The sequence below is a fragment of the Streptomyces sp. NPDC032721 genome (genome assembly GCF_055579625.1).
This window is the reverse complement of sequence record NZ_JBVIMX010000007.1, coordinates 193,153-289,365: the sequence shown is the minus strand read 5'-3', so window position 1 is coordinate 289,365 and position 96,213 is coordinate 193,153. Positions and strand designations below refer to the sequence as shown.

Annotated in this window: 84 protein-coding genes and 1 tRNA gene (1 of these 85 only partly in view); 46 read left to right on the top strand and 39 right to left on the bottom strand. The window is 71.1% G+C overall.

Translation table 11 applies throughout. The annotated features are described in order from the left end of the window. Positions 1 to 31: 31 nt before the first annotated feature. The gene (locus ACZ5PB_RS17315; RefSeq protein WP_468691951.1) at positions 32 to 958 is read right to left on the bottom strand and encodes a cyclase family protein; all 927 of its coding nucleotides are present in this window, start codon (positions 956 to 958) and stop codon (positions 32 to 34) included. Positions 959 to 1,044: 86 nt separating this feature from the next. On the opposite strand from ACZ5PB_RS17315, the gene ACZ5PB_RS17310 reads away from it, so the two are divergent. Genes ACZ5PB_RS17310 through ACZ5PB_RS17300 form a run of 3 tightly spaced genes read left to right on the top strand, consistent with a single transcriptional unit; the run spans position 1,045 to position 4,512 of the window. Next, positions 1,045 to 1,965: an SDR family oxidoreductase gene (locus ACZ5PB_RS17310; protein ID WP_468691948.1), complete on the top strand. Its 921-nt coding sequence runs from the start codon at positions 1,045 to 1,047 to the stop codon at positions 1,963 to 1,965. Positions 1,966 to 2,017: 52 nt separating this feature from the next. After that, complete coding sequence (locus ACZ5PB_RS17305) at positions 2,018 to 3,466, top strand: acyl-CoA dehydrogenase family protein (RefSeq protein WP_468691946.1); 1,449 nt, start codon at positions 2,018 to 2,020, stop codon at positions 3,464 to 3,466. Further along, positions 3,463 to 4,512, top strand: a complete 1,050-nt coding sequence (locus ACZ5PB_RS17300; protein ID WP_468691944.1) for a Zn-dependent alcohol dehydrogenase — start codon at positions 3,463 to 3,465, stop codon at positions 4,510 to 4,512. The genes ACZ5PB_RS17305 and ACZ5PB_RS17300 overlap by 4 nt, the downstream gene beginning before the upstream one ends. 137 nt (positions 4,513 to 4,649) lie before the next feature. Here ACZ5PB_RS17300 and ACZ5PB_RS17295 read toward each other — a convergent pair whose 3' ends face one another. After that, positions 4,650 to 5,711 carry a GlxA family transcriptional regulator gene (locus ACZ5PB_RS17295; RefSeq protein ID WP_468691942.1) on the bottom strand — a complete coding sequence of 354 codons (1,062 nt, stop codon included), beginning with the start codon at positions 5,709 to 5,711 and terminating at the stop codon, positions 4,650 to 4,652. A 71-nt stretch (positions 5,712 to 5,782) separates the two neighbouring features. On the opposite strand from ACZ5PB_RS17295, the gene ACZ5PB_RS17290 reads away from it, so the two are divergent. Together ACZ5PB_RS17290 and ACZ5PB_RS17285 are read left to right on the top strand one after the other, a co-directional pair. Further along, entirely contained in the window at positions 5,783 to 7,183 is a 1,401-nt protein-coding gene (locus ACZ5PB_RS17290; RefSeq protein WP_468691939.1) for an MFS transporter, read from the top strand. A gap of 53 nt (positions 7,184 to 7,236) precedes the next feature. Continuing rightward, entirely contained in the window at positions 7,237 to 7,938 is a 702-nt protein-coding gene (locus tag ACZ5PB_RS17285; protein WP_468691936.1) for a hypothetical protein, read from the top strand. A gap of 217 nt (positions 7,939 to 8,155) precedes the next feature. Here the strand turns inward: ACZ5PB_RS17285 and ACZ5PB_RS17280 are convergent, their stop codons facing one another. From ACZ5PB_RS17280 to ACZ5PB_RS17260, 5 genes are all read right to left on the bottom strand, one after another. Then, entirely contained in the window at positions 8,156 to 8,803 is a 648-nt protein-coding gene (locus ACZ5PB_RS17280) for a flavin reductase family protein (RefSeq protein WP_468692120.1), read from the bottom strand. Between the two features lie 124 nt (positions 8,804 to 8,927). After that, complete coding sequence (locus tag ACZ5PB_RS17275; protein WP_468692118.1) at positions 8,928 to 9,725, bottom strand: enoyl-CoA hydratase/isomerase family protein; 798 nt, start codon at positions 9,723 to 9,725, stop codon at positions 8,928 to 8,930. A 175-nt stretch (positions 9,726 to 9,900) separates the two neighbouring features. Further along, a complete protein-coding gene (locus ACZ5PB_RS17270; protein ID WP_468691935.1) occupies positions 9,901 to 12,144 on the bottom strand; it encodes an acetate--CoA ligase family protein in 2,244 nt (747 codons plus the stop codon). Positions 12,145 to 12,306: 162 nt separating this feature from the next. Continuing rightward, on the bottom strand, positions 12,307 to 12,957 hold the full coding sequence (locus ACZ5PB_RS17265) for a hypothetical protein (protein ID WP_468691934.1): 651 nt from the start codon (positions 12,955 to 12,957) through the stop codon (positions 12,307 to 12,309). A gap of 133 nt (positions 12,958 to 13,090) precedes the next feature. Continuing rightward, positions 13,091 to 14,296 (bottom strand): flavin-containing monooxygenase, encoded by a 1,206-nt coding sequence (locus ACZ5PB_RS17260; RefSeq protein ID WP_468691933.1) that lies wholly within the window; start codon positions 14,294 to 14,296, stop codon positions 13,091 to 13,093. Between the two features lie 202 nt (positions 14,297 to 14,498). Between ACZ5PB_RS17260 and ACZ5PB_RS17255 the strand changes: the two genes are divergently transcribed. Further along, positions 14,499 to 14,948 (top strand): DoxX family membrane protein, encoded by a 450-nt coding sequence (locus ACZ5PB_RS17255; protein WP_468691931.1) that lies wholly within the window; start codon positions 14,499 to 14,501, stop codon positions 14,946 to 14,948. An 11-nt stretch (positions 14,949 to 14,959) separates the two neighbouring features. Next, entirely contained in the window at positions 14,960 to 15,403 is a 444-nt protein-coding gene (locus ACZ5PB_RS17250; protein WP_468691930.1) for a Zn-ribbon domain-containing OB-fold protein, read from the top strand. Positions 15,404 to 15,474: 71 nt separating this feature from the next. On the opposite strand, the gene ACZ5PB_RS17245 is transcribed toward ACZ5PB_RS17250, so the two are convergent. From ACZ5PB_RS17245 to ACZ5PB_RS17235, 3 genes are all read right to left on the bottom strand, one after another. Next, a complete protein-coding gene (locus ACZ5PB_RS17245) occupies positions 15,475 to 16,179 on the bottom strand; it encodes a pyridoxine/pyridoxamine 5'-phosphate oxidase (RefSeq protein WP_468691928.1) in 705 nt (234 codons plus the stop codon). Positions 16,180 to 16,239: 60 nt separating this feature from the next. Beyond that, the gene (locus ACZ5PB_RS17240; RefSeq protein ID WP_468691925.1) at positions 16,240 to 17,511 is read right to left on the bottom strand and encodes an FAD-dependent monooxygenase; all 1,272 of its coding nucleotides are present in this window, start codon (positions 17,509 to 17,511) and stop codon (positions 16,240 to 16,242) included. A gap of 187 nt (positions 17,512 to 17,698) precedes the next feature. Further along, positions 17,699 to 18,883, bottom strand: a complete 1,185-nt coding sequence (locus ACZ5PB_RS17235; protein WP_468691923.1) for a thiolase C-terminal domain-containing protein — start codon at positions 18,881 to 18,883, stop codon at positions 17,699 to 17,701. A 120-nt stretch (positions 18,884 to 19,003) separates the two neighbouring features. On the opposite strand from ACZ5PB_RS17235, the gene ACZ5PB_RS17230 reads away from it, so the two are divergent. Both ACZ5PB_RS17230 and ACZ5PB_RS17225 read left to right on the top strand, forming a co-directional pair. Next, positions 19,004 to 20,203, top strand: a complete 1,200-nt coding sequence (locus ACZ5PB_RS17230; protein ID WP_468691922.1) for an acyl-CoA dehydrogenase family protein — start codon at positions 19,004 to 19,006, stop codon at positions 20,201 to 20,203. Further along, positions 20,203 to 20,694, top strand: coding sequence for a nitroreductase family deazaflavin-dependent oxidoreductase (locus tag ACZ5PB_RS17225; RefSeq protein ID WP_468691920.1), 492 nt, complete (start codon positions 20,203 to 20,205; stop codon positions 20,692 to 20,694). Before ACZ5PB_RS17230 ends, ACZ5PB_RS17225 begins: the two co-directional genes overlap by 1 nt. Positions 20,695 to 20,834: 140 nt before the next feature. Here ACZ5PB_RS17225 and ACZ5PB_RS17220 read toward each other — a convergent pair whose 3' ends face one another. Continuing rightward, positions 20,835 to 21,482, bottom strand: a complete 648-nt coding sequence (locus ACZ5PB_RS17220) for a TetR family transcriptional regulator (RefSeq protein WP_468691919.1) — start codon at positions 21,480 to 21,482, stop codon at positions 20,835 to 20,837. A 264-nt stretch (positions 21,483 to 21,746) separates the two neighbouring features. Between ACZ5PB_RS17220 and ACZ5PB_RS17215 the strand changes: the two genes are divergently transcribed. Then, positions 21,747 to 22,568, top strand: coding sequence for a VOC family protein (locus ACZ5PB_RS17215; RefSeq protein ID WP_468691917.1), 822 nt, complete (start codon positions 21,747 to 21,749; stop codon positions 22,566 to 22,568). 111 nt (positions 22,569 to 22,679) lie between these two features. After that, on the top strand, positions 22,680 to 25,163 hold the full coding sequence (gene afsK, locus ACZ5PB_RS17210) for a protein serine/threonine kinase AfsK (protein WP_468691915.1): 2,484 nt from the start codon (positions 22,680 to 22,682) through the stop codon (positions 25,161 to 25,163). A gap of 223 nt (positions 25,164 to 25,386) precedes the next feature. On the opposite strand, the gene ACZ5PB_RS17205 is transcribed toward afsK, so the two are convergent. Next, a complete protein-coding gene (locus ACZ5PB_RS17205; protein WP_468691913.1) occupies positions 25,387 to 26,049 on the bottom strand; it encodes a hypothetical protein in 663 nt (220 codons plus the stop codon). A gap of 162 nt (positions 26,050 to 26,211) precedes the next feature. On the opposite strand from ACZ5PB_RS17205, the gene ACZ5PB_RS17200 reads away from it, so the two are divergent. Beyond that, positions 26,212 to 26,796 carry a hypothetical protein gene (locus tag ACZ5PB_RS17200; RefSeq protein WP_468691911.1) on the top strand — a complete coding sequence of 195 codons (585 nt, stop codon included), beginning with the start codon at positions 26,212 to 26,214 and terminating at the stop codon, positions 26,794 to 26,796. Between the two features lie 100 nt (positions 26,797 to 26,896). On the opposite strand, the gene ACZ5PB_RS17195 is transcribed toward ACZ5PB_RS17200, so the two are convergent. From ACZ5PB_RS17195 to ACZ5PB_RS17175, 5 genes are all read right to left on the bottom strand, one after another. Continuing rightward, a complete protein-coding gene (locus tag ACZ5PB_RS17195; RefSeq protein ID WP_468691909.1) occupies positions 26,897 to 27,256 on the bottom strand; it encodes a GntR family transcriptional regulator in 360 nt (119 codons plus the stop codon). Positions 27,257 to 27,258: 2 nt separating this feature from the next. Beyond that, positions 27,259 to 28,251 carry a DUF1648 domain-containing protein gene (locus ACZ5PB_RS17190; RefSeq protein ID WP_468691907.1) on the bottom strand — a complete coding sequence of 331 codons (993 nt, stop codon included), beginning with the start codon at positions 28,249 to 28,251 and terminating at the stop codon, positions 27,259 to 27,261. A gap of 94 nt (positions 28,252 to 28,345) precedes the next feature. Beyond that, on the bottom strand, positions 28,346 to 29,155 hold the full coding sequence (locus ACZ5PB_RS17185) for an enoyl-CoA hydratase/isomerase family protein (RefSeq protein ID WP_468692116.1): 810 nt from the start codon (positions 29,153 to 29,155) through the stop codon (positions 28,346 to 28,348). An 8-nt stretch (positions 29,156 to 29,163) separates the two neighbouring features. Further along, complete coding sequence (locus tag ACZ5PB_RS17180) at positions 29,164 to 29,622, bottom strand: Zn-ribbon domain-containing OB-fold protein (RefSeq protein WP_468691906.1); 459 nt, start codon at positions 29,620 to 29,622, stop codon at positions 29,164 to 29,166. A 6-nt stretch (positions 29,623 to 29,628) separates the two neighbouring features. Continuing rightward, positions 29,629 to 30,777 (bottom strand): lipid-transfer protein, encoded by a 1,149-nt coding sequence (locus ACZ5PB_RS17175; protein WP_468691904.1) that lies wholly within the window; start codon positions 30,775 to 30,777, stop codon positions 29,629 to 29,631. A gap of 121 nt (positions 30,778 to 30,898) precedes the next feature. Between ACZ5PB_RS17175 and ACZ5PB_RS17170 the strand changes: the two genes are divergently transcribed. Further along, the gene (locus ACZ5PB_RS17170; protein WP_468691903.1) at positions 30,899 to 32,569 is read left to right on the top strand and encodes a FadD3 family acyl-CoA ligase; all 1,671 of its coding nucleotides are present in this window, start codon (positions 30,899 to 30,901) and stop codon (positions 32,567 to 32,569) included. A 13-nt stretch (positions 32,570 to 32,582) separates the two neighbouring features. Here ACZ5PB_RS17170 and ACZ5PB_RS17165 read toward each other — a convergent pair whose 3' ends face one another. From ACZ5PB_RS17165 to afsR, 3 genes are all read right to left on the bottom strand, one after another. Beyond that, complete coding sequence (locus ACZ5PB_RS17165) at positions 32,583 to 32,954, bottom strand: DUF6247 family protein (protein ID WP_468691901.1); 372 nt, start codon at positions 32,952 to 32,954, stop codon at positions 32,583 to 32,585. 210 nt (positions 32,955 to 33,164) lie between these two features. Next, entirely contained in the window at positions 33,165 to 33,311 is a 147-nt protein-coding gene (locus ACZ5PB_RS17160) for a hypothetical protein (RefSeq protein ID WP_468691899.1), read from the bottom strand. 136 nt (positions 33,312 to 33,447) lie between these two features. Then, positions 33,448 to 36,408 (bottom strand): SARP-family global regulator AfsR, encoded by a 2,961-nt coding sequence (gene afsR / locus ACZ5PB_RS17155; protein ID WP_468692114.1) that lies wholly within the window; start codon positions 36,406 to 36,408, stop codon positions 33,448 to 33,450. 372 nt (positions 36,409 to 36,780) lie between these two features. Between afsR and ACZ5PB_RS17150 the strand changes: the two genes are divergently transcribed. Continuing rightward, positions 36,781 to 38,007, top strand: a complete 1,227-nt coding sequence (locus tag ACZ5PB_RS17150; RefSeq protein WP_468691897.1) for an amidohydrolase family protein — start codon at positions 36,781 to 36,783, stop codon at positions 38,005 to 38,007. 58 nt (positions 38,008 to 38,065) lie between these two features. On the opposite strand, the gene ACZ5PB_RS17145 is transcribed toward ACZ5PB_RS17150, so the two are convergent. Continuing rightward, entirely contained in the window at positions 38,066 to 38,329 is a 264-nt protein-coding gene (locus ACZ5PB_RS17145; protein ID WP_468691896.1) for a Txe/YoeB family addiction module toxin, read from the bottom strand. Further along, positions 38,326 to 38,592: a type II toxin-antitoxin system Phd/YefM family antitoxin gene (locus tag ACZ5PB_RS17140; protein WP_468691894.1), complete on the bottom strand. Its 267-nt coding sequence runs from the start codon at positions 38,590 to 38,592 to the stop codon at positions 38,326 to 38,328. The genes ACZ5PB_RS17145 and ACZ5PB_RS17140 overlap by 4 nt, the downstream gene beginning before the upstream one ends. A gap of 334 nt (positions 38,593 to 38,926) precedes the next feature. On the opposite strand from ACZ5PB_RS17140, the gene ACZ5PB_RS17135 reads away from it, so the two are divergent. The 6 genes from ACZ5PB_RS17135 to ACZ5PB_RS17110 all read left to right on the top strand — a co-directional run bounded on the left by ACZ5PB_RS17135 (position 38,927) and on the right by ACZ5PB_RS17110 (position 42,073). After that, positions 38,927 to 39,472 (top strand): GNAT family N-acetyltransferase, encoded by a 546-nt coding sequence (locus ACZ5PB_RS17135; protein WP_468691893.1) that lies wholly within the window; start codon positions 38,927 to 38,929, stop codon positions 39,470 to 39,472. Further along, complete coding sequence (locus ACZ5PB_RS17130) at positions 39,465 to 39,962, top strand: NUDIX hydrolase (protein ID WP_468691891.1); 498 nt, start codon at positions 39,465 to 39,467, stop codon at positions 39,960 to 39,962. The genes ACZ5PB_RS17135 and ACZ5PB_RS17130 overlap by 8 nt, the downstream gene beginning before the upstream one ends. Before the next feature lie 170 nt (positions 39,963 to 40,132). Next, the gene (locus tag ACZ5PB_RS17125; protein ID WP_468691889.1) at positions 40,133 to 40,759 is read left to right on the top strand and encodes an RNA polymerase sigma factor; all 627 of its coding nucleotides are present in this window, start codon (positions 40,133 to 40,135) and stop codon (positions 40,757 to 40,759) included. A gap of 149 nt (positions 40,760 to 40,908) precedes the next feature. Beyond that, positions 40,909 to 41,430, top strand: coding sequence for a hypothetical protein (locus ACZ5PB_RS17120; protein WP_468691888.1), 522 nt, complete (start codon positions 40,909 to 40,911; stop codon positions 41,428 to 41,430). A 74-nt stretch (positions 41,431 to 41,504) separates the two neighbouring features. Continuing rightward, positions 41,505 to 41,774: an SMI1/KNR4 family protein gene (locus ACZ5PB_RS17115; protein ID WP_468691886.1), complete on the top strand. Its 270-nt coding sequence runs from the start codon at positions 41,505 to 41,507 to the stop codon at positions 41,772 to 41,774. Continuing rightward, positions 41,771 to 42,073 carry a hypothetical protein gene (locus ACZ5PB_RS17110; RefSeq protein ID WP_468691884.1) on the top strand — a complete coding sequence of 101 codons (303 nt, stop codon included), beginning with the start codon at positions 41,771 to 41,773 and terminating at the stop codon, positions 42,071 to 42,073. The genes ACZ5PB_RS17115 and ACZ5PB_RS17110 overlap by 4 nt, the downstream gene beginning before the upstream one ends. Positions 42,074 to 42,204: 131 nt before the next feature. Here ACZ5PB_RS17110 and ACZ5PB_RS17105 read toward each other — a convergent pair whose 3' ends face one another. Further along, entirely contained in the window at positions 42,205 to 43,113 is a 909-nt protein-coding gene (locus ACZ5PB_RS17105) for an NAD(P)-dependent oxidoreductase (RefSeq protein ID WP_468691882.1), read from the bottom strand. A gap of 230 nt (positions 43,114 to 43,343) precedes the next feature. Between ACZ5PB_RS17105 and ACZ5PB_RS17100 the strand changes: the two genes are divergently transcribed. The 8 genes from ACZ5PB_RS17100 to ACZ5PB_RS17065 all read left to right on the top strand — a co-directional run bounded on the left by ACZ5PB_RS17100 (position 43,344) and on the right by ACZ5PB_RS17065 (position 55,180). Continuing rightward, complete coding sequence (locus ACZ5PB_RS17100; RefSeq protein ID WP_468691881.1) at positions 43,344 to 43,679, top strand: YkvA family protein; 336 nt, start codon at positions 43,344 to 43,346, stop codon at positions 43,677 to 43,679. Positions 43,680 to 43,787: 108 nt separating this feature from the next. Continuing rightward, complete coding sequence (locus tag ACZ5PB_RS17095; RefSeq protein WP_468691880.1) at positions 43,788 to 44,735, top strand: TIGR03619 family F420-dependent LLM class oxidoreductase; 948 nt, start codon at positions 43,788 to 43,790, stop codon at positions 44,733 to 44,735. 67 nt (positions 44,736 to 44,802) lie between these two features. Beyond that, positions 44,803 to 45,600 (top strand): SDR family NAD(P)-dependent oxidoreductase, encoded by a 798-nt coding sequence (locus ACZ5PB_RS17090; RefSeq protein ID WP_468691879.1) that lies wholly within the window; start codon positions 44,803 to 44,805, stop codon positions 45,598 to 45,600. Positions 45,601 to 45,721: 121 nt separating this feature from the next. Next, positions 45,722 to 46,846: an LLM class flavin-dependent oxidoreductase gene (locus tag ACZ5PB_RS17085; protein ID WP_468691877.1), complete on the top strand. Its 1,125-nt coding sequence runs from the start codon at positions 45,722 to 45,724 to the stop codon at positions 46,844 to 46,846. 687 nt (positions 46,847 to 47,533) lie between these two features. Further along, positions 47,534 to 49,282: an N-acyl-D-amino-acid deacylase family protein gene (locus ACZ5PB_RS17080; protein ID WP_468691875.1), complete on the top strand. Its 1,749-nt coding sequence runs from the start codon at positions 47,534 to 47,536 to the stop codon at positions 49,280 to 49,282. Further along, complete coding sequence (locus ACZ5PB_RS17075; RefSeq protein ID WP_468691873.1) at positions 49,279 to 50,745, top strand: aldehyde dehydrogenase family protein; 1,467 nt, start codon at positions 49,279 to 49,281, stop codon at positions 50,743 to 50,745. The genes ACZ5PB_RS17080 and ACZ5PB_RS17075 overlap by 4 nt, the downstream gene beginning before the upstream one ends. Before the next feature lie 234 nt (positions 50,746 to 50,979). After that, positions 50,980 to 52,575, top strand: a complete 1,596-nt coding sequence (locus ACZ5PB_RS17070; RefSeq protein WP_468691871.1) for an APC family permease — start codon at positions 50,980 to 50,982, stop codon at positions 52,573 to 52,575. Between the two features lie 550 nt (positions 52,576 to 53,125). After that, positions 53,126 to 55,180 carry a galactose-binding domain-containing protein gene (locus ACZ5PB_RS17065; protein WP_468691869.1) on the top strand — a complete coding sequence of 685 codons (2,055 nt, stop codon included), beginning with the start codon at positions 53,126 to 53,128 and terminating at the stop codon, positions 55,178 to 55,180. A 25-nt stretch (positions 55,181 to 55,205) separates the two neighbouring features. Here ACZ5PB_RS17065 and ACZ5PB_RS17060 read toward each other — a convergent pair whose 3' ends face one another. Genes ACZ5PB_RS17060 through ACZ5PB_RS17050 form a run of 3 tightly spaced genes read right to left on the bottom strand, consistent with a single transcriptional unit; the run spans position 55,206 to position 57,767 of the window. Beyond that, positions 55,206 to 55,799 (bottom strand): TetR/AcrR family transcriptional regulator, encoded by a 594-nt coding sequence (locus tag ACZ5PB_RS17060; RefSeq protein ID WP_468691867.1) that lies wholly within the window; start codon positions 55,797 to 55,799, stop codon positions 55,206 to 55,208. Between the two features lie 58 nt (positions 55,800 to 55,857). After that, entirely contained in the window at positions 55,858 to 57,393 is a 1,536-nt protein-coding gene (locus ACZ5PB_RS17055; protein ID WP_468691865.1) for a CehA/McbA family metallohydrolase, read from the bottom strand. 20 nt (positions 57,394 to 57,413) lie between these two features. Then, entirely contained in the window at positions 57,414 to 57,767 is a 354-nt protein-coding gene (locus ACZ5PB_RS17050; RefSeq protein ID WP_468691864.1) for a hypothetical protein, read from the bottom strand. Between the two features lie 114 nt (positions 57,768 to 57,881). Between ACZ5PB_RS17050 and ACZ5PB_RS17045 the strand changes: the two genes are divergently transcribed. Further along, the gene (locus ACZ5PB_RS17045; protein ID WP_468691862.1) at positions 57,882 to 58,709 is read left to right on the top strand and encodes an LLM class F420-dependent oxidoreductase; all 828 of its coding nucleotides are present in this window, start codon (positions 57,882 to 57,884) and stop codon (positions 58,707 to 58,709) included. A 14-nt stretch (positions 58,710 to 58,723) separates the two neighbouring features. Here ACZ5PB_RS17045 and ACZ5PB_RS17040 read toward each other — a convergent pair whose 3' ends face one another. Then, on the bottom strand, positions 58,724 to 59,164 hold the full coding sequence (locus ACZ5PB_RS17040) for an SSI family serine proteinase inhibitor (RefSeq protein ID WP_468691860.1): 441 nt from the start codon (positions 59,162 to 59,164) through the stop codon (positions 58,724 to 58,726). 97 nt (positions 59,165 to 59,261) lie between these two features. Between ACZ5PB_RS17040 and ACZ5PB_RS17035 the strand changes: the two genes are divergently transcribed. The 4 genes from ACZ5PB_RS17035 (at position 59,262) to ACZ5PB_RS17020 (ending at position 65,406) form a co-directional block, all read left to right on the top strand. Continuing rightward, positions 59,262 to 61,886, top strand: coding sequence for a bifunctional FO biosynthesis protein CofGH (locus ACZ5PB_RS17035; protein ID WP_468691858.1), 2,625 nt, complete (start codon positions 59,262 to 59,264; stop codon positions 61,884 to 61,886). A gap of 218 nt (positions 61,887 to 62,104) precedes the next feature. Next, positions 62,105 to 62,620 carry a hypothetical protein gene (locus tag ACZ5PB_RS17030; RefSeq protein WP_468691857.1) on the top strand — a complete coding sequence of 172 codons (516 nt, stop codon included), beginning with the start codon at positions 62,105 to 62,107 and terminating at the stop codon, positions 62,618 to 62,620. A gap of 90 nt (positions 62,621 to 62,710) precedes the next feature. Beyond that, positions 62,711 to 64,168, top strand: coding sequence for a flotillin family protein (locus ACZ5PB_RS17025; protein WP_468691855.1), 1,458 nt, complete (start codon positions 62,711 to 62,713; stop codon positions 64,166 to 64,168). Positions 64,169 to 64,260: 92 nt separating this feature from the next. Further along, complete coding sequence (locus ACZ5PB_RS17020) at positions 64,261 to 65,406, top strand: ADP-ribosylglycohydrolase family protein (protein ID WP_468691854.1); 1,146 nt, start codon at positions 64,261 to 64,263, stop codon at positions 65,404 to 65,406. 28 nt (positions 65,407 to 65,434) lie between these two features. On the opposite strand, the gene ACZ5PB_RS17015 is transcribed toward ACZ5PB_RS17020, so the two are convergent. Then, positions 65,435 to 66,217, bottom strand: a complete 783-nt coding sequence (locus ACZ5PB_RS17015) for an SDR family oxidoreductase (protein WP_468691852.1) — start codon at positions 66,215 to 66,217, stop codon at positions 65,435 to 65,437. An 86-nt stretch (positions 66,218 to 66,303) separates the two neighbouring features. On the opposite strand from ACZ5PB_RS17015, the gene ACZ5PB_RS17010 reads away from it, so the two are divergent. Continuing rightward, complete coding sequence (locus ACZ5PB_RS17010) at positions 66,304 to 67,143, top strand: hypothetical protein (protein WP_468691849.1); 840 nt, start codon at positions 66,304 to 66,306, stop codon at positions 67,141 to 67,143. Between the two features lie 101 nt (positions 67,144 to 67,244). On the opposite strand, the gene ACZ5PB_RS17005 is transcribed toward ACZ5PB_RS17010, so the two are convergent. The 3 genes from ACZ5PB_RS17005 to ACZ5PB_RS16995 form a co-directional block, all read right to left on the bottom strand. Then, positions 67,245 to 67,451 (bottom strand): DUF397 domain-containing protein, encoded by a 207-nt coding sequence (locus tag ACZ5PB_RS17005; protein ID WP_468691847.1) that lies wholly within the window; start codon positions 67,449 to 67,451, stop codon positions 67,245 to 67,247. A 272-nt stretch (positions 67,452 to 67,723) separates the two neighbouring features. After that, a complete protein-coding gene (locus tag ACZ5PB_RS17000; protein WP_468691845.1) occupies positions 67,724 to 68,599 on the bottom strand; it encodes a helix-turn-helix domain-containing protein in 876 nt (291 codons plus the stop codon). Positions 68,600 to 68,912: 313 nt separating this feature from the next. Next, complete coding sequence (locus ACZ5PB_RS16995) at positions 68,913 to 69,683, bottom strand: GOLPH3/VPS74 family protein (RefSeq protein WP_468691844.1); 771 nt, start codon at positions 69,681 to 69,683, stop codon at positions 68,913 to 68,915. 201 nt (positions 69,684 to 69,884) lie between these two features. Between ACZ5PB_RS16995 and ACZ5PB_RS16990 the strand changes: the two genes are divergently transcribed. From ACZ5PB_RS16990 to ACZ5PB_RS16980, 3 genes are all read left to right on the top strand, one after another. Next, positions 69,885 to 73,025, top strand: a complete 3,141-nt coding sequence (locus ACZ5PB_RS16990; protein ID WP_468691842.1) for a D-alanyl-D-alanine carboxypeptidase family protein — start codon at positions 69,885 to 69,887, stop codon at positions 73,023 to 73,025. A gap of 409 nt (positions 73,026 to 73,434) precedes the next feature. Then, positions 73,435 to 73,638: a cold-shock protein gene (locus tag ACZ5PB_RS16985; protein ID WP_189825182.1), complete on the top strand. Its 204-nt coding sequence runs from the start codon at positions 73,435 to 73,437 to the stop codon at positions 73,636 to 73,638. 277 nt (positions 73,639 to 73,915) lie between these two features. Beyond that, positions 73,916 to 75,502, top strand: a complete 1,587-nt coding sequence (locus ACZ5PB_RS16980) for a DEAD/DEAH box helicase (RefSeq protein WP_468691841.1) — start codon at positions 73,916 to 73,918, stop codon at positions 75,500 to 75,502. 143 nt (positions 75,503 to 75,645) lie between these two features. Here ACZ5PB_RS16980 and ACZ5PB_RS16975 read toward each other — a convergent pair. Together ACZ5PB_RS16975 and ACZ5PB_RS16970 are read right to left on the bottom strand one after the other, a co-directional pair. Beyond that, positions 75,646 to 75,718 (bottom strand) — tRNA-Arg (locus ACZ5PB_RS16975). 122 nt (positions 75,719 to 75,840) lie between these two features. Continuing rightward, positions 75,841 to 77,208 (bottom strand): M6 family metalloprotease domain-containing protein, encoded by a 1,368-nt coding sequence (locus ACZ5PB_RS16970; protein ID WP_468691840.1) that lies wholly within the window; start codon positions 77,206 to 77,208, stop codon positions 75,841 to 75,843. A 281-nt stretch (positions 77,209 to 77,489) separates the two neighbouring features. Between ACZ5PB_RS16970 and ACZ5PB_RS16965 the strand changes: the two genes are divergently transcribed. After that, a complete protein-coding gene (locus tag ACZ5PB_RS16965; protein ID WP_468691838.1) occupies positions 77,490 to 78,134 on the top strand; it encodes a TetR/AcrR family transcriptional regulator in 645 nt (214 codons plus the stop codon). A gap of 147 nt (positions 78,135 to 78,281) precedes the next feature. Continuing rightward, the gene (locus ACZ5PB_RS16960; protein ID WP_468691837.1) at positions 78,282 to 79,889 is read left to right on the top strand and encodes an MFS transporter; all 1,608 of its coding nucleotides are present in this window, start codon (positions 78,282 to 78,284) and stop codon (positions 79,887 to 79,889) included. Between the two features lie 122 nt (positions 79,890 to 80,011). Here ACZ5PB_RS16960 and ACZ5PB_RS16955 read toward each other — a convergent pair whose 3' ends face one another. Further along, a complete protein-coding gene (locus tag ACZ5PB_RS16955; protein WP_468691836.1) occupies positions 80,012 to 80,557 on the bottom strand; it encodes a MarR family winged helix-turn-helix transcriptional regulator in 546 nt (181 codons plus the stop codon). 44 nt (positions 80,558 to 80,601) lie between these two features. Between ACZ5PB_RS16955 and ACZ5PB_RS16950 the strand changes: the two genes are divergently transcribed. Continuing rightward, positions 80,602 to 81,384 (top strand): dioxygenase family protein, encoded by a 783-nt coding sequence (locus tag ACZ5PB_RS16950; RefSeq protein WP_468691834.1) that lies wholly within the window; start codon positions 80,602 to 80,604, stop codon positions 81,382 to 81,384. 37 nt (positions 81,385 to 81,421) lie between these two features. Here the strand turns inward: ACZ5PB_RS16950 and ACZ5PB_RS16945 are convergent, their stop codons facing one another. Next, a complete protein-coding gene (locus ACZ5PB_RS16945; protein ID WP_468691831.1) occupies positions 81,422 to 82,438 on the bottom strand; it encodes a questin oxidase family protein in 1,017 nt (338 codons plus the stop codon). A 782-nt stretch (positions 82,439 to 83,220) separates the two neighbouring features. On the opposite strand from ACZ5PB_RS16945, the gene ACZ5PB_RS16940 reads away from it, so the two are divergent. Further along, the gene (locus ACZ5PB_RS16940) at positions 83,221 to 84,243 is read left to right on the top strand and encodes a sigma-70 family RNA polymerase sigma factor (protein WP_468691829.1); all 1,023 of its coding nucleotides are present in this window, start codon (positions 83,221 to 83,223) and stop codon (positions 84,241 to 84,243) included. Between the two features lie 183 nt (positions 84,244 to 84,426). Here ACZ5PB_RS16940 and ACZ5PB_RS16935 read toward each other — a convergent pair whose 3' ends face one another. Further along, positions 84,427 to 85,401, bottom strand: a complete 975-nt coding sequence (locus ACZ5PB_RS16935) for a helix-turn-helix transcriptional regulator (RefSeq protein ID WP_468691827.1) — start codon at positions 85,399 to 85,401, stop codon at positions 84,427 to 84,429. A 63-nt stretch (positions 85,402 to 85,464) separates the two neighbouring features. Here ACZ5PB_RS16935 and ACZ5PB_RS16930 point away from each other — a divergent pair, with 63 nt between their 5' ends. The 4 genes from ACZ5PB_RS16930 (at position 85,465) to ACZ5PB_RS16915 (ending at position 91,324) form a co-directional block, all read left to right on the top strand. Continuing rightward, positions 85,465 to 87,063 carry an MFS transporter gene (locus ACZ5PB_RS16930; protein WP_468691825.1) on the top strand — a complete coding sequence of 533 codons (1,599 nt, stop codon included), beginning with the start codon at positions 85,465 to 85,467 and terminating at the stop codon, positions 87,061 to 87,063. 251 nt (positions 87,064 to 87,314) lie between these two features. Then, the gene (locus ACZ5PB_RS16925) at positions 87,315 to 88,076 is read left to right on the top strand and encodes a DeoR/GlpR family DNA-binding transcription regulator (protein ID WP_468691823.1); all 762 of its coding nucleotides are present in this window, start codon (positions 87,315 to 87,317) and stop codon (positions 88,074 to 88,076) included. A 70-nt stretch (positions 88,077 to 88,146) separates the two neighbouring features. Beyond that, on the top strand, positions 88,147 to 89,094 hold the full coding sequence (gene pfkB / locus ACZ5PB_RS16920; RefSeq protein WP_468692113.1) for a 1-phosphofructokinase: 948 nt from the start codon (positions 88,147 to 88,149) through the stop codon (positions 89,092 to 89,094). A gap of 145 nt (positions 89,095 to 89,239) precedes the next feature. Then, on the top strand, positions 89,240 to 91,324 hold the full coding sequence (locus tag ACZ5PB_RS16915) for a PTS fructose transporter subunit IIABC (RefSeq protein WP_468691822.1): 2,085 nt from the start codon (positions 89,240 to 89,242) through the stop codon (positions 91,322 to 91,324). Positions 91,325 to 91,497: 173 nt separating this feature from the next. Here ACZ5PB_RS16915 and ACZ5PB_RS16910 read toward each other — a convergent pair whose 3' ends face one another. From ACZ5PB_RS16910 to ACZ5PB_RS16900, 3 genes are all read right to left on the bottom strand, one after another. After that, the gene (locus ACZ5PB_RS16910; RefSeq protein ID WP_468691820.1) at positions 91,498 to 92,265 is read right to left on the bottom strand and encodes a DUF6227 family protein; all 768 of its coding nucleotides are present in this window, start codon (positions 92,263 to 92,265) and stop codon (positions 91,498 to 91,500) included. Positions 92,266 to 92,429: 164 nt separating this feature from the next. Further along, entirely contained in the window at positions 92,430 to 93,575 is a 1,146-nt protein-coding gene (locus ACZ5PB_RS16905) for a P1 family peptidase (protein ID WP_468691818.1), read from the bottom strand. Between the two features lie 13 nt (positions 93,576 to 93,588). Further along, a complete protein-coding gene (locus ACZ5PB_RS16900; protein ID WP_468691816.1) occupies positions 93,589 to 94,791 on the bottom strand; it encodes a low temperature requirement protein A in 1,203 nt (400 codons plus the stop codon). Positions 94,792 to 95,118: 327 nt separating this feature from the next. Between ACZ5PB_RS16900 and pflB the strand changes: the two genes are divergently transcribed. Further along, positions 95,119 to 96,213 carry the start of a formate C-acetyltransferase gene (gene pflB / locus ACZ5PB_RS16895; RefSeq protein ID WP_468691815.1) on the top strand. The gene runs 1,182 nt beyond the window's last position, so 1,095 of the gene's 2,277 nt are visible here — the first part of the coding sequence; the start codon lies at positions 95,119 to 95,121; its stop codon lies off the right edge, out of view.

Sequence of the window (96,213 nt, the reverse complement as noted above, 5' to 3'; positions counted from 1 at the left end):
CGCACGGGGCTCACTCGCGCGGCGGGCCGGGTCAGAGGATCGCGACCGGTGCGACCGGTGTCCCCGTTCCGCCGACGAACGGCTCCGGCATCGCCGAGAGCAGGAACCCGTACCGCTTCTCCTCCGCACAGGCTTCCGACAGCTCTTCCAGGTTCCAGTTCTGGCCCTGCAGCATCCCCATCTCGACCAGGTCGAGCGCGTGCACCGGCAGCCACAGGTTCTCGATCTCCGGGGGGAAGATCTCGAAGGTCAGGGTGTCGTTCGCGACCGCCGCCACGTCCCGCGCGTGGAACCATTCCGGCGTACGCACCGAGAGCCCCGGCGACGGGTACCCGTACCCGTTCCTGTCCCCGCCCAGGTAGACCTGTATCTGCCCGGTCCGTACGAGCACGATGTCGCCGGCGCGCACCGTCAGCCCCGCCAGCTCCTCGGCGGCCTCCAGGTCCTCGGGCGTGACGGCGTGGTCCCCGGCCAGCCGCTCCACCCCGCGCGCGCGGGCCACGTCCAGCAGTACGCCCCGGGACACCACGTGCCGGGCCTTCTCGATCCCGCTGAAGGCGGCCCCGGTGTGCGGGGTGATGCTCGTCGCGGGGCGGCCGTTGTAGATCTTTCCTGAGTGCGAGACATGGGTCAGGGCGTCCCAGTGGGTGCCGGCCTGGAGGCCCATGGTCACGGCGTCGTCGCTGGTGGCCACGGTTCCGGGGCCGAACAGCTCCTGGTTGATCTGCACCATCGAGTGCAGCGGATTGACCCGTCCCGGGATCATCCCGGTCTGTACGCCGTCCTGCTGGAGCGACAGCGCGAGCGGTATCCGGCGCCCGCCGCGGACGGTCTGCGCGGCGGCCCGCACCACCTCGTCCGTAATGAGGTTCAGCGTGCCGATCTCGTCCTCGGCCCCCCAGCGGCCCCAGTTGTTCACGCGTTTGGCGATGTCGTGGAACTCGGCGGGCAGTGACATTTGCGGAGCCTCCTGGGTCTTGTGCCGGAGCATCGGGATGGCTCTAAAATCTAACGGTCCGTCAGAAACCTTGGGAAGGCGTGGTGATGGGGAACTTCTTGACCGGCAAGGTCATAGCGGTGACCGGAGCGGGACGCGGGATCGGGCGGGCGGTCGCGCTGGCGTGTGCCGCGCAGGGCGCACGGGTCGTCGTCAACGACTACGGGGTCTCCATGGAGGGCTCCGAGCCCACCAGCGAGGTCGCGGCGGCCGTCGTCAAGGAGATCGAGGCGGCCGGCGGCACGGCGGTCGCGGTCGCCGACGACATCTCGACGATGGCGGGCGGCCAGCGGGTCGTCGACACCGCGCTGGCCGAGTACGGAAGCATCGACGGCGTCGTCTGCGTGGCCGGCATCCTGCGCGAGCGGATGCTCTTCAACATGTCCGAGGAGGAGTGGGACCCGGTCATCGCCACCCACCTCAAGGGCACCTTCACCCTCTTCAAGGCCGCCTCGGCGGTCATGCGCCGCCAGGGCTCCGGCACCCTCGTCGGCTTCACCAGCGGCAACCACCAGGGCAGCGTCGCCCAGGCCAACTACAGCGCGGCCAAGGGCGGCATCATCTCGCTGGTCCGCAGCGCGGCGCTCGGCCTGCACAAGTACGGGGTGACGGCCAACGCGGTGGCCCCGGTCGCGCGGACGCGGATGTCCGCGAACGTACCCATGGAGCTGAAGGAGATCGGCGAGCCGGAGGACGTGGCGGCACTGGTCGTCTACCTGCTCTCCGAGCGGGCGCGGGCCGAGAACATCACCGGGCAGGTGTACACGGTGGCCGGGCCGAAGATCGCCGTATGGGCACAGCCCAGGGAACTGCGGGCGGCGTACGCCGAGTCGGGTTCGTGGACGCCGGAGTCCCTCGCGGACTTCCTGCCGGGCACGGTCGGCACGGACCCGATGCCGATGCTGGCGCAGCTGGAGGCGATGCGGGAGGCGGCGAGCAAGGGGGAGCGGCCGAACGCGGCGGGGTAGGCCCGGCACTTCACCGGTGTGAGGCGGCGGCCATCAACTTGTGGGAGTGGTAGTGGACTTCGCGTTCGGAGAGGCGGACTCGGCCTTCCGCGCCGAGGCGCGCGAGTGGCTCGACGCACGGCTGGTGCCCTTCGCCGAAGCCCTGGGTGCGGGAGGCCCCGGGCGTGAGCACGAGGCGATGGAGGCGCGGCGGAAGTGGGAGCGGGAGCTGGGCGGGAGCGGCTGGATCGGGCTCGGCTGGGACTCGCCCGCGTACGCCCGCCGCCGGGCGACGCTCACCGAGCAGGTGGTCTGGGCCGAGGAGTACGCACGCTCCCGGGCGCCCGCCCGGCTCGGCCACATCGGCGAAAACCTCCTCGCGCCGACACTGCTCGCGTACGGGAGCGAGGCCCAGCAGGACCGTTTCCTCCCCGGTGTCGCGCGCGGTGAGGAGCTGTGGTGCCAGGGGTACAGCGAGCCCGGCGCGGGCTCCGACCTGGCGGCGGTGCGGACCAGCGCGGTGCGGGACGGCGCCGGCTACCGGGTGACCGGCCAGAAGGTATGGACCTCGCTCGCCCACGACGCCGACTGGTGCTTCGTCCTCGCCCGTACGGAAGCGGGATCGGCGCGGCAGCGCGGGCTGTCCTTCCTCCTCGTACCCATGCGGCAGGAGGGGGTGGAGGTGCGGCCGATCCGGCAGATGTCGGGCACGGCGGAGTTCAACGAGGTCTTCTTCGACGGGGCGCGGGCCGATGAGGTGGTCGGCGGCGAGGGCAACGGCTGGGCGGTCGCCACCAGTCTGCTCGGGTTGGAACGGGGGGTGTCCACCCTTGCCCAACAGATCGGCTTCGAGGCCGAGTTGGGGGAGGTGCTCGCGGTGGGGACCGACGATCCGGTGCTGCGGGCCGAGCTCGTACGGCAGTGGAGCGAGCTGCGCGTGATGCGGTGGAACGCGCTGAGGACGCTGGGGGCTTCGGGGGTGGGTGGCGTGGGTGGCGCGGGTGGCGCGGGTGGCGCGGGTGGGTCGGGCCGCGCGGGCGGACGGGGTGGCCCGGGCGGTCAGGGTGACTCGGGGGACTTGGTTGCGTCGAGTGTCGCGAAGCTGCTGTGGGGGCGGTGGCACCAGCGGCTGGGGGAGCTGGCGATACGGGTGAGGGGGGCGGGGGCGACGGTGGCGGCGGAGACGGTGGCGGGCGAAGTTGGTGGGGCAGGAGCGTCTGCGCTCGGAGCGTCCGCGTCCGGAGCGTCCGCGTCCGGACCGTCTGCGCTCGGGCCGTCTGCGTCCGGGCTGTCCGCGTCCGGGCCGTCTGCGCTCGGGCTGTCCGCGTCCGGGCCGTCTGCGCCCGGACCGTCCGCGCCCGGATCGGACGCGGCCTGGGAGTCGTACCGGCTGGACCGTACGCAACAGCTGTTCCTCTTCGCGCGGGCCGACACCATCTATGGCGGCTCGGACGAGATTCAGCGCAACATCATCGCCGAGCGCGTGCTCGGCCTGCCGAAAGAAGCGAGGGGATCGCGATGAGGGGTGTTGTCTTCGACGGCAAGCAGGTCGAGGTGGTCGACGACCTGGAGATACGGGACCCGGGACCCGGTGAGGTGCTGGTCGGTATCGGGGCGGCGGGGCTCTGCCACAGCGATCTGTCGGTGACCGACGGGACCATCCCCTTCCCCGTGCCGGTCGTGCTCGGGCACGAGGGTGCGGGTGTGGTGGAGGCGGTCGGTGCGGGTGTGACGCACGTGGAGCCCGGTGACCACGTGGCACTGTCCACGCTCGCGGGCTGCGGTGCGTGCGCGGAGTGCGACCGGGGGCGGCCGACGATGTGCCGCAAGGCCATCGGGATGCCGGGTCAGCCGTTCTCGCGGGGCGGCGATCCGCTCTACCAGTTCGCCTCCAACTCGGCCTTCGCGGAACGTACGTTGGTGAAGGCCGTCCAGGCGGTGAAGATCCCCTCCGACATTCCGCTCACCTCCGCCGCGCTCATCGGCTGCGGCGTCCTCACGGGCGTCGGCGCGGTGCTCAACCGGGCCAGGGTGGGGCTCGGGGACACCGTGGTCGTCATCGGGACGGGCGGCATCGGCCTCAACGTCATCCAGGGCGCGCGGATCGCGGGCGCCTCGGTGATCGTGGCGGTCGACACCAACCTGGCGAAGGAGGAGACGGCCCGTCGCTTCGGGGCGACGCACTTCCTCGGATCGGTGGACGACGTACGGGACGTCCTGCCGACCGGGGCCGATCACGTCTTCGAGTGCGTGGGCAGGACCGCCCTGATCCGCAAGGCGGTCGAGCTTTTGGACAGGCACGGGCAGGCGATCCTGCTGGGCATGACGGCGCCGACGGACGAGGCGACCTTCCTGCCGGCGGCGATGTTCCTGGACAAGTCGATCCTGGGCTGCCGGTACGGATCGTCCCGCCCGCAGCGCGACGTACCGCTGTACGCGGAGCTGTACCGGCAGGGGCGGCTGCTGCTGGACGAGCTGGTGACGGAGACGTACCCGATCGAGGACTTCGCGAAGGCGGCGCAGGACGCGGAGCAGGGGAGGGTGGCTCGGGGGGTGCTGGTCTTCTGAGACCCGCAGCGGCATCGGGACCCGCCGAAGGAGGGGGTGCCCCGGCCGGGCGGTCCTGGGGTCGGCCCATGAGCCATCACGCCCTCGCCGGTCGGCCCGTACTCGTGCCGGCCGGAGTTGGATTCTGGCGGGGGCGGTCAGGTGCTGTGGGGGCGGTGGCCGTCGCGGTCTCCGGCGAGGCTGGTGCGGAAGGTGCGGCGGTAGACCGTGGGCGGGACACCGAGTGCGGCCTGTAGGTGCTGGCGCATGGACTGGGCCGTACCGAAGCCGGATTCGTGGGCCACCTGGTCGATGGAGAGGTCGCTGGATTCGAGGAGGTGGCGGGCGCGTTCGACGCGCTGCTGGGTCAGCCACTGGCCGGGGCTGATGCCGACCTCCTCGCGGAAGCGGCGGGTGAAGGTGCGTACCGACATCGACTCCTGCTCGGCCATGTCGCGGAGCTGGATCGCCTCGTGGAGATGGCCGAGGGCCCAGGCGCGGGCTGCGGTGGTGGTCGCCAACTGCGGCTCGGGGACGGGGCGTTGGATGTACTGCGACTGACCGCCGTCCCGGTGCGGCGGTACGACGCTGCGCCGTGCCACGTCGTTGGCGATCGCGGCCCCGTGGTCCCGGCGGACCATGTGCACGCAGAGGTCGATGCCCGCGGCGACGCCTGCCGAGGTGAGCACGTCACCGTCATCGACGTACAGCACCTCGGGGTCGACGCGGACGGAAGGGAACAGGCGCTGGAAGCGGTTGGCCCAGTGCCAGTGTGTGGTGGCGGGGCGGCCGTCGAGGTATCCGGCCGCCGCGAGGACGAACCCGCCGGTGCAGATGGAGGCCAGCCGGGTGCCGGGGCGGACGTGGCGGAAGACCTCCGCGATCTCGGGCGGGAGCAAGCCGTCCTCGTAGAGCGTCGAGGGCTCGTACGCGGCCGGGATGAGGAGCGTGTCGGTGGTGGCCAGGATCTCGGGGCCGTGCTCGACGTAGAGGGAGAAGTCGGCCTGGGTGGGGATGAGCCGGCCGGGCGCGGTGCCGAAGGTGGTGACCTCGTAGAGGCGGGTGCCGTCGGCGGCGAAGGCGCGGCCGAAGATGCGGTGGGGGATGCCGAGTTCGAAGGGGATGACCTCGGGGAGGGCGAGGACGGCTATGCGGTGGGGGCGGCGGTGGTCCGGGTGGCTGAGCTCGGGACGGGCGCGTTCTGGGCTGTCGGAGGCCATGGCCCGATCGTAGCGAATGCTGTCCTTCGGGCCACTCGTTCGGGATGATCAGGGCCCGGATGCTGGTGGACGTGACGCAGACAAGCCCTCCTCAGCCGCCCGTGCAGGACGAAGTGCCCGTGCCCGCCGTGCCTGCCGTGCCCGCCGTGCCGCCCACGGACGCGGTCCCCGTGGCCGATGTTGCCCCCGTGGCCCGTGCGGCCACGCCCGCCAAGTCCCCCCGCTCCTCCCGTCGCCCGCGCATCCACCGGGCGTGGTACGTCGCCGTGGTCGCCTTCGTGACGATCATCGGCGCCGCCGCCTTCGCGTCGCTGCCCGGCCTGCTGATCGAACCGCTGCACAAGGAGTTCGGCTGGTCGCGCGGCACGATCGGCTTCGCGGTGTCGGTGAACCTCGCGCTGTACGGGCTGACCGCTCCCTTCGCCGCCGCGCTGATGGACCGCTTCGGCATCCGGAAGGTGGTCGCGGTCGCGCTGACGGTGATAGCCGTCGGGTCCGCGCTGACCGTCGTCATGACCGAGGCCTGGCAACTGGTCCTGTTCTGGGGCGTGTTGGTCGGCCTCGGCAGTGGCTCGATGGCGCTCGCCTTCGCCGCCACGGTCACCAACCGGTGGTTCGTGGCCCGCCGGGGCCTGGTCACCGGCATCCTGACCGCCGCCGGTGCCTCCGGACAACTGGTCTTCCTGCCCGTCCTCTCCTGGCTGGTCGAGCACAAGGGCTGGGAGCCCGCCGCGATCACCGTCGCCCTCACCTCGCTGGCCGTCGTCCCCTTCGTATGGCTGCTGCTGCGCGACCACCCGGCCGACGTGGGACAGGCTCCCTACGGTGCGGAGGAGTTCGTTCCGAAGCCCGCGCCGATCCCGGGCGCGGCACGGCGCGCGGTCAAGGTCCTCTTCTCCGCCGCCCGCACCGGCCCCTTCTGGCTCCTCGCCGGTACCTTCGCCATCTGCGGTGCGTCCACGAACGGGCTGGTCAAGACCCACTTCATCCCCGCCTCGCACGATCACGGCATGCCGGTCACCGCGGCGGCCGGACTGCTCGCGGTCATCGGCGTCTTCGACGTCATCGGCACGATCGCGTCGGGCTGGCTCACCGACCGCTTCGAGGCCCGCCGCCTGCTCGCCGTGTACTACGCGCTGCGTGGCATCTCGCTTCTCTTCCTGCCCATGCTCCTGGCGCCCACCGTGCATCCCCCGATGATCTTCTTCATCGTCTTCTACGGCCTGGACTGGGTGGCCACCGTCCCGCCGACCATCGCCCTGTGCCGCGAGTACTTCGGCGAGGACAGCGCCATCGTGTTCGGCTGGGTCCTCGCCTCGCACCAGGTGGGCGCGGGAGCCGTCGCCTTCCTCGGCGGCGTGGCCCGGGACGAGTTCGGCTCGTACGACGTGGTCTGGATCGCCTCCGGGGCACTGTGCGCGGCGGCGGCCCTGATGGCACTGATCATCCGCAAGGTGCCGAAGGTGAAGTGACGGAGACCCTGACAGGATGGTCCCTTGACCAGCAAAAACAGGGGGAAACCAGAATGAACACATCCAAACTGCGGGCCGCAGCCGTATGGGCCGTCGTCCTGTGCGGTACGACCCTGACGGCCTGCGGCACGGAGAAGGCGGGCGGCACGGGGAGCGTGGCCGCCGGCCAGGAGAAGGGCATCGTCTGCCCGGACGGCAGCACCCCGGACACGGAGACGGGCGGCGCCCCTGGCGAGGATCTGACCTCCGACGACATCGGCGGCACGGGCGAGGACCTGACCTCGGACGACGTGGGCGGCGCCGGGGAGGACCTGACCTCGGACGACATCGGCGGCACCGGCGAGGACCTCACCTCCGACCCCGCCGCCTCCGGGGACGGCCTTCCCGAAGGGCCGAGCGAGTGCTGGGGACCGGACGCGGGCCGGGACCGGTCGGGCCCGCCCCGGATCGACGGCGTACCAACTGTCGGCGCCCACCGCTGGTACGGCATGAAGGGCGAGTTCACCGACTACCTGAAGGCAACGCCCTCCACGACGGACGACGCTCTCCTGGAAGGCATCCGCATGGTCAAGATCCGCCTCCCCGAGACCACCAAGGTCATGGAGGCCCGCATCGCCTCAAGCTGCGGCCCCGAACGGGAAACCTGCGTCGCCCAGGCCAAGGCCTTCGCGGACTGGCGCCGAGCCAAATACGGCGACCACGGCCACGTAAAGGTCTACGGCACCGCCAAAACCTCCGCCGAAACCACCTGGTAACCGATCAGATGACGGTCCCCCGCCGAGCCCCTTCGCGCGGCGGAGCCGCTACGCCCCCGCCCCCGTGGGCGGCGGGGCCGCGCGCCGAGCCCCCTTGGGCGGCGGGGCCGCCCCCCCGGGGGCGGAACGGGCGGGCAAGGGGGCGGCCCCCAGCGGAGCCGAACCCCTGGGCCCCGCCCCACCTACACCTACGTACCGCTCCACCGCCCACAGCGGCTCAGCCCTCGAACCCCCCGAACACCCCGAACACCCCGCGATGAAACACGAGCGGCGCACCCCCCTCGCCCCCCACCCCCACCGCACTCAACGCCTCCACCCGCCCCACCACCATCAAATGGTCACCCCCGGTATGCACGGTCTGGATCGTGCAGTCGACCCACGCCGGCACACCGCTCAACCGAGGCGACCCCGTCACCGGCGCCGCGTCGTACTCGACCCCCGCGAACTTGTCCGCCCCGCTCTTGGCGAACCCGAGACACAGCTCCCGCTGGTGCGCCCCCAGGATGTTGACGCAGAAGACCCCGGCGCGGGCGATACGGGGCCAGGTCGTCGACGTACGGGCCACCATGAAGACGACGAGCGGCGGGTCCAGCGACAGGGAAGCGAAGGACTGGCAGGCGAACCCGGCGGGTGGTTCACCGTCCGGCCCTGACGTGCCCGGTGAGGTGACAACGGTGACGCCGCTCGCGAAGTTCCCCAGGACGCGCCGGAATTCGGCAGGATCAAGTGGAAGTCGTTCGTCCGCACCCACGGCCCTGAGATCGGGCCGGGGCAGCACGTCGACCGGCGTCGGCTCGGCGACCGTGGCGGCGCCGACGGACCTGAGGTATCGAACGGCGGTGGCCGCCATCCCAGCGTGTCCCATCACACCATCGATTAGAACTGACGCATCGTCAGATGGGAAGAGCCGTGAATGCCCCGCCGCACCCTCCGGAGCAACGACCCGCCGCACCCTCCGGAATAGGCAATCAGGACGCGACGGAGCCCCGCTAGAGCCCCCGATACCGCGGCGTACGCCGCTCCACGAAGCTGCTCACGCCCTCATGGGCGTCCGCGGTCGTCATGTTGATCTCCTGCGCCGCCGCCTCGGCGGCCAACGCGGCGGCGCGGTCCGAGTCGAGGGACGCGTTGACGAGCTGCTTGGTGAGGGCGAGGGCCCGGGTGGGGCCGGCGGCCAGACGTTCGGCCCAGGCGCGGGCGGTCTTCTCCAGTTCGCCGGCGGGGACGACCCGGTTGACCAGCCCGAGCCGTTCCGCCTCGGCGGCTGGGAGCGCGTCGCCGAAGAACATCAGCTCCTTCGCCCGCTGCGGGCCGATCAGACGGGGGAGGAGGTAGGCGCCGCCACCGTCCGGCACGAGCCCCCGCCGTACGAACACCTCGATGAAGGCGGCCTGTTCGGCGGCGATGACGAGGTCGCAGGCGAGCGCGAGATGCGCGCCGATTCCGGCCGCCGTCCCGTTGACGGCGGCGATGACCGGCTTCTCGCAGTCGAGTACGGCGGTGATCAGGCGCTGGGCCCCGAGCCGGATGACCCGGGCGACATCGCCGGGGACGCGGTCACGGGCGGGCCCCGACGAACCGTTCCCGCTGCCGCCCCGCAGGTCGGCCCCCGCGCAGAATCCCTTGCCGGTGGCGGTCAGTACGACGGCCCGCACGTCCGGGTCGGCGGAGGCCTCGAAAAGAAGTGAAATTATCCGTTCCCGCTGGTCAGCGGTGATGGCGTTCATGGCTTCGGGGCGGTTGAGGGTGATCCACGAGACTCCGTTGTCAGTGGCTTGGAGTATCAATGAATCCACGGAGAGTGACGGACGATCCGAGGAGGGGGAAGTCATGGCTGCACGGCTCCAGTTGGCGAGGCGTCACGGTCACGCGAAGGCGGGGGTGAAGGTGGGGATGAAGGTGGGGGAGAAAGTAGGGGAGAAGGCAGGGGAGAAGGCAGGGGCGTCCGAGGCGAGCACAGCGTCATCGGCAGACGGCCAGCGCGTCGAGCGCCACCGCCCCCTGTCCGCGCGGGAGGACCATCAACGGGTTGATGTCCAGCTCGGAGAGGGTGTCACCGAGCTCCAGGGCCATCCGCTGGACGCGCAGGACGACCTCGACGAGGGCGTCCACGTCTGCCGGGGGCGCCCCCCGGACTCCTTCGAGGAGGGGATGCCCGCGCAGCTCGGTGAGCATCGCCCGCGCGTCCGCCTCGCCGAACGGCGGGACCCGCACCGCCGCGTCCCCGAGGACCTCGACGAGCACGCCGCCGAGCCCGACGGTGACCGTCGGCCCGAAGAGCGCGTCGTGCCCCACCCCCACGACCATCTCCACGCCCCGCTCGACCATCTGGCAGACGAGGATGCCGTCGAGCGTGACTCCTTCGTACGCGGCGATGTCGGTGAGTTCGCGGTAGGCGTCGCGGACCTGGCTCGCGGAGGTCAATCCGACCTTCACCAGGCCGAGTTCGGTCTTGTGGGCGAGCTGGGGGCCGGAGGCCTTCATCACGACGGGGTAGCCGACCTGGGCCGCCGACCTGACGGCCGCGGCAGCACTCGTCACCAACTGCTCGCGCGGTACGCGAATGCCGTACGCCCGCAGCAACTGCTTCGCCGCGTGCTCGCTGAGCTGCTGGCCCGGACGCAGCAGTGCCTGCGCCTTGCGGAAGGAGGGGGACGGCGTGCGCGGCGCCTCGTCGAACGGCGACCGGTAGCCGGCCGTGAAGCGGTGGTGCTCCAGGTAGGCGCGTACGGCGGTGATGCAGTTGCCGAAGGTGCGGAAGGTGGCCAGCCGGGAGGAGCCGAGAAGGGTCTCGCGGTAGGCGTCCTCGGTGCCCACGGGCGATCCCCAGACCACGCAGATCAGTTTGTCCGTGGCCTCGGCCGCCTCCGCCAGGTCCTTGGCCAGCTTGTCGCTCATCGGCGGGAAGGGGCCGGTGATCGGACAGATCAGCACACCCACGGACGGGTCGGCCAGGATCGCGTCGATGATCTTCCGGCCGCGCCAGTCGCCCACCGGGTGACCACCGGTGTCGATGGGGTTCCCGACGCCCAGGTACTCGGGTATCCACTCGTGCAGCTCCGCCTGCTTGGCGGCGGACAGCGTCGGCAGGTCGAGCCCGGCGGCCGTCGCCAGGTCCGCGAAGTGCGCGCCCGTGCCGCCCGAGATCGAATACACGGCGACACCGTCGGCCAGCGGAGCGCGGGCGCGGGCCAGCAGGGCGGCGGTGTCCTGAAGTTCGTCGAGTCCGTCCACCCGGATCACGCCGAACTGCCGCATCGCGGCATCCACCACGTCGTCCGCGCCGGTCAGCTTCCCGGTGTGCGAGGCGGCGGTACGGGCCCCGGTCTCGGTCCGCCCCACCTTGACGGCCACCACGGGGACCTTGTTGCGGGCGGCCCGGTCGGCGGCGAGCAGAAAGGAGCGACCGTCCTTCAGACCTTCGACATAGGCGGCGATGGCCCCCACCTCGGGGAGTGAGGAGAAGTAGGAGATGAAGTCCGCGGTTTCGAGGTCCGCCTCGTTGCCGGTGGGCGCCCAGTGCGAGAGCCGCACACCGAGCTGCTGAAGGGAGAAGACGGGCCGGCCCTGGTGGCCGGACTGGGTGATCAGGGCGATGGCGGGACCGTCCAGATCCTCGCGGAAGTTCTCGAAGGCGTTGAGGTTGGTGTTGGGACCGAGGAGGCGCAGCCCGGAGTCGGTGGCCGCGACGGCGGCAGCCAGCTTCGCCTGAGCGGCAGCCCCTTCCTCCCCGGTCTCGGCGAACCCGGAGGCGAAGGCCACCGCGAACCTGACCTTGGCGTCGGCGAGTTCCCCGACCAGCGGCAAGGGGTCCTTGACCAGCAGCACGGCGAGATCGACCTGCTCGGGCAGGTCGGAGACGGAGGGCACACACGGCAGACCGAAGACGGACGTACGAGTGGGATGCACCGGGTGCAGACGGGCCCCGACCCGCTCGGCCCAGGCGATGAGCTGGCGGGTGATGCCGGTGTGGGGGCGCCCCTCGGCATCGGAGGCGCCGACCACGGCGACGGACTCCGGCCGGAAGAAGCGGTCCAGGTCGGGGACGGGGGAGTGCAGCGGCCGGCCGCTGACGTCCAGGTCGTCAGCCGTGGGGGTGGCCCGTGGCGCCGTGCCGTGGACGGCGGCCGACCGGGACTCGTCGCCGCAGGCCACCACGCGATGGCGGAGACCGGAGGTGAGGGTGCCGTGCGTTGATCCAAGCATCGCTGAGCCCGCTCCTGCCCGTTGGGGGACGGTCAATTCACTGACGCACAGTCAGATTACTGAATTGACGGTCCGTCAGGAACAGGTCGGGAGGTGCGGGTTCCGTGTACCGGTGCCCACTGTCGGGACGTGGGGCCCTTCGGCGCCCGCGCCCGAGGGCGGTCATCCTGCGGTATTCGCTCCGAGTGAGGGAGCCTGCTTCGGCGCCCTGTCCCGCAAGGTGTACCCGCCCTCGACCACCGGCATGTCGGCGGCCGGGGACATGCAACGGGTCAGCAGGGGCTCGCCCTTGAGGGTGGCGCCGGACAGGCCGACGTACGACGTGCCGTGCGCCGGGACGGACAGGCTCACGCCCATGCGGGTGTGCGGCTCCAGGAGCTTGGTCCAGGGGTGGTCGGGGCTGGTGCGGACGAGGCGGCCGGTCACGGTGGCGTTGGGGCCGCCCGTGGTGAGGCAGTCGACCTTGAACTCGCCCCAGGCGAGCTTGCCCTGCTGGAGGTGGGAGATGCGGAAGGTGCCCCAGGAGGCGGTGGGGACGCTGCCCCTGGCGTAGGTGGAGCGGGCGTTCACGGACACCCGTACCTCGTCCTCGCCGACCTCGTAACCCACCCGCGCCTCTCCCTTGAGGGCGGAGACGCGCAGGGGGGCGGGGCCGGGGGTCGTGGTGGTGCCCGGGGTGAGGGGGCCGACTGCGGCGGGTGGGGCGGCGGGGGCCGGTGCGGGTGCGGGGGCGGGGGCCGCGACCGCCGCCGGGGCGGCGATGGCGGCGACGACGGCGAGGAGGGCGGTGGCGCGCAGGGTCTGTTTCAGCATGGCAGGACTCCGGTCCAGGGGGGGGTGGTGGATGGCTGGCTGGCCGGCTGGTTCGTTCGCCGGTGCTTCGATCTTTGCCAACACCCCTGGGGAAGGAGTCGTTCGGAGGTGCTGGTCGCCTCCGCCGTACGGGCTAGCTGGTGGTCTGCTTGTCCAGGTCGCGGGAGATCGTGCGGGCGATGCGGGTCGCGTCCATGGCCATCTCGCGGAACATTCCGGAGATCGGGTTGGTGAAGCCGGTGAAGTGCAGGCCGGGGGCCTTCGGGGAGGTGGCGGCGCCGTTGACGGTCGGGCGGCCGTGGGCGTCGAGCACGTCCAGGTGGCCGACCAGGTCCTCCAGGGCGCGGCGGTAGCCGGTGGCGGCGACGACCGCGTCCGGGGCGAGCCGGGTGCCGTCCGCGAGGACCGCCTCGCCCGACTCCGGGTCGAAGGATTCGAGGGCGGCGACCGGTTCGACCTTTCCTGCCTGGACGGCGGCGATCAGGCCCACGTCCTGGACCGGGATGGCGCCCTCCTTGACCCGGGAGTAGAGGCCGGAGGTGGGGCGGGGCAGGCCGTGCGAGGAGAGGTTGGGCACGGAGACGCGGCAGACCACGTCCCCGGCCCGGTCCACCAGGCCCACCGGCAGGCGTCGCACCAGGATGCCGGTGCGCTGCGAGGGCCAGCCCGCCGTCGAGCGGCGCAGGATGTACGGGGCCGTGCGCACCGCGAGGCGGACGCGGGACGCGCCGCCCTCGACCAGGTCGACCGCGATCTCCGCGCCGGTGTTGCCGACGCCGACGACCAGGACGTCCTGGCCCTCGTACGGCTTGGCGTTGCGGTACGAGGCGGCGTGGACGAGCGTGCCCGGGTACGCGTCGGCGCCCGGCCACTCGGGCAGCCGGGGGGTGTGGTTGTAACCGGTGGCGACCACTACCGCCGAACCCGTCAGCACCCGCCCGCCCGTGGCGTGCAGCGTCCAGCCGGTGCCGCCGTCCGCCGCCGGTTCGATGCGTGACACCTCCACGCCCGTGACGATCTCCAGCTCGTGGAAGTCGGCGTACTTCTCCAGGTAGCGCACCACGTTGTCGCGCGAGACCCAACGCCCGAAGGAGCGCGGCATCTTCAGGCCCGGCAGGCCGGACAGGGCGCGGGTGGTGTGCAGCCGGAGCCGGTCGTAGTGGTTGCGCCAGGAGGCGCCCACCCGGTCGGACTTCTCCAGGACCACGGCCCGTACACCCCGCGCGCGCAGCGCCGCCGCCGCTGCCAGACCGCCTGGTCCCGCCCCGATGACGTACACCGGGCGGTCGTTGGTGGTGGCGATGCCGTGATTGCTGGGGTCGCTGGAGAGGGGGGCCATGAGTCGTGAGCGTAACCGCGTCGTCGCTTGATGGGTCTCGGACAAGGGTGGAATGGGTTGCGAATTGATCACGCGGAGTGGCGGAAGGGGTGGGAGTGGTGGCGTTTCGCCGTTCATCCGTGCCGCAGGGCTCTTGCGTACTGCCGCCACGTCCGTTGAACTGACGTACCGTCAGAAACGGAAATCTGGAAGGGGCCGTCCTGTGCAGAGCATCTGGCTCGGCGGTGCGGAGTGGCTGGCCGTGCTGCGGATCGGACTGGGGCTGTGGTGGCTGGAGAGCTGGCGCCACAAGGACAAGAAGGGCTGGTTCGAGCGCGGCACCGGCATCGCATGGGCGGCCGATGTGGCGGGCAAGCACAAGTGGCCCGTGGTGGGGAAGGGGTTCCAGCGTATCGTCGCGCCCCGGCCCAAAGTGATGGCGTACGTCGTCGTGTACGCCGAACTCGCCCTCGGGCTCGGGCTGATCGTCGGATTCCTCACGCCGATCGCCCTCGCCGCCGGGCTGCTGCTCAACCTCCTCTACCTCGTCCTCATGATCCACGACTGGGCCGAGCAGGGGCAGAACGCGATGATGGCGCTGATCTCCCTGGTCGCCCTCTTCGCGATGTCCTGGCAGACCTGGTCCCTCGACCACGCGATCGGACTCTTCTGATGACGATGGGTATGACGCCGAAGACGGATGCCTCCGTCCCCGACATCGACGCCTTCACCCGGCCCTACTGGGACGCGGCCGCCGAGGGGAAGCTGCTGATCCGCCGCTGCGCGGCCTGCGCCCGCGCGCACCACTATCCGCGCGAGTTCTGCCCGTACTGCTGGAGCGAGGACGTGAGCTGGGAACGGGCGAGCGGGCGCGCCGTGCTCTACACCTGGTCGGTCGTGCACCGCAACGACCTGCCGCCCTTCGGGGAGCGCGTGCCGTACGTGGCCGCCGTCGTGGACCTCGCGGAGGGGCCCCGGATGATGACCGAGGTCGTCAACTGGGACGATCCGGCAGGTGAGGTGAGGGTGGGTGCGGAGTTGGAGGTGGCCTTCCGGGAGGGCGAGGGCGGGACGGGCGGCGCCCCGGGGCGGGCGTACGCCGTACCGGTGTTCCGGCTCAGGGGGTAGCGGTCCACCGGTGCGGCGGGCTGACCATCAGGGTGGTGTTCCCGGAAGCCCCGGAGCTGCCGGGCGGGCCGTCACGGCCAGAGCAGGTCGCGGACCCAGGTCCCGGCGGTTTCGGCGGTTGTGGCTGAGCCGGTGTCCGTGTCCGTACGTCGATACCTCAGACGTACGTGCTGCCGCCGCGCGTCACCCTGGAAGAACTCGACCTCCGTGGCGGCCAGCGCATACACCGTCCAGGTGGGGGACAGGGCCGTCGGATCGGCCTGCGCCCGCTGCCAGGACGCGTCGGACGCCGCCGCCAACTCCTCGCGCGAGCCGAGGACATCGCTCATCCGCCCGGTGAGCGCCGCAGCCAGCGCCCCCGTCGAGCGGGCGTGCAGATCGGCCGCGCTCTGGGCCGGGGTGCCCGAGCTGACCTGGCCCTCGATCCGGATCTGGCGGCCCTGCACCGGCCAGTAGAAACCGAGCGCCGCGTCCGGGCGGGCGGCCAGTTCGCGGCCCTTGCGGCTGGTGCTGTGGGTGCCGAAGTGCCAGCCGTCCTCGTCGGCGTCGTGCAGCATGACGGTACGGACGGAGGGGCGGCCCGCCGCGTCGGCGGTGGCCAGGCTCATGGTGTGCGGCTCGGCCTGCCCGGCCTGTGCGGCCTCCCGCAGCCACGCGCGGAAGAGCGGCAGCGGCGAGTCGGGGGCGGACTCCGGGTCGAAGGACGGGAGGTGTACGCCGTCCCAGACCCGGAGCGAGTGGAGCAGCGCGCGGAATTCCTCGTGGGTCGTAGCCATGGAGTGATTGTGCCGTCAGGTCGCGTGCTGTCAGGCCGCGTGCCGTCAGATCGCGTGCCGTCAGGCCGCGCGGTGCCCGGCCGCCCCAGCCACCCGCCCGCCCGCGCAGTCCTTCGCGTACTCCTTGACCGGCACGATGTGCGCCATCTTCTGCACGTCCTCGGTGATCTTCTTCGCGATGAAGTTCCGCCACGGCATCTTCGGCAGCGAGCGCAGCATCAGCAGCCGCAGCCGGATCTTCCACTCGCTGTCCATCGTCATCTCGCCGACGAACTTCGACGCGAAGGCCTGTGTCTGCTCGACGCCCGGCCGCATGTGATCCTCGTACGCCGCGAAGGCCTTGGCGAAGTCGCCGTCCGCAGACGCGAGTTCACCGGCGAGGTGGTACGCGCCGAGCAGGGCGAGCCCGGTGCCCTGGCCCGAGGCGGGCGAGGCGCAGTGCGCCGCGTCGCCGAGCAGTACGACCCTGCCCTTCGACCAGCGGTCCATCTCGATCACGCCCATCGCGTCGAAGTAGAAGTCGTCGGCTGCCGAGGCGTTCGTCAGCAGCCTGGGGATCTCCCAACTCCGGTCATTGGCAAAGGTGGTGGTCAGGATGGCCTTCTGTGCGGCGGTGTCCCGGTGGTCGTAGGCCAGCTCGGGCGAGGCGAAGACGAACATGTTCTTCGCGGTGTCCTGCCCCCGCGAGCTGTACGCGCACACCAGCTTGTTGGGGAGTGCGTGGTACGCCTCGTGGCGGTCCAGCCCCAGGTCGTTCGGCGCGGTGAAGATCGAGATGTACGCGCCCAGGTGGCGCTTGAACCGCCGCTCGTCGCCGAAGACCAGGCGGCGGGTGTGCGAGTGCATCCCGTCCGCGCCGACCACCAGGTCGAAGCGGCGCGGCGCGGCCCGCTCGAAGGTGACCAGGACGCCGTCCGGGTCCTCGGTGAGCGAGGCGATCGAGTCGTCGAAGAGGTACTCGACGTCGTCGCGGGTCCGCTCGTACAGGATCCGGGCGAGGTCGCCGCGCAGGATCTCGTCGTCGTCCCCGGCGCGTCCGCCGAAGATCGCGGCCGGCATCTCGCCGACGGTCCTGTTGTTGCCGTCGACGTAGGAACCGGTCTGCATGTCCGTGGAGTTGGCGATGATCTCGTCCATGATGCCCATCCGCTTGCAGACCTCGATGGCCGTGCCGCGCAGGTCGACCTTGTACCCGCCGGACCGGAGTTCGGCGGCCCGCTCGACGACGGTGGCCTCGAATCCGTACCGGTGCAGCCACAGGGCGAGGGCGGGTCCGGCAATGCTCGCGCCGGAGATGAGGACGGTGCGGGCGGGGCGCGGGCTCTTCGTCATATCAAGCTCCTGAGGGCCGGGTCGGTGGCTGCGGCGCGGGAGCGCGCCGGCCGATGACTCGACTATACGAGTGTCTATGACGCTTGTCTATGACGGTTGTATAGATCCTTCGGTGTGAGCGTGACCCCCGCCCCGTCCCGCGTCACTCCGTCCCGCCTCACTCCCATTGCGCCTCGCCCGTCCCGTCTCACCCCCGCCCCAGCAGCACCGTCCCCGCCGAGCAGAACCACCCGCCCGTTCCCGACGCCACCGCCACCTCCGGCAGCCGCCCGCCCGCCTTGCGTACCTGCCCCTCGCCCGCCTCGCCCCTGAGCTGTCGTACCGCCTCCACCAGCAGGAACAGCCCGCGCATCCCGGGATGGCAGGCGGACAGGCCGCCCCCGTCGGTGTTCACCGGCAGCTCGCCGTCCCGCAGCAGCCGCCCCTTCTCCACGAACGCCCCGCCCTCCCCCTTCGCGCAGAAGCCCAGGTCCTCCAGCGTCACCAGGGTCATGTAGGTGAAGGCGTCGTAGATCTGCGCCACGTCCACATCGCTCGGCCCCAACCCAGCCTGCCGGTAAGCCAGTTGGCCGCTCACCGCAGCCGGGGACACCGTGAAGTCCTCCCACTCCGACATCGTGGTGTGCGACACCGAAGTGCCCGACCCCAGCACCCACACCGGCGCCTTCGCCGTGTCCGGTACGTACTCCTCGGCCACCAGCAGCACCGCGCACCCGCCGTCGCTGCGGATGCAGCAGTGCAGCTTGGTGAAGGGGTCCGCGATCATCGGCCCGTCGAGCACGTCCTCGACCGTGATCGGGTCGCGGAACATCGCGTCCGGATTGGTCGCCGCGTTCGCCCGCGCCTGCACCGCGACCGAGGCGAGCTGCTCCAGCGTCGTGCCGTACTCGTGCATGTGCCGACGCGCGGCCATCGCGTACTTGGCGACCAGTGTGTGCCCGTACGGAACCTCGAACTGCAGCGGTCCGCGCGAGCCGAAGGAGAGGTTCGACGTCCGGCGGCCCGCCTTGATGTCCGCACGGGCCGTCGACCCGTACACCAGCAGCACCGCATTCGCGTGACCTGCGGCGATGGCGTCCGCCGCATGGGAGGCCATCACCTCCCAGGTGGCGCCGCCCACCGAGGTGGAGTCCACCCAGCGGGGCCGCAGGCCCAGGTACTCGGCGACCTCGACCGGGGCGAGCGTGCCGAGCCCGGCCGAGGCGAACCCGTCGATCACGGACCGGTCGAGGCCGGAGTCGGCGAGCGCGCGGCGGGCGGCCTGCGCGTGCAGGGCGAAGGGGGTGGCGTCGTCCACCCGGCCGCAGTCGGAGAGGGCCACGCCCACGACGGCGACCTTGCGGCCCGGAAGGTTGCGCGGGGAAGCAGTCATGAATCTGACGGTACATCAGATATGGCTCACCAAAAGAGGCAAGTACGCACGTGGCTATGGGCTTTGAGTGAACCCGGCTCTAGCATGACGCCCCGTCAGATCAGGGGAGGAGCACACGAGATGGACGCCGCCTTCACCGCGGAACAGGACGAGATCCGCCGCACCCTGCACGAACTGCTCACCAAGCGCTGCGGCCCGGACGAGGTCAAGTCCGCCGCAGCGACCGCCGAGGGGTACGACCGCGAGCTCTGGCGGCAGCTCGCCGAGGAGCTGGGCCTGCCCGGACTCGCACTGCCCGCCGACTACGGGGGAGCGGGCGCCGACTCCGCGGACCTCGCACTGGCCTGCGAGGAGACCGGGCGGGCACTGCTGCCGTCCCCGTTGCTCGCCACCTCGGTGCTCGCCGCGCCGCTGATCCAGGCGCTGGGCACGGAAGGCCAGCGCGCCGCCCTGCTGCCCGGCATCGCCGCGGGCCGGGACTCCGCCACGCTCGCCGTCCCCGGCGGCGTACTGTCCCTGGCACTCGGCCTGACCGGCGACAACACCACCGGCGACTGGGCGGGCGGCGGGCGCTCCGGCGGCGTACAGGCACGGCGCACGGACGAGGGCTGGGCGCTGTACGGGCAGGCCGAGCAGGTGCTCGACGGGCACAGTGCCGATCTGCTCCTGGTCGCCGCGCACGCCGGCGGCTTCGCGCGCAGCCGGACCCTGCTCTTCGTCGTACGGGCGGCGGACGCGGCCTCCCTCTCGCGGGTGCGGCAGGTGTCGATGGACACGACCAGGCCGCAGGCGATCCTCCAATTCCGTGACGTAGCGGCGGAGTTGATCGGCGAAGAGCACGAGAACGAGGACGCGGACGTCGCGGGCGCGCTGGTCGCCGTCGGGCACCGTGCTGCCGCCGTACTGGCCGCCGAGGCCGTCGGGGCCGCCGACCGGGCGCTGGAGCGGACCGTCGAGTACGTGAAGGCGCGCGAGCAGTTCGGGCGGGCGATCGGCTCGTTCCAGGCGGTGAAGCACCGGCTGGCCGATGTGTACGTCCAGGTCGCGGCGGCCCGCTCGGCCGCCTACTACGCCGCCTGGGACCCGGCGGGCGGCGGAGCACTCGCCCTCGCCCAGGGGCTTGAGGCACTGCGCGCCGCCGCGTCCGAGGCGATCCAGCTGCACGGCGGGATCGGCGTCACCTGGGAGCATGACGCGCACCTGTACTTCAAGCGGGCTGCGGCCGACGAGCTGCTGTTCGGCCCGGCGCACCGGCTGCGCGGGCGCGCGGCCGACCTCGCGGGCATCTTCGGCGGCGACACAAGGGCGGAGGCCGTCTGATGGCCGCGACGACCGGCGCGAGCACCGGTGTGAAGCTGATGCGGAAGGTGTCCTCGACGCGTACGTTCGCGCGGATCGCCCCGCACCTCATCCCGGCCATGGACCGCACCGTGCACCGGCTCACCAAGGGAAAGGTGCTGCTCAGCGCCCGGATGCTGCCCGGCGTGGTCCTCACCGCGCGCGGCGCGAAGAGCGGTCGCCCCCGGGTGACGCCACTGGCCTGCATGCCGGAACCGGAGAAGGGCACCTGGATCCTGATCGGGTCCAACTTCGGCCGCCCCGGACACCCCTCCTGGACCGCGAACCTGCTCGCCCACCCCGAGGCCAGCATCAACTGGCAGGGCCGCGACATCCCGGTACGGGCCCGGCTGCTGGCGGGGGAGGAGCGCGCGCGGTCGTGGCGCGAGGTGCTCGGCTTCTGGCCGCCGTACGCCACGTACCAGCAGCGCATCGAGCGCGAGATCCGGCTCTTCCGCATCGAACGGCGCTGACCTGGATACGCCGATGGCGGACCACATGCGTGATCCGCCATCGAGTGACAGGACTTGGTGGGGTTCGTCCGGTACGGGTACGTGCGTGAACGTGCGTGTACCTGCGTGTGCTTTTGTACGGGTACCTGTGGCGGTCGCCGCTACTTCGCGGGCTTCTTCCCGGTGATGCCCAGGTAGACCAACTGCGCCAGGTTCGGGCGCAGTTCGGCCTGCTTGACGCCCCAGGTGGTGAAGCCCTTCTGGTGCGAGGCCACGGCCGCGAGCATCGCGACCAGCGAGCCTGCCATCGCCGCCGGACTGATGTCCTTGTCGACCTTGCCCTTCGCCTGGAGCTCCTTCACGGAATCCGTAAGGGAGTTGGTGACGGAGTTCAGGATCTTCATGCGGATCTTGTAGAACCGCTTGTCGCCCTCGGCAGCACCGAGGTCGACGACCCGCAGGATCGCGTCGTTCTTCCGCCAGAAGTCGAGGAAACCGTCCACGAGTTCCTCGGCGGTCTGCCAGCCGGCCTTGCCGACCCAGGAACGACCGGCGACCAGATCGGTCAACCCGGCGCCCTCCTTTGCCATTTCCTCCGCGATTTCAAGGACGGCGCCCTCTACGTCGGGGAAGTACTGGTAGAAGGTCGCGGGCGAAGTCCCGGCCTTTCGGGCCACATCGATGACTTTGACGTCCCGGTAGGGGGACGAGCTGAGCATTTCACTGAGGCAGTCGAGCAGCTTCTGCCGCGTCGCCTGGCCGCGTCGACCGGCCACGCGGCCGTCGACGGTGCGTACTTGTCCTGTCATGCCGTCAGCTTACCGAGGGGTGATCGGAGCGCGATTCGGCGAGTGCAAATGGGTTTCCGGCCAGAGTTGTCGTTGCGTTCGGCCGGTTGTGAGTGGTGCGTGGGGATATGGGGTGCCGTCCGGGCCGCTTGTGGGGTCCGTACCGGATGGCGGTATGTGACGGGGCGTTCCCCGGCATCCCCCAATAGTGTTATCAACAGCCTGTGGACAACATCGGTGGATATCTCCGAGCAGGGATGTCCGTGAGCGGGAAGGATTCGGTCCATGACCGCATTCGCAGAAGGCGTGCCCTGCTGGATCGACGCGTCGCTCCCCGATGTCGAGGCGGGCAAGCGCTTCTACGGCGGGCTCTTCGGCTGGACCTTCGACGACCCGGCCGACAAGGAGTACGGCTATTACACGCAGGCGTACGCGGGCGAGGGCGAGGACCGGAAGAACGTCGCGGCCCTGGCCCCCAAGGCCGACGGCCGGATGCCCACCGTCTGGGGCGTCTACCTCGCCACCCCGGACGCGGCCTCCGTCGTCGCCCGGGCCAGGAAGGCCGGCGGGCAGATCGTGATGGACGCGATGGCGGTCGGCCCGTTCGGCACCGTGGCGCAGATCGCCGACCCCGGCGGCGCCGTCTTCGGCGTCTGGCAGGGCGGTACGCACCAGGGCTTCGAGCTGACCATGGCGCCCGGCTCGTTCTGCTGGACCGAGGTCTTCGTGCGCGATGCCGACAAGGACCGGGTCGACGCCTTCTACCAGGACGTCTTCGGCTACGCCACGCACGACCTGGCCGACGAGGCCGGGGTGGACTTCCGGGTCTGGTCGCCCGCCGGGACCGAGCCGGGGGAGGCCACCGCGATCGCCGGGCGGAGCGTCATCTCGGCGGACTTCCCGGTCGAGCTGCCCGCGCACTTCCTCTCGTACTTCCTGGTCGAGGACTGCGACGAGACGGCGGCGACGGCCAAGCGGCTCGGTGGGCGGATCAACCAGCCGCCCTTCGACACCCCCTTCGGGCGGATGGCGGTGCTGGTCGACGACCAGGGCGCGGTCTTCGCGGTGCTCGCGGAACCGAAGCCGTCGACGCCATCGAAGCCGTAAATCAAGCAAAAGGAGTGAATTGGGGGGAAACACTCCATTCCGGCCCGGGTTAGCCACCACGCCTGGAGACAGGAAGAATCAGGGGAGCGCACCGCTGGGGGTGCCCAGCGGATGAGACGCTGCACAGGGCTGTGCGTTGCGGCCGGTGCACGGGGAGGTGGCAGGCAAGTGGAGCAGCTGACGCAGCACGATCCGCGACGGATCGGCCCGTTCGAGGTCCTGGGGCGGCTCGGAGCCGGCGGGATGGGGCTCGTCTATCTGGCGCGGTCCGCGTCCGGGCGCCGGGTGGCGATCAAGACCGTACGTACGGAGCTCGCCGAGGACCAGCTGTTCCGGGTCCGCTTCACGCGGGAGGTCGAGGCGGCCCGCGCGGTCTCCGGCTTCTACACGGCGGCGGTCGTCGACGCCGACCCGCGCGCGGCGGTGCCCTGGCTGGCGACGGCGTACGTACCCGCCCCCTCGCTCGAAGAAATAGTGAACGAGTGCGGGCCGATGCCCGCGAACGCCGTGCGCTGGCTGGCCGCGGGCATCGCCGAGGCCCTCCAGTCCATCCACGGCGCGGGCCTGGTCCACCGCGACCTCAAGCCCTCCAACGTCCTGGTCGTCGAGGACGGACCGCGCGTCATCGACTTCGGCATCGCCTCAGGCGTCTCCAACACCCGCCTGACCATGACGAACGTCGCCGTGGGCACCCCCGCCTACATGTCGCCCGAGCAGGCGCGGGACTCCCGCAGCGTCACCGGCGCGAGCGACATCTTCTCGCTCGGCTCCACCCTCGTCTTCGCCGCCACCGGGCACGCGCCCTTCCACGGGGCGAACCCGGTCGAGACCGTCTTCATGCTGCTGCGCGAAGGCCCCGACCTGGAAGGACTGCCGGACGAGCTCCGCCCGCTGATCGACTCCTGCATGGGCATGGAGGCCGCGCTGCGGCCCAGCCCCGCCGACCTCCAGGCACAGCTCGCCCCGCACCTCTTCTCCTCCGGCAGCGACGACAGCGGTACGGCGTCGGCCTGGCTGACCGCCCGCGCGAACGCGATGATCGAGGAGCGCAGGGGCGGCGGACGCGCCCCCGCCCCCGCTCCCGTACAGCCCAGGCGGAACCCCACGCCGCCGCCGCGCCCGCCGCACAGCCCGCCGCCCTATCCGCCGCCGCGCGGTTGCGAGTGGGCCACGGACCCGCGCACCGGGCACGCCTCGCCGCACTCGCCGCCCCCGCCGTCGTACGCGGACGGGCCGGTACGGCTGGCCGGGGCACAGGTGCCGATCGGGCCCGGGCCCCGGGTGGCCGACGGACAGGGCGCGGCGGCAGCCGCCGCCGTCGCCGAGGCGGCGGGCCCCGCCACCGGGTGGGTGCGCCCGCCCGCCGGGGTGACCGGCGGCCTGAACGGCGTACCGGGGCAGCCACCCGCCCACGGCGGCGCCCCCGCGGCACCGCCCGTGCCGCCCGAAGGGCCCGCACCGGCCGGCTGGCGGCCCTGGCGGTTCCGGATGTCGAACGACGTGTGGGGCACCCCGGCAGTCGCCGGCGACCTCGTCTACGTCACCTCCTTCGAGGTGCACGCGCTGGACGTGGGCTCCGGCCGCCGCCAGTTCAAGACGCGGGACGTGGCGTGGGCGATGGCGGTCTCCGGCGGCCGTATCCACGCCTCCGACGGGCCGACGCTGTACGCCCTGGACGCGACCGACGGCGCCGAGCGCTGGCGGCTCCAGACCGACGCCTGGGTGTACTCGCTCAAAGCGGCCCGCGGCACCGTCGTCACCGGCACGCGCGGCGGCGGCGTACAGGCCTGGGAGGCCTCCAACGGGCAGAAGCTGTGGGAACTCACCGGCGCCCAGACCGACTTCGAGACCCCCGAGGCCGGGCCCGACGTCCACGAGGACACCGTCTACGTCTGGCAGGACGCCCGGTTGCGGGCGCTGGACGCACGCTCCGGCATCGAGCGCTGGTCGTACCCGATCGGGGACGCGGCCTCCTGCGGGGGAGTCCCGGTCAGGGTGACCCCCGCCGAGGACGGCTACGTGTACATCTCAGCCGGAACCCGGGTCCTCGCCGTCGACCGGGGCTCGGGCCACGTCCGCTGGCACTTCGAGGCCCCCGCGGTCTTCCTCTCCGCCCCCGCCTTCGCCCCGGGCCCCGCCGTCACCGGCGGCGGCGTCTACCTCGCCGACTACCTCGGCACGGTCTACGCCCTCGACGCCTCCAACGGCAAGGACCGCTGGCGCATCGCCACCGAGTCGCGGCAGTCCATCGAACCCGTCCTGGTGGCCGCCGGACACGTCCACGTGGGCAGCGGCAGCGCGCTCTACACCCTCGACGCGGTCACCGGCACCCCCAAGTGGCGGTTCGCGGCGGGCGGCGAGGTGGTCGGCGCCCCCGTGGTCGCGGACGGCCGCGTCCACTTCGGCTCCGCGGACCACTGCCTCTACACCGTCGACGCGGCGGGCGGCCAGCTCCGCTGGAAGCTCAAGACGGGCGGCGAGATCACGGGATCGCCGGTCGCGGAGGCGGGCATCGTGTACGCGTGCAGCAAGGACCGGTGCGTGTACGCACTGGACGCGGTAAAGGGCACGGCGACGGGCCGCACGGCCAGGTAACCGAAACGCGGGCCGGTCTCGCGCCTGCGGCGGGCGATGCCCCACCCCGCCCCTTCACCTAAACCGCTCCGCGGGGCCAGGGGGTCCTTACGCGCGGGCCGGTGGGTGGTTGCTCGCGCAGTTCCCCGCGCCCCTAGGTGCCTAGGGGCGCGGGGAACTGCGCGGCCAGCCACGAACAACCCGCACCTTGACCACCGGCCGTGGCCGGGCCCGCCACCTGCGGCTACGGGTACTTGTCCGGGCCGGGGCGGTCCAGCGTCGGGGCCCGGCCCGGCGGCTCACCCGAGTTCGGCGGCAGGTCCGGTTCCGGGGTGTACGGCGTGCCTCCGGCATCCGAGGCGTACGGAGCCCGCGCTTCCGAGGCGTACGGAGCCTGCTCTTCCGGTGCGTACGGGGCGGCCTGTGCCTCCGGTGCGTACGGAGCGGCCTGCGCTTCCGGCGTGTACGGCGCCTGCCGTTCGGCCCGGCGCGTGCGGCGGCGGCCCCTCATCACCGCCGCCCCCACCAGCATCAGCACCCCACCCCCCAGCGCATTCGCGACACCCTGGCCCAGCCCGGACCCGTCCGCGTTGATCGCCAACCCGCTTCCCGCCTGCCCCTGCCGCACCATCCAGAACACCGTGAAGCCGAGCGCCACCAGCCCCGCCACCCCCACCACGAGCCGCGAGCGCAGCAGCACCCCCACCACCGCCACCAGGGCCGCGAAACCCAACGGCAGCAGCAGGGAACCGGCGAGCTCCGCCTTGACGTCTGTGATCCCGTCGAAGAGATCCCCGATGCGGTAGTCGCGTCCACGGCGGCCGTCGTACCAGGCTTGGAACGGGCTCCACACAGCGGCCGTCGCCCCGATGAGGGCGAGGGCCGAACCCAGGGCATTCCTGATCATCTCGGGCTCCTCACACGAGGCACTCGGACCTTCGACGCTACGCCCGGGGTTCGGGTCACGCCATGTGGCGGGCGCTGCTAGGGTGACATGCACTCGTCCTTACGGGATCTTTATTCCTGCCGGAATGTCCCAAATCGCAACAAACCAACGGGGGTTGGAAGCATGAAGCTCCGCCATGTCCGCGCAGTGGCAGTCTTCGGTATCGCAGTGGTCGCCCTCACCGGCGCCCGTGGCTCGCACGGCGGCAGCTGCAGCGGTTCCAGTGGTTCCAGTGGCTCCAGCAGTTCGAGCTCCAGCTCCAGCGGTGGCAGCGACAGCTCCTCCGGCTCCACCACCGGCGACTCCTCGTCCAGCGGCGGCTTCAGCTCCTCCAGCACCAGCGGTGGTACGGACAGCGCCAGCTCCAGCTCGTCCGGCGGCTCCACCACGGGCTCCGTCCCCGGCGTCGGCGGCAGCAGCAACGCCTCCCGCGACCTGCGCATCGCCGACTGCAAGTACGACCCGTCGCGCGGTCTGACGACCCGCATCACCGCCACCAACAGCAGCTCCTCGGAGACCTACACCTACCGCTTCACGGTGAAGTTCACGAACAGCGGCTCCACCGTCGGCACCCGCAGCGGCAGCATCCTGTTCGTCGCCCCGGGCCAGACCGAGTCCCGCGACTTCGCCACCCCGTACGTGAAGAAGTCGACCGAGAGCCTGATCGGCCGCTGCGAGGTCAAGAACGTGACCCGCACCAGCTCCTGACCGAGGAGTAGCGGGAAGTCGTACGACGAGGGCCCCGGTTCGCGGCAACCACTTGCGCGCGAACCGGGGCCCTCGTCGTACGTACACGCTCCGCAGCCGCTCAGCCCGCCAGGTTCGCCCGTACCAGCGCCAGCAGGTCCTCCTCCGGCATGCCCAACTTTCTTGCCTCCTCCACCAGTTCGCCGATCCGCTCCAGCAGGCGGGCCCGTCCCGGGGAGACCGGGGCGTCGACCACCACGGCTCCCCGGCCCCGGCGCAGTTCGATCAGGCCCTCCTCGCGGAGGCGCTGGTAGCCGCGCAGCACCGTGTGGACGTTGATGCCGAGGGAGTCGGCGAGCATACGGGCGGCAGGGAGGCGTTCGCCCGGCTCGACCGTGCCGTCGGCGATCGCGCCGCGTACCGAGGAGGCGATCTGGTCGCCGAGCGGGACGGACGAGGCGGTGTCCAGTTTGAACAGCATGGTCAGCGGCTTTCTCGGGTCTCGCGGCGTTCGATGAGGGTGGCGAGCAGGGCGGCGCCCGTCGCGGAGTCGCCCACGGTGACCGCGAACTCCCGGCCGTTCGCGCGCCGGACGACGATCGCCTCGCCGGAGCGCACGATGAGCCCCGTGCGATTGTGCCTGATGCGGTAGCCCCAGCCGCCGTAGTCCGCGACCGGGTGGATGTCGCGGGTGGCCACGGCCGTCATCCCCTTGAGCGGGATGCGCAGGGCGGGCCGGTGCAGCAGCGCCGGTGCGACCGTGAGCCCGCGCCGGTCCACGACCACGTGCGTGGAGGCGAAGAGCAGGAGCAGGGCGCCCAGCGCGAGGAACAGCGCGGCGACGAGCCAGTTGCCCAGGATTCCGTACGTGATGCCGGCGACGGCGGGTGCCGCCGCCGTCGCCAGGGCGACGCCCGAGGTCAGACGCTGCGACCAGCTGGCCACTTCCCCGTCCGCCAGGTCGATGCGACCGGCCCGCGTCACGCGCTCGGCGGGGGTTTCGGGCTCCGGGAACGTACCGCCGAGCAGCAGCCCCACCACCGCCGCGACCAGCGCGAGGAGCGCCGCCACCGCCAGGTGCCAGAGCGGGAAGCGTGCCTCGCCGCCCTCGGTCACTCCCCGCTGGACGAGCGTGGTCGTGGTGAGCAGATAGCCGAGGAAGGCCGCCAGGGCCCAGCACCCGGCCAGTGCGCCCCGGATGCCCCGGACGCTCCACGCGCCCGGATTCCCCTTGAGGGTGACGATGGCGGCGAGTGCGCCGAGCAGTGCGAAGAGCGCCGTGCCGACGAGGACCGCCACCGGAACGGAAAGGTGGCTGACCGGCTTGCCCGTGATGTCGAAACGGCTGGCCAGGTAGTCGGGGAGCTGCCCCCGGGAGACGAGGAAGGCGGTGAGATGGGCCAAAAGGGCGAGTGCGAACGGGGCGGTGCTCAGCGCGACGAGACGCAGGCGCCCCCGAGTCATGTGCAGGGTCATGGCTTACCTCCAGTTGTTTGCATACTACTAGAACAACTGGAGGTGTGGGGAGAGTTGTTCCTATGCGGTGCGAACAACTTCCGTGCGAACAACTTCAGGTGCGATCGGCATCCGTGCCGCCCGCCTTCGTGCGATCGGCCCGCTCCCGTCTCCCGAACAGCTCCGCCTGCCGCTCCGCAGGCAGGTTCCCCAGTGCGATCAGCTGCGGCGCCCGCGCGAACGCCTGCGCCATCGCCGCCTCCTTCGTCGCCCACGCCGCCCGCACCGTCCCCTGTACGGCCTCGGTCGGATTCCCGGCGATGATCTCGGCCGAGCGCAGTGCGGCAGCCAACTCCTCGCCGTCCGGGGCCAGTTCCGATACGAGACCGATCTCGTACGCCCGTCGCGCCGGCATCCGTTCCGCCGTGCCGAGCAGTGCCATCCGGGCGATCTCCCCGTACGGCATCCGCTGGGCGAGCAGCGCCGTCTCGTAGGCGCTGACCATGCCGTAGGTGGTGTGCGGGTCGAAGAAGGTGGCGCTCTCGCCCGCCACCACGAACTCCGATTCGCCCAGTAGATAGATCGCTCCACCGCACGCCATTCCGCGTACCGCCGCGATCACCGGCTTCCAGAGGTCGTTGGCCTTCGGGCCGACGGTGAGGAGCGGATCGTCGACGGAGTACGGGGAGGAGGGCTGCGGGACGTCCACGGAGCGGTCGATGCCGGTGCAGAAGGCACGGTCGCCCGCCCCGGTCAGGACCACCGCCCTGACGGTGTCGTCGTACCTGAACTCCCGCCAGATGGAGGTGAGTTCGGCGGCGGTGTCCAGGTCGATGGCGTTGAGCTTCGCGGGGCGGTCGAGGGTGACGACCGCGACACCGGACTCCTTGTCCCGCTCGACGCGTACGTTCGCGGGCCCTTTCATCGATCCGCTCACGGCCGCTCCAGCAGCCACCGTGGCACCGTCGTCCCGTCCGGCAGCTCGGAGAAGGCCACCTGCACCTTCGCCCCGATCCGCAGCCGCTCCGGGGCCACCGAGCCCAGCGCGGAGTCCGGGGTCGCCACCACGTTCCCCACCAGCCGGATGCGCGGGGCGTCCGCCAGCTCCACGATCACCGCGTTGTACGGGGCCTGGGCGGCGTACGCGGGCAGCAGTGGCGGGTGGGGGACCACGTACGACCAGATCGTGCCCCGGCCGCACATCAGCCGCCACTCGCTCGCGAACGAATGGCAGTGCGGGCAGCACGGGCGGGGCGGGAAGCGGAGTTCGCCGCAGTCCGCGCAGGACTGGACGCGGAGCTCGTGGCGGGCGGCGTACTCCCAGAAGGGGGCGCCGTCGTCGTCCTGAACGGGCATCAGCAGGCCGTCGGGCGTGGTTCCTGTCTCCGGCATTCTGGGTCAACTCCTGAGCAGCAGCGCGGAAGTGGGGACGCCCTCGCCCGCCGTGACCAGGCAGGTGGCGGCGTCGGGGACCTGGGCGGTGCTGGTGCCGCGCAGTTGCTTCACGCCCTCGTTGATGAGGTTGAAGCCGTGTACGTAGCCCTCGCTGAGTCCGCCGCCGCCGGTGTTGATCGGCAGCCGGCCGCCGCTCTCCAGGGCGCCGCCCTCGGTGAACGCGGCGCCCTCGCCGCGCCCGCAGAAGCCGTACCCCTCAAGGGAGAGCGGGATGAGCGGGGTGAAAGCGTCGTAGATCTGCGCCACGTCGACGTCCTCGGGGCCGAAGTCGGCCTGTTTCCAGAGGTGTCGGGCGGCGGTCCAGGCGGGGCCGGTGAGCGGGTCGTCGTTCCAGTAGTTGACCATGCCGTGGTGCTGCGCGGGCAGCCCCTGGGCGGCCGAGTGCACGTACACCGGCTTCCGCCGGCAGTCGCGGGCGCGCTCCGCGCTGACGATCACGCACGCCAACGCCCCATCCGTCTCAAGGCAGTTGTCGAAGAGACAGAGCGGCTCGCTGATCCAGCGCGAGGTCATATACATGTCGCGGGTCAGCGGGCGTTCGTACATCATCGCGGCCGGGTTCTGGTTCGCCCGGTTGCGGCAGGCGAGGGCCACGTTGAAGAGGTGGTCGCGGGTGGCGCCGTACTCGTGCATGTAGCGGCGGGCCAGCATGCCGATCTCGTCGGCCGGACGCAGCAGTCCGAAGGGGCGGGTCCACTGGGCGGGGGTGGGGAGCTGAACAGCCGTGTTCCGCCAGGGCCTCGGCCCGCTTCCGCGTTTCCTGGAACGCCACGCGACGCCGACGCTCGCCTGTCCCGTCGCGATGGCGGAGGCGAGGTGCGCGACGGTGGCGCACGAACCGCCGCCGCCGAAGCCCACCTTGGAGAAGAAGGTGAGATCCCCGGTCCCGACCGCCTTGGCGACCTCGACCTCGTCCGTCTCCTCCATCGTGTACGAGGCGAAGCCGTCCACCTCGGACGGATCGATCCCCGCGTCGTCGAGCGCGGCGAGAATGGCCCGACAGGCCAACTCCTTTTCACTCTCTGCGAGTTTCTTGGCGAAGGCGGTCTGCCCGATCCCGACTATCGCAGTCGCGTCCTTGAGTCCCGGCATGCTTCCGTGCCACCTCCGCGAGCTGATCCCTCACTGCTGACAGCGCGTCAGGCTACAGCTAATCTGACGGTTAGTCAGCTAGCGGTAACGCGGCAGGAAAACGTGGCAGGGAGTGCTTGCGATGCGAAGTGCGAACCAGACACGCCGGATGCACCAGTTGCGGTGGAACACCATCCCGGAGCTGGTCCAGCAGGCTGCGGCGGGTCACGGCGACAGCGAGGCGGTGGTCGATGGCCGCACCCGCGTCTCGTACGCGGAACTGGGCGAGCGCGTCGACCGGGCGGCGGCGGCCTGTCTGTCGCGCGGGGTCCAGCGCGGCGACCGGGTCGCCATCTGGGCCCCCAACACCCTCGACTGGATCGTCTCGGCGCTCGGCGCGGTCACGGCGGGCGCGGTGCTGGTGCCCCTCAACACCCGCTTCAAGGGCACGGAGGCCGCGTACGTCTGCCGCAGGTCCGGTGCGAAGCTGCTCTTCGTCACCGGCACCTTCCTCGGCACGTCGTACGTCGCGTCCCTGCGCCGAGCGGCCGCCGAAGGCCCGGGGAAGGGGCCGCTGCCCGGCCTCCCCGACCTTGAGGACGTGGTGGTCCTGGCCGACGACGCGGCCCCGGACACCTTCCTGACCTGGAAGGACTTCCTCGCGGGCGGCGAATCGGTCAGCACCGGTACGGTCCGTGCCCGAGCCGCCGAGATCAGCCCGGCTGACCCCTCGGACATCATCTACACCTCGGGCACCACCGGCAGCCCCAAGGGCGCGGTGATCACCCACGAGCAGACCCTGCGCGCCTACGACTGCTGGGCCGACCTGGCGGGCCTCCGCGAAGGCGACCGCTACCTGATCGTCAACCCGTTCTTCCACACCTTCGGCTACAAGGCCGGGATCATCGCGAGCCTCACGCGCGGCGCGACGATGATCCCCCAGCCCGTCTTCAACGTGGACACCGTCCTCGCCAACATCGCCGCCGAGCGCATCTCCGTACTCCCCGGCCCCCCGACCCTCCACCAGTCCCTCCTGGACCACCCCTCCCGTGGACACCACGACCTGACCGCCCTGCGCCTGGTGGTCACGGGCGCCGCGGTCGTCCCCCTCCAACTCGTCGAGCGCCTGCGCACCGAACTCCACATCGCCACGGTCCTCACCGCGTACGGCCTCTCGGAAGCCTCCGGCTTCGTCTCCATGTGCCGCCGGGGCGACGCCCCCGAGACCATCGCGCAGACCTCGGGCCGCGCCATCCCGGAAACGGAGATCCGCGTGGAGTCCCCCGACGGCACCCCGGCCCCGCCCGGCACCCCGGGCGAGGTCCTGGTCCGGGGCTTCCACGTCATGCAGGGCTACTACGAGGACCCGGCCGCCACCGCCGCCACCATGACCCCGGACGGCTGGCTCCGCACGGGCGACGTGGGCGTCCTGGACACGGAGGGCAACCTCCGCATCACCGACCGGATCAAGGACATGTTCATCGTCGGCGGCTTCAACGCGTACCCCGCCGAAATCGAGCAACTCCTGGGCCTGCACCCGGAAATAGCCGACGTAGCAGTCATCGGCATCCCGGACCCCCGCCTGGGCGAGGTGGGCAAGGCGTACATCGTCCGCAGGGCCGGATCCCTCACCGCGGACGACGTCATCGCGTGGTCCCGCCGCGAAATGGCGAACTACAAGGTCCCGAGAGAGGTCGCCTTCGTGACGGAACTGCCGAGGAACGCGAGCGGGAAGGTGGTGAAGGGGGAGCTGCGGGGGAGGGAGCAGGAGAGAAATGGGACAGGGGCCGGGGCCGGGAACGGGACCGGCTGAGCCCGCCCACGACTCAGCGCAGGTCCAGCGCCGCCCAGGCGGCCGCCCTCAGGTCCCGGATCTCCTCCATCGCCGTGCGCCACGCCGGGTCGCCCTGCCGTACGGAGCGAGCCGTGTGCTCCGCCTCGCGCAGGCGTTCCGCCGAGGCGGGTATACGGGCTATCTCCACCGTGACCGCCCAGAGCTCCAGGAACCGGGTCAGCGGGGCGAGGCTCCCCGTCCGCGCCGCGAGCGACAGGGCCTCCTCCATCTGGCGCTCCATCTCCGGTAGCTGCTGCGGAGCGAGCCTGGCGACCGCCGCCCGCAGACCGGCGGTACTGCGGTCGGGGCGGGGGAGGAGCGGGGCGGTGGGGGCGGCGGCGGAGTGGTGGTGCGCGGCGGTCATTCCGGTCCTTCCGGTTCCTGCTGTCTCGTACGGGAGGAGGGCGGAACGGTCGCGCGGGTTGCGCCGAACCCATAGGTGTATGTGACACGTGTACGCAGCAGGTGCGGGCGGTGTGCCCCTGCCCGGAAAACACGACGGCCGCGACGGCTCCCCCTCCGCGCCGCCGCGGCCGTTCCCCGTGCCCCCGTGTCCCCCGTGCGGTGGTGCGGTCTACTTGGCCGGCTCCGAGGTGTTGTGGACGTCGCCCTGGGTCTTGGCCGGCTCCGAGGTGTTGTGGACGTCCTTGGCCTCGATCGGCTCCGAGGTGTTGTGGACGTCGCCCTGCGTCGTGGCGTCGGGCTTCTTGGCGTCGCTCATGGGATCTCCTGAACCTGAAAATGGGTGTGCGAGCGGATGGTGGCGCTACCGACCGTCTGCCCCCCGACGCGACGGATGCGGCAAGAACGACGATGCGGTACGGCGATAAACAAACGATGAATGCCGGGCGGGTCGCCTAGCCGGCAGGCTGGGTCACGCCGGCGAGCAGGGCATGTACCTCCCCCGCTTCCGAGGGGTCCGAGGCCTCGAAGATGCTCAGTGCCTCGCGCCAGCAGACCTCGGCGCGGCCGGGTTGGTCCAGCTCGTGCAGAGCGCGGCCGAGCAGGGTGAGGATGTTGCCGCGCCGCCACTCGCCGCCGATCCCGTACAGCACGGTCAGCGCCTGTTCGGCCTTGGCGGCCGAGGGGCCGGGACGGCCTGCCGCCATGTCGACCTCGGCGAGACGGAAGAGCGTCATGCCCTCCCAGAGCCGCTGGCGGCAGTCGCGGAACACCTCCAGGCTCTCGGCCAGTTGCTCCGTCGCCTCCTCGTACCGCCCGTCCTGGGTGAGCGCGATGCCCAGCGCGTAGCGTGCGTTCGCACCGCGCAGGGCGTGGCCCATGGCCTCGTAGATCTCGATGCCCTGCCGCGCGAGCGAGACGGCGCTCGACGTGCGGCCCGTCGCGAGGTGATTGCGGGAGAGGTTGCACAGGGCGCTGGCCTCGCCCGGCCGGTCCCCGGCCCTGCGGAAGCTGGCGATCGCGTCGGTGAGGTGCCTTTCGCCGTCCGGGTAGCGGGAGTGGTAGAGCGCCATGGCGCCGCGCAGGTTCGAAGCCCAGCATTCCGGCAGGGGGTCCTCGGCATCCGGCTTGAGCAGGGAGACCTCGGCCGCCTTCTGATCCGCTTCCGCGAACCTTCCCGAGGTGTGGTGCACGAGTGCCAGTGCCACCAGCGCACGCGCCTGGGCCCGTTGCCCCCCGCTCGCCCGGGTCGCCGCCAGCAGCACCCGGGCCGTCGACTCGTACTGCTTGGCGTTGGCTCCCGACTCGCCCAGGTCGAGTGCTGCCCACAACAGGTCCGCCGCCCGTCGCAGTGCCTGGGGCCCGGCCGGGGACTCCGCCCCCGCCGCCTGATGCGCACAAGCCAGCAGCGCGTCCGCCTCCGAGTACAGCCAGTCCTCGCCCGCGTGCCGGTCCGCGAAGACCAGGCCCGGGTAGGACGTCTGTGCCAGGTGGTCGACCAGGCGGTCGCCGGGGCGTTCCAGGGCGTACACGCCCGCCGCCGTCGCGAGGTAGAAGTCCAGCAGGCGGGACAGGGCCAGTTCCCGTTCCTCCACCGGCTGCTCGTCGCGTTCCGCGCACGCACGCGCGTAGAGCCGTACGAGGTCGTGGAAGCGGTAGCGGCCCGGGGCCGCCGATTCCACCAGGGAGGTGTCGACCAGGGCCTCCAGGAGGTCCTCCGCGTCGTGGACCGGCAGTCCGAGCAGTGCTGCCGCCGCCGCGAGGGAGATGTCCGGGCCGTCGGCCAGGCCCAGCAGCCGGAAGGCGCGTGCCTGGGCGGGCTCCAGCTGGCCGTAGCCGAGCTCGAAGGTGGCCTTCACCGCGAGGTCGCCGGCCTGGAGCTCGTCCAGCCGCCGCCGTTCGTCCGCGAGCTTCGTCGCCAGTACGGTCACGGTCCAGGTCCGCCGCGCCGCCAGCCGCGCCGCCGCGATGCGGATGGCCAGCGGCAGGAAGCCGCACGCGCCGACCACGTCCAGCGCCGCCTCCCGCTCCGCCGCCACCCGCTCCTCGCCCACGATCCGGGTGAAGAGCTGGAGCGCCTCCTCCGGCGACATCACGTCCAGGTCGACCAGTTGCGCGCCCGCCAGGTCCACCATCCTGGTCCGGGCGGTGATCAGCGCGGCGCAGCCCGACGTCCCCGGCAGCAGCGGTCTGACCTGCACCGCGTCCCGTGCGTTGTCGAGGAGTACGAGGACGCGGCGGCCGTCGAGGGTGGAGCGGTAGAGCGCCGCACGCTCGTCGAGGGAGTCGGGTATCGCCGCGTCCGGGGTGCCGAGCGCGCGCAGGAAGGCGCCGAGCACGGTCTCCGGTTCCGCGGGGCGCGCGCCCACGCCCTGGAGGTCGACGTACAGCTGCCCGTCCGGGAAGTGCGGGCGCGCCGCGTGCGCCACGTGCACCGCGAGGGTCGTCTTGCCGACGCCGCCGATGCCCGCGAGGGCGGACACCGCCATGACGCTGGACTCGGCGTTGGCGAGCCGCTCGCCAAGCTCTCGTACGAAACCGGTCCGGCCCGTGAAGTCCGGTACGGACGCTGGGAGTTGGGCGGGGCGGACGGCGGCGGGGGCGGCTGCTCTGGCGGACTCGGCCGGCTGTGCCAGCTCCGCGTCCGCCTCCAGTATTCGCTGCTGGAGCCGGGACAGTTCCGCCCTCGGGTCCACCCCCAGCTCGTCCGCGAGCAGGCGGCGGGTGTCCGTGTAGACGGCGAGCGCCTCCGCCTGGCGCCCGCACCGGTACAGCGCCAGCATCAAGAGCTCGCGCAGCCGTTCGCGCAGCGGGTGCGCGGCGGTCAGCGCGGTCAGTTCCGGTACGGCCTCCGAGTGGCAGCCGACCTCCAGGTCCAGGTCGAGCCGCGACTCGGTCAGCTGGAGCCGCCACTCCTCCAGCCGGAACCGCTGGGACTCCGCGTACGGCCCCGGCACGGAGGCCAGCGCCTCGCCGTCCCACAGCCCGAGCGCCTTCTCGTACAGCTCCCGCGCCCGGCAACGCTCCCCGGCCGCCCGCGCCTTCTCGGCGTCGGCGGCCAACTCCTGTGCCACACCCAGGTCCAGCGCGTCGGCGACGGGCCGGATCGCGTACCCGCCCGCCTCACTCACCAGTACGTCGGAGCCGAGCGCCTTGCGTAGCCGCGAGGCGTACGTACGCAGCGCCGACAGCGCCTGCGACGGCGGCACCTCGCCCCAGATCCCGTCGATCAGCTCGGCGGCGGTCGCGGTCCGCCCGTCGCGCAGCAGCAACTGCGTGAGCAGGGCGCGCTGCTGCGGCGACCCGGCGGGCACCGGTTCCCCGCCCCGCCAGGCCCGGACGGGTCCGAGCACGCTGAAGCGGACCCCGGGGACCGGGGCGGCCTCGCTCCCGGCTCCCCGTGATTCCGCCGGCATGCCGTCGTCCATCGCACTCCCCCTCGCCTGTGCCGAGCCCTTGCCGTGCCGCGCCGTGTCGTGCGTCGCGCCTGTCATGCTGCGTCGCGCCTGTCGTACTGCGTCGCGCCTGCTGTCCTGCGGTGATGGTGCCGATCCGGGGTACGGAGCAACGTCGTTCGGCCCCGTACCTTCCCTTTACGGCACTAGTCAGTCTGCCTTGCCCATACGGGGCGCGTCAGTACACAAACCTCAGAGGAACCTCAAGGTTCGGCGGCGGGAGCGCGCATTCCGTGCGCAGAAAGTGCACTCACTCCCACCTGACGGATCGTCAGATCAGCGGTACCGTGACGGACATTGCTGACGCGAGCAGGGAGATGGGTGGAGATGCACATGGACAGCTTCCCGAAGATCATCTCGGTGGACGACCACACGGTGGAGCCCCCCGGCGTCTGGCAGGACCGGCTCCCGCGCAAGTTCCGCGACGTGGGACCGCGCATCGTCCGCGCACCCCTGAAGGAAATGACCTTCCTGGGCGGCAAGTTCGCCCCGGTCATGGGCGAGAAGGGCGACGAGGGCCCGATAGGCGACTGGTGGGTCTACGAGGACCTGCACCGCCCGCTCACCCGCCTGGACACGGCGGTCGGCTACTCCCGCGACGAGATCAAGCTCGAAGTCATCACGTACGAGCAGATGCGCCCCGGCTCCTTCTCGGTCCCCGACCGCCTCGCCGACATGGACGTCAACCACGTCCAGTCGGCCGTCTGCTTCCCCACCTTCCCGCGCTTCTGCGGCCAGACCTTCACCGAGGCCAAGGACCGCGAACTGGGCCTGCTGGGAGTCCAGGCCTACAACGACTGGATGGTGGAGGAGTGGTGCGGCCCCGAGGCCCACGGCCGCCTGATCCCCCTCACCCTCATCCCCCTCTGGGACGCCCGCCTGGCCGCGGCCGAGGTCCGCCGCAACGCAGCCAGGGGCGTGCGCGCCGTCGCCTTCTCCGAGATCCCGCCGCACTTGGGCCTCCCCTCCATCCACACCGACGAGTGGGACCCCTTCCTGGAGGCCTGCGCCGAAACGGGCACGGTCATCGCCATGCACATCGGCTCCTCCTCGAAGATGCCCTCCACCTCGGCGGACGCCCCGCCCGCGGTCGGCTCCACCATCACCTTCGCCAACTGCTGCTTCTCGATGGTCGACTGGCTGATGAGCGGCAAGTTCGAACGCTTCCCCGGCCTGAAAATCATGTACGCGGAGGGGCAGATCGGCTGGATCCCGTACATCCTGGAACGCGCGGACGTGGTCTGGGAGGAGAACCGGGGCTGGGGCGGCGTCGCCGACAAGGTGCACCGCCCGCCGTCCGAACTCTTCACCGAGCACGTCTTCGGCTGCTTCTTCGACGACGCGTTCGGCCTGAAGAACCTGGACTCGATCGGAGTCGGCAACGTCCTGTACGAGACGGACTACCCGCACTCGGACTCGACCTGGCCGAAGTCGAAGGAGGTCGGCGAGTCACAGATGGGCCACCTGGAACCGGCCGTGGTGGACCGCATCGTACGAGGCAACGCGATCGACCTGCTGGGCCTGACCCCGGACGGCCTGTGGCCCGGCTCGGACAAGTAGCCGGTACGGGGCGCCGGGCGGCCCCCGGGCGCGACCCCGTGGCGCCCGGGGGCCGCCGTCAGCCGTAGTGGTAGCGAGCCTGAAGGATGACAAGCTCGCTTTCTGCGGCCCGGGGCAGGTAGATCAGGCGGTGTTCGTCGGTGATCCGGCGCGACCATGCGCCCGCGAGCGCGTGCTTCAGGGCTTCCGGCTTTCCGATCCCTGCGTAGGGATCGCGCAGTGTGTCCTCGATCAGCCTGTTGATGCGCTTGAGGATTTGCCGGTCGGCGGTCTGCCAGTGGGTGTAGTCGTCCCAGCCCCGCCGGGTGAAGGCGAGCTTCAACGGCCGGCCTCGTCCTCGTCCCGGATGAGCTCGTGCTGCTCGGTCCGCCCCTCCATGGCTTCCTGGTAGGAGGCAAGGAGCCGACGGGCGTTTGCGGGGGAGCGCAGCAGGTAGGCCGTTTCCTGGAGCGCCTCGTACTCCTCCGCTGCCACGAGGTAGGCGCTGCCGTTCTTGGAGACGATCTCTATGGCGCTGCGGTCACTGTTGACCTCTTCGATGAGGGGAAAGAGGCGGCGGCGGGCTTCGCTGGCTGTGATGGACATGGCGACTACCTCCTGGAACTGGTACAAGAAACGGTACCAGTGTGAGCGTGGGGGTGCCGTGCGGACGCAGGCCGTACGGGCCGTGCGCCGAGAGATGGGGGTACGTGGCGTGCGCCGGTGCCGCTCAGGAGTGCGGCTCGGGGTGGCCGGGGGTGGTGAGGGGCTCCCACCGCCCGCCGTGCTCCGCTTCGGAAAGGGCGGCGAGCTGAAGAGGGCATGGCTCACGGCGATGCTGCGTGCCGCCCAAGCGTGGGACGTCCAACGGAACCAGTCCCGAGGCCATTGGGCCCGAACCGTCCACGGCCAGCCGGGCAACGGTAACTAGGCTGCCCCCATGAGCCACAGTGAACCCGGCCTCCGCATCCGCCCCGGCAGTCCCGCCGACGCGCCCGTCATCCTGGACATGCTCGACGCCCGTATCGCGTGGATGAATGAGCGCGGCAACACCGAGCAGTGGGGCACCACCCCCTACTCGCAGCTCCCCCACGGCCCGGACCGCATCCGGCACTACACGACCGAGTGTTCCCCGTACCTCGCCGAGCTCGACGGCGTCCCCGTCGGCACCCTCGTCATGGCCTCCGGCCCCAGCCCCAAGGTGTCCGGCATCCCCCTCGCCGACGAGCCCGAGCGGTACGTCCGGCTGCTGGTCTCCGACCGTAAGCACGCCGGACTCGGCATCGGTGCGGCGCTGCTGGCGCACGCGGAGGAGGAGACCAGGAAGGCCGGTGTGGAGCTGTTGCGCGTGGACTGCTGGGCGGGCGGCGGGGGCGGGCTGGTCGCGTACTACGAGCGGCAGGGGTTCGTCCCCACCGTTCCGTTCCTGGAGGGGAGCTGGCCGGGGCAGGTGCTGGCCAGGCGGGTGGGTGCGCCCCGTGGGTGAACTCGTGGACCGGGTCGACGCGCAGGACCGGGTGCTGGGTGTCGTCGAACGGGCGGAGGCGATGCGACGCCGGTGGCCGCACCGCATCGCCACCGTCGTGTGCCGCGACGAGGACGGACGTTTCCTCGTCCACCGGAGGCCCGACGACGACTCCCGGTTCCCCGGCCAGTACAACTGGATGTTCGGCGGCGCCGCCGAGCCCGGCGAGTCCTACGAGCAGGCGGCGGCAAGGGAGTTGGAGGAGGAGCTCGGGGTACGGACTGCCGCTCCTCGCTTCGTGCTCAAGTTCCTGTGCGACGGGATCATCAGCCCTTACTGGCTCGGACTGCACGAGGCCACCGTCACAGGGCCGATCGCACCGGACGCGCGGGAGATCGCCTGGTGTGGGTGGGTGGGTGCGGGCGAGCTCGAAGAGATGGTGGGGTGGGAGGAGTTCATTCCGGACGCGCGGGAGGCGTATGTGCGCTACCAGGCTGCTGGGGTCGTGTAGTTCCTGGTTCTGAACGGACTCGATCCGTATGCGCCGGCCGGAAGCACGGGGCCGGGAATCGTGAACTCCATCCCGGGAGGCGCGTCTAGGTTCGTCCGACGCAGGCCACTCGGCCGCGCAATGTGGCCCACGTCACGGGAACCCCCGGCCCCGTGCGGACAATCACCAGCGTGACGTCGACCCCCGCCTTCCCCGTACACGCCCGTGTCCGGGCCGGCGACCCCGAGGTGTTCCGCGAACTCTTTCGCGAACACGCCCAGTTGGTGTACTCGTACGCCGTCCGTCGATGCGGTGACCCGGCCACCGCCCAGGACGTCGTCTCGCTGACCTTCCTGGAGGCGTGGCGGCTGCGGGAGAAGCTGCGCGACGAGGGGGAGAGCGTACGGCCCTGGCTGATGGGCATCGCGACCAACGTCCTGCGCAACACCGCCCGCGCGGCCCGCCGGCACCGGGCCGCCCTGGCTCGGGTGCCCGCCCCCGAACCCGTACCGGACCTCGCGGAGGAGGTGGTGGGGCGAATGGTCGACAGCCAACAACTTGCCGCCGCCCACCGGGCGTTGGGGCGGCTCAAGCGTGCCGAACGCGAGGTGTTCGAGCTGTGCGTCTGGTCAGGGCTCGGATACGCGGAGGCGGCCCAGGCCCTTGGCGTGCCCGTCGGCACCGTACGGTCGCGGCTTTCGCGGTGCCGGGCGCGGCTGCGGAAGCTGGCGGCGGAGGAGTGGGAACCGGTTGGCGGGGGCGGACAAGTACGGGGTGGGCGCATCGATGCGACCCGGTCGGTCGAAGGGGGTGCCTGATGGGGCTCAGGGAATGGCGACGGGGTGCGTCCCGCGTGCCCCGTGCGTCCCGCGTGGACCCGGGCCTTGTGGAGTTGGCCCGATTGGTGCCAGCGCCTCGCGAGGTCGAACTCTCGGAAGAGCGTCAACTGGTTTTGGAGGGACAAATCATGACGGTCATTCATGACGAATCGACTGACGTTTCCGTGGCGCGTGGTCGGCGCGCGTGGTGGCGGCTTCGTCTGCGGTCCCGGTACGCCGTCGTGCCCGGCGTGCTCCTTCTCCTCGGGGGTGGAGCACTGGCCGCGGCTCAGTTGCTGGCCGACAAGCCCGCGGCGGTCCACGGCCAGGTCCTTTGCTATGCCACGGCCGACACGGAGGGAAGTTCGTCCAACGTCGGGTGGGAGCCGGGCCCGGGCGCATGGCCCAGGACCGACCCCAGCCGTACCGCCGACGCCGCGCTCCTGGCCTGCGCGGGCATGTGGGAGGCCGGACTCATGGCGACGGACGGCAGTGCGCCTTCGGAGAGAGAGGAGACCGGTCCCTTCGAGATTCCCGAGTGGGCGCGCCCGGGGCACGGGAAGGTGCCCCCGCTGGCCGCATGCGTGGTCGACGAGACTTGGGCCGGTGTCTTTCCGGGGGACAAGGAGACCGCGTGTCAGAACCTCGGTCTGCCCCGCATGCAGCCCTGAGCCCCCGGTGTTTCGGATGATGTGCGAGAGGGTCGTGTCGCACCATGGCCCGATGGCCGGCCGTCGGAGGGTGAGTGATCGTTGTGCAGTGGAGCAGCGTCGACCATTGGCGGGAGTTTCTCGCCTCGTACAGTGCCGATGTCCTGCGGGCGCACGAGCCCTACGGAGCTCACCCGATCACTGCGGAGCAGCAGGCCGCTGGGTGGCTCGGGCGTGCGGGTGCGAGCGAGGCGGAGATCGTGGCTGCCGAGGAGCGCATCGGTGCTCGGCTTCCGCCCGGTTACCGGGCGTTCCTCGGTGCGTCCACGGGTTCGACCACCTGGGGCCGTTCATGTGGGAGATGAGGACCACCCGTACCGTGGACCGGTTGCGTGAGGCGGATCCCAGCGCCTGGGCGATCCTTCGTGAGGGCGGGCCGGAGGAGGCCGCCTTCATGGACCGGGTGGTGCTGGTGTCGAGCTCCGGGGACGCTCAGTACTGGCTGCTCGACCCCGGTGGTGTCTCGCCCGACGGGGAGTGGGCCGCTTGCATCTGGGCCAGCTGGTACCCGGGGCTGGGGGAGCGCCACGGGTCGTTCGCCGATCTCGTCGTCGAGGAGAGGGAGTCGTTCGAGCAGCTGCGGGACGGCCGATTGGCTGACTGACCAGCCCCGGCGGAGGGGGAGGCCGGGCCGTCCCCTGCGGCCGGGTCGTCCCCCAGCGGCCAGTCCGTCCCCCTGCGGCCAGGTCGTCCCCCTGCGGCCGGGCCGCCCCCCGAGGCCGGGTCGTCCCCCCTTCACCCCTGCGTTCCGACCCGCAGCCGCCGTACCGCCTCCGAAGCCGTGTGGTGCGTCTCGCCTTCCGCGATGCGGGCGTTCAGTTCGACCACCTCCCGGTCGAACCAGTCTGCCCGGACCCCCGCCTCGCGGGCCGCGTCGCCCATGTTGCGGGCGGCGGCCAGGACCAGTTCCAGGGTCTGCTCGTAGGCGGGCGGGTCGTCCGAGTCGATGTCGGCGGCCATGGCGGGCAGGAAGTTGATCATGCTGGTCAGCCAGTTGACCAGGAGCTCGGTGAAGCCGGAGGCGGTGGTCTCCTTGTGGGAGGTGGCTACCGCCACCGAGTGGAAGAAGCCCGCGAACATCATGTCCATGCCGCTGAGCAGCGCCAGGTCGTACAGTGAGGCCGTGCCCACGTCCGTACCCAGGTACTTCGCCTCGGCCAGCACCTCCAGCGTCGTACGGTGCGCGTCGAACGGGTCCTCGGCGCCGCTGTAGAGGATGAACGCCCCCGGGCCCGCGATCATCGACGGGATCGCCATGATGCCGCCGTCGAGGTAGGCCCCGCCGAGTGCGTGCACCCATGCCTCGGTGTCGCGGGCCTGGGCGGGCGAGCCGTTGGTGAGGCTGACGAGGGTGCGGCCGTGCAGGGCGCCCGCGGCGGGTTCCAGGAGGGCGCGCTGGGTGTCGTAGTCGAGGAGGCAGGAGATGGTCAGGGGGCTTGCCTCGATCGCCTCGCGTACGGAGTCGGCGCGGACCGCGCCGCGGGCCACCAGGTCGTCCGCCTTCTCGGGGGTGCGGTTCCACACGGTGACCGCGTGGCCGGCCGTGACGAGCGCGTCGGCCAGTGCCCAGCCCATGAGGCCCAGGCCCAGGACGGTGACGGGGGGCTTGGTGGCGGGGGAGTGGGTGTGGCTGTCGGTGCGCACGGGGGTGCTCCTTTTGGCGTGGGAGGGGAGGGGGGTTTCGCCCGAGTGGGGTGACTTCACCTTCGTATCCGCGTCGCCTCGGCTCAAGTACGCACTAAATAGTGGGTGGTTACCGGGAGGTGCGGGCATTGCCCCCGATGCCCGGCGTGGGAGACCGGGAAGGGGCGCTCCGTTCGGGTACACGGGACAGGGAGAGGTGCTGGCCGGGCGAGGTGAGGAGTGGAGTGCGTATGAGTGACGGGATGACGGTCCTGGTGGTCGTGCTGGCGGTGCTGGCTCTGGTGACCGTGGCCGGTGCCGTGGTGGTGCTGGTGAAGATGGTGAAGGCGCGCAAGCTGCTCACGGATGCCGGGATCCCGGTGCAGAACAAGTTCGTGTTCTGGGGTGCGGTTCTCTATCTGGTGAGTCCTGTTGATCTGATTCCTGATCCCGTCTATCTGGACGACATCGGGGTCATGCTGCTGGCCCTCCAGTCCCTCCAGGTGGCGGCCGAGAAAGCCGGACTGCGGCCGGGGAAGCGGGAGCGGGAGTCGCGCCGGTCGTTGGAGAAGTCGCCCTTGAAATAGGGCGGGTTGAGCCCCTTGCCTGACGGACCGTCAGGTACGAGTATGACGAGTCGTCAGCTCGTGTCTGCTCGTGTCAGCTCGCGTCGGTCGATCGGTCGAGGGGTTCTCATGGTTCGAGTCCTGCCCGAAGGGCGGCTGTCGTACGGGATGCAGCTCCCGGTCCAGTCGCAGTCCCGTATCTACGCGGAGGCGTGGGAGGCCGACGCCACCCCCGCCGACCTGGTGGAAGTGGCCAGGACCGCAGACCGGGGCGGCTTCGCGTACGTGGCCTGCTGCGACCATGTCGCGATACCCAGGCGGCTCGCGGACGGCATGAGCACCGTCTGGTACGACCCCGTGGCCACCCTCGCGTACCTCGCGGCGGCGACGGTGAGGGTGCAACTCCTCACGCATGTCGCCGTGTTGGGGCTGCGCCATCCGCTCGCGCTCGCCAAGCAGTACGCCACCCTCGACCACCTCAGCGGCGGGCGGCTGATCCTCGGGGTCGGGGCCGGGCACGTCGAGGAGGAGTTCGACGCGCTCGGGGCCGACTTCGCGGGGCGGGGCGCGGTGCTGGACGAGTCGATCGACGCGCTGCGGGCGGCGCTCGGGCCCGAGGAGTTCCCGGAGTTCTCGGGGGAGCGGTACAGCTTCAGCGGGCTCGGGCAGCTGCCGCGGCCGGCCCGGGAGCGGGTGCCGATGTGGGTGGGCGGTTCGTCGCCCGCCGCCGTGCGCCGGGCGGCCGTACGGGGTGACGGGTGGCTGCCGCAGGGCGATCCGCGGGACCGGCTGCCCGGACAGATCGAGAGGTTGCGGCGGTTGCGGGCGGAGGCGGGCGTCGAGGCTCCGATAGAGATCGGCGCCATTGTCGAGCCCCTCTACATCGGCGAGCCCGGCTGGGACGTCGGGCGGCGCACCCTCAGCGGAAAGCCGCAGGCCATCGCCGAGTCCCTGCGGGCGTACGGGGCGATGGGCGTCCACCAGATCCAGGTGCGGTTCCGGAGCCGGAGCCGCGCCGAACTCACCGACCAGATGGCGGCGTTCGCCGCCGAAGTGGCTCCGCACCTCGATCAGTAGCTCGATCAGTAGCTCGATCAGTAGCTCGGTCAGTGGCTCGATCAGGATCAGTAGGAGGTACACGCACATGGGCAAGCTGGACGGACGCGTCGTCGTCATCACCGGAGCCGCGCGCGGACAGGGCGAGCAGGAGGCGAGGCTGTTCGCGGCGGAGGGCGCGAAGGTCGTGCTCGGTGACGTACTCGACGACCAGGGCGAGGCACTGGCCAAGGAGCTGGGGGAGGAGCTGGGGGAGGACGTGGCGCGTTACGTCCACCTCGACGTGAGCCGCGAGGAGGAGTGGGTCGCCGCCGTCGGCGTTGCCAAGGACGCCTTCGGGAGGATCGACGGGCTGGTCAACAACGCGGGCATCCTGCGGTTCAACGAGCTCGTGAACACCCCGCTGGAGGAGTTTCAGCAGGTCATCCAGGTCAACCAGGTCGGCGCCTTCCTCGGGATACGCACCGTCGCACCCGAGATCGAGGCGGCCGGCGGCGGCACGATCGTCAACACCGCCTCGTACACGGCGCTGACCGGCATGGCCTACGTCGGCGCGTACGCCGCCACCAAGCACGCCATCCTCGGTCTGACACGTGTCGCCGCGATGGAGCTGGCGGGCAAGGGCATACGGGTGAACGCCGTGTGCCCGGGGGCGGTCGACACCGCGATGACCAACCCCTCCGTGCTCGACCCGAGTGCGGACCCGGAGGAGTCGCGGGCCGGCGTCGCCGAGCTGTACAAGAAGCTGGTGCCGCTCGGGCGGATCGGCACGCCCCAGGAGGTCGCCAAGCTGGCCCTCTTCCTGACCGGGGACGACTCCTCGTACATCACCGGACAGCCCTTCGTCATCGACGGCGGGTGGCTGGCGGGCGTCAGCGTCATCTGACGAAGCGTCAGGCATTGACGGAGTACCGCACCGATGGAACAGTCGGCCATATCCGAATCTGACGAGGCGTCAGATCAAGAGCGGGTCAGCCCGCTCGATACCCCAAGGACGGTGAACTTCCGTGGAGTTCGGTCTTTTCGTACAGGGTTACGTGCCCGCCGCGCGCGCCAAGGTCGACCCCGAGGCAGAGCACAAGGCTCTGATCGAGGAGACCGAGTACGTCATCCAGGCGGACAAGTCGGGGTTCAAGTACGCATGGGCCTCCGAGCACCACTTCCTGGAGGAGTACTCGCACCTCTCGGCCAACGACGTGTTCCTGGGCTACCTGGCGCACGCGACGGACCGCATCCACCTCGGCTCCGGCATCTTCAACCCGCTCGCCCCGGTCAACCACCCCGTGAAGGTCGCCGAGAAGGTCGCCATGCTCGACCACCTCAGCGGCGGACGCTTCGAGTTCGGGTCGGGGCGGGGCGCAGGCTCGCACGAGATCCTCGGCTTCATGCCCGGCATCACGGACATGAACCACACCAAGGAGATCTGGGAGGAGACGATCGCCGAGTTCCCCAAGATGTGGCTCCAGGACGAGTACGTGGGCTTCCAGGGCAAGCACTGGTCGCTGCCGCCGAGGAAGATCCTGCCCAAGCCGTACGGGAAGGGGCACCCGGCCATGTGGTACGCGGCCGGATCGCCGTCCTCGTACGCGATGGCGGGGAAGAAGGGGCTGGGGGTGCTCGGCTTCAGCGTCCAGAAGGTGTCGGACATGGAGTGGGTCGTCGAGTCGTACAAGACGGCCGTCAAGGACGCGGAGCCGGTGGGGGCGTTCGTCAACGACAACGTCATGGTGACGTCGACCGCGATCTGCGCGGAGACGCACGAGAAGGCGGTGCAGGTGGCGGTGAGCGGGGGACTGAACTACCTGCAGTCGCTGCTGTTCCGGTACCACGACACCTTCCCGCGGCCGGAGGGGATTCCCCAGTGGCCGGAACTGCTGCCGGAGTACACCGAGGAGATCATCGAGCTGCTCATCGCGGAGGAGCTGATGATCTGCGGTGACCCGGACGAGGTGCTGACGCAGTGCAAGAGGTGGGACCAGGCGGGGGCGGACCAGCTTTCGTTCGGGCTGCCGATCGGGGTGTCGCCGGAGGACACGATGAACACGATTCGGCTGATCGGTGAGCATGTGATTCCGAAGATCGACACGGATCCGGTGCATCGGACGAGTCGGATGCGGGGGCAGGTGGGGTAGTTGGGGGGCGGGTGGGGGAGCGGGGGAGGGGTGGGCGTGGCCCTTCCCCGGGCCCCTTTCCGGGGGGGGGAGGGCGTGCCGCCCGAGCTGGTCGGCGGGGTCGCGCGTGGGGTGGGCGATGCCCCTCCCCGCCCCTTCCCGCTGCGTTCCATTTGCGGCTGCCGCCGCGTGGCGCTCGAAGTGTTCGGCGGGGTCGCGCCTGCGGCGGGCCAGTGCCCCTCCCCGCCCCTTCCCTAGACCGCTGGCCGCGGGGCCAGGGGTTCGGACCTGCGGGCCGGTGGTGGGTTGCTCGCGCAGTTCCCCGCGCCCCCAAAACAACCACTCGTGCCCAGCGCCGCGCAGTTCCCTGCGCCCGTCGGCGACGAGTACTTCAGGGGCGCGGGGAACTGCGCGGCCAGCCACGCACACACCCGCACATGCCCACCGGCCGTGACCGGGCCCGCCACCCGGGGTCTGGGGCGAAGCCCCAGTTTCGGGAAGGGGCGGGGAGGGGAGAGCCCCGCGCAGCGGTTCCCCGCCCGCACCAGCGAACCCTGGCCCAGCGCCCCCCACGCGGCGCCAGCCGCAAATGTCACAGCCGGGAAGGGGCGGGCAGGGGAACGGCCCCGCGCAGCGGACCCCCACCCCCCCCACCACCGCCCACCCACTCCGCCGCAACCCCTCCCCCCAGAAGGGACGCCAACCCCCATGCTCGATCACCTCATCCGCAACGCCACCCTCGTCGACGGCACCGGCACCCCCTCCCGCCCCGCCGACCTCGGCATCCGTGACGGCCGCATCGTCGCCCTCACCCCGCCCGGCGGCATCACCGAGCCCGCCGCCACCACCGAGGACGCCACCGGGCTCGTCCTCGCGCCCGGGTTCGTCGACCCCCACACCCACTACGACGCCCAGCTCTTCTGGGACCCCTACGCCACCCCCTCCCTCAACCACGGCGTCACCACCGTCGCCGGCGGCAACTGCGGCTTCACCCTCGCGCCGCTGCACCCCGACCGGCCCGAGGACGCCGACTACACCCGTCGGATGATGTCCAAGGTGGAGGGCATGTCCCTCGTCGCCCTCGAAGAAGGCGCGCCCTGGAACTGGTCCTCGTTCGGCGAGTACCTCGACGCCCTCGACGGCCGCATCGCCGTCAACGCGGGCTTCATGGTGGGCCATTGCGCCCTCCGCCGTTACGTGATGGGCGCCGACGCCGTCAGCGACCGCCAGCCCACCCCCGCCGAACTCGAAGCCATGCTCCGGCTCTTCCACGACGCCATGGAGTCCGGCGCCTGGGGGCTCTCCACCACCCAGTCCTCCACCCACTCCGACGGCGACGGCAAGCCCGTAGCCTCCCGGCACGCACGGCCCGCCGAACTACTCGCACTCTCCAAGGCAGTTGGTGAGCATGAGGGCACCCAGATCGAGGCCATCGTCGCCGGGTGCCTCGACCAGTTCGACGACGACGAGATCGACCTCTTCGTCGAGATGAGCGCGGCGGCGGGCCGGCCCCTCAACTGGAACGTGCTGACGATCGACGCCGCCGTCCCCGAGCGCGTGCCCCGCCAGCTCATACCCAGCGAGCGCGCCCGCAAGGCCGGTGGGCGGATCGTCGCGCTGACGATGCCGATCCTGACCCCCATGAACATGTCGCTGGGGACCTTCTGCGCCCTCAACCTCATCCCCGGCTGGGGCGACATCCTCTCCCTCCCCGTCCCCGAGCGGATCGCGAAGCTCCGCGACCCCGGTGTACGGGAGGAGATGCTGCGGCGCGCCGACTCCAAGGAGGCCGGGGTCTTCCGCCGCCTCGCCAACTTCGGGCGGTACGTCATCGGCGACACGTACAGCGAGGTCAACCAGCGGGCCCAGGTCAGCGGCCGGGTCGTCAACGACATCGCCGCCGAGCGCGGCCAGGACCCCTTCCAGTGCCTCGTCGAGATCTGCGCCAACGACGACCTGCGCACCGTCCTGTGGCCCATGCCCACCGACAACGACCCCGACTCCTGGGCCCTGCGCCGCGAGACCTGGGAGCACGAGGACGTCATGCTCGGCGGCTCGGACGCCGGGGCGCACCTGGACCGCATGTGCGGCGCCCCGTACACCACCCGCTTCCTCGGCGACTGCCTGCGCGGACGCAAGCTGGTCGGCCTGGAGCAGGCCGTGAAGATGCTGACCGACGACCCGGCCCGGCTCTTCGGGCTGCGCGAACGCGGGCGGATCGAGGAGGGCTGCCACGCCGACCTCGTCCTGTTCGACCCCGAGCGGATCGACGCGGGCCCCGCCACCCTCGTCCACGACCTGCCGGGCGACAGCCCCCGGCTCGACTCGAAGGCGATCGGGATCGTGTCCGTACGGGTCAACGGCGTGGAGACCATACGGAACGACCAGGTGACGGGCGCCGTACCGGGAACGGTGCTGCGCTCGGGCCGCGACACCAGGACGGTGAGCACCAAGTGAGCACCGGGCAGAGGCTGTTCATCGGAGGGGCGTGGGCCGAGCCCGAAGGGGGGTACTACGAGGTCGTCAACCCCGCCACCGAGGAGATCGTCGGCCTCGCCCCCGAGGCGAGCAGGCGGCAGGTGTACGAGGCCGCCGACGCCGCCCGCGACGCCCTCGCCTCCTGGTCCCGTACGAAGCCGGAGGAGCGCGCCGCGATACTCGACCGCGCCGCCGACATCGTCCGGCGCGAGGCGACGCCGTACGCCCTGCTCGCCCAGGCCGAGACCGGCGCGACCACCGGCACCGCGCGCGGCATGCAGGTCGCGGTCGGCGAGGCGCGCTTCCGGCGGTACGCGAAGGGCGCGCTGGAGCCGACCGAGACCGCGCTCCCGCCGCAGATCAACGAGGCCGGACCGATGGGGAAGGCGGGCGTCTTCGGCGCACTGGAGGTGCGGCAGCCGGTCGGCGTCGTCACCTGCATCACCTCGTACAACAACCCCTGGGCCAACCCGTCGGGCAAGATCGCCCCCGCCCTCGCCATGGGCAACACCGTCCTGGTCAAGCCCGCCCCGCAGGACCCGCTCTCCGTCTTCCGGATGGCCGAGGCGCTGGCGGAGGCGGGGGTTCCGCCGGGGGTGGTCAATGTGGTCAACGGGACGGCGGTCTCGGTGGGCGAGGCGGCCGTGGACTCCCCGTCCGTCGACATGGTCAGCTTCACCGGGAGCACCCAGGTGGGGCGGCGCATCGCCGAGGCCTGCGGGCGCGGGATGAAGCGGCAGCTGATGGAGCTCGGCGGGAAGGGGGCCGCGCTCGTCTTCGAGGACGCGGACCTGGACTCGGCGGCGATGGGCATCGGCACGACGTTCTCGTTCTACAGCGGGCAGATCTGCACCGCGCCGACCCGGGTCGTCGTCCAACGGGCGGTGTACGAGGCGTTGTTGGAGAAGTTGCAGACCTACATCGGGTATCTGAAGGTGGGCGATCCGACCGATCCCGGCACCGTCGTCGGGCCGCTCATCTCCGCCGCCCACCGCGACCGCGTCGAGTCGTACGTCGAGCTGGGCAAGAAGGAGGGCGCCAGACTGCTCGCGGGCGGCGAGCGTCCGGCGGGGCCCGGTCTCGACAAGGGCTTCTACGTCGCCCCGACCCTCTTCGCCGACTGTACGAACGACATGCGGATCGTCCGCGAGGAGATCTTCGGGCCGGTCGTCGTCGTGGTCCCCTTCGACGAGGAAGAGGAGGGCATCGCGCTCGCCAACGACAGCGAGTACGGGCTGATCGACTACGTGTGGTCGGGGGACGTCTCCCGCGCCTTCCGGGTCGCGCGGCGGCTGCGGGCGGGCGGCGTCGGCATCAACACCATCGGGCGCAACATGGAGGCCCCCTTCGGCGGCTTCAAGCAGAGCGGTGTGGGCCGCGACGTGGGCTCGTACGCCCTGCGGGCCTACAGCGAGACACAGGCGGTGGTCTGGCCGGGGTGAGGGGGGCGGCTGCCCAGTGACCGTGACGGGAAAATTTGGAAACGGGACATAGCGGGCGGACCTGCGGTTTTCGCATCGGGGGAGGGGGCGGCTTTGCCGTTGTTTGGAAGGTGGATGCGCCCCTTCCCTCCATCGATCCTTGATCATTGAGGGGTTTGTCCTGCTCAACTCAAGGATTACGTAACGGACTTTCATCTTCCGGATGTGGAAACCGCAGGACTTAACGTCCTGTTCATGACTCAGGTGGAAACGAAGCCGCAGGCCGGAGACCCGGTAAGGGGCGTCCCCGCAGGGGGCGCCGCCGACCGCTCCGGTGACGGCGTACGCGACAAGGGCCTCGGCGGCAATTCCGTCGGGCTGCTCGGCAGTGCCGTCATCGGCATCTCCACCGTCGCCCCCGTCTACTGTCTGACCTCGACGCTGGGCTCCACCGCCGGTGAGGTCGGCCTCCAGATGCCCGCGATCTTCCTCGCCGGGTTCCTGCCGATGCTCCTTGTGGCCTTTGCCTACCGGGAGCTCAACAAGGTCATGCCGGACTGCGGCACTTCCTTCACCTGGACCGTGAAGGCCTTCGGGCCCCGGGTGGGGTGGATGTGCGGCTGGGGTCTGGTGGTGGCCACGATCATCGTGCTGTCCAACCTGGCCGGCGTCGCAACCTCGTACTTCTGGCTGCTGGCGGGCGAGCTCACCGGCAGCGAGCAGGTCGCCCGGCTCGCCGACGACAAACCCGTGCACATCCTCACCTGCCTCGCCCTGATCGCGCTGGCGACGCTGGTCAGCTACCGGGGGATGACCGCCACCAAGGGCGTGCAGTACGCCCTGGTCGGCCTCCAGCTCGTCGTGCTGGTGCTCTTCGTCGTGATGGCGTTCGGCAAGGCGGGCAGCGACCTGCCCGAGTTCGCGGGCGGCGTGGACTTCTCCTGGTCCTGGTTCAACCCCTTCTCGGTGGGCTCCTTTGCCGCCTTCACTGCCGGGCTCTCCCTGTCGATCTTCATGTACTGGGGCTGGGACGCCTGCCTGACCGCCAACGAGGAGACCACCGGAGCTGCGAAGACGCCCGGCCGCGCCGCCCTCATCGCGATGGTCGTCCTGGTCGGCTCCTACCTCGCCACCGCCGTCGCCGCGCAGATGGCCGTCGGCTCCGGGGACAAGGGCCTCGGCCTCGGCAACCCGGACACCTCCGACAACGTCTTCGCCGCCCTCGCGGGCCCGGTCATGGGCCCCGTCCTCGGCATCGCGCTCTTCGTCGCGGTCCTCGCCTCCGCCACCGCGAGCCTCCAGACGACCTTCATCCCGGTCGCCCGTACGGTCCTCGCGATGTCCGCGTACGAGGCCCTGCCCGCCTCGTACGCCCGGGTGCACCCGCGCTTCAAGAGCCCGGGCCGGGCGACGGTCATGGCGGGGGTCGCGACCGGCGTCTTCTACACGGTGATGACCCTGGTCAGCGAACACGTCCTGGTCGACACGATCTACGCGCTCGGCCTCATGATCTGCTTCTACTACGCGCTGACGTCCTTCGCGTGCGCCTGGTACTTCCGCCACGAGCTGACGGGGTCGGTCCGGGACGCCTTCTTCAAGGGCATCTTCCCGATCCTCGGCGGCGTCCTGCTCGCGGCGGTCTTCGCGAAGACGCTGTACGACATGTGGGACCCGGCGTACGGGAGCGGCTCGTCCGTCTTCGGCGTCGGCTCGGTCTTCGTGATCGGCGTCGGCCTGCTGCTGGTGGGCGTGGTCATCATGCTGGTGATGCAAAAGCGCAGCCCGGCCTTCTTCCGAGGCGAGATCCTCACAAAGGAAACCCCGTCCCTAACCGCCCCCACCGCCAACTAACCCCCCCCGGATGCCCCGCCGATCCCCTCGCCCGGCGGGGCATCCTGCGTCCCCCGCCCCGCCCCCTCGGCCACCCGAGCCGCTTCACGCCCCGCCCCCTCGGCCGACGGCCCCCCCTCTACGCCCCACCCTCTTGGCCGCCGGAGCCGCCCCTGCGCCCCGCCCCCTCGGGCGGATGAGCCGCCGCTACGCCCCGCCCCCTCGCGCGGCGAAGCCGCCCCTACGCCCCCGCCCCCTTGGGCGGCGGGGCCGCCCCCCGGGGGCGGGACGGGCGGGCAAGGGGGCGGCCCCCGGCGGAGCCGAACAACCCGCCCCGCCCCACCTCCGCCATGGCCCCCACACCCCCGCCACGACCCCCACACTCCAGCCCCACCAAGCCGGCCACCCCCTACCCCGTCCGGCCCAACCCCCCACCACCGAACCCCAGTTCGCCCAGTAGGTCACCCGTCCCGGACCCTTGACTCACTGTCAGGGCCACGCCATCCTCGACGGGACCTACGCGCGAGTAAGTTAGGCGCGTGCCCATCCCGGACAGGGAAGGTAGCCCCGGATGACCATCCTCCACAGACGCGGCCTCTTCGCCGCTCTCGTCGTCCTCCTCCTGACGTTCGGCGCAGGAGTCGGATCCCCACCGGCCGCCGGCGCCGACACCCCCTGGTGGGAGCCCCCCGCGCGGCCCGCCACCGATTCGCAGATCAACGTCACCGGCGAACCCTTCCGAGGAACCGACGCGCAGGGCAAGGTGCGCGGCTACGTCGACGCGCACAACCACGTGATGTCCAACGAGGGCTTCGGCGGCCGCATCATCTGCGGCAAGCCGTTCGACCCCGCAGGCGTCACCGAGGCCCTCAAGGACTGCCCCGAGCACTACCCCGACGGCGCCCTCGCCCTCTTCGAGAACGTCACCGGCGGCGCCGACGGCCACCACGACCCGGTCGGCTGGCCCACCTTCAAGGACTGGCCCGCCCACAACTCCCTGAGCCACCAGCAGAACTACTACGCCTGGCTGGAGCGCGCCTGGCGCGGCGGCCAGCGCGTCCTGGTCAACGACCTGGTCTCCAACGGCCTGCTCTGCTCGATCTACGCCCGCGACCGCGGCTGCGACGAGATGGAGTCCATCCGTCTCCAGGCCCGCAAGACCTACGAGATGCAGGACTACGTCGACAAGATCTACGGCGGAAAGGGCAAGGGCTGGTTCCGCATCGTCACCGACTCCACCCAGGCCCGCCAGGTCGCCGCCTCGGGCAAGCTCGCCGTCGTCCTCGGCGTCGAGACCTCCGAGCCGTTCGGCTGCAAGCAGATCCTCGACGTCGCCCAGTGCGGCCGGGACGACATCGACCGGGGCCTGGACGAGCTCAAGAAGCTCGGCGTGAGCAGCATGTTCCTGTGCCACAAGTTCGACAACGCGCTCTGCGGCGTACGGATGGACAACGGCACCATCGGAACCGCCGTGAACATCGGCCAGTTCCTCTCCACCGGCACCTTCTGGAAGACCGAGGAGTGCGCCGGCCCCCAGCAGGACAACCCCTCCGGCAACACCCCGGCCCCCGCCGAGGTCACCAAGCTGCTGCCCCCGGGCGTCAAGGTGCCCGCCGACAACGGCGGCAAGTGCAACGTCCGGGGCCTCACCGGACTCGGCGAGTACGCCGTCAAGGGCATGATGAAACGCAACATGATGCTCGAAATCGACCACATGAGCGTCAAGGCCGCGGGCCGCACCCTCGACATCCTCGAATCGGCCGACTACCCCGGCGCCCTCTCCAGCCACAGCTGGATGGACGACAACTGGCTGGAGCGCCTCTACCGCCTCGGCGGCTTCAAGGCCTCGTACATGGGCGGGGCCGACGGCTTCGCCAAGGAGTCCGCGGGCACCAGGCCGCTGCGCCAGAAGTACGGCGTCGGCCTCGGCTACGGCACCGACATGAACGGCGTCGGCGGCTGGCCGGGCCCGGTCGGCCCGGACGCGCCCAACGCGGTCAAGTACCCCTTCCGCAGCGCCGACGGCGGCTCCGTCATCGACCGCCAGCGCACCGGTGAGCGCACCTTCGACATGAACACCGACGGCGCGGCCCAGGTCGGCCTCGTACCCGACTGGATCGAGCAGATCCGGCTCAGCGGCGACGCGGGCAAGGCGACGGTCGACGACCTGATGACCGGCGCCGAGTCCTACCTCACCACCTGGCGCGCCACCGAGAACCACAAGCCCGGCGCCAACCTCGCCGCCGGTGCCCCGGCGAGCGCCAGCTCGGCCGAGTGGAACCCGTTCACCAGCTACGCCGCCGGGCGGGCCGTGGACGGCGACACCGGCACCCGGTGGGCCAGCGACTGGTCCGACGCCCAGTGGCTCCAGCTCGACCTGGGCAGTTCCCGCACCGTCGGCCGGGTCTCCCTCGAATGGGAGAAGGCCTACGCGAAGGGCTACCGCATCGAGGTCTCCGACGACTCCGCCGCCTGGCGGACCGCCTGGTCCACCGACAGCGCCGACGGCGGCCTGGACACCGCGGTGTTCACCCCGGTCAAGGCACGCTACGTCCGCGTCCACGGCACCGCCCGCGCCACCAAGTACGGCTACTCGGTGAAGGAGGCCGCGGTCTTCGCCCGCTGAGCAACTCCCGCCACCGCACGCGTAGTTACTCCCGTACCAACGCCAGGATCTGGTCGGCGACGGTATCCAGTACGTCGTCCGCCTTCGCCTCGTCACCCAGTACGAGGAAGTTGAGGGTGAGCCCGTCTGTCAGGGCGGCCAGATACCTGGCGGCCGTGGTTTCCGGCACCGCCAGCTCCACGCCCAGCACGGCGGGGAGCCGGCGGAGCACCTTGGTGTGCGCGGTCAGATAGCGCTTGTACTGCCGTCTCGCGAGATGCTCGTAGCCGGGCTCGCGCAGCGCGTACTGGGTCAGTTCGTACGTCAGCATGTGCTCGCCGGGATGGGCCAGTACGTGGTCCCAGTACGCCTGGAGCCCGGCGCGGACCGTCTCGCGCAGGGTCGGCCTGCGGGTGAGGGTGGCGAGCACGTCCGACTCGGAGTGCTCGGAGATGGTGTCCATCACCGCTTCGAGCAGCTCCTGCTTGGACTCGAAGCAGTAGTGGAAGACGCTCAGCGAGACGCCCGCCTCCGCCACCACCGACCGCGTCGTGGTCTTCGCGACACCGTCGCGGGCCATCACCCGGATCGCGGCCTCGACCAGTTGTGTGCGCCGCTGCGCCGCCGGCATCCGCCCCATGCTGACCCCCACCCCTCCCCTGACCGGCGCAAGCATACGTCGCGGGCTATGCGGCGGATCAGGAGCCGGAACGCAGGAAGACCGGGTTGGTGAAGGCGGCCAGCGGCCCCGGCAGCCCCGCCACCACCGCAGGCCGGCGCACCTCCGCACGCACGTAACCGGCGTACGACGGCGTGGTCCGCCACTCGATCCCCTCGGGCCCGCCGCTGCGGACCGTGCCCTGGTCCGTCACCAGATGGGTCGTGCAGCCGGGGGCGGCGCCGGTGACCGTCAGGCGGACCGCGACCGGGGCGTCCGAGGGGGCGGTGAGGTGCCCGCCCAGGGTGGCGGTACGGCCCCGGGCGTCGGCGGCCGTCAGCGTGAGGGAGAGCGCCGAGGACTCCGCTACGTACGACCGGCCCGCCCGGAGCCCGGCCAGGACCGCCGTACGGGACAGGGAATCGGCCAGGACGACCGTCTGGGGGTGGCCGATCCGGTCCGGATCACGGTGCGCGTCACTGTTGCCCATGGCCGGGGCCCAACGGCCGCCCCTGCCGAGGGACTTGTCCCACGCCTGCAGCGACACCTCGTCGTCCGGGGTGTGAGGCCCGTTCCACACCTCCACCGCGTCCGCCTCCGCGAACCCGAACTGCCAGGAGCAGCCCAGGCAGTTGGCGTGCGGATGGGCGGGTACGACGAGGCCGCCCGCCCGCCGGATCTCACGCGCGAAACTGCCGAAGCGGTTCTCGCGGGCCCGGTAGCGCCAGTCGATGTGGGTCCCCGGCTTCGTCCCCAGGGCCAGGACATGGCCGTTGCGGGTGGTGACCTCCTCGCCCGTCAGAATGAGCAGGTCGTCACCCCAGAGGCCGCCCCAATGGGCGTGCGAGGAAGGGGTGTTGTGCTCGGTGGTGGCGATGAAGTCCAGGCCTGCCGCCCGTGCGAGCGCGGCGATCTCCGCCGGAGTGCGTCGGCCGTCCGAGTGCACGGAGTGGAGGTGGCAGTCGCCCCGGTACCAGGCCCGCCCACGGCCGGCGGCCCGCTCCGGCGGATAGACCGGGCGGGGTGTCGGCGCCGTCGGGCCGGGGGTGAGCGTGATCGTCACCTTGTACGGCAGGCCCTCCGGCGCCACCGTGTACGGCGCCAGCGCCACGTGCCAGGTACCGGGGCGGACCGGACCCGGCAGATACCCCGGTGTCGCCGCGTCGCCCCGTACGAAGAACTCCGTACGCGCACCGCCCGACCAGCCCCGGAAGCCCCGGCCGCCGAGCGCCGTGCCGCGCTCGTCGAAGAGGCCGATGTCGAGGGCGTTGCCCTGGGCGCCGGGCGGGGCGGGCGGCCGCTCGTACGAGTAACTGACGTCCACCTGTCGTATGCCGCGCGGGACTTCGAAGGGCAGGTGGACGAAGTCCGGTGCACCGGGCGGCAGCGTCCCGGTCACCGTACGGGTCAGCGGCCCGCCGCCCGCGCCCGGTGCCGCCCGCGCGAAGGTCACCGTCCCGAGGGTGAGCGCGGCGGCCGCGCCCGCGGTGAACAGGGCGCGGCGGCGCGTCGGGGCGGGCTCGGCCGGGGCGGACTCGGGGGGTCCGGGCTCTGCCGTGGGTTCGGATTCCGTCATGGGCCGGGATCCTGGCGGGCTCAGGTGGTCCGGCGGTTGCGGCGGACCAGCCACAGGATGACCATCACCAGCACGATCAGTGCGATCACGCCGAAGACCAGCCCGATGATGAGCCCGACGCCGAAGCCCTTCTTCTTTTTCTTCTTCTTCGGCTTGGACTTCGAGGCGGTGGTGCTGTCGGCCACGCTGGCCCGTGCCTGCGTGGAGAGGGCGGTGTTCGCGCTCGCGCCGGTGGAGGCGGAGGTGGCGACCGTCCCCGTGGCCGATGTCATGACGCGCGGTGTCGCCGCAGATGCGGAGGACAGCGACATGGCGGGCGCGCCCAGCAGCAGCGTGCCCGCGAGGAGGAATGCAGTGGTTGTCCTGGTGCTCATGCGCATGATGTTGCGCCCTTCCCCGTCCGTGCCGGGCCCACGCGGACCTCTCGGCTTTCGGCACCGTACGCCCTACCGTGTGACCGCCAACAGGCGCCCGACACAGGAGGTTGTATGCGGATCGCGACCACCGTCTTCCTGACCGACGAGACGATCACACCGGTACGACTGGCGAAGGAGCTGGAACAGCGCGGCTTCGACGGGCTCTACCTGCCCGAGCACACGCACATCCCGGTCGGCCGGGAGACCGCCTACCCCGGGGGCGGCGAACTGCCGCGCGAGTACGGGCGGACGCTCGACCCGATGATCGCGCTCGGACAGGCGGCGGCCGTGACCGAACGGCTCACCCTGGGCACCGGGATCACGCTCGTCGCCCAGCACGACCCGATCGACCTGGCGAAGCAGGTCGCCACCCTCGACCACCTCTCCGGCGGGCGCTTCACCCTCGGCCTCGGCTTCGGATGGAACAAGGACGAGGCCGCCGACCACGAGGTGGAGTGGACCACCCGGCGCGAGCTCGGGCGGGACCGGGTCGCTCTGATGAGGTCCCTGTGGGCGGACGAACCGACCGCGTACGAGGGCGAGTTCGGGTCGGTGCGGGCCAGCGTGGCGTACCCGAAGCCGAAGGGCGGTGCGCCGCGCATGCTCGTCGGCGGGGCCGCCGGGCCGAAGCTCTTCGAGCACATCACGGCGTACGCGGACGGCTGGCTGCCCATCGGCGGGCGCGGACTGACCGAGTCCATTCCGGTGCTGCGAGGGGTCTGGGAGGCGGCGGGGCGTGACCCCAAGGACCTCCAGGTCGTGCCGTACGCGGTCCTGCCGAGCCCCGGCAAGCTGGCGCACTACGCCCAGTTGGGCATCGAGGAAGTGGTGCTCCAGCTGCCGTCGGCGGGGGAGGAGGAGGTACTGCGGGCGCTGGACTCGTACGCGCAGTACCTCTGACTTCCCGGCCGTGGCTAGGCGCCCGCTCCCGCCGTCACCGGCAGGAACGGCACCATCGCGTCCCAGCGGGAGATCTCGCAGCCGTCGGTGCGGCTGTAGTGCGCGTCCACCGGGCGGCCCGCCCAGGTCCCGGTGACGTGGGCGAGTGCAGGGCCGCCGTACTGGTCGGTGCAGATCGCGTCCGGCGGCACCGGTGCGAACGGGTCCCTGCCCCAGACGGTGACCTCGTCGAGCCGCTCGCAGGCCGCCGGGGCCTCGGGGTGGGTGCCGCCCGTCGGGTGGCAGGACAGCTCGTAGGTGCCGTCGGCGGTCCCGGAATCGGTGACGGTGAGGATCAGGTGGTCCCCGGCCGGATGACCGGCGCCGGGGCCCGCCGGCCCCACGGCGGAAGCGGAAGCGGCGCTGCCCAGCAGGGCCAGCAGGGGCAGCGTGACGGTGGCGATACGGCGCAGCATTCGGGGCTCCGGTGAGTGGGGAGAAGTACGGAGGTGTGCTGCGTCTAACGCCTCCACGCCCCGAATGTCACGTGCACATCGAACGTATCCTCGGGGGATGACGAGCTCCGCAGCGCAGCCCACCGGACCGACCGGCACGCCCCCGACCGAGAACTCCATGCGCCGCGCCCTCAAACGTGCCCGTGACGGTGTCGCACTCGACACCGGCGAGGCAGCCGTCCTCCTCCAGGCGCGCGGCGAGCAGCTCACCGACCTCTGTGCGTCGGCGGCACGTGTCAGGGACGCGGGACTTGAGGCCGTCGGGCGGCCCGGCGTCATCACGTACTCCAAGAAGGTCTTCATCCCGCTCACCCGGCTCTGCCGCGACAAGTGCCACTACTGCACCTTCGTCACCGTCCCGGGCAAGCTCCGCCGCGCCGGGCACGGCATGTACCTGTCGCCGGACGAGGTCCTGGAGATCGCCCGCGCCGGAGCCGAAATGGGCTGCAAGGAAGCCCTGTTCACTCTCGGCGACCGGCCCGAGGAGCGGTGGCCCGAGGCGCGGGAATGGCTGGAGGCGGAGGGGTACGACGACACGCTCGCCTACGTACGCGCCATGGCCATCCGGGTGTTGGAGGAGACCGGCCTGCTGCCGCACCTCAACCCCGGGGTCATGTCGTGGACCGAGCTTCAGCGGCTCAAGCCCGTCGCGCCCTCGATGGGGATGATGCTGGAGACCACGGCCACCAGGCTGTGGAGCGAGCCGGGCGGCCCGCACCACGGCTCTCCCGACAAGGAGCCCGCCGTCCGGCTGCGGGCGATCGAGGACGCCGGGCGCTCCAACGTCCCCTTCACCACCGGGATCCTCATCGGCATCGGCGAGGACTACGAGGAGCGCGCCGACTCCCTCTTCGCGCTGCGCAGGACGGCACGGGCGTACCACGGCATCCAGGAAGTGATCATCCAGAACTTCCGGGCCAAGCCGGACACCGCGATGGGGAAGATGCCCGACGCGGAGCTGGAGGAGCTGGCGGCGGCCATTGCCGTCGCCCGGCACATCCTCGGTCCCTCCGCCCGCATCCAGGCCCCGCCGAACCTGGTCGACGAGGAGTACGCGCTGATCATCGGCGCGGGCATCGACGACTGGGGCGGGGTCTCCCCGCTCACCCCCGACCACGTGAACCCCGAGCGCCCCTGGCCGCACATCGACCAACTGGCCGCGCGCACCGCCGCATCGGGCTTCGAGCTGCGCGAGCGGCTCACGATCTACCCCGAGTTCATCCAGCGGGGCGAGCCGTGGCTCGACCCCCGGCTGCTGCCGCACGTCGGGGCGCTCGCCGACCCGGAGACCGGGCTCGCCCGTGCGGACGTCACGCCGAAGGGGCTGCCCTGGCAGGAGCCGGACGAGGCGTTCACCGCCAGCGGGCGCACCGATCTGCACCACACCATCGACACCGAGGGACGCACCGGCGACCGGCGCGACGACTTCGACGCGGTGTACGGCGACTGGGAGGCACTGCGCGAGGCGGCGGCGCCCGGCATGGTGCCCTCGCAGATCGACGGCGACATCAGCCGGATCGACGGCGAGCTCAAGGCCGCCCTGTCGCAGGCCGCCGACGACCCGACGAAGCTCACCGACGCCCAGGCGCTCACCCTGCTGCACGCCGACGGCCCGGCACTCGACGCGCTGTGCCGGATCGCGGACACGCTGCGGCGCGACGTGGTCGGCGACGACGTCACGTACATCGTCACCAGGAACATCAACTTCACCAACGTCTGCTACACCGGCTGCCGCTTCTGCGCCTTCGCCCAGCGCCGCACCGACGCCGACGCGTACACCCTCTCCCTGGACCAGGTCGCCGACCGGGCCGCCCAGGCGTGGGACGTGGGCGCGGTGGAGGTGTGCATGCAGGGCGGCATCCACCCCGACCTGCCGGGCACGGCGTACTTCGACATCGCGAAGGCCGTGAAGGACCGGGTGCCGGGCATGCACGTGCACGCCTTCTCACCGATGGAGGTCGTCAACGGGGCCACCAGGACCGGGCTTTCGTTCCGGGAGTGGCTGACCGCCGCGAAGGAGGCCGGACTCGGGTCGATCCCCGGGACCGCCGCCGAGATCCTCGACGACGAGGTGCGCTGGATCCTCACCAAGGGCAAGCTGCCGACCGCCGAGTGGATCGAGGTCGTGAAGACCGCGCACGAGGTGGGACTCAGGTCCTCGTCCACGATGATGTACGGGCACGTGGACCAGCCCCGGCACTGGCTGGGCCACCTGCGGACACTGGCCCGCATCCAACAGGAGACGGGCGGGTTCACGGAGTTCGTGACGCTGCCGTTCATCCACACCAACGCCCCGGTGTACCTGGCGGGGATCGCGCGCCCCGGCCCGACGGTGCGCGACAACCGGGCGGTCACCGCGATGGCGCGGCTGCTGCTGCACCCGCACATCACCAACATCCAGACCAGCTGGGTCAAGCTGGGCGCCGAGGGCGCGGCCGAGATGCTGCGCTCCGGGGCCAACGACCTGGGCGGGACGCTGATGGAGGAGACCATCTCCCGGATGGCGGGATCGAGTTACGGGTCCTACCGGTCCATCCAGGACCTGATCGCCATCGCCGACGCGGCGGGCAGGCCCTCCCGTCCCCGTACGACGCTGTACGGCGAGGTGCCCGAGGAGCGGGTCGCCGCGGCGCACGCCTCGGACGGACACCTTCCGGAACTGCTGCCGGTGCTGGGCGACTGAGCGGCGGGACCGAGCAGCCGGAATCCGGCGGAACCAACCGTGCGGGAAGGGGCGTCGTCGCTGGTGCGGCGACGCCCTTCGGCGTGTTCCGGTTGCACGGGTGTCCGGCATCAAGAACGCGTAAAGACTGCCTGACTCCGGCAATGACGAATGTCAGTGCGGCGTGCGACTCTTCGGTTACGTCAACAGATCGGCGCACACGGGGGAAAGGGGTGGGAATGTCACTGTTCCTCGGTCTCGGTATCGCGGGTGTGGTGCTCCTGCTCCTCGCGCTGGTCTTCGACGGGCTGCTGGAGGGGCTGTTCGGTGGTTTCTCCGCACTGGAGGGACTGTTCGACGGACTGCTCTCGCTGCCGGTCGTCGCCGGATTCACGGCGATGCTCGGCTTCGGCGGTGCGATCACGCTGGGTACCACCGGCCTCGGTGCCGGCGCCGCCACGGGGGTCGGCGCCGTAACCGGGGTCGGTGCGGCCTGGCTGACCTGGAAGTTCAGCCGGGCCCTGATGCGGGATCAGACCGATGCGACCCCGCGCGGGGAAGACCTCGTCGGGACCTCGGGGTCGGTGGTCACCGCGATCCCGGCCGGCGGGTACGGCGAAGTGATCGTGTACCTCGGCGGGCAGCCGGTGAAGTACGCGGCGAAGAGCGAGATACCGGTGCTCCGGGGCGCGGACGTGTGGGTGGAGGCGACGCTGTCGTCCACCTCGGTGTCCGTACGCCCCGTCGAACGCTGAGGGCCCTTCTTCTTCGGCTTCTTCCGTCGGCTCGCCCGCCCGCCCCCTCCTTCCGCACGTAACCGCTCAACCACCACGAGGGATTTGCCCATGAGCCCAGTCGTCATCGCGGTCGTCGGAGTCGTCGTACTCCTCGTCCTGCTCGGCCTTGTCGTCATCACGCGCTACAAGGTCGCCGGGCCGAGCGAGGCGTTCATCATCACGGGGCGGCGCGGCAAGAAGTCCACCGACCCGGTCACCGGCCGGATCAGCACCGACAACAGCGGCCAGAAGGTCGTGGTCGGCGGCGGAGTCTTCGTCGTGCCGTTCGTGCAGCAGAAGTCGACGCTCGACCTGTCCAGCCGGCAGATCCCGATCTCGGTGCGCGGCGCGGTGACCCTGCGCGGTGTGAAGGCCAACCTCGAAGGTGTCGCCATCGTCAAGGTCGGCGGCAACGAGGACGCGATCCGGGCCGCCGCCCAGCGCTTCCTCCAGCAGCAGGGCCAGGTCAACAGCTTCACCCAGGAAGTGCTCTCCGGCGCGCTGCGCGCGATCGTGGGCCGGATGTCGGTCGAGGACATCATCCGGGACCGGGCCGCGTTCGCCGGGCAGGTCGCCGAGGAGGCCGAGGCCAGCCTCTCCGGGCAGGGCCTGGTGCTCGACGCCTTCCAGATCCACGACATCACCACCGAGGGCTCCTACTTGGAGGACCTGGGCCGGCCCGAGGCCGCCCGCGCCCGCCAGGAGGCCGACATCGCCGAGGCCATCGCCAAGCGGGCCTCCGAGCAGGCCCGGCTGAAGGCGGCCGAGGAAATCGCCATCGCCGAGCGGACGTTCTACCTCAAGCAGGCGGAGATCCGCGTCGAGACCGAGGCCGCCGCCGCCCAGGCCAACGCGGCCGGTCCGCTCGCCGAGGCCGCGCGCCAGCAGGAAGTGCTGTCCGAGCAGGAGAAGGTCGCCCAGCGGCAGGCCGCCCTGACCGACCGCGAACTCGACACCAAGGTCCGCAAGCCCGCCGACGCCGCCCGCTACCAGGCCGAGCAGGAGGCCGAGGCGCGCAGGATCAGCCAGGTCAAGGAGGCCGAGGCGGACGCCGAGCGCTCCCGGCTCACCGGTGAGGGCGAGAAGCTGCGCCGTGCCGCACTCGCCGCCGCCGTACGCATCGAGGGCGAGTCCGAGGCCGCCGCCATCGCCGCGAAGGGTTCGGCCGAGGCCGAGGCCATGCAGAAGAAGGCGGACGCGTTCGAGCGGTACGGCGACGCGGCCGTGATCCAGATGCTCGTCGAGGCACTGCCGCAGGTCGTCGCCAAGGCGTCCGAGCCGCTCAGCGCCATCGACAAGATGACGGTGATCTCCACGGACGGCGCCTCCCAGCTCTCCCGCACCGTCACCGACAACGTCGCCCAGGGCATGGAGCTGCTCAGCTCCACCACCGGCGTCGACCTCGCGGCACTGCTGAAGGGCGTCGCCGCCAAGGGACAGGCCGGGGCGCGGGTGCCGGAGCAGGCGGGGACTCCTGCCGCGAGCGCCGCGGGCAGCGAGAACGGGCAGATCCCGATCACGGACTGACCACTGCTGACCGAGTTGTGGCTCTTTGGGACCTGTAAGGGTCCTGAGGAGCCACAACTCGTTCAGATGCAGATCAAGTAGCGTGTCGCGCCATGAGCAGTACAGTCCCCGCCCCCGCCGACGCCGCCGCCTCCGCGGCCCCCCTCTGGGGCCGGGCCGAGCAGCAGGACTTCCGCAGCCGGGTGCGCGGCGCCCTGCTCGGCGGCGCCGTCGGGGACGCGCTCGGCGCCCCGGTCGACCAGCTCCCGCTGACCGCCGTACGCCAGAGCCACGGGTTCGCCGGAATCCTCGACCTGGCGCCCGCGTACGGCAGGAGGGGCGCGGTCACCGCCGCCACCCAGCTCACCCTGTTCACCGTCGACGGGCTGATACGCGCCCAGGTCCGCCGGGACACCGGCGCCTGGCACCCGCCCACCGACGTCCACCGCGCCTACCTCCGCTGGTCCGCCACCCAGCACGACTGGGGCCCCGACGAACGCCGTGCCGAGGACGGCTGGCTGGCCCGCGAGGAATGGCTGTACGTCCGCAGGTCACCGGCGCGCGACTGCCTGCGCGCCTTCCGGGAACCGTCGATGGGCACCCTCGACCATCCGAAGAACCCGGACTCCACCGACCCGGCGGCCGTCGCCCGCTCCGCCCCGTTCGGACTGCTCGTCGGCTGGGAACCACAGCTCGTCCTCCAGCTCGCCGTCGAATGCGCCGCCCAGACCCACGGCCACCCCCGCTCCTGCCTCGCCGCCGGCGCGCTCGCCGTCCTGGTGCACGGCCTCGCCCGGGGCGAGGGCCCCGCCGCAGCCGTCCAGCGCACCCTCGCCCTGCTCGGCACCCGCCCCGGCCACCACCCCGTCACGACGGCGCTGCGGTCCGCGCTGGACGCCGTACGACTGGGCACGCCGACCCCGGAGCGGGTGGCGGAGCTCGGCGACGCGCGGACGCCCGAGGGTGTGCTCGCGGTGGCCCTGTACTGCGCACTCGTCGGCGAGGACATCCGGCACGGGCTGCGGCTGGCCGTCAACCACGACGGCGCGTCCGCCACCACCGGCGCACTCTGCGGGGCCCTGCTCGGCGCCATGCACGGCGAGACCGCGCTGCCGCCGGGCTGGCTCGCGGAGCTGGAGGGCCGGGCGACGATCCTCGAACTCGCCGACGACTTCGCCATGGAGATGACCCAGGGCCCCGCCCTGCACGGCCCGACCGCGAGCGCACCGGGCTGGCTGGCCCGCTACCCGCGCGCCTGACCGGACCGCCCCGCCCGTACGGCCCGGCTCACCGCATCAGCTCACCCGCGTTGACCAGCAGCTGCTGTCCCGTGATCGCCCGCGCCCGGTCCGAGGCGAAAAAGACCACCGCGTCCGCGACGTCCCCGTCCGTCGCCATCTCCGGCAGCGCCATCCGCGCGTCCAGCCGCTCCCGCACCGCCGACTCCGGGATGCCCTCGGCCTGGGCCGCGTACGACACGAAGCCCTGCACCGGCGGCCCCCACATCCAGCCGGGCAGCACCGTGTTGACCCTGATCCGGTACGGTCCCAGCTCCCGCGCCAAGGAGTACATCGCCGAGGTCAGCGCCCCCTTCGACGCCGCGTACGCCGCCTGCTCGACCTCGCTCGGGCTGGCGATCGCCGACTGCGTACCGATGATGACGACCGAGCCGCCGCGCTCCTTCAGGGCGGGCAGACAGGCGCGGGTCATCCGCAGGGTGCCGAGCAGATTGACGTCCATGACCTGCTGCCAGGCGGCGAAGTCGGCGTTCTGGAGGCCGCCGAAGTGGGTGTCGAACGCGGCGACGTGCACGACCGCGTCGATCCCGCCGAAGCGCTCACCCGCCAGCGCGGCCAGCCGCTCGCAGCTCCGCTCGTCGGTGATGTCGGTCGGCAGGTAGGCGGTCCGGCCGCCGTCCGGGTCGAGCTCGGCGGCGGCCTTGGCGAGATTGGCCTCGGTACGGGCGCCGAGCACCGCGTTGCCGCCGTCCCGCAGCACGGCGGCCGCCACCTGGTGCCCGAGCCCGGCACCCACCCCCGACACGACGACGGTCTTTCCCTCGACGAGCATCACGTGGTTGCCTCCGCACCCTGGCCGATTGTCTGACGGACCGTCAGAGTAGGTCTGTCGTACGTGACTTGGAAGGGGAGAGGGCAATGAGCGAGGACACCAGGAGCGAGACCTACGCGGAGCTCGCGGCCGTCGGACCGTACGGGGTGCGCCCCGGCCACGCGCTGATCACCATGGTCGAACCGCACCCGGGGCAGGAGTACGCCTACAACCGCTGGTACGAGGACGACCACTTCATCGCGGGCGCGATGGCCATGCCCTGGATGTACGCCGGGCGGCGCTGGGTCGCCACCCGCGACCTCCAACTCCTGCGCTACCCGTCCGAGTCGGCGGTCGCCGACCCCGTCACCGCGGGCTGCTACCTCTCCACGTACTGGATCACCGAGGGGCGCTACGACGAGCACATGAAGTGGACCGTCGGCATCAACAAACGCCTCAACCGGGACGACCGGGTCCACCAGGCCCGCACCCATGTCTTCACCTCGTTCCAGGACCACGAGGCGACCGTCTACCGCGACGGGGCCGCCGGACCCCGCGACTTCCACGCACTCGACCACCCGTACCAGGGCCTGGTCCTCCAGGTAATAGACGCCGAAAGCCCGAAGCAGCGGGGCGAGTTGGCCGAATGGCTGCGCTCCTCCCACCTGCCCAAGCAGCTCGCGGGCTCACCGGCGGCCATGGTCACCGTCTTCCGGCCGACCCCGCTGCCCGGCGACCGGATGACGTACGTCAAGCAGGTCGAGGGCGTCGACACCCGGCTGACCCTGCTGTGGTTCCTGGAGGAGGACCCGCGCGCACACTGGGAGGAGCGCTTCGGCGGACTCGGCGACGCGGTGGCCGGGGCGGGTCTCGGGCGGGTGGAGCTGGTGGCGCCGTTCATCCCGACGGTGGTCGGGACCGACCGCTACGTCGATGAACTCCGTTAGTTTGCACGGGCGTTGAGAAGCCCCCTCGGCCAGGACGGCGGGCCAGTCGAGAGGGCTCTGTGGTGGTGCTGTGGTACCCGAGGTACCTGATCCGTGCGGGATCAGCGGCCCAGGGAACCCTGGCCGACCTCGGCGATGAACGTCGTCCACGAACCCGGGACGAAGGAGATCGAGGGGCCCTCGGGCGCCTTCGAGTCCCGCACGTCGATGGCGTGCATTACCGGAGACTTCACTTCGACGCACGCGCCGTTTCCGCCGGAGTACGAGGACTTCGTCCACTCGGCCGTCGCGCCCTTGAGAATTGCCATGTCCGTTCCGCCTTCACCAGTCGTTGTGAGCTGCCAACGTGCTTGCTTGGCGTGATCGACGCTACGCCGGAACTCGTGGGCGCACAGCGGTCGTTCACTCGACTGGATGGCATTGCCCCGATGGGTCTTCCACTGGCCTATGCGCAAGGTGTACGGTACGCGGCCTCCGCCGTCCGGGCCTGTACCGGCCCCTTGTCTTCCGCTTTTCCGGCGTTGCGGCCGCTTCGGCTCCCCGGTCCTCTTCGGCTCCCCGGCCCTTTTCAGCTCCCCGGCTAGGCCTCCCGCTCGGCGCTCGCGTACTCCTTGGCGATGTTCTCGATGAAGAGGTGCGAGTCCTCGACGCTCAGCGCCTTGGCGCGCAGATGCTCGTACATCCCGGTGAACTTCTGCACGTCGGGCGTCTTCTCCAGATAGAGGTCGCTGGTCACGCCCTCGATGTAGACCACGCTGGAGTCGGTCGTCTCCGGGAACTCCAGGATCGCGTAGTGTCCGCTGACCCCGGTGTGCGCACCCGCCCTGAACGGCAGGACCTGGATGGTCACATGGGGCAGCCGGGCCAGCTCCTGGAGGTGCTCCAACTGCGCCAGCATCAGGTGCCGGTCGCCGACGACCCGGCGCAGTGCCGCCTCGTCGATCACCGCCCACAGACGCAGCGGCGAGGTGCTCGTGGTGATGCGCTCCTGCCGGCGCAGCCGGACGCCGACCCGCTTCGCCCAGTCCTGCGGGGGGTCCTCGGGCAGCGCGCCGGAGATGAGGGCCTCCGCGTACTGCGGCGTCTGGAGCAGGCCGGGCACGACCTGGGGCTCGTACACGCGCAGGTTGTCGGCGTCGGTCTCCAGACCGATGTACACGCTGTACGGGATGTCGCCGAAGGAGTGCCACCAGCCTTGCTGGCGCGAGTCCTTGGCCATTTGCATCAGCGATTCGACGACCCTCGGGTCCTCGACCTCGTACACCCCGCAGAGGTCGCGGACGTCGCGCGGGCTGATGCTGCGGCGGCCGTTCTCCAGCCGGCTGATCTTGGACTGGGAGACCAGGAGCCGCTCGGCGACGCCTTCCGCCGTCATGCCTTTGAGCTCTCGGAGGCGACGCAACTCCTGGCCCAGTCGGCGTCGCCTGACGGTGGGATTGACATTGGGGGACGCCACGGGAACTGCACCTCCGGCTGCGTGCTCTGCTTATCTACTCTTCAGCAGACTGCCACCAACTGGCTTGGCCGCGCTGGTAAACGGCCACACAGGGTGGTGCCGCGGACACGTAACCGGAACGGATTCGGCGGCAGCCGGCGCAAGGGGACGCGCTCCGGGGCGGGAATTCGCTCCGGCACGGGAAACACGCGCGGGGCGGCGGCCCGGCCCTCGTCCGGACGGCCGGTCCACTGCCCCGCGCGTTTGTTCCGCGGTGCTGCGGTGCTGCGGTACTTCGGTGCTGCGGTTCCTGCTCGGTGCTGCGGGTGGTGCTTCAGTGCGCCACGGCACGGGCCATGCTGCCGCGGTGCGGCTGCACCGGTACGGAAGCGGAAGCGGTCTGACGCGCTCCGCCGCCACCGCCGTTGCCGGGACTTCCCGGAGCGGCGGACGTGCCCGGCGCGGCACGGCGCGGCGCGGCGGCCACACCGTTCTGGACGTCCATCACGGCGTGTGCCACGAGTCCGCCCATCGGGTCGTGCCGAATCAGGTCCCGGAGACGGGACCTGGACGACCGGCCCTCGTTGCCGGGGTACAGGTGCTTGCCGAGCCCGACTGCGTGGGCCAGCGCGGCGAGCGCCGCGGTCCGCGGATCCGGCGGTACACCGGTGCGGATCGCACTGTCCAGCCGGGCACGGATGTCCCGGCTGATTGCCGTGTCGGTCGCCTGGTAGCGAGTCGTCGGCAGCACCCCGCACATCTGGCCCGAGACGGCATGAACCATGCCGCACCGCTCCAGGTGCGCGAGATAGATCTGGCGCAGCCCCAGTCGGGGCCCGCCGATCCAGTGGACCGCCCGAACCGGGCTGCCGCGTCGGCGCAGCAGTTCCAGTGCGGAGTCCAGTGTCGGATCTCCGGTCGGCCGTGGCATCACCACGGCGATACGATCCCCGTCAGGGGCTATCCGTCCTGCCAGAGCCAGCTCCACTAGCTGTGCCCCGGCCAGGCCGAGGTCGAGCGACTGCGGCTGCGCTGTGGTACCCGTTGCCGGGTCCAGAGCGAGCAACAGAAGCTCCTCCGGAATTGTTCTGCGGCTCCTGCCCATCCATGCCTCCCCGCGTGGATGAATGACAGGGTGACCCCTCTCACATTCATCTGTCGAGAGTGCCTGGGTGCTATGTACGGGAACCAGTAGGTATGTCGTTCTCGTCTAGCACGTGGGGCCGGTGCTCGTAGCAGGACACTGGTCCATGGATCGGACAGCGGGGGCGGGCCCCGCTGCGGTGTGCGGGTTGAGGAGGCATCGGTGGCGGGCGAGTCCCCCGGCAGGTCGGAGCAGCGGAAGTCGTCGGGGGAGACGGCGGGCGAACGCGATCCTCGGCTCGCGGTCTTCCGCGAGAGGACGCAGGAGGCGTCGAAGTCGGTTGCGGACGATGCCGACGAGGTGGTGCACGAGTCGGCGTCCACGGAGTCCACGGGCGTGGACCAGCCCACGGGCGTCTTCAGGACCCGCCCGAAGGGCACCGAACCGGAATCCGGTTCGAAGCCGGGTTCCGGCCCGGAGACGGATTCCGGTACGGAAACGGAATCCGGTGCGGAAGCGAATCCGGAGGCGGAAGCAATGACCGAGCCCGACGGGCCCGACGAGGTGGACCAGCCGACGGGCGTGTTCCGGACGCGCCCGAAGGACACCGACGGCGACGACACGGACACCGGAACGGGCGCCGGGACGGGCGACTCCCGCCTGCGCGCGGCCGTCGCGGCCTGGGTCGCCACGTCCGACGACCCGGACGCGGCTCCGTCCGGCCCGGACGCCGACCCCGACACCGACACCGACGCCGAGTCCAGCGCCTCGTCGTCCGCCGCCATCGCTGCCGCCGCCTTCTCGGGCGCTCGTGCGGCCCGGAAGGCCGCCGGTGACCCGCAGGACCGTTCCGCCGCCGCCGAAGGCACGAAGGACGACGAGCCCAAGCGCGTGAAGGCCGATTCCGCGGCCGACGACGCCACGAAGGCGAATTCCGAGAACCCCGCCCCCGCGACAGCCGCCCACGCCGAGCCCGGGCCGACCGGCTCCGCCAAGGACAAGCCCGCAGGGACCGAACCCGAGGCGGCCGAGTCTGCGGCAGCCGGGTCGGAGAAGACCGAGCGTGCCGAGGACGAGCCTGCGGCAGCCAGGGCCGCGAAGCCTGAACCCGCAGAGTCCGCCCCGAAGGCCTCCCCACCTGCGAAAGCCAAGCCCCAGGCCGACACCCCCGCAACCACCAACCCGGACAGCACCAAGCCCACCGGCGCCACGCCGGACAGCACCAAGCCCATAGCGGGCCAGCCCACGGCTGACAAGCCCGCCCTCAAGCCGGACGCAAGCGATTCCACGGCAGCCAAGCCGACCGCAGGCAAGCCCGCCCCCAAGCCGGACGCGAGCGAGTCCCCGGCAGCCAAGCCGACCGCAGGCAAGCCCGCTGGAAACGACTCCACGCCCGCCGAGCCCTACGCGGGCAAGCCCTCCGGAGACAACTCCACGGCAGCTGAGCCGGACGCAGCAAAATCCCCGGCCGCCAAGCCCGCCGCCGAGCAGACGGCTGTCCTCCCGGTCGTGGGTCAGCCCAAGGCTGCCAAGCCGGACACCCCCAAGCCCACCGGCGCCAAGCCGGACGCGGGCAGCCCCGCAGTCGGCCAGTCCACGGGTGACAAGTCGGAGGGCGTGCCCTCGGGTGACAAGCCTGCCGCCGTCAAGCCGGACGCGGGCGAGCCCGCAGCTGGCGAGCCGAGCAGCGCCAAGCCCTCCGCCGACACGCCGGACGCGGGCAAGCCCTCCGGTGGCCCGTCCGACTCGCGGGACGACGAGCGCGGTGGGGTCGATCAGGCCACCGCCGTCTTCAAGACCATGCGGCCCTCCGCGCCCGAGGTGGATCAGCCGACGGCGATGCTCAAGTTGCCCGCGACCGATCCGAAGGCGCCCAGGGCCCCCCGTGGCGGGCCGAGTTCCAAGGTGCCGCCGCCCGAGTCCGACACGGAGCGGACCAGCACCTTCGTACCGCTCAGGCCCGACGACGTACGCGCGCCCAGGCCCCCGGCAGCCCCGGCCGCATCTCAGCCGTTGCCGCAGCAGGCCGCCGGGCTTCCGGAGGCCGAGCGGACCAAGCAGCAGCCGCTGCCGCCCAAGCCGCCGCTCGACCTGCTCGCCGAGCTCACGAACAAGCCCGCGCCGCCGGAGACGCCGGTGCGGACGACCGTCCGCCGGGTCAAGATCTGGACGCCGCTGGTCCTGCTGCTGGTGGTCGTCGTCGGGGTCGTGCAGCTGGTGCGTCCGCTGCCGGACCCGAAGATAGAGCTCACGTCCTCGCCGTCGTACACCTTCGAGGGTGGGAAGACCGACATGCCATGGCCGGGTGACGGCCAGTCGGCCGTCGAGGTCGAGGGCGTCGGTTCGATGGGCACCGAGGGCGCGCAGAAGCCCGCCCCGATCGCGAGCATGGCGAAGGCCATGACGGCGTACGTGATCCTCCAGAGCCACCCGCTCAAGGGCAAGGAGACCGGCCCCAAGGTCTCCATCGACCAGCAGGGCGAGGACGACGCGAAGAAGCCCGACGAGTCGACGGCCAAGGTCACCAAGGGGCAGGAGTTCACGCTGCGCCAGATGATCGAGCTGCTGATGATTCCCTCGGGCAACAACATCGCGCGCCTGCTGGGACGCTGGGACGCCAGGTCGGAGGAGGAGTTCGTCAAGAAGATGAACGCCGCCGCCAAGGACCTCGGCATGACCAACTCGACCTACACCGACCCCAGCGGCTTCGACAAGGGCACCGTCAGCACCCCGGTCGACCAGGTCAAGCTGGGCAAGGCGGTCATGAAGAACGAGGTCTTCCGCCAGATCGTCGACCTGCCCCAGGTCAAGGTCCCCGGTATCGACGGCATGATCTACAACAACAACAACATCCTGCTGAAGCCGGGTGTCAACGGCATCAAGACCGGCTCGACCACCCCGGCCGGCGGCAACCTGCTGTTCACGGCGAGCACGATCATCGACGGCAAGGAACGTCGGATCATCGGCTCGGTGATGAACCAGCAGAAGGGCACCAAGCTGAGCGACAAGCTCCAGGCCGCCATCGACAACAGCCTGAAGCTGATCGAGAAGGCGCAGGAGGTCGTGACGTCCGCGACGGTCGTCAAGAAGGGCGAGGTCGTCGGGTTCGTGGACGACGGGCTCGGCGGACACACCCCGGTCGTCGCGACGCAGGACCTCAAGGCGGTCGGCTGGCCCGGACTGAAGGTGAACCTGGAGGTCGGCGCGGCGGCGGGCAAGACGGTGCCGCACGCGGCGAAGGCCGGTGACGTGGTCGGCGAGGTCACCGTCGGCACCGGTCCGGGTCAGGTCAAGGCGCCGGTGGCGCTCCAGTCGGACCTGGTCGAGCCGGGCTTCGGGTCGAAGCTGACGCGGCTGGGCTGACGCGGCTGGGCTGACCCGGCCGGGCTGACGTGGCTGGCCGGGCGGGCCGAGGAGATTTCGGCCCGCCCGGCGCTCGTTCGTAAGGGCTCGCAAGGGTCCGTGAGGGTTCGTACGGGGGTGAGGGTTGGCGGCCTCGCCGCCGGGGTAGATTCCCCGTGCGCTCCGCCCAGAGCGACGACGCGAATACTCGCCGTGCCGAAATGCTCTCGGCATGCTACGGTTATTCGCAGTTGCAGTTGTGGTTCCCGAAAAGACTTACAAGTGCTCTCCCTGGAATTCATTCGTCTTCCGGTGGGCGCACTTTTCTTTTGTATTTCCGGTGCTTTTCTCCCGGACGGGGTCATCATCGCGCGACGTGGAACACGCACAGTGTGTGTTTCCCGGGTTTTTACCCCGAAGGAGATTTGACATGGCTACTGGCACCGTGAAGTGGTTCAACTCGGAAAAGGGCTTCGGCTTCATTGAGCAGGACGGCGGCGGCGCCGACGTCTTCGCCCACTACTCGAACATCGCCACCTCCGGCTTCCGTGAGCTCCAGGAAGGCCAGAAGGTGAACTTCGACGTCACGCAGGGCCAGAAGGGCCCGCAGGCGGAGAACATCGTCCCCGCCTGATCATCGGCTTCGTGCCTGATCAGCGGTGACAGCGCGGCTGGGACCTGCACCTCGGGTGCAGGTCCCAGCCCGTTTTTGCGCCCGGGAATGAAACGGGCCCGGTTGTTGTTATGAGGGACCGGAGTCAGGGACAGGGGGAGCCCCCTCGGTCTGCCTCCGTGTTTTTCTATGTTTTTCAGTGTTTTGAATTCATTTCGGCCCGTTCTTGAAATGCGGCCCGCCGGTTCGCGGGTCCGGGATTTCCTCGATACGTGCCGGTATCGAGGAGGAATCTCCATTGAGTACGAACTATGCCCGCTTCGGCGGAAACCGCGACACCAGTGCCGGAAAGCGCGGCTCGGGCTCCGGCACCCGTACGGGCGGCGGCCACGCCGGTGGCGGCAACACCAACCGGTCCGGCTCCGGCACCACCAACCGGTCCGGCTCCGGCAACGGCGGGCGGACCCGCCGTCCGGTGTCGCTGAAGGGCGAATTCGCCCTCCCGGTCACCGTCACCCCCGGCCTGCCCCCGGTCACCGCCTTCACCGAGCTCGACATGCCGGACTCCGTCCAGCGGGCCCTGGTCGCGGAGGGCGTCACCGAGCCCTTCCCCATCCAGGCCGCGACGCTCCCCAACGCCCTCGCGGGGCGCGACGTGCTGGGCCGTGGCCGCACCGGCTCCGGCAAGACCCTCGCCTTCGGCCTCGCGATGCTCGTGCGTACGGCCGCGTACGGGCGCAGGGCACAGCCCAAGGCGCCGCTCGCCATGGTCCTCGTACCGACGCGCGAACTCGCCCAGCAGGTGACGGACGCACTCACCCCGTACGCGAAGGTCCTGAACCTGAGCCTGGCCACCGTCGTCGGCGGCATGTCCATCGGCCGCCAGTCCTCCGCGCTGCGACGCGGTACGGACGTCGTCGTCGCCACCCCCGGCCGCCTCAAGGACCTCATCGAGCGCCGCGACTGCCGGCTCGACCAGGTCAGGATCACCGTCCTCGACGAGGCGGACCAGATGGGCGACATGGGCTTCATGCCCGACGTCAACGAACTGCTCCAGCAGGTACGGGAGGACGGGCAGACCATGCTCTTCTCCGCCACCCTCGACCGCAACGTCGACAAGCTGGTGCGCACCTTCCTGACCGACCCGGTCGTCCACTCCGTCGACCCGTCGTCGAGCACCGTCGCCACCATGGAGCACCACGTCCTGGAGGTGCACGGTGCCGACAAGCACGCCACCACCATCGAGATCGCGGCCCGCGACGGACGCGTACTGATGTTCCTGGACACCAAGCACGCCGTGGACCGGCTCACCACAGACCTGCTCGCCAGCGGCGTCCGCGCGGCGGCCCTGCACGGCGGCAAGTCGCAGCCGCTGCGCACCCGTACGCTCGACCGCTTCAAGAACGGCGAGATCACCGTCCTGGTCGCCACCAACGTCGCCGCCCGGGGCATCCACATCGACAACCTCGACCTCGTCGTCAACGTCGACCCGCCGACCGACCCCAAGGACTACCTGCACCGGGGCGGCCGCACCGCCCGCGCGGGCGAGTCCGGCCGCGTCGTCACCCTGGTCACGCACGGCCAGCGCCGCGACTTCGCCCGGCTGATGCGCGAGGCCGGCGTCACGGCGCACACGGCCGCGGTCCGCTCCGGCGACGCCGAACTCACCCGCATCACCGGCGCCCAGGCCCCGTCGGGCGTTCCGGTCCGAGGCGCCTCCAAGACGTCCGGTGCGGCCGGCGGGTCGTCCTCTGCCGCCTCCCCCGACCAGAACCGCAGCCGCCCGACCCGCTCCCGGCGCTCCCCGGCCCCCTCCAGGGGCCGCCGCGAATCCGCGGAGATGGCGGCGGCACGCAAGGCGGCGGCGGTCCGCAGGGCCTCCTGACCGCTCATTCTGCGGCGGCCCACCTCCGCGCCGACCTCGACGCCCGCACGGAACGCATCCTGCGCGGCGGCACGGACTGACCCACCGGCGCGTACGCACCACGAAGCCCCCCGGCCGATGACGGCCGGGGGGCTTCGCGACTGTGCCCCCGGCAGGATTCGAACCTGCGACACCAGCTTTAGGAGAGCTGTGCTCTATCCCCTGAGCTACGGAGGCATGGGCGGCCACGGGAGGACGCCGACCGACAGTGTAGCCGGTGGCCGGTGGTGGGCCGACAGGGTTTCCCGGGCCGCGCCCGGGGGCTCGGGGTGGGGGGAGGCGGGCGCTTTCGCGTGGAGTCAGGAGCGGGTGATGCGGATCCGGTGGTCTCCGGTGTCGCTGTCCTCGTCGAGCACGTCGATGCGTACGCCGCGCTCGCGGTCGGTGAACGACGTGCCGGGGACGAACGTGGCGTCGGAGAGCTCCAGATGGACGTTGGGCCGCCGGGTGCAGCCGCCGCTGCCGGGCTCGCTGTCGGCGACGGTGATGGGGCCGTTGCCGGTGTCCACGTCCGCGTCGACGCGGTAGACGAGCACGCCGGGCTTGCACACCGCGTCGTCGTTGCCCGCGCGGGTGCGCACCTCGACGGCGTAACCCGACTTGTCGGAGAGCGGTACGAAGGCCAGCTTGCGGCCGGTGCCCACGGAGGCCAGCGGGGCGAGCGTGAGGTCGGTGGTGCCGGGGCGGGAGGCGCAGCCGATCTGCCGGCTGTCGAGCCAGCCCAGCTTCCACTTGTGCCAGCCCAGCAGGTCGTTGTTGGCCCCCCAGTCCTCGGACATGATGTCCCAGTGGCCGACCGCGCCGCCGCCGTCGGTGGTGTAGAGGTCGGGCAGGCCGAAGACATGGCCGTTCTCGTGGGGGAGTACCCGGAAGCCGGTCTCCGGGTAGCTGCCGGAGCCGTCGTCCTGGCGGCTGTAGACGAACGAGGTGTTGGCGAGCGGCACGCCGTCCGCGACCGGCGCCTCGCTGTTGCCGGAGAAGGTCACCGACAGGACGGTGTCCAGGGCGGAGGGGCCCGCGTTCGGGGTGACCAGGATGTTCACCAGGTCGTACGCGGAGAAGTCGACCCGGGGGTCGGCGATCGACACGATGTCCTGCACCAGCCGCTGGTAGCCCGGCTCGAACGGGGCGCCGCGCTCTATCCCGTACTCGGCGAACGCCAGCGGCATCCGCAGCCAGTCGGTGAGCGGGGCCTTGGGGACGTACCGCAGCCGGCCGTAGCTGCTGGCGTCGAACCAGGCGGCGGTCTGCGGCGCGAACTCCTGGAAGCGGGCGAGCGCCGTTCCCTGGCCCACGGCGTCCGGGAAGTCGATCATCAGGTTGAGGGCGCGCACCTCGCCGGTGGACCGCGCGTAGCCGGCGGGCGTCGGCATGCCCTCCGACATCTGCACGCCGTGGGTGCCGGTGATGCGGCACGGCTGGAGGGCCGCCTCCAGCGCCTCCGTCGAACCGGGCGGTCCGGCCGGTTCGGCCTGCGTACGTACGGCGCCGGAGCCCTCGGCGGCGCGGTGGGTGGTTCTGGCCGGGCCCGACTGGGAGTGGCGGAAGTCGCCGAGGGGGGTGCTCGCGCTGGTCACCACGGTGAGGGCGACGGTCGCCAGGGCGGCGAGGGTGATGACGCGGCGCGGGCCGCCGGTTATGCCGGGGCGGGGGCGCGGCTGCTGCATGGAATATGGCCTTCCGCTCCACGCAGCCCTGTCCGTTCCGTCCCGGACAGTACTGACTGCTCCTGTTTGCTCACCCTCCGGTGACGTGCGGAGGGGCGCGCGGTGGGTGGGCCGAAGGTGGGGTTCCTTGTGACTCAGGTCACAGGAAGGAAGGGGGGGCAGGTGGAAATAAACGGGGAGCGTCTCCCCGTTTGAAGGTAGGTCCGCAAGAAGTGGGGAAGCCTTCCCCGGTTGGGAGAGTGGTCGTGGTGGTCAGCGAATCCGGTGCCTCCGGTGCTTCCGTGGCTGAGCGGCGCGTCACGCGCCCGCGTGCCGACGCACTGCGCAACCGGGAGCGCATCGTCACCACGGCGCGCGAGATGTTCGTCGAGTACGGACCCGAGGTGCCGCTCGACGAGATCGCCCGCCGTGCCGGGGTCGGCAACGCCACGCTCTACCGGAACTTCCCCGACCGTAACGGCCTGATCCACGAGGTGGTGCTGTCCGTGCTGTCCCGCACGGCCGAGCGCGCCGAAGCGGCGGTACTGGAGATCGCCGAGGAGCAGGGCGATTCCTTCGGCGCCCTGCGGCGCTTCGTCCACGAGGCCGCCGACGAGCGGATCGGCGCACTGTGCCCGATGCTCTCCGAGGGGTTCGACGTACAGCACGAGGACCTGCTCGCCGGGCGCGAGCGGCTGGAAGTGGCCGTCGAGGACCTCATGGGCCGGGCCCGCAAGGCCGGCCGGCTCCGTACCGACGTCGCGGTCGGAGACCTCATGGTCGCGCTGTCCCAGCTCACCCGGCCGCTGCCCGGCAGCGGCTGCATGAACTTCGACCAGTTCGTCCACCGCCATCTGCAACTGTTCCTCGACGGGCTCGAAGCACCGGCCCGCTCCGAACTGCCCGGGAGCGCCGCGACCCTGGAGGACCTCCGGCGGTCACGGTGATGCCGCCGCCTCGGCGCCGGGCGTCACTTCACACATGAGCCGGGCGTCACTTCACACGTAACTCGATCAAGCGCAGTGCCCCCTGGGTGCCGCTCCTGTCCGTATTTCTAGCTTTCACAGCATTCGCACCCTTAGGTGGCTACTCCCATGTCAAAAACAGACCACTCCCTCTCCCAGCGGGGAGGCGCGATATCCGATTCCGTGCCAGGCAACGCAGTTGACCCCAACCGCTGGAAGGCGCTCGTCTTCATCGCGCTGGCCCAGCTGATGGTCGTCCTCGACGCCACGATCGTGAACATCGCCCTGCCGTCCGCCCAGACCGACCTCGGCATCTCCGACGGCAACCGGCAGTGGGTCATCACCGCCTACGCCCTCGCCTTCGGCGGACTGCTGCTCTTCGGCGGCCGCCTCGCCGACCTGTGGGGCCGCAAGCGCGTCTTCGTCATCGGCCTGATCGGCTTCGCCGCCGCCTCCGCATTGGGCGGTGCCGCATCCGGCGAGGCGATGATGCTCGGCTCGCGCGCCCTCCAGGGCGTCTTCGGCGCCATGCTGGCACCCGCCGCGCTGTCCCTGCTCGCCGTGACCTTCACCGACGTGAAGGAGCGCGCCAAGGCGTTCGGCATCTTCGGCGCCATCGCGGGCGGCGGCGGTGCGGTCGGCCTGATCCTCGGCGGCTTCCTCACCGAGTACCTCGACTGGCGCTGGACGTTCTTCGTCAACATCCCCTTCGCGGTGGTCGCCGCCGTGGGCGCGTACTTCTTCATCCGCGAGCCGGCCGGCGGCCGCAACCGTTCGCGGCTCGACATCCCCGGCGTGGTCCTCTCCACCCTCGGCCTGGTGGCCCTGGTGTACGGCTTCACGCGCGCCGAGAGCGACGGCTGGAGTGCCGGCATGACCCTGGGCATGTTCGCTGCCGCGGTCGTGCTGCTGGCCGCCTTCGTGGCCGTCGAGTCCCGGGTGAAGAACCCGCTGCTGCCGCTGCGCGTCCTGCTGGAGCGCAACCGGGGCGGGGTCTACCTGTCGCTGGGCCTCGCGGTCATCGGCATGTTCGGCCTCTTCCTGTTCCTCACGTACTACCTCCAGGCCATCAAGGGCTACTCGCCCGTCATGACCGGCTTCGCGTTCCTGCCGATGATCGCGGGCATGATCACGGGCTCCACGCAGATCGGCGCCCGGCTGATGACGCGGGTGCCGCCGCGCCTGCTGATGGGCCCCGGCTTCCTGCTCGCCGCGACCGGCATGCTGCTGCTCACCCAGCTGGAGGTCGGTTCCTCGTACGCCGGTCTGATCCTGCCCGCGCAGCTGATGCTGGGCCTGGGCATGGGTACGGCGTTCATGCCGGCCATGTCGCTGGCCACGCACGGCATCGAGCCGCGCGACGCGGGCGTCGCCTCCGCCATGGTGAACACCTCGCAGCAGGTCGGCGGCGCCATCGGCACCGCGCTGCTGAGCACCGTCGCGGTCAGCGCCACCCGGGACTACGCCCTGTCGCACGCGGGCGACGGCCTGCCCGAGCAGCTGCTCGGCGCACAGGCGGCGGTGCACGGTTACGCCAGTGCCATCTGGTGGGCCGTCGGCATCCTGGTCGTGTCGGCGGGCATCGCCTTCACGCTGATCACGGCGGGCAAGCCGGGCGTGACGACGCCCGCGTCGTCGTCGGGCGAGGGCAGGGGCCCGGGTGCCGACGCGGCAGCCGGCGGCGACGTGGCAGTCGACGCCGACGCCGAACTGAAGATTCCGGTCATCGCGCACTGACGCACTTTGACCCCTTCGCGCCCCGGTTCCGCTGTGCTGTCCGCAGCGGGGCCGGGGCGTCGTGCGTCGGGTCGGCACAGGGACGTCGTTGCGCCGTTGCTTCGTTACGTCGTTTGTACGTGTCACCGGAGCCAGGGAAGGTCCGCACCCGTACCCGTGGGCTCCAGGCCGTCGGCGATGCTGCACATGATCTCGCCGAGCTGCCGCACCTGTTCCTCGCTCAGCCGGTCGAAGATCGCCGCGCGGACGAGTGCCACGTGGTCGGGTGCCGCCGCCTTGAGGACCTCGTAACCCTCGTCGGTGAGGAAGGCGTTCTGGCCGCGCTTGTCGGAGGGGCAGTCCTGGCGGCGGACCCAGCCGTTCCGCTCCAGCCGGGCGACCGCGTGCGAGAGCCGGGAACGGGTGATCTTCGCGCTCTTGGCCAGCTCGGTCATCCGCAGCTTGCGGCCGGGAGCCTGTACGAGTTGTACGAGCAGCCCGTAGTACATGTGCGGCATGCCCGCGTCGCGCTGCAGCTGGCGGTCGAGGGTGTCGTCGAGGAGGGTGGTGGCGTGGATGTACGCGCGCCAGACGCGCTGTTCCTCGTCGCTGAGCCAACGGGGTTCCGGGGCGGCGGCGCTGCCGTCCGGTGGCCGGGTGCCGTGAGCCGTCTTCTTCTTCGTTCTCATACGCTCCACTGTAAAGCTCCTCATTGAAAGTTAAACTAGATCGCATGACATCCACCGCCGCGCGCATGCCCGCCCTCTATCTCAGCCACGGAGCCCCGCCCCTCGCGGACGACCCGGTCTGGCCCGGGGAACTGGCCGCCTGGTCCGCCGACCTGCCCAGGCCGCGCGCGATCCTGGTGGTCTCCGCCCACTGGGAGGAGGCGCCGCTGGCTCTCGGCGCCACCCGTACCGTCCCTCTCGTCTACGACTTCTGGGGCTTCCCCGAGCACTATTACGCGGTGCGGTACGCCGCGCCGGGCGCGCCTGAACTGGGCGATTCCGTACGGAAGCTGCTGCGCGGCGCCGGGCTGCCGGTGCAGGACGAACCGGACCGGGGGCTGGACCACGGGGCGTACGTACCGCTGGTGGAGATGTTCCCGGAGGCCGACATTCCGGTGCTCCAGGTGTCGATGCCGACGCTCGACCCGCAGCAGCTCATGGACATCGGGCGCAAGCTGGCGCCGCTGCGGGACGAGGGGGTGCTGATCGTCGGCAGCGGCTTCTTCACCCACAACCTGGCGGCACTGCGGCACACCGGGCCGGGCGTGCCGTCGTGGTCGGCGGAGTTCGACGACTGGGGGCAGCGGGCGCTGGCCGCCGCGGACGTCGACGCACTGCTCGACTTCGAGCACAAGTCCCCGGCGGGCGCCCTGGCCCACCCGCGCACGGAACACTTCGCACCGCTGTTCGTGACGCTGGGCGCGGCGCAGGACGAACTCGGCAGTGTGCGCAGTGTGATCGACGGATTCTGGATGGGCCTGGCGAAACGATCGGTCCAGTTCGGCTGACGTTGACGCTGACGACGCCCGTATCCGGGACTGGGACTCACCTCATGGGCTCACTGATCTCCACGGCGTAGAGCGCGGCCGACAGGGCGTGTTCGCCGCCGACGTCCAGTGCGGTGTCGGCGAACTTCACCACGTGCTCGTCGCCGTGCGCGGCGGCCCGCTCGAAGACCTCCTCGGCAGTGAGCCCCGCCGCCCGCGGCCGGTAGTCGATCGCCTCGTCGGGCGCGTACATCGCGGTGACGGCCGCGGTGACCTGCCACGCAGTGCGCAGACTCGGCACCCACAGCGACTTCGGCAGAGCGGGCAGGGTGCGTAGTACGGCATTGGGTGCGGTCGAGGCGTGCACCAGCATGGTCTCTTCGCCGTGCCCGTGGGTGGCGTACCGGTGCACGGCCGCCCGCACCAGCTCGGCCAGCTTCTCGCGCGCCTCCTCGGGCGTCGCGGGAGCCGCCGCCCACACGGGCACTCGCGCCACGCGCGCGAGGCGGTCGGGAAACCCACCCTCCCGCACGTCGATCGGCGGTACGGCGTCCAGTGCGCCGGTGGCGGTGACCGCTCCGGTCAGCGGTGTGACCTCGGGGGTGGGGAGGTGCCGGGCCGCCCAGTAGCCGAGCCCGTGCGCCAGCTCGGTGAGCCGGGGCCCGTGCTGCCCGCCGTCCTCCAGAAGACCGCGCACCGCGTGCCCGACCCGGATCACCGGGTGCGCGGCACTGCCGGCGATGCCGGGCAACAGCCGGGGCCACCACTCGGCGAGCACGTCGCGCCAGGGCCGCTCGGCCAGCAACCGCTCGAAGTACACGATCCAGTCGGCAGCCCGCCGGGGGTCACCGAGCGCCTCGGCCCAGTTGTCGTCCCGGACGGGGGCGGTGGTGCTGGGAAAGTCCTCCAACTTGTGCGCGTACAGGTCCAGCCAACGATGCACGTCCGCCGCCCGCCCGTTCGCGGCGAGCGCCTCCACTGCCATCGGCGCGTGATTGGAAAGCCGCCCGAGCCGCTCGGGCCCGGTGGAATGCAGCCGCTCAAGTGCCTCGTCGTACGTACCTGTGGTGTCCATGCGCCGGACAGTAGAGCCACCCACCCCAATTGGTAACGGGCTACGGACCTAGGCCATGGGACGTACCGCCCCGTCAGGGGCGCGGGGCTGTGACACTGTGCGGCTCCGCCGCGCGGGCGCGACTAGCCACACGTATCCCGCCCCGTCAGGGGCGCGGGGAACTGCGCGGCCAGCCAACGACGCACCCGCACCTCCCCCACCCACCCCAACCGGGCTGCCACCCCGGGGTCCAGGGCGCAGCCCCGGCAGCCCACCCGCCCCCGCCCGCCCGCACGGGCCCGGGGTCCGGGGCGGAGCCCCGGTTTCGGGAAGGGGCGGGGTGGGGTGAAGCCCCGCGCAGCGGCCCACCCACCCAGGCCCGCCTCCCCACGGACCAATCACCCACCACCCCAGATTCCACCCAGATCGGTCATCCCAAGCAACCACCCGACCCCCCACCCCGTCTTCACGTTCAGACAGAGCCGCCAAGAACCACACCCCAGGCAAGGAAGCGACCGCACCGAAGGTGATCGACGTCTCACTGGTGAAGCGCCCATAAAGACCGGCGAGTCCCCGCAGATCACCCTCCGCACCCGCCCTGACCTGCACTTTCGTGGTGATTTAAGCCAGGTTCACCCGTATGCGGGGCGACAGGGTACTGCAAGATCACGAAATTGAGTGCGGCCGAGGGGAATTCTGTCCGGATTCCAGCCGTTGGATTCATTGGAAGCGGGGAACCCGAAAGGAATCCCGGCAGCCACAGTCACACCACCGCGACCTACTCACGCAAGGGAGCACCAAGCATGGCAACCCGTGCCGTCGCCCGTCGGTCCTCGACCGGATCGACCCGGGCAAGCAGCGTTCGCGCCGTAGGCGGGGAGATCGCCGACCGCGACCTGGTCGGCATGTACCTCGACGAGATCGCACGGACGCCACTGCTGGACGCCGCCAAGGAAGTCGAGCTGTCCCAGATCATCGAAGCCGGTGTGTACGCACGGCAGATCCTGGACGGCGAGGCCGAGTCCCCCCAGGCGGGTGACTCCGGTGACTCCAAGGAGGCCGGTGCCGCTTCGCGCGAGGAGCTGGAAAGGCTGTACGAGGCGGGGGAGCGCGCCAAGGACCTGTTCATCCGGTCCAACCTGCGCCTCGTCGTCGCCGTCGCCCGCCGCTACCCCCGCAGCGGCCTGCCCCTGCTCGACCTCATCCAGGAGGGGAACGCCGGCCTGGTGCGCGCCGTCGAGAAGTTCGACTACGCGAAGGGCTTCAAGTTCTCCACGTACGCGACCTGGTGGATCCGTCAGGCCATCACCCGCTCCATAGCCGACCAGTCCCGCACCATCCGCCTGCCCGTCCACCTGGTGGAGGAGCTGGGCCGGATCCGCCGCGTCCAGCGCGAGTTCAACCGTGAGAACGGGCGCGACCCGGAGCACGAGGAGATAGCGGCCGAGCTCGACACCAAGCCCCAGCGCGTCAGCGACGTACTGGACTGGGCGCGCGACCCGGTCTCGCTCAACATGCCGGTCGACGACGGCGGCGAGACCCAGTTCGGTGACCTCCTGGAGGACACCTCGGCGATCTCGCCCGAGCAGTCGGTGCTCTCCATGCTGCGCAGCGAGGAGCTGGAGGACCTGATCGGCAAGCTGGACCAGCGCACCGCCTCCATCATCCGGATGCGGTACGGAATCGAGGACGGCCGCGAGCGCACGCTCACCGAGGTCGGCAAGGAGCACGGCCTGACCCGCGAGCGAATCCGGCAGATCGAGAAGCACGCACTGCTGGAGCTCAAGAAGATGGCCCACGACACGGGCTTCGACGCGGCAGCCTGACCGAACCCAAGACCACGACGCGGGGGCGCCCCAGCCGCTGCGTCCTACCCGGGAAGAAGCCCCGGCGCACTCCCCCCGGCGCCGGGGCTCCCCATCAGCCTGCCCCGTAACGCAACAAGCCCTGCCCTTGCAAACGCTTCAACGCTCCCGCTGCAAACGCTTCCACGCTTCCACGCTCCCGCGCTAACGCCCCCGCACGGCAACCGCCCTCCCGATCCTCTCGCCCAGCGAAGTCAGCGCGTTGACCAGCTCCGGCGGCTCCTCGACCGCGAACTCGCAGTCCACCATGGCCAGCCGCAGCCCGAGCCACTCCAGCGAGTCCGCGATCTCCGCCTCCAGTCGGCAGCTGTGGTCGCCGGTCGCCACCGGCGCCCCCAGCGTGCCCGGCAGCCGCGCCGCCACGAACTCGGCGGGCGCCTCGAACGTCACCACCAGTCGGTGCGGCGCCTGGCGTCCGTTGCCCAGCGACTGCCTCAGGAAGTCGGCGGCGTTGCCCGTCGGCAGCCCGCGCGGCACGAACCGCGCCCCCGTCGCGAAGGGCTCGCTCACCCGGTCCACCCGGAAGGTCCGCCAGTCCTCGCGGTCGATGTCGTACGCGACGAGGTACCAGCGGCGCCCGGTGCTGACCAGCCGGTACGGCTCGACCAGCCGCTTGGTCGCCGTACCGTCGCCCGCCCGGTAGCCGAACCGCAGCCGCTCGTGCCCGGTCGCCGCCCCCGCGATCACCGTCAGCGTCTGCGGATCGATGCTCGCCCCGTCGCCACTGGTCAGCGGGATCGTCGCGGCCTGGAGCGTGGAGACCTGGTGGCGCAGCCGGGACGGCAGCACCTGTTCCAGCTTGGCCAGCGCCCGTACCGACGCCTCCTCGATGCCCTCGACCGCGTGCCCGGCGCCGGCGCGCAGCCCGACCGCGATGGCCACCGCCTCCTCGTCGTCGAGCACCAGCGGCGGCATCGCCTTGCCCGCGACCAGCCGGTACCCGCCCTCCGCACCCATCGTGGCCTGCACCGGATAGCCCAGGTCACGGAGCCGGTCGATGTCCCTGCGGACCGTTCGGCGGGAAACCTCCAGCCGATCGGCGAGTTCGCTGCCCGGCCATTCGCGGGGCGTCTGGAGCAGCGAGAGCAATTGCAGCAGCCGTGCCGGTGTGTCCGTCATAACACCCAGCATGATGCCGATGTGGGCCATCTTGTGTCCTACATCGGGACTAACGTCTTCGACATGACATCAGCACCCCCGTCGGGGAGTCCCGCAGGATCCCCGATATCCGCCGCCACGACTTCCGCGCCCGCGCCCGTGCCCACCGACCGCCGTCGCTGGTTCGCCCTCGCCATCGTGATGACCGCCGCCTTCATGGACCTGGTTGACGTCACGATCGTCAACATCGCGATCCCCAGCATCCAGGGCAGCCTCGGCGCCACCTTCAGCGCCATCCAGTGGATCACCGCCGGCTACGCCCTCGCGTTCGCCGCCGGTCTGATCACCGGTGGCCGGCTCGGTGACATCTACGGGCGTAAGCGGCTGTTCCTGATCGGCATGGGTGGCTTCACGGTCGCGTCCGCGCTCTGCGGGTTCGCCGCCAACCCGGACGTCCTGGTCGCGTCCCGCATCCTCCAGGGCGCGACGGCGGCGCTGATGGTCCCGCAGGTGCTGTCGATCGTGCACGCCACCTTCCCGGCGCACGAGCGCGGCAAGGTCTTCGGACTGTTCGGTGCGATCGTCGGCCTGGGTGCGGTGACCGGGCCGCTGCTCGGCGCACTGCTCACCGAGTGGAACCTCTTCGGTCTGGAATGGCGCCCGATCTTCCTGATCAACCTGCCCGTCGGCATCGCGGGCCTGATCCTGGGCCGCAAGTTCATCACCGAGTCCAAGGCCCCGCGCGCACTGCGCCTGGACCTGCCGGGCGTCGTACTGGTCACCCTCGCGCTGCTCGCGCTGATCTACCCGCTGACCCGCGGCCGCGAGCTGGACTGGCCGGTGTGGGGTTACGTGTCGATGGGCTGCAGCCTGCTGGTGCTCGCGGTGTTCGTCGCGTACGAGAAGTACAAGACGCGGCGCGACGGCTCGCCGCTCGTGGAACTGTCGCTGTTCAAGGTGAAGAGCTTCGCCGCCGGTATCGCCGTGCAGCTCACCTTCGGTGTCTTCAGCGGCATCTTCTTCATGGTGTGGACGCTGTACATGCAGATCGGGCTCGGCTGGAGCGCACTGCGCGCGGGCGTCACCGGAATCCCGTTCTCCATCGCGGTGTCGGTGGCCGCGGGCATCTCGGTGCAGAAGCTGGTGCCGCGCTTCGGCCGCAAGGTGCTGCAGACCGGCGCGCTGACCATGGCCGCGGGCATGCTGCTCTACATCTGGGAGGCCAAGCACTTCGGTGCGGACATCACCTCCTGGCAGATGGCGCTGCCGCTGATCGTGATGGGCCTCGGCATGGGCCTGATCGTGGCGCCGCTGACGGACGCGGTGCTGTCCGAGGTGCCCAAGGAGCACGCGGGCTCCGCCTCCGGCCTGATCAACACGACCGGCCAGACGGGCAACGCGTTCGGCATCGGCCTGGTGTCGGTCGTCTTCTTCGGAATTGTCGACAACCGGGTCGAGGCCGCACACGGTGCGCAGTCCGCGGTCGGCGGCGCGTACGTGGAGGCCTTCCAGAACGCGCTCGGCTGGACCGTCGGCGTACTGCTGGCGATCTTCCTGCTGATGTTCGCGCTGCCGAAGAAGTCGGCGGGGCAGGGTGCGCCGACCGACGGCGGAGCCGGGTCCGGCGACGTACAGGGCGATGTGCCGGGCGACGTACAGAAGGAGCCCGTGCTGACGGCCTGACCGCCGTCCTCGGTGCTGCGTCCAGAGCCCGCCCCCGCACTCACGGCCGAGTGCGGGGGCGGGCTCTTCGCGTACGGACAACCCGGCGTGTGGGCGTGCGGGCGCATAGGCATGCGGGTATCAAGGCCCACGCGCGCGGACCAAAGTCCGTTTGTGCCCGAGGCGGGCCCGATTGTGTTTACTTGCCCGCGTCGCGGGCGTACTCTGCGAGAGAAACCACAGGTTCGGGCATCGATCGGACGTAAAGCCACATGTACGCACCGGAGCGCCAACAGGAAATCCTCCGTCTCGCACGGGACGGCGGGCGGGTCGACGTGCAGTCCCTCGCGGACACCTTCCAGGTCACCGCCGAGACCATCCGCCGCGACCTCAAGGCCCTCGACCGGGCCGGTCTGGTGCGCCGGGTGCACGGCGGGGCGATCCCGGCGGGACGCCTCGACTTCGAGCCCGACCTCGCCGAGCGCGAGTCCACCGCGGCCGACGAGAAGGACCGCATCGCCCACGCGGCCGTAGCCGAACTGCCCGCCGAGGGAAGCGTGGTGCTCGACGCGGGCTCCACCGCGGTCCGGCTCGCGGCCGCCGTCCCGCTGGAGAGCGCGCTCACCGTCGTCACGCACTCGCTGCCCGCCGCCGCCCGCCTCGCCGACCACCCCGGCATCGACCTGCACCTGGTCGGCGGCCGCGTCCGGCACCGTACGCGCGCCGCCGTCGACGCCTGGGCGCTGCGGGCGTACGGCGAGATCCGCGCCGACGTCGTCTTCCTCGGCACCAACGGGTTCTCCCTGGCACACGGCCTGACCACCCCCGACCTCGCCGAGGCCGCCGTCAAGCGGGCACTGGTGGCGTCCGGCCGCCGGGTCGTGCTGCTCGCGGACTCCGCGAAGCACGGGCAGGAGCACTTCGCCCGCTTCGGCGACCTCTCCGACATCGACCTGCTCATCACCGACACCGGACTCAACCCGGCGGACGAGGCGGCCCTCACGGCAGCGGGCATCGAGGTGCTGTGTGTCTGACGCGCACCGCCCCGGCCGGGGCAATCCGCAGAACCACCATCCGACCGAGAGCACGAGCGAGCCGACGACGATGATCCTGACCGTCACCCCCAACCCCAGCCTCGACCGGACCTACGAGGTCCCCGTGCTGACGCGCGGTGAGGTCCTGCGGGCCACCTCCGACCGCATGGACCCCGGCGGCAAGGGCGTCAACGTCTCGCGCGCCGTGTCCGCCGCCGGTCACCGCACCGTCGCGGTCCTCCCGCTCGGCGGCGCCCCCGGCGCCCTCGTCGCGGAACTCCTCGCCGCCGAAGGCATCGAGGTCGCACCGGTACGGGTGTCCGGACAGACCCGTTCCAACATCAGCATCGCCGAGCCCGACGGCACCCTGACCAAGGTCAACGCGACCGGACCCGAACTCTCCGCCACCGAGTCCGAGGCCCTCCTGGCCGCCGTCCGCAGCCACTCGGCCGACGCCGACTGGATCGCCTGCTGCGGCAGCCTCCCGCGCGGACTCTCCCCGCAGTGGTACGCCGACCTGGTCGCCCGCGCCCACGCGGCGGGCGCCCGCATCGCCCTCGACACCTCAGGCCCCTCGCTCCTCGCGGCCCTGCGGGAGCGGCCCGACGTGGTCAAGCCCAACGCCGAGGAACTGGCCGAAGCGGTCGGCCGCCCGCTCCGTACGGTCGGTGACGCGGTCAAGGCGGCCGAGGAACTGCGCACGCTCGGCGCCGGCGCGGTACTCGCCAGCCTGGGCGCCGACGGCCAGCTGCTGGTGTCGGCCGAGGGCGTGCACTTCGCGTCGGCGACCGTCGATGCCGTACGGAGCAACGTCGGCGCGGGCGACGCCTCCCTCGCCGGATTCCTGGCGGCGGGCGGCGAGGGCCCCGAGGCGCTCGCGTCGGCCGTGGCGCACGGGGCGGCCGCGGTGCAGTTGCCCGGCAGCGTGATGCCGACCCCGGCGGACCTGGACCCGGCGGCCGTCACCGTCACCGCCGACGTACCGCTGGACCGCGTACTGACGGAACCGGCCGCGTGACCCGCCGGACCGGCGGCGGCGCGCACGCAGCGCCCAGAGCCCTCGCGCGTTCCATGGCTCCCGCAGCCCTCCCAGACCCCGCAGAACCGTTTACCCCTGCCGCCCCCGCTGTATCTGCCCTCACATCCGTGCGAAGGAGCCCGCGATGAGCCAGATGATCACCGCGGACCTGGTCGACCTCGACCTGGCCGCTGACACCAAACAGGAGGCAGCCCGCCTCCTCGCGACCCGGATGGTGGCGCTCGGCCGGGTGACCGACCTGGACGGCTTCCTCGCGGACGTCGCGGCGCGCGAGGCGCAGATGCCGACCGGTCTGGAGGGCGGCATCGGCATTCCGCACTGCCGCAGCACGCACGTCACGGAACCGACGCTGGCCTTCGGCCGCAGCACCGAGGGCGTCGACTTCGGCGCCTCGGACGGGCCCGCGGACCTGATCTTCCTGATCGCGGCCCCGGCCGGCGCGGACGACGCGCACCTGACGATCCTCTCCAGCCTGGCCAGACAGCTGATGAACGCGGAGTTCACGGACGCACTGCGCGCCGTGGCCACCCCGGCGGAGGCCGCCGCACTGATCCGCAGCGACGAAGGCGACGCAGAGGAGAGCGCGCCGGAACCCGTCCCGGCCACTGCACCGGTGGCCGCACCCGCCCCGAACACCTCACCCGCCGCTGCCGACAGCGCGGACAGCACCGACAGCGACGACAGCACCGAGGGCACCGAGGGCACCGACGGGACCCCCTTCCGTATCGTCGCCGTCACCTCCTGCCCCACCGGCATCGCGCACACCTACATGGCGGCCGAATCCCTCGAACAGGCGGGCAACCGCGACGGCGTGCAGCTCACCGTCGAACCCCAGGGTTCCTCCGGCTTCACCCGTCTCGACCCGGCGGTCATCGCCGCCGCCGACGCGGTGATCTTCGCGCATGACGTACCGGTACGTGACCGGGAACGGTTCGCGGGCAAGCCGACTGTCGACGTCGGGGTGAAGGCAGGCATCAACCGCCCCTACGAGCTGATCGCCGAGGCCAGGGAGAAGGCCGCCCGGGGCGAGACCACCGCCGCCTCCTCCGCCGACGCCAAGGGCTCACCCCTCGAAGAGGCGGGCGAAACGGGGGAGGGCTACGGCGCGAAGCTGCGCAAGTGGCTGATGAGCGGTGTGAGTTACATGGTGCCGTTCGTCGCCGCCGGTGGCCTGCTGATCGCGCTCGGCTTCGCGATAGGCGGCTACAAAATCGACAAAGCACCTTCTGTGATCGAGTACTTCGCATGGGGTGACCACACCAGCTGGGCAGCGCTGATGTTCCAGATCGGCGGGCTCGCCTTCGCGTTCCTGGTGCCGGTGCTGGCCGGTTACATCGCGTACGGGATGGCCGACCGGCCGGGTCTGGTACCCGGGTTCGTCGGCGGGTCGATCGCCGTCGCGATCAAGGCGGGCTTCCTCGGCGGCCTGGCCGCCGGCCTGATCGCGGGCGCCGTGGTGATGGCGATCCAGCGGGTGCGCGTCCCGGCGTCGCTGCGCGGGATCATGCCGGTGGTGGTGATCCCACTGATCTCCTCGATCGTCGTGGGCTTCCTGATGTTCCTGGTGATCGGTGAGCCGATCGCCGAACTGCAGACCGCACTCACGAGCTGGCTGTCCGGGCTGTCCGGCAGCAACGCGATCATCCTCGGCATCGTCCTCGGCCTGATGATGTGCTTCGACATGGGCGGTCCTTTCAACAAAGTGGCGTACACCTTCGCGGTCGGCGGCCTTGCCAACCCGAACGACGGCAGCCTCAAGGTGATGGCCGCCGTGATGGCCGCGGGCATGGTCCCGCCGCTGGCCATGGCGCTCGCGACCAGCTTGCGCGGCAGGCTGTTCACCCGTACCGAACGGGAGAACGGCAAGGCGGCCTGGGTGCTGGGCGCCTCGTTCATCACCGAGGGCGCGATCCCGTTCGCGGCGGCCGACCCCCTGCGCGTCATCCCCGCCGCGATGGCGGGCGGCGCGGTCACCGGCGGGCTGTCGATGGCCTTCGGCAGTACGCTGCGCGCCCCGCACGGCGGCATCTTCGTGGTCCCGCTGATCGGCAACCCGTGGCTGTACCTGGTGGCGATCGTCGCGGGCACGGCGGTCAGCGCGGCCCTCGTCATCCTGTTCAAGGGCATGCGGAAGAAGCCGGTCACGGACGCCGCCCCGGCAGCGTCGACGGCCGTGCAGCCCGAAGAGAAGGTCACCGCAGCCGTCTGAGAAACCCTCGCCGGCAGTGCCTTGCCTTCAGTGCCTCGCCGCCGGCGTTACGCGGCCAAGTCCCGCCCCACGTCAGCACGGTGGTGCGGGACATCCGCGCGCACGCGTGCGAGCAGCCCCTCCGTCAGCCCTGCCTCTGCCCTCGTCAGCCCAGCCCAGCCGCCCCAGCCCCCTCAGCTCACCCGCCCGCGAAGCTCCATCGCCTCGCGGGCGGTCTGCTGCGCGTCGTACACCTCGCACATGTGCCGTCCGTCGGGGGTCGCCGTGTGCTCGACCTCCCACAGGCTGGCCTCGCTGCCGTCCATCAGCAGGAACGCGTGCTCGTACAGCGTGAATCCCACCTCCCGGTCCTTGATCCGGTACTGCCGTCCGTAGACCTGCGTGATCTCGTGGGCGAGGGCGTCCGTCAGCCGGAGCGCCGTCTCCTCGCCCGGCCGGTCCGTGTTCTCCGCGCGGCGCAGGACCCGGCGCGCGTGATCGGCGGAGCGGTCCGGCACGAAGGAACGCCGCGCCTCCTTGCGGGGCTGGGCCAGCAGCTCCGCCATGGCGTCGGGACCGTCCTCGTACTCCGGGAACAGCGGTACGTCGTCCGCGCGCGAACCGGCCCCGCCCGGCAGCCGGTCGGCGGCGATCCTGGCCTCGGCGATACCGGTGTACAGCTCGTGCTCGATGCTGCGGTCGCGGCCCGCGTTGTGCACCAGCTCCCACAGGGTGAGGGTGGACCCGTCACAGAGCAGGAAGGTGTGCCGGTGCAGGGAGCGGCGCAGCCCGGCGCTGTGGTGCGAGGAACGCAGCGAGGAGCTGTGCGCCAGCGCCGATTCGAGGCGCTCGACGGTCTCGTCGGGCAGGTCGAAGGAGTTCAGCGCACGGCCCAGGAGCAGCCCGAGGTGGTCCTCGGCCGTTGCGAGGCCGTCGCTCTCGTACTCGTCGCGATCGTTCAAGGGCTTCTCCAGGCCGTCGCCGCGTGTAACGCTTCCTGCACTCAAAGTAGCCAACGGGTCTGACATCGCGCCCCGGTTTGGTGAAAACGAACCGAGCCGTACCGGAGGTTCCCGCAAACCTCCCCGGAATTCACCGAGTTCGTCACCTCACCCCACGACTTCGGTCATTCCGCTTCCGGATAGAGGTCCCGGTACGCCGGGAAGACCCCGCCGGGCCCGTCGACCCCCTCCGCCGCCCGCAGTGCCTTCACGATCGCCCTGGTCACCGCGTCCGCACCGGCCCCGAGCACCTCGTTGAGCGCCGCCGCCGTCAACTGCGCGGCGAACGCCGGCTCCTGGCCGTCCGGATCCCCGGCCCGCAGCGGCACGGCCCCCGTGGACAGCGCGAACACCGTGTCCCCGTCGTTCATCAGGTGTACGGGACGCAGGGCGCGCGCGAAACCGTCGTGCGCGGTACCGGCCAGCTTCTGCGCCTGCGCGCGGGTGAGTTCGGCATCGGTCGCGACGATTGCGAGGGTCGTGTTCAGCGGCGGGCGTACGGAATCGGCGTAGCGGCGCGCGGACTCCTCGCGAGCCTCCCGTGCACGCTTCAGGGCCTGTTGGTGCACCTCCTCGCGCGGGTAGGCGACCCGCCCCTGGAAGTACTCCCCGTACAGCACCCCGGTCAGCGGATCGGTTCCCGAACCCGCCGCGTTGGCCACCACCAGGGCCGCCACCGTGACCCCCGCCGCAGGTCCTTCGGAGAGCCGTACGCTCGCGGTGCCCACTCCGCCCTTGAGGCCGCCCACCACCGCCCCCGTACCGGCGCCGACCCCGCCCTGCGTCACCGGCGCGCCAACTCCGCTGCGGGCGGCGTCCTCCACAGCCGCACGACTGGTCGAGGCATCCGGCCTGACCCGCCAGTCACCACCCCGCCCCAGGTCGAACAGACACGCCGCCGGCACCACGGGCACCACCATCGCGGGGTCGAGCCCGATCCGGAAGCCGCGCTTGTGCTCCTCCAGCCAGCCGACCACCCCGGACACGGAGTCGAGCCCGTACGCGCTGCCCCCGGTCAGGACGACCGCGTCGACACGCTGCACCAGATTGCGCGGGTCCAGCGCGTCGGTCTCGCGGGTGCCGGGGCCACCGCCCCGTACGTCCACGGCGGCGACCGCACCCCCCTCCGGCGCGAGGACGACAGTGGTGCCTGTCAGGGCGTGCACTCGCTCCACGCGCGCGTGGCCGACCCGCAGGCCGGCCACGTCCGTCAGTGCGTCGTTCGGCCCGGATATCCCGTGAGGGCCGGGCTTCTCGCCGATGTCTGCCATGAACCCTTGGGTATCACGTGAGCCGGGGCCTGTGCAGGGTGTCGGAGTCCGGTCTCGCCGAAAGCAGCGTGCCGATCACCACGGCCAGTCCCATGACGAGGCCCGCCGCGAGCACCCCCCAGGTGCCGAGGAAGGTGCACGCGAGCACGACGACCACGGTCACCGGCATCAGCAGCAGTTCGGCGGTGTCCCGCTTGAAGTGCCGGGACTGCAGGAACCAGCCGGTGAGCAGGAACACCGCCGTCGGGATCGTCACCGCAGCGGTCGCCGCCACCGGGGAGATGTGCGCCTTGCCCGTCGCCTGCTCCACCGCCACCTCGACGCCCGCCCCGATCGCCGCCGCCGAGCCCAGGATGAACAGATGGCCGTAACCCCACTGGAGGGCCCGCCGCATGGAGGTGAGCCGCTCCTGCGCGGGGGAGGCGAAGTAGATCCACCAGGCGGCGAAGACGATCAGCAGCCCGCCGCCCGCGATCGACAGGAGCTCGCCCAGGTCGTCGTGCTCGTCCAGGCTCGTCTGTACGGCGATGGTCGCGGCGGTGATGGACTCGCCGAGCACGATGATGGTGAACAGCCCGTACCGCTCGGCGATGTGGTGCGGATGCCACGACGTCGGGAAGCTCTTCTCGGCGAGCGGCGGCACGCTCAGCTCGGCCAGCGCCAGCACCAGGAAGAGGTACGGCCGTCCCCCTGCGGGGACGAACAGCACGGCGAGCCAGCCGAGCTGGACGACCACCAGCCCGACGGCGTACTTCAGTGCCATGGTGCGCTCGGCGCCGCTGTTGTGGCGGGCCACCCGCAGCCACTGGCAGGTCATCGCGAGGCGCATCACCACGTAGCCGACGATGGTGACCGCCCAGTTGCCGTCGTCGAAGGCGCGGGGCACTCCGGCCGCCAGCACCAGCACGCCGGCGATCTGCACCAGTACGGCGACCCGGTAGAACACGTCGTCGTTGTCGTAGGCCGAGGCGAACCAGGTGAAGTTCATCCACGCCCACCAGATGGCGAAGAAGACGAAGAAGTAGCCGAGGACCCCCGACGCGAAGTGCCCCTCCGCGACGGCGTGCACCAGCCGCACCCCGGCCTGCGCCACGGCGACGACGAAGCACAGGTCGAAGAACAGTTCCAGCGGGGTGGCCGCGCGGTGCCCCTCGTCGGGACTGCGCGATGTCATCCGACGCAGCAGGCCACTGGTCGCGGTCGTCGTCTCGCTCATACGTACACCACACCAGAGGAAGCAACGGAGCGCGCGCGGAAGACTGCGAAGAGTTTCCAGAAGGGTGTGCGGAAGATGCCAGGAGGTCTTGACGGCAAAACCTTTGTGAATGCATTCACAAGCGAACTAAGGACCTTGGTCCTCCACGAACCACCAGGTCAGAGGCGCGAAACCGGATCTGGCGGAGCGAAAGTCGGGACTATAGGTCCCCATTTGAGGACCATTGCGGCATGCCGGGAGCCCTGTACGGGAGTCAAATGAAGTCAGCGGAATTCGCGACGCGGCACAGGCGTCACGCGAGGTGTCCCACGAGCGAAAGGTGTGGTCATGACTGCGACCCAGTCGGAGACAACGGTCGGTGCGGGAGCCGCAGAGGCCGTAGCGGCCTGGGACGGCTTCCAGGACGGACTGTGGCGCGACACGGTCGACGTCCGCGACTTCGTCCAGCGGAACTACACCCCCTACGAGGGTGACGCCGACTTCCTGGCAGGCCCCACCGAGCGCACCACCGCCGTGTGGCAGAAGCTCCTGTCGATGTTCCCCGAGGAGAACAGCAAGGGCATCTACGACGTCGACGTGAAGACCCCGTCGCGCATCGACGCCTTCGCCCCCGGCTTCATCGACGCCGACAAGGACCTCATCGTCGGCCTGCAGACCGACGCCCCCCTCAAGCGCTCCATCATGCCCAACGGCGGCTGGCGGATGGTCGAGAACGCCCTCAACGCGTACGGCTACGAAGCCGACCCCGAGGCCCGCGACGTCTACACCCACCTGCGCAAGACCCACAACGAAGGCGTCTTCGACGCCTACACCCCCGAGATCCGCGCCTGCCGCTCCTCGGGCATCATCACCGGCCTGCCCGACGCCTACGGCCGCGGCCGCATCATCGGCGACTACCGCCGCGTCGCCCTCTACGGCGTGGACCGCCTGATCGCCGCCAAGGAGGCCGACAAGGCCCGCCTCGGCGAGCGCTGGGCCACCGAGGACGTCATCCGCGACCGCGAAGAGGTCTCCGAGCAGATCAAGGCGCTGCACGAGCTCAAGTCGATGGCCGCCGCGTACGGCTACGACATCTCCGGCCCCGCCCGCACCGGCCGCGAGGCCGTCCAGTGGCTGTACTTCGCCTACCTGGCGGCGGTCAAGGAGCAGAACGGTGCGGCCATGTCGATCGGCCGTATCGACAATTTCCTCGACATCTACCTGCAGCGCGACATCGAGAAGGGCCTCATCACCGAGGCGCAGGCGCAGGAGTTCATCGACGACTTCGTCATCAAGCTGCGCATCGTCCGCTTCCTGCGCACCCCCGAGTACAACGAGCTGTACTCCGGCGACCCCACCTGGGTCACCTGGTCGATGGCCGGCATCGGCGAGGACGGCCGCCCGCTGGTCTCCCGCACCACCTTCCGCGCCCTGCAGACCCTC

Bases quoted from the DNA above. Each gene is read 5' to 3' on its own strand.
- ACZ5PB_RS17315 (WP_468691951.1), bottom strand. From the start codon at position 958: ATGTCACTGCCCGCCGAGTTCCACGACATCGCCAAACGCGTGAACAAC.
- ACZ5PB_RS17310 (WP_468691948.1), top strand. From the start codon at position 1,045: ATGGGGAACTTCTTGACCGGCAAGGTCATAGCGGTGACCGGAGCGGGA.
- ACZ5PB_RS17300 (WP_468691944.1), top strand. From the start codon at position 3,463: ATGAGGGGTGTTGTCTTCGACGGCAAGCAGGTCGAGGTGGTCGACGAC.
- ACZ5PB_RS17295 (WP_468691942.1), bottom strand. From the start codon at position 5,711: ATGGCCTCCGACAGCCCAGAACGCGCCCGTCCCGAGCTCAGCCACCCG.
- ACZ5PB_RS17285 (WP_468691936.1), top strand. From the start codon at position 7,237: ATGAACACATCCAAACTGCGGGCCGCAGCCGTATGGGCCGTCGTCCTG.
- ACZ5PB_RS17280 (WP_468692120.1), bottom strand. From the start codon at position 8,803: ATGGGACACGCTGGGATGGCGGCCACCGCCGTTCGATACCTCAGGTCC.
- ACZ5PB_RS17270 (WP_468691935.1), bottom strand. From the start codon at position 12,144: ATGCTTGGATCAACGCACGGCACCCTCACCTCCGGTCTCCGCCATCGC.
- ACZ5PB_RS17265 (WP_468691934.1), bottom strand. From the start codon at position 12,957: ATGCTGAAACAGACCCTGCGCGCCACCGCCCTCCTCGCCGTCGTCGCC.
- ACZ5PB_RS17260 (WP_468691933.1), bottom strand. From the start codon at position 14,296: ATGGCCCCCCTCTCCAGCGACCCCAGCAATCACGGCATCGCCACCACC.
- ACZ5PB_RS17250 (WP_468691930.1), top strand. From the start codon at position 14,960: ATGACGCCGAAGACGGATGCCTCCGTCCCCGACATCGACGCCTTCACC.
- ACZ5PB_RS17245 (WP_468691928.1), bottom strand. From the start codon at position 16,179: ATGGCTACGACCCACGAGGAATTCCGCGCGCTGCTCCACTCGCTCCGG.
- ACZ5PB_RS17240 (WP_468691925.1), bottom strand. From the start codon at position 17,511: ATGACGAAGAGCCCGCGCCCCGCCCGCACCGTCCTCATCTCCGGCGCG.
- ACZ5PB_RS17235 (WP_468691923.1), bottom strand. From the start codon at position 18,883: ATGACTGCTTCCCCGCGCAACCTTCCGGGCCGCAAGGTCGCCGTCGTG.
- ACZ5PB_RS17230 (WP_468691922.1), top strand. From the start codon at position 19,004: ATGGACGCCGCCTTCACCGCGGAACAGGACGAGATCCGCCGCACCCTG.
- ACZ5PB_RS17225 (WP_468691920.1), top strand. From the start codon at position 20,203: ATGGCCGCGACGACCGGCGCGAGCACCGGTGTGAAGCTGATGCGGAAG.
- ACZ5PB_RS17220 (WP_468691919.1), bottom strand. From the start codon at position 21,482: ATGACAGGACAAGTACGCACCGTCGACGGCCGCGTGGCCGGTCGACGC.
- ACZ5PB_RS17215 (WP_468691917.1), top strand. From the start codon at position 21,747: ATGACCGCATTCGCAGAAGGCGTGCCCTGCTGGATCGACGCGTCGCTC.
- afsK (WP_468691915.1), top strand. From the start codon at position 22,680: ATGAGACGCTGCACAGGGCTGTGCGTTGCGGCCGGTGCACGGGGAGGT.
- ACZ5PB_RS17205 (WP_468691913.1), bottom strand. From the start codon at position 26,049: ATGATCAGGAATGCCCTGGGTTCGGCCCTCGCCCTCATCGGGGCGACG.
- ACZ5PB_RS17200 (WP_468691911.1), top strand. From the start codon at position 26,212: ATGAAGCTCCGCCATGTCCGCGCAGTGGCAGTCTTCGGTATCGCAGTG.
- ACZ5PB_RS17195 (WP_468691909.1), bottom strand. From the start codon at position 27,256: ATGCTGTTCAAACTGGACACCGCCTCGTCCGTCCCGCTCGGCGACCAG.
- ACZ5PB_RS17190 (WP_468691907.1), bottom strand. From the start codon at position 28,251: ATGACCCTGCACATGACTCGGGGGCGCCTGCGTCTCGTCGCGCTGAGC.
- ACZ5PB_RS17185 (WP_468692116.1), bottom strand. From the start codon at position 29,155: ATGAAAGGGCCCGCGAACGTACGCGTCGAGCGGGACAAGGAGTCCGGT.
- ACZ5PB_RS17180 (WP_468691906.1), bottom strand. From the start codon at position 29,622: ATGCCGGAGACAGGAACCACGCCCGACGGCCTGCTGATGCCCGTTCAG.
- ACZ5PB_RS17175 (WP_468691904.1), bottom strand. From the start codon at position 30,777: ATGCCGGGACTCAAGGACGCGACTGCGATAGTCGGGATCGGGCAGACC.
- ACZ5PB_RS17170 (WP_468691903.1), top strand. From the start codon at position 30,899: ATGCGAAGTGCGAACCAGACACGCCGGATGCACCAGTTGCGGTGGAAC.
- ACZ5PB_RS17165 (WP_468691901.1), bottom strand. From the start codon at position 32,954: ATGACCGCCGCGCACCACCACTCCGCCGCCGCCCCCACCGCCCCGCTC.
- ACZ5PB_RS17160 (WP_468691899.1), bottom strand. From the start codon at position 33,311: ATGAGCGACGCCAAGAAGCCCGACGCCACGACGCAGGGCGACGTCCAC.
- afsR (WP_468692114.1), bottom strand. From the start codon at position 36,408: ATGCCGGCGGAATCACGGGGAGCCGGGAGCGAGGCCGCCCCGGTCCCC.
- ACZ5PB_RS17150 (WP_468691897.1), top strand. From the start codon at position 36,781: ATGGACAGCTTCCCGAAGATCATCTCGGTGGACGACCACACGGTGGAG.
- ACZ5PB_RS17140 (WP_468691894.1), bottom strand. From the start codon at position 38,592: ATGTCCATCACAGCCAGCGAAGCCCGCCGCCGCCTCTTTCCCCTCATC.
- ACZ5PB_RS17135 (WP_468691893.1), top strand. From the start codon at position 38,927: ATGAGCCACAGTGAACCCGGCCTCCGCATCCGCCCCGGCAGTCCCGCC.
- ACZ5PB_RS17120 (WP_468691888.1), top strand. From the start codon at position 40,909: ATGACGGTCATTCATGACGAATCGACTGACGTTTCCGTGGCGCGTGGT.
- ACZ5PB_RS17110 (WP_468691884.1), top strand. From the start codon at position 41,771: ATGAGGACCACCCGTACCGTGGACCGGTTGCGTGAGGCGGATCCCAGC.
- ACZ5PB_RS17100 (WP_468691881.1), top strand. From the start codon at position 43,344: ATGAGTGACGGGATGACGGTCCTGGTGGTCGTGCTGGCGGTGCTGGCT.
- ACZ5PB_RS17095 (WP_468691880.1), top strand. From the start codon at position 43,788: ATGGTTCGAGTCCTGCCCGAAGGGCGGCTGTCGTACGGGATGCAGCTC.
- ACZ5PB_RS17090 (WP_468691879.1), top strand. From the start codon at position 44,803: ATGGGCAAGCTGGACGGACGCGTCGTCGTCATCACCGGAGCCGCGCGC.
- ACZ5PB_RS17080 (WP_468691875.1), top strand. From the start codon at position 47,534: ATGCTCGATCACCTCATCCGCAACGCCACCCTCGTCGACGGCACCGGC.
- ACZ5PB_RS17070 (WP_468691871.1), top strand. From the start codon at position 50,980: ATGACTCAGGTGGAAACGAAGCCGCAGGCCGGAGACCCGGTAAGGGGC.
- ACZ5PB_RS17065 (WP_468691869.1), top strand. From the start codon at position 53,126: ATGACCATCCTCCACAGACGCGGCCTCTTCGCCGCTCTCGTCGTCCTC.
- ACZ5PB_RS17060 (WP_468691867.1), bottom strand. From the start codon at position 55,799: ATGGGGCGGATGCCGGCGGCGCAGCGGCGCACACAACTGGTCGAGGCC.
- ACZ5PB_RS17055 (WP_468691865.1), bottom strand. From the start codon at position 57,393: ATGACGGAATCCGAACCCACGGCAGAGCCCGGACCCCCCGAGTCCGCC.
- ACZ5PB_RS17050 (WP_468691864.1), bottom strand. From the start codon at position 57,767: ATGAGCACCAGGACAACCACTGCATTCCTCCTCGCGGGCACGCTGCTG.
- ACZ5PB_RS17045 (WP_468691862.1), top strand. From the start codon at position 57,882: ATGCGGATCGCGACCACCGTCTTCCTGACCGACGAGACGATCACACCG.
- ACZ5PB_RS17040 (WP_468691860.1), bottom strand. From the start codon at position 59,164: ATGCTGCGCCGTATCGCCACCGTCACGCTGCCCCTGCTGGCCCTGCTG.
- ACZ5PB_RS17035 (WP_468691858.1), top strand. From the start codon at position 59,262: ATGACGAGCTCCGCAGCGCAGCCCACCGGACCGACCGGCACGCCCCCG.
- ACZ5PB_RS17030 (WP_468691857.1), top strand. From the start codon at position 62,105: ATGTCACTGTTCCTCGGTCTCGGTATCGCGGGTGTGGTGCTCCTGCTC.
- ACZ5PB_RS17025 (WP_468691855.1), top strand. From the start codon at position 62,711: ATGAGCCCAGTCGTCATCGCGGTCGTCGGAGTCGTCGTACTCCTCGTC.
- ACZ5PB_RS17020 (WP_468691854.1), top strand. From the start codon at position 64,261: ATGAGCAGTACAGTCCCCGCCCCCGCCGACGCCGCCGCCTCCGCGGCC.
- ACZ5PB_RS17015 (WP_468691852.1), bottom strand. From the start codon at position 66,217: ATGCTCGTCGAGGGAAAGACCGTCGTCGTGTCGGGGGTGGGTGCCGGG.
- ACZ5PB_RS17010 (WP_468691849.1), top strand. From the start codon at position 66,304: ATGAGCGAGGACACCAGGAGCGAGACCTACGCGGAGCTCGCGGCCGTC.
- ACZ5PB_RS17005 (WP_468691847.1), bottom strand. From the start codon at position 67,451: ATGGCAATTCTCAAGGGCGCGACGGCCGAGTGGACGAAGTCCTCGTAC.
- ACZ5PB_RS16995 (WP_468691844.1), bottom strand. From the start codon at position 69,683: ATGGGCAGGAGCCGCAGAACAATTCCGGAGGAGCTTCTGTTGCTCGCT.
- ACZ5PB_RS16985 (WP_189825182.1), top strand. From the start codon at position 73,435: ATGGCTACTGGCACCGTGAAGTGGTTCAACTCGGAAAAGGGCTTCGGC.
- ACZ5PB_RS16970 (WP_468691840.1), bottom strand. From the start codon at position 77,208: ATGCAGCAGCCGCGCCCCCGCCCCGGCATAACCGGCGGCCCGCGCCGC.
- ACZ5PB_RS16960 (WP_468691837.1), top strand. From the start codon at position 78,282: ATGTCAAAAACAGACCACTCCCTCTCCCAGCGGGGAGGCGCGATATCC.
- ACZ5PB_RS16955 (WP_468691836.1), bottom strand. From the start codon at position 80,557: ATGAGAACGAAGAAGAAGACGGCTCACGGCACCCGGCCACCGGACGGC.
- ACZ5PB_RS16950 (WP_468691834.1), top strand. From the start codon at position 80,602: ATGACATCCACCGCCGCGCGCATGCCCGCCCTCTATCTCAGCCACGGA.
- ACZ5PB_RS16945 (WP_468691831.1), bottom strand. From the start codon at position 82,438: ATGGACACCACAGGTACGTACGACGAGGCACTTGAGCGGCTGCATTCC.
- ACZ5PB_RS16940 (WP_468691829.1), top strand. From the start codon at position 83,221: ATGGCAACCCGTGCCGTCGCCCGTCGGTCCTCGACCGGATCGACCCGG.
- ACZ5PB_RS16935 (WP_468691827.1), bottom strand. From the start codon at position 85,401: ATGACGGACACACCGGCACGGCTGCTGCAATTGCTCTCGCTGCTCCAG.
- ACZ5PB_RS16930 (WP_468691825.1), top strand. From the start codon at position 85,465: ATGACATCAGCACCCCCGTCGGGGAGTCCCGCAGGATCCCCGATATCC.
- ACZ5PB_RS16925 (WP_468691823.1), top strand. From the start codon at position 87,315: ATGTACGCACCGGAGCGCCAACAGGAAATCCTCCGTCTCGCACGGGAC.
- pfkB (WP_468692113.1), top strand. From the start codon at position 88,147: ATGATCCTGACCGTCACCCCCAACCCCAGCCTCGACCGGACCTACGAG.
- ACZ5PB_RS16915 (WP_468691822.1), top strand. From the start codon at position 89,240: ATGAGCCAGATGATCACCGCGGACCTGGTCGACCTCGACCTGGCCGCT.
- ACZ5PB_RS16905 (WP_468691818.1), bottom strand. From the start codon at position 93,575: ATGGCAGACATCGGCGAGAAGCCCGGCCCTCACGGGATATCCGGGCCG.
- ACZ5PB_RS16900 (WP_468691816.1), bottom strand. From the start codon at position 94,791: ATGAGCGAGACGACGACCGCGACCAGTGGCCTGCTGCGTCGGATGACA.